This is a genomic window from Alcanivorax jadensis T9, from assembly GCF_000756655.1.
Lineage (GTDB): Bacteria > Pseudomonadota > Gammaproteobacteria > Pseudomonadales > Alcanivoracaceae > Alcanivorax > Alcanivorax jadensis.
In genome coordinates this window covers 1-89,727 of sequence record NZ_ARXU01000015.1, presented here as the reverse complement: position 1 = coordinate 89,727, position 89,727 = coordinate 1, and the positions used below count along the sequence as shown (strand labels likewise).

The 89,727-nt window shown below is 57.7% G+C and carries 98 protein-coding genes; 26 read left to right on the top strand and 72 right to left on the bottom strand.

Annotated features, from left to right (window positions below; genetic code table 11):
• Positions 1-398 precede the first annotated feature (398 nt).
• A complete protein-coding gene (gene pssA, locus T9A_RS15175; protein WP_035250072.1) occupies positions 399-1,178 on the bottom strand; it encodes a CDP-diacylglycerol--serine O-phosphatidyltransferase in 780 nt (259 codons plus the stop codon).
• A 96-nt stretch (positions 1,179-1,274) separates the two neighbouring features.
• Positions 1,275-2,291, bottom strand: a complete 1,017-nt coding sequence (gene ilvC, locus T9A_RS15170; protein WP_035250094.1) for a ketol-acid reductoisomerase — start codon at positions 2,289-2,291, stop codon at positions 1,275-1,277.
• A 158-nt stretch (positions 2,292-2,449) separates the two neighbouring features.
• On the opposite strand from ilvC, the gene ilvY reads away from it, so the two are divergent.
• Positions 2,450-3,334, top strand: coding sequence for an HTH-type transcriptional activator IlvY (gene ilvY / locus T9A_RS15165; RefSeq protein ID WP_035250071.1), 885 nt, complete (start codon positions 2,450-2,452; stop codon positions 3,332-3,334).
• 255 nt (positions 3,335-3,589) lie between these two features.
• Here the strand turns inward: ilvY and ilvN are convergent, their stop codons facing one another.
• The gene (ilvN, locus tag T9A_RS15160; protein ID WP_035250069.1) at positions 3,590-4,081 is read right to left on the bottom strand and encodes an acetolactate synthase small subunit; all 492 of its coding nucleotides are present in this window, start codon (positions 4,079-4,081) and stop codon (positions 3,590-3,592) included.
• Positions 4,081-5,802: an acetolactate synthase 3 large subunit gene (locus tag T9A_RS15155; RefSeq protein WP_035250067.1), complete on the bottom strand. Its 1,722-nt coding sequence runs from the start codon at positions 5,800-5,802 to the stop codon at positions 4,081-4,083. The genes ilvN and T9A_RS15155 overlap by 1 nt, the downstream gene beginning before the upstream one ends.
• Before the next feature lie 458 nt (positions 5,803-6,260).
• On the opposite strand from T9A_RS15155, the gene T9A_RS15150 reads away from it, so the two are divergent.
• The gene (locus T9A_RS15150) at positions 6,261-6,722 is read left to right on the top strand and encodes a DUF4124 domain-containing protein (protein ID WP_035250065.1); all 462 of its coding nucleotides are present in this window, start codon (positions 6,261-6,263) and stop codon (positions 6,720-6,722) included.
• 44 nt (positions 6,723-6,766) lie between these two features.
• On the opposite strand, the gene clpB is transcribed toward T9A_RS15150, so the two are convergent.
• The 3 genes from clpB to rluD form a co-directional block, all read right to left on the bottom strand.
• Complete coding sequence (clpB, locus tag T9A_RS15145) at positions 6,767-9,352, bottom strand: ATP-dependent chaperone ClpB (protein WP_052043076.1); 2,586 nt, start codon at positions 9,350-9,352, stop codon at positions 6,767-6,769.
• A gap of 275 nt (positions 9,353-9,627) precedes the next feature.
• A complete protein-coding gene (gene pgeF / locus T9A_RS15140; protein ID WP_035250063.1) occupies positions 9,628-10,383 on the bottom strand; it encodes a peptidoglycan editing factor PgeF in 756 nt (251 codons plus the stop codon).
• Between the two features lie 86 nt (positions 10,384-10,469).
• Positions 10,470-11,444, bottom strand: coding sequence for a 23S rRNA pseudouridine(1911/1915/1917) synthase RluD (gene rluD, locus T9A_RS15135; RefSeq protein ID WP_035250061.1), 975 nt, complete (start codon positions 11,442-11,444; stop codon positions 10,470-10,472).
• A gap of 70 nt (positions 11,445-11,514) precedes the next feature.
• Here rluD and T9A_RS15130 point away from each other — a divergent pair, with 70 nt between their 5' ends.
• A complete protein-coding gene (locus tag T9A_RS15130; protein WP_035250059.1) occupies positions 11,515-12,330 on the top strand; it encodes an outer membrane protein assembly factor BamD in 816 nt (271 codons plus the stop codon).
• A 115-nt stretch (positions 12,331-12,445) separates the two neighbouring features.
• Here T9A_RS15130 and T9A_RS15125 read toward each other — a convergent pair whose 3' ends face one another.
• Positions 12,446-14,071: an NAD+ synthase gene (locus tag T9A_RS15125; protein ID WP_035250057.1), complete on the bottom strand. Its 1,626-nt coding sequence runs from the start codon at positions 14,069-14,071 to the stop codon at positions 12,446-12,448.
• A 66-nt stretch (positions 14,072-14,137) separates the two neighbouring features.
• Here T9A_RS15125 and T9A_RS15120 point away from each other — a divergent pair, with 66 nt between their 5' ends.
• From T9A_RS15120 to T9A_RS15110, 3 genes are read left to right on the top strand one after another with little or no spacing between them, the layout of a single operon-like run.
• Entirely contained in the window at positions 14,138-14,407 is a 270-nt protein-coding gene (locus T9A_RS15120) for a PP0621 family protein (protein WP_232222144.1), read from the top strand.
• The gene (locus T9A_RS15115) at positions 14,397-15,953 is read left to right on the top strand and encodes a sensor histidine kinase (RefSeq protein WP_035250052.1); all 1,557 of its coding nucleotides are present in this window, start codon (positions 14,397-14,399) and stop codon (positions 15,951-15,953) included. The genes T9A_RS15120 and T9A_RS15115 overlap by 11 nt, the downstream gene beginning before the upstream one ends.
• Positions 15,954-15,965: 12 nt before the next feature.
• Positions 15,966-17,351 (top strand): sigma-54-dependent transcriptional regulator, encoded by a 1,386-nt coding sequence (locus tag T9A_RS15110; protein WP_035250050.1) that lies wholly within the window; start codon positions 15,966-15,968, stop codon positions 17,349-17,351.
• Here T9A_RS15110 and T9A_RS16940 read toward each other — a convergent pair.
• Positions 17,300-18,397, bottom strand: a complete 1,098-nt coding sequence (locus T9A_RS16940) for an NAD(P)/FAD-dependent oxidoreductase (RefSeq protein WP_084573527.1) — start codon at positions 18,395-18,397, stop codon at positions 17,300-17,302. The genes T9A_RS15110 and T9A_RS16940 overlap by 52 nt on opposite strands.
• A gap of 71 nt (positions 18,398-18,468) precedes the next feature.
• Between T9A_RS16940 and T9A_RS16935 the strand changes: the two genes are divergently transcribed.
• Positions 18,469-18,966 (top strand): GspH/FimT family pseudopilin, encoded by a 498-nt coding sequence (locus tag T9A_RS16935; RefSeq protein ID WP_084573526.1) that lies wholly within the window; start codon positions 18,469-18,471, stop codon positions 18,964-18,966.
• A gap of 44 nt (positions 18,967-19,010) precedes the next feature.
• On the opposite strand, the gene T9A_RS15105 is transcribed toward T9A_RS16935, so the two are convergent.
• The 12 genes from T9A_RS15105 to murJ all read right to left on the bottom strand — a co-directional run bounded on the left by T9A_RS15105 (position 19,011) and on the right by murJ (position 32,625).
• Positions 19,011-19,457: a type IV pilin protein gene (locus tag T9A_RS15105; protein ID WP_035250048.1), complete on the bottom strand. Its 447-nt coding sequence runs from the start codon at positions 19,455-19,457 to the stop codon at positions 19,011-19,013.
• 10 nt (positions 19,458-19,467) lie between these two features.
• Entirely contained in the window at positions 19,468-22,473 is a 3,006-nt protein-coding gene (locus T9A_RS16930; protein WP_084573524.1) for a PilC/PilY family type IV pilus protein, read from the bottom strand.
• 11 nt (positions 22,474-22,484) lie between these two features.
• Complete coding sequence (locus T9A_RS15090) at positions 22,485-23,021, bottom strand: PilX N-terminal domain-containing pilus assembly protein (RefSeq protein ID WP_035250043.1); 537 nt, start codon at positions 23,019-23,021, stop codon at positions 22,485-22,487.
• Positions 23,018-23,791: a PilW family protein gene (locus T9A_RS15085; protein ID WP_052043074.1), complete on the bottom strand. Its 774-nt coding sequence runs from the start codon at positions 23,789-23,791 to the stop codon at positions 23,018-23,020. Before T9A_RS15085 ends, T9A_RS15090 begins: the two co-directional genes overlap by 4 nt.
• Entirely contained in the window at positions 23,791-24,321 is a 531-nt protein-coding gene (gene pilV / locus T9A_RS15080) for a type IV pilus modification protein PilV (RefSeq protein WP_232222143.1), read from the bottom strand. Before pilV ends, T9A_RS15085 begins: the two co-directional genes overlap by 1 nt.
• Positions 24,312-24,788: a GspH/FimT family pseudopilin gene (locus T9A_RS15075; RefSeq protein ID WP_035250041.1), complete on the bottom strand. Its 477-nt coding sequence runs from the start codon at positions 24,786-24,788 to the stop codon at positions 24,312-24,314. The genes pilV and T9A_RS15075 overlap by 10 nt, the downstream gene beginning before the upstream one ends.
• Before the next feature lie 326 nt (positions 24,789-25,114).
• A complete protein-coding gene (gene ispH, locus T9A_RS15070) occupies positions 25,115-26,050 on the bottom strand; it encodes a 4-hydroxy-3-methylbut-2-enyl diphosphate reductase (RefSeq protein ID WP_035250040.1) in 936 nt (311 codons plus the stop codon).
• Between the two features lie 90 nt (positions 26,051-26,140).
• The gene (fkpB, locus tag T9A_RS15065) at positions 26,141-26,611 is read right to left on the bottom strand and encodes an FKBP-type peptidyl-prolyl cis-trans isomerase (RefSeq protein WP_035250038.1); all 471 of its coding nucleotides are present in this window, start codon (positions 26,609-26,611) and stop codon (positions 26,141-26,143) included.
• Entirely contained in the window at positions 26,604-27,128 is a 525-nt protein-coding gene (lspA, locus tag T9A_RS15060) for a signal peptidase II (RefSeq protein WP_052043072.1), read from the bottom strand. The genes fkpB and lspA overlap by 8 nt, the downstream gene beginning before the upstream one ends.
• Positions 27,121-29,931 carry an isoleucine--tRNA ligase gene (ileS, locus tag T9A_RS15055; protein ID WP_035250036.1) on the bottom strand — a complete coding sequence of 937 codons (2,811 nt, stop codon included), beginning with the start codon at positions 29,929-29,931 and terminating at the stop codon, positions 27,121-27,123. Before ileS ends, lspA begins: the two co-directional genes overlap by 8 nt.
• Positions 29,928-30,908, bottom strand: coding sequence for a bifunctional riboflavin kinase/FAD synthetase (gene ribF, locus T9A_RS15050; RefSeq protein ID WP_035250034.1), 981 nt, complete (start codon positions 30,906-30,908; stop codon positions 29,928-29,930). The genes ileS and ribF overlap by 4 nt, the downstream gene beginning before the upstream one ends.
• Before the next feature lie 151 nt (positions 30,909-31,059).
• Positions 31,060-32,625 (bottom strand): murein biosynthesis integral membrane protein MurJ, encoded by a 1,566-nt coding sequence (gene murJ, locus T9A_RS15045; RefSeq protein ID WP_035250033.1) that lies wholly within the window; start codon positions 32,623-32,625, stop codon positions 31,060-31,062.
• 226 nt (positions 32,626-32,851) lie between these two features.
• On the opposite strand from murJ, the gene rpsT reads away from it, so the two are divergent.
• Entirely contained in the window at positions 32,852-33,118 is a 267-nt protein-coding gene (rpsT, locus tag T9A_RS15040) for a 30S ribosomal protein S20 (protein WP_035250031.1), read from the top strand.
• Positions 33,119-33,274: 156 nt separating this feature from the next.
• On the opposite strand, the gene proB is transcribed toward rpsT, so the two are convergent.
• The 4 genes from proB to rplU form a co-directional block, all read right to left on the bottom strand.
• Complete coding sequence (gene proB / locus T9A_RS15035) at positions 33,275-34,387, bottom strand: glutamate 5-kinase (RefSeq protein WP_035250029.1); 1,113 nt, start codon at positions 34,385-34,387, stop codon at positions 33,275-33,277.
• A gap of 23 nt (positions 34,388-34,410) precedes the next feature.
• Positions 34,411-35,595, bottom strand: coding sequence for an Obg family GTPase CgtA (cgtA, locus tag T9A_RS15030; protein ID WP_035250028.1), 1,185 nt, complete (start codon positions 35,593-35,595; stop codon positions 34,411-34,413).
• 439 nt (positions 35,596-36,034) lie between these two features.
• Complete coding sequence (rpmA, locus tag T9A_RS15025) at positions 36,035-36,295, bottom strand: 50S ribosomal protein L27 (protein WP_035250027.1); 261 nt, start codon at positions 36,293-36,295, stop codon at positions 36,035-36,037.
• A 30-nt stretch (positions 36,296-36,325) separates the two neighbouring features.
• Positions 36,326-36,637 carry a 50S ribosomal protein L21 gene (gene rplU, locus T9A_RS15020; protein ID WP_007148862.1) on the bottom strand — a complete coding sequence of 104 codons (312 nt, stop codon included), beginning with the start codon at positions 36,635-36,637 and terminating at the stop codon, positions 36,326-36,328.
• Positions 36,638-37,141: 504 nt separating this feature from the next.
• Here rplU and T9A_RS15015 point away from each other — a divergent pair.
• The 3 genes from T9A_RS15015 (at position 37,142) to T9A_RS15005 (ending at position 39,320) form a co-directional block, all read left to right on the top strand.
• Entirely contained in the window at positions 37,142-38,113 is a 972-nt protein-coding gene (locus T9A_RS15015) for a polyprenyl synthetase family protein (protein ID WP_035250023.1), read from the top strand.
• Between the two features lie 76 nt (positions 38,114-38,189).
• Complete coding sequence (locus T9A_RS15010; protein WP_035250021.1) at positions 38,190-38,771, top strand: YajG family lipoprotein; 582 nt, start codon at positions 38,190-38,192, stop codon at positions 38,769-38,771.
• Between the two features lie 312 nt (positions 38,772-39,083).
• Entirely contained in the window at positions 39,084-39,320 is a 237-nt protein-coding gene (locus T9A_RS15005) for an Rdx family protein (RefSeq protein WP_052043070.1), read from the top strand.
• 291 nt (positions 39,321-39,611) lie between these two features.
• Here the strand turns inward: T9A_RS15005 and T9A_RS15000 are convergent, their stop codons facing one another.
• The 3 genes from T9A_RS15000 to T9A_RS14990 all read right to left on the bottom strand — a co-directional run bounded on the left by T9A_RS15000 (position 39,612) and on the right by T9A_RS14990 (position 41,299).
• Entirely contained in the window at positions 39,612-39,806 is a 195-nt protein-coding gene (locus T9A_RS15000; RefSeq protein ID WP_035250019.1) for a CPXCG motif-containing cysteine-rich protein, read from the bottom strand.
• A gap of 3 nt (positions 39,807-39,809) precedes the next feature.
• Positions 39,810-40,214 (bottom strand): HIT domain-containing protein, encoded by a 405-nt coding sequence (locus tag T9A_RS14995; RefSeq protein ID WP_035250017.1) that lies wholly within the window; start codon positions 40,212-40,214, stop codon positions 39,810-39,812.
• 71 nt (positions 40,215-40,285) lie between these two features.
• Positions 40,286-41,299, bottom strand: coding sequence for an AraC family transcriptional regulator (locus T9A_RS14990; RefSeq protein WP_035250015.1), 1,014 nt, complete (start codon positions 41,297-41,299; stop codon positions 40,286-40,288).
• 122 nt (positions 41,300-41,421) lie between these two features.
• Here T9A_RS14990 and T9A_RS14985 point away from each other — a divergent pair, with 122 nt between their 5' ends.
• Both T9A_RS14985 and T9A_RS14980 read left to right on the top strand, forming a co-directional pair.
• Positions 41,422-42,258 (top strand): SDR family oxidoreductase, encoded by an 837-nt coding sequence (locus T9A_RS14985; protein ID WP_035250014.1) that lies wholly within the window; start codon positions 41,422-41,424, stop codon positions 42,256-42,258.
• A 167-nt stretch (positions 42,259-42,425) separates the two neighbouring features.
• Positions 42,426-42,614, top strand: coding sequence for a hypothetical protein (locus T9A_RS14980; protein ID WP_035250012.1), 189 nt, complete (start codon positions 42,426-42,428; stop codon positions 42,612-42,614).
• Positions 42,615-42,703: 89 nt separating this feature from the next.
• Here the strand turns inward: T9A_RS14980 and T9A_RS14975 are convergent, their stop codons facing one another.
• Positions 42,704-43,084, bottom strand: a complete 381-nt coding sequence (locus tag T9A_RS14975; protein ID WP_035250009.1) for a hypothetical protein — start codon at positions 43,082-43,084, stop codon at positions 42,704-42,706.
• A gap of 254 nt (positions 43,085-43,338) precedes the next feature.
• Between T9A_RS14975 and T9A_RS14970 the strand changes: the two genes are divergently transcribed.
• Together T9A_RS14970 and T9A_RS14965 are read left to right on the top strand one after the other, a co-directional pair.
• Complete coding sequence (locus T9A_RS14970; RefSeq protein ID WP_035250007.1) at positions 43,339-43,767, top strand: hypothetical protein; 429 nt, start codon at positions 43,339-43,341, stop codon at positions 43,765-43,767.
• Between the two features lie 217 nt (positions 43,768-43,984).
• Positions 43,985-45,316 carry an ABC1 kinase family protein gene (locus tag T9A_RS14965; RefSeq protein ID WP_035250006.1) on the top strand — a complete coding sequence of 444 codons (1,332 nt, stop codon included), beginning with the start codon at positions 43,985-43,987 and terminating at the stop codon, positions 45,314-45,316.
• 21 nt (positions 45,317-45,337) lie between these two features.
• Here the strand turns inward: T9A_RS14965 and T9A_RS14960 are convergent, their stop codons facing one another.
• Positions 45,338-45,889: a porin family protein gene (locus T9A_RS14960; RefSeq protein WP_035250003.1), complete on the bottom strand. Its 552-nt coding sequence runs from the start codon at positions 45,887-45,889 to the stop codon at positions 45,338-45,340.
• 132 nt (positions 45,890-46,021) lie between these two features.
• Here T9A_RS14960 and T9A_RS14955 point away from each other — a divergent pair, with 132 nt between their 5' ends.
• On the top strand, positions 46,022-48,442 hold the full coding sequence (locus T9A_RS14955) for a hybrid sensor histidine kinase/response regulator (protein WP_035250001.1): 2,421 nt from the start codon (positions 46,022-46,024) through the stop codon (positions 48,440-48,442).
• Positions 48,443-48,618: 176 nt separating this feature from the next.
• Here the strand turns inward: T9A_RS14955 and T9A_RS14950 are convergent, their stop codons facing one another.
• From T9A_RS14950 to T9A_RS14925, 6 genes are all read right to left on the bottom strand, one after another.
• Positions 48,619-49,968 (bottom strand): vWA domain-containing protein, encoded by a 1,350-nt coding sequence (locus tag T9A_RS14950; protein WP_035249999.1) that lies wholly within the window; start codon positions 49,966-49,968, stop codon positions 48,619-48,621.
• Positions 49,969-49,984: 16 nt separating this feature from the next.
• On the bottom strand, positions 49,985-50,914 hold the full coding sequence (locus tag T9A_RS14945; protein WP_035249998.1) for an AAA family ATPase: 930 nt from the start codon (positions 50,912-50,914) through the stop codon (positions 49,985-49,987).
• Between the two features lie 100 nt (positions 50,915-51,014).
• Positions 51,015-51,377 (bottom strand): putative quinol monooxygenase, encoded by a 363-nt coding sequence (locus T9A_RS14940; protein WP_035249995.1) that lies wholly within the window; start codon positions 51,375-51,377, stop codon positions 51,015-51,017.
• A gap of 59 nt (positions 51,378-51,436) precedes the next feature.
• Complete coding sequence (locus T9A_RS14935; protein ID WP_035249992.1) at positions 51,437-52,120, bottom strand: nitroreductase; 684 nt, start codon at positions 52,118-52,120, stop codon at positions 51,437-51,439.
• A 66-nt stretch (positions 52,121-52,186) separates the two neighbouring features.
• The gene (locus tag T9A_RS14930) at positions 52,187-52,516 is read right to left on the bottom strand and encodes a hypothetical protein (protein ID WP_035249990.1); all 330 of its coding nucleotides are present in this window, start codon (positions 52,514-52,516) and stop codon (positions 52,187-52,189) included.
• A 132-nt stretch (positions 52,517-52,648) separates the two neighbouring features.
• Positions 52,649-53,281, bottom strand: a complete 633-nt coding sequence (locus T9A_RS14925) for a TetR family transcriptional regulator (RefSeq protein WP_035249988.1) — start codon at positions 53,279-53,281, stop codon at positions 52,649-52,651.
• A 235-nt stretch (positions 53,282-53,516) separates the two neighbouring features.
• Between T9A_RS14925 and T9A_RS14920 the strand changes: the two genes are divergently transcribed.
• From T9A_RS14920 to T9A_RS14905, 4 genes are all read left to right on the top strand, one after another.
• Positions 53,517-55,523: an SDR family oxidoreductase gene (locus T9A_RS14920; RefSeq protein WP_035249986.1), complete on the top strand. Its 2,007-nt coding sequence runs from the start codon at positions 53,517-53,519 to the stop codon at positions 55,521-55,523.
• Between the two features lie 218 nt (positions 55,524-55,741).
• On the top strand, positions 55,742-57,742 hold the full coding sequence (locus T9A_RS14915) for a GMC family oxidoreductase (RefSeq protein WP_232222142.1): 2,001 nt from the start codon (positions 55,742-55,744) through the stop codon (positions 57,740-57,742).
• Positions 57,739-58,200, top strand: a complete 462-nt coding sequence (locus T9A_RS14910; RefSeq protein ID WP_035249981.1) for a hypothetical protein — start codon at positions 57,739-57,741, stop codon at positions 58,198-58,200. The genes T9A_RS14915 and T9A_RS14910 overlap by 4 nt, the downstream gene beginning before the upstream one ends.
• 23 nt (positions 58,201-58,223) lie before the next feature.
• Complete coding sequence (locus T9A_RS14905; protein ID WP_052043068.1) at positions 58,224-59,201, top strand: tocopherol cyclase family protein; 978 nt, start codon at positions 58,224-58,226, stop codon at positions 59,199-59,201.
• Positions 59,202-59,290: 89 nt separating this feature from the next.
• Here the strand turns inward: T9A_RS14905 and T9A_RS14900 are convergent, their stop codons facing one another.
• A complete protein-coding gene (locus tag T9A_RS14900; RefSeq protein ID WP_035249979.1) occupies positions 59,291-59,785 on the bottom strand; it encodes a pyrophosphohydrolase domain-containing protein in 495 nt (164 codons plus the stop codon).
• Complete coding sequence (locus T9A_RS14895; RefSeq protein ID WP_035249977.1) at positions 59,772-60,737, bottom strand: alpha/beta fold hydrolase; 966 nt, start codon at positions 60,735-60,737, stop codon at positions 59,772-59,774. Before T9A_RS14895 ends, T9A_RS14900 begins: the two co-directional genes overlap by 14 nt.
• A gap of 276 nt (positions 60,738-61,013) precedes the next feature.
• Between T9A_RS14895 and T9A_RS14890 the strand changes: the two genes are divergently transcribed.
• Both T9A_RS14890 and T9A_RS14885 read left to right on the top strand, forming a co-directional pair.
• Positions 61,014-62,501 (top strand): adenylate/guanylate cyclase domain-containing protein, encoded by a 1,488-nt coding sequence (locus T9A_RS14890; protein ID WP_232222141.1) that lies wholly within the window; start codon positions 61,014-61,016, stop codon positions 62,499-62,501.
• Positions 62,494-63,504, top strand: coding sequence for a hypothetical protein (locus tag T9A_RS14885; protein ID WP_232222139.1), 1,011 nt, complete (start codon positions 62,494-62,496; stop codon positions 63,502-63,504). Before T9A_RS14890 ends, T9A_RS14885 begins: the two co-directional genes overlap by 8 nt.
• A gap of 111 nt (positions 63,505-63,615) precedes the next feature.
• Here T9A_RS14885 and gspD read toward each other — a convergent pair whose 3' ends face one another.
• The 5 genes from gspD to T9A_RS14860 form a co-directional block, all read right to left on the bottom strand.
• The gene (gene gspD, locus T9A_RS14880; RefSeq protein WP_232222137.1) at positions 63,616-65,676 is read right to left on the bottom strand and encodes a type II secretion system secretin GspD; all 2,061 of its coding nucleotides are present in this window, start codon (positions 65,674-65,676) and stop codon (positions 63,616-63,618) included.
• A gap of 11 nt (positions 65,677-65,687) precedes the next feature.
• A complete protein-coding gene (gspC, locus tag T9A_RS14875; protein ID WP_035249975.1) occupies positions 65,688-66,548 on the bottom strand; it encodes a type II secretion system protein GspC in 861 nt (286 codons plus the stop codon).
• Positions 66,549-66,687: 139 nt separating this feature from the next.
• Positions 66,688-67,416 carry a type II secretion system protein N gene (gene gspN, locus T9A_RS14870; protein WP_035249974.1) on the bottom strand — a complete coding sequence of 243 codons (729 nt, stop codon included), beginning with the start codon at positions 67,414-67,416 and terminating at the stop codon, positions 66,688-66,690.
• A gap of 8 nt (positions 67,417-67,424) precedes the next feature.
• On the bottom strand, positions 67,425-67,955 hold the full coding sequence (gene ssb, locus T9A_RS14865; protein WP_035249972.1) for a single-stranded DNA-binding protein: 531 nt from the start codon (positions 67,953-67,955) through the stop codon (positions 67,425-67,427).
• 105 nt (positions 67,956-68,060) lie between these two features.
• A complete protein-coding gene (locus T9A_RS14860; protein ID WP_035249970.1) occupies positions 68,061-69,428 on the bottom strand; it encodes an MFS transporter in 1,368 nt (455 codons plus the stop codon).
• A 239-nt stretch (positions 69,429-69,667) separates the two neighbouring features.
• On the opposite strand from T9A_RS14860, the gene T9A_RS14855 reads away from it, so the two are divergent.
• From T9A_RS14855 to T9A_RS14840, 4 genes are all read left to right on the top strand, one after another.
• Positions 69,668-70,318: a response regulator transcription factor gene (locus tag T9A_RS14855; RefSeq protein ID WP_035249967.1), complete on the top strand. Its 651-nt coding sequence runs from the start codon at positions 69,668-69,670 to the stop codon at positions 70,316-70,318.
• Between the two features lie 142 nt (positions 70,319-70,460).
• The gene (gene uvrA / locus T9A_RS14850; RefSeq protein WP_035249965.1) at positions 70,461-73,283 is read left to right on the top strand and encodes an excinuclease ABC subunit UvrA; all 2,823 of its coding nucleotides are present in this window, start codon (positions 70,461-70,463) and stop codon (positions 73,281-73,283) included.
• Between the two features lie 118 nt (positions 73,284-73,401).
• Positions 73,402-74,679, top strand: coding sequence for a glycerophosphodiester phosphodiesterase family protein (locus tag T9A_RS14845; RefSeq protein ID WP_035249962.1), 1,278 nt, complete (start codon positions 73,402-73,404; stop codon positions 74,677-74,679).
• A 163-nt stretch (positions 74,680-74,842) separates the two neighbouring features.
• Positions 74,843-75,223: a hypothetical protein gene (locus T9A_RS14840; RefSeq protein ID WP_035249960.1), complete on the top strand. Its 381-nt coding sequence runs from the start codon at positions 74,843-74,845 to the stop codon at positions 75,221-75,223.
• Positions 75,224-75,244: 21 nt separating this feature from the next.
• Here the strand turns inward: T9A_RS14840 and T9A_RS14835 are convergent, their stop codons facing one another.
• The 29 genes from T9A_RS14835 to rpsJ all read right to left on the bottom strand — a co-directional run bounded on the left by T9A_RS14835 (position 75,245) and on the right by rpsJ (position 89,350).
• Positions 75,245-75,580, bottom strand: a complete 336-nt coding sequence (locus T9A_RS14835) for a DOPA 4,5-dioxygenase family protein (RefSeq protein WP_035249958.1) — start codon at positions 75,578-75,580, stop codon at positions 75,245-75,247.
• 116 nt (positions 75,581-75,696) lie between these two features.
• Positions 75,697-76,080, bottom strand: a complete 384-nt coding sequence (gene rplQ / locus T9A_RS14830; protein ID WP_035249956.1) for a 50S ribosomal protein L17 — start codon at positions 76,078-76,080, stop codon at positions 75,697-75,699.
• A gap of 49 nt (positions 76,081-76,129) precedes the next feature.
• Positions 76,130-77,137 carry a DNA-directed RNA polymerase subunit alpha gene (locus T9A_RS14825; RefSeq protein WP_035249954.1) on the bottom strand — a complete coding sequence of 336 codons (1,008 nt, stop codon included), beginning with the start codon at positions 77,135-77,137 and terminating at the stop codon, positions 76,130-76,132.
• A gap of 20 nt (positions 77,138-77,157) precedes the next feature.
• Complete coding sequence (gene rpsD, locus T9A_RS14820) at positions 77,158-77,790, bottom strand: 30S ribosomal protein S4 (protein ID WP_035249952.1); 633 nt, start codon at positions 77,788-77,790, stop codon at positions 77,158-77,160.
• Between the two features lie 16 nt (positions 77,791-77,806).
• Complete coding sequence (rpsK, locus tag T9A_RS14815) at positions 77,807-78,205, bottom strand: 30S ribosomal protein S11 (protein WP_011587706.1); 399 nt, start codon at positions 78,203-78,205, stop codon at positions 77,807-77,809.
• A gap of 35 nt (positions 78,206-78,240) precedes the next feature.
• Positions 78,241-78,597: a 30S ribosomal protein S13 gene (rpsM, locus tag T9A_RS14810; RefSeq protein ID WP_035249949.1), complete on the bottom strand. Its 357-nt coding sequence runs from the start codon at positions 78,595-78,597 to the stop codon at positions 78,241-78,243.
• A gap of 116 nt (positions 78,598-78,713) precedes the next feature.
• Positions 78,714-78,830 carry a 50S ribosomal protein L36 gene (gene rpmJ, locus T9A_RS14805; protein ID WP_008928865.1) on the bottom strand — a complete coding sequence of 39 codons (117 nt, stop codon included), beginning with the start codon at positions 78,828-78,830 and terminating at the stop codon, positions 78,714-78,716.
• A gap of 17 nt (positions 78,831-78,847) precedes the next feature.
• Entirely contained in the window at positions 78,848-80,230 is a 1,383-nt protein-coding gene (gene secY / locus T9A_RS14800; protein ID WP_035249948.1) for a preprotein translocase subunit SecY, read from the bottom strand.
• A gap of 11 nt (positions 80,231-80,241) precedes the next feature.
• Complete coding sequence (gene rplO, locus T9A_RS14795) at positions 80,242-80,676, bottom strand: 50S ribosomal protein L15 (RefSeq protein ID WP_035249946.1); 435 nt, start codon at positions 80,674-80,676, stop codon at positions 80,242-80,244.
• Positions 80,677-80,679: 3 nt separating this feature from the next.
• Positions 80,680-80,862: a 50S ribosomal protein L30 gene (gene rpmD / locus T9A_RS14790; RefSeq protein ID WP_035249943.1), complete on the bottom strand. Its 183-nt coding sequence runs from the start codon at positions 80,860-80,862 to the stop codon at positions 80,680-80,682.
• A gap of 23 nt (positions 80,863-80,885) precedes the next feature.
• A complete protein-coding gene (gene rpsE / locus T9A_RS14785; RefSeq protein ID WP_035249941.1) occupies positions 80,886-81,383 on the bottom strand; it encodes a 30S ribosomal protein S5 in 498 nt (165 codons plus the stop codon).
• Positions 81,384-81,395: 12 nt separating this feature from the next.
• Positions 81,396-81,746 carry a 50S ribosomal protein L18 gene (gene rplR, locus T9A_RS14780; protein ID WP_035249939.1) on the bottom strand — a complete coding sequence of 117 codons (351 nt, stop codon included), beginning with the start codon at positions 81,744-81,746 and terminating at the stop codon, positions 81,396-81,398.
• Between the two features lie 17 nt (positions 81,747-81,763).
• A complete protein-coding gene (gene rplF, locus T9A_RS14775; RefSeq protein ID WP_035249937.1) occupies positions 81,764-82,297 on the bottom strand; it encodes a 50S ribosomal protein L6 in 534 nt (177 codons plus the stop codon).
• 31 nt (positions 82,298-82,328) lie between these two features.
• Positions 82,329-82,721, bottom strand: a complete 393-nt coding sequence (gene rpsH / locus T9A_RS14770; RefSeq protein WP_035249936.1) for a 30S ribosomal protein S8 — start codon at positions 82,719-82,721, stop codon at positions 82,329-82,331.
• A gap of 26 nt (positions 82,722-82,747) precedes the next feature.
• The gene (gene rpsN, locus T9A_RS14765) at positions 82,748-83,053 is read right to left on the bottom strand and encodes a 30S ribosomal protein S14 (protein ID WP_035249935.1); all 306 of its coding nucleotides are present in this window, start codon (positions 83,051-83,053) and stop codon (positions 82,748-82,750) included.
• 11 nt (positions 83,054-83,064) lie between these two features.
• Positions 83,065-83,604, bottom strand: a complete 540-nt coding sequence (rplE, locus tag T9A_RS14760; RefSeq protein ID WP_035249934.1) for a 50S ribosomal protein L5 — start codon at positions 83,602-83,604, stop codon at positions 83,065-83,067.
• Positions 83,605-83,616: 12 nt separating this feature from the next.
• Complete coding sequence (gene rplX / locus T9A_RS14755; protein ID WP_035249933.1) at positions 83,617-83,925, bottom strand: 50S ribosomal protein L24; 309 nt, start codon at positions 83,923-83,925, stop codon at positions 83,617-83,619.
• Between the two features lie 15 nt (positions 83,926-83,940).
• Complete coding sequence (gene rplN, locus T9A_RS14750; protein WP_022986486.1) at positions 83,941-84,309, bottom strand: 50S ribosomal protein L14; 369 nt, start codon at positions 84,307-84,309, stop codon at positions 83,941-83,943.
• 50 nt (positions 84,310-84,359) lie between these two features.
• A complete protein-coding gene (gene rpsQ / locus T9A_RS14745) occupies positions 84,360-84,626 on the bottom strand; it encodes a 30S ribosomal protein S17 (RefSeq protein WP_035249932.1) in 267 nt (88 codons plus the stop codon).
• 2 nt (positions 84,627-84,628) lie between these two features.
• Entirely contained in the window at positions 84,629-84,820 is a 192-nt protein-coding gene (gene rpmC / locus T9A_RS14740; protein ID WP_011587694.1) for a 50S ribosomal protein L29, read from the bottom strand.
• Positions 84,821-84,823: 3 nt separating this feature from the next.
• Entirely contained in the window at positions 84,824-85,237 is a 414-nt protein-coding gene (gene rplP / locus T9A_RS14735) for a 50S ribosomal protein L16 (protein ID WP_035249931.1), read from the bottom strand.
• Between the two features lie 13 nt (positions 85,238-85,250).
• Positions 85,251-85,949, bottom strand: coding sequence for a 30S ribosomal protein S3 (gene rpsC / locus T9A_RS14730; protein ID WP_035249930.1), 699 nt, complete (start codon positions 85,947-85,949; stop codon positions 85,251-85,253).
• Positions 85,950-85,953: 4 nt separating this feature from the next.
• On the bottom strand, positions 85,954-86,298 hold the full coding sequence (gene rplV / locus T9A_RS14725) for a 50S ribosomal protein L22 (protein WP_035249929.1): 345 nt from the start codon (positions 86,296-86,298) through the stop codon (positions 85,954-85,956).
• A 10-nt stretch (positions 86,299-86,308) separates the two neighbouring features.
• Entirely contained in the window at positions 86,309-86,584 is a 276-nt protein-coding gene (gene rpsS, locus T9A_RS14720; protein WP_035249928.1) for a 30S ribosomal protein S19, read from the bottom strand.
• 22 nt (positions 86,585-86,606) lie between these two features.
• The gene (gene rplB / locus T9A_RS14715; RefSeq protein WP_035249927.1) at positions 86,607-87,431 is read right to left on the bottom strand and encodes a 50S ribosomal protein L2; all 825 of its coding nucleotides are present in this window, start codon (positions 87,429-87,431) and stop codon (positions 86,607-86,609) included.
• Positions 87,432-87,449: 18 nt separating this feature from the next.
• Positions 87,450-87,746 carry a 50S ribosomal protein L23 gene (gene rplW / locus T9A_RS14710; protein ID WP_035249926.1) on the bottom strand — a complete coding sequence of 99 codons (297 nt, stop codon included), beginning with the start codon at positions 87,744-87,746 and terminating at the stop codon, positions 87,450-87,452.
• Positions 87,743-88,345 (bottom strand): 50S ribosomal protein L4, encoded by a 603-nt coding sequence (rplD, locus tag T9A_RS14705; protein WP_035249925.1) that lies wholly within the window; start codon positions 88,343-88,345, stop codon positions 87,743-87,745. Before rplD ends, rplW begins: the two co-directional genes overlap by 4 nt.
• Positions 88,346-88,359: 14 nt before the next feature.
• Positions 88,360-88,995 carry a 50S ribosomal protein L3 gene (gene rplC / locus T9A_RS14700; protein WP_035249924.1) on the bottom strand — a complete coding sequence of 212 codons (636 nt, stop codon included), beginning with the start codon at positions 88,993-88,995 and terminating at the stop codon, positions 88,360-88,362.
• Positions 88,996-89,038: 43 nt separating this feature from the next.
• On the bottom strand, positions 89,039-89,350 hold the full coding sequence (gene rpsJ, locus T9A_RS14695; protein ID WP_022986497.1) for a 30S ribosomal protein S10: 312 nt from the start codon (positions 89,348-89,350) through the stop codon (positions 89,039-89,041).
• Between the last annotated feature and the right edge of the window lie 377 nt (positions 89,351-89,727).

Below are 89,727 nucleotides of genomic sequence, written 5' to 3'. Positions count from 1 at the left end.
TTTGCTTGCCTGATTGTTAAAGAGCTTGGAAGCCTTGGCTTCCTTCACTGCGTCCTTGGCGTGTTGCCGTGTCCGCCGTGTCTGTGGAGGCGCATTCTAGAGATTTCCCGGGGACCGTCAACACTTTTTTCATCACTTTTTTATCAAACGGTCACCTTTTAGGCATCACGGGCAAAAAACCACCGAAAAGGCCCGTATACGGTGGTTTCTTGAGCAGATTCATTTGCTTAGCGATACATCCTCAGTCCGACCACAGGAAAGGAATCGGCCTATTTCAGCCTTTTTCTCTTAGCCCCAAGGCAATAATACGCAAAAAAAGACATTTCCCAGGTATTCACCCCAGCACAGAAACGAAAAAGGGCGCCGTCATGGCGCCCTTCGTCAACGATTTGCGGAGATCAGCTCCCTTTACGCAATCGCCAGAGACTCATCAATAGCCCCACCGTCACATACACGATAGCTACAGTGAGCAACACTAGGGGAGGATCAAGGAACACGATGGCAAACGCCACGATAACCCCCAGCAATACCTTGAATGGGACCCGGCCGATATGAAGCTCCTTGAAGGAATGATACTTCACCGAGGACACCATCAGCAGGCCCGCACCAGCGACCACCAGCGCTACCAGCCAGGAGATGTCGTTACCGTCCATGCCACGGCTGGCCCCCAGCCACACCAGGGTCGCCACCAGACCGGCCCCTGTGGGGCTTGGCAGGCCGATGAAGAAGCGTTTGTCAGTGCTCTCCGCCTGCACGTTGAAGCGCGCCAGGCGCAAGGCAGCACAGGCGACATAGATAAAGGCAGCCATCCAGCCGAACTTGCCCAGCTCGGACAGCCCCCAGGAATAGGCCACCAGTCCCGGCGCCACCCCGAAGGCCACGCAGTCGGACAGGGAGTCATACTCTGCGCCAAACTTGCTCTGGGTATTGGTGAGTCGGGCCACCCCACCATCAAGGCCATCCAGGATGCCGGCCACGATAATGCCGATAGCGGCATGCTCGAACAGGCCGTTCATGGCCGCCACGATGGCATAGAAGCCGGCAAACAGGGCGCCGGTGGTAAACAGATTAGGCAGCAGGTAAACCCCCTTGTGGCGGGCGCCGGTACGATGCTCGGCTTCCACCACCTCAAAGGTGTCGGGCTGCTCCGGGGTGGTTGTCTTGTCGTTATCCTGCATGGTGGTCCATCCAAATTGGGTGTGACTAGTCTAACGCAGTGACCGCAAACAAAAAACGCGGCCGAAGCCGCGTTTTTTGATGATCGAAACAAGCTCTTAGTTCTTGCTCTTGTCGACGATCTGGTTTGCCTGGATCCACGGCATCATACCGCGCAGCTTCTCACCCACCTGCTCGATAGGGTGAGCCGCGTTGTTGCGACGGGCTGCCGTCATGGAAGGGTAGTTCAGGGCACCTTCAGAGATGAACTGCTTGGCGTACTCGCCGCTCTGGATACGCTTCAGGGCATTGCGCATGGCCGCACGGGATTCGTCGTTGATCACTTCCGGGCCCGTCACGTACTCGCCGTACTCCGCATTGTTGGAGATGGAGTAGTTCATGTTGGCGATGCCGCCTTCGTACATCAGGTCAACGATCAGCTTCAGTTCGTGCAGACACTCGAAGTAGGCCATTTCTGGCGCGTAGCCCGCTTCGGTCAGGGTCTCGAAACCGGCTTTCACCAGCTCGACTGCACCGCCACACAGAACCGCCTGCTCACCGAACAGGTCGGTTTCAGTCTCGTCCTTGAAGGTGGTCTCGATGATGCCGGTACGGCCACCACCAACGCCAGAGGCATAGGACAGAGCCACGTTCTTGGCATTGCCGGACGCGTCCTGGAAGATCGCGATCAGGTCAGGAATACCGCCGCCCTTGGTGAACTCGGTGCGCACGGTGTGACCCGGTGCTTTGGGAGCGATCATGATCACGTCCAGATCAGCGCGCGGCACGATCTGGTTGTAATGGATGGCAAAACCATGGGCGAACGCCAGGGTCGCGCCTTTTTTCAGGTTCGGCTCGATTTCGTCACGGTACAACTGGGACTGGAATTCGTCCGGGGTCAGGATCATGACCACATCAGCAGCCGCCACAGCAGCCGGTACATCGCTAACTTTCAGGCCATGGGCTTCGGCCTTGGCGATGGAAGAAGAGCCGGCACGCAGACCGACAGTCACGTCTACACCGGAATCATTCAGGTTGCAGGCGTGGGCGTGCCCCTGGGAGCCGTAACCAATGATGGCCACTTTCTTGCCCTGGATGATGGAAAGATCGCAATCCTTGTCGTAATACACTTGCATGCTCATAGCTCTGGCTCTTTCAGATAACGGAAATCGGTGACAGGCAGGCACCTAGGGAGCCTGCCCGGACAGGCCAGCCACTCTAGGCTATCCGCCGCATTGCGTAAAATGATATATTTGAAACATAGCATTGCGATTATCGCAACGAAGAGAGAGCCATGGATACCAAACCCCTGCGCCTGTTCCTGACCCTGGCGGACACCCTGCACTTCGGCCGCACCAGCACCATGTGTCATGTGAGTCCGTCCACGCTCAGCCGCACCATCCAGCAACTGGAGGATGAGCTGGGCGTGCCGCTGTTCTACCGGGATAATCGCAGCGTCACCCTGACCCGGGAAGGCCAGCGTTTTCAGGAATACGCCCGCGACACGCTGACGCGCTGGGACAATCTGCGCCATGCCCTGCAGGAAGACCGGCGCGTGCTGCAGGGGGAGCTGAGCCTGTACTGCTCGGTGACCGCCAGTTACAGCTTCCTCTACGACATCCTCAGCAGTTTTCGCCACCAGTACCCGCGCATCGAACTCAAACTGCACACCGGTGACCCGGCACAGGCAGTACAGCGCATCCAGCACGGCGAGGAAGATATCGCCATCGGTGCCCGGCCGGATCACCTGCCCGCCGGTATCGCCTTCCGACCCATCGCCCGCTCCCCGCTACTGTTCATTGCCCAGGCCGGACAAGCCCAGCTGGCGGAGCGACTCAATGGCACCGCCAGCAAAGCGGCCTGGGAGGATGTACCGATGATCCTTTCCGAAGAAGGCCTGGCCCGGGAACGGGTGGACCGCTGGTTTCGACAACTGGGAGTGAAGCCGCACATCTACGCCCAGGTGGGAGGCAATGAGGCCATCGTCAGCATGGTCAGCCTGGGGTTCGGGGTGGGTATCGTGCCGAAGATCGTGCTGGACAACAGCCCCCTGGCCGGCCGCACCCGCCCCCTGGATGTACAGCCTGCGCTGGCGCCCTACGAGGTGGGACTGTTTACCCAGGAGCGACGGCGGGAGGAGCCGCTGATTCAGGCATTCTGGTCGCAACTGCCGGAATAAGGGATGGCGGCACAGGCGGAGCGATAGCCAAAAGCTCAAACAAGAGCGATTTACCACAGAGGGCACAGAGATCACTGAGGAAAAGGAAGGGGTTTCTCTGTGTTGTCGGTGCCCTCTGTGGTGAAAATGTCTTTGCTCTGAAGTCGCTTATCGCGGCGCCAGCGACGCTTCTACAGACAAAACAAAAGGCACAAAAAAAGCCGCTCCGAAGAGCGGCTTTTTCGTCTCGCACCCAGCAGCAGGCGTCGAGCGTTTTTACAGGCTCAGCACCTTCTCGCCCCGGGAGATCCCGGACACCCCAGAACGCACGACTTCCAGCACCTGGGTTTCCCCGATGGCACCGATAAAGGCGTCCAGTTTGTCGGAAGCACCGGTAAGCTGAACGGTGTAAACAGTGCTGGTCACATCCACGATCTGCCCACGGAAGATATCCACACTGCGCTTCACCTCAGCGCGCTGGGCGCCGGTGGCTTTCACCTTGATCAGCATCAGCTCGCGCTCAATGTGAGCACCCTCGGTGAGATCAACCAGCTTGACCACTTCGATCAGCTTGTTGAGGTGCTTGGTGATCTGCTCGATCTTCAGATCATTACCGAAGGTGGTCAGGGTCAGCCGTGACAGGGTGCTGTCTTCGGTGGGCGCCACCGACAGGCTTTCGATGTTGTAGCCACGCTGGGAGAACAGACCAATCACCCGGCTCAGTGCGCCCGGCTCGTTTTCCATCAGAATAGAGATAATTCGACGCATCAGGTCCGCTCCGTCTTGCTCAGCCACATATCACGCATGGATCCGTCTGCAATCTGCATCGGGTAAACGTGCTCGGTGGAGTCGACATAGATATCCATAAACACCAGACGATCCTTAAGGGCAAAGGCTTCATCCATTGCGCCTTCCAGATCTTCGAACTTGGTGATTTTCATGCCCACGTGGCCATAGGCCTCGGCCAGGGCCACAAAGTCAGGCAAAGACTCCATATAGGACTGGCTATGACGGCCACCGTATTGCATGTCCTGCCACTGACGCACCATGCCCAGGGCCTGGTTATTGATATTGATGATCTTCACCGGCAGACCATACTGCAGGCAGGTGGACAGCTCCTGAATATTCATCTGGATGGAGCCCTCCCCGGTCACACAGGCCACGGTGGCGTCAGGGAATGCAAACTGCACGCCCATGGCGGCAGGCAGACCGAAGCCCATGGTCCCCAGCCCCCCGGAGTTGATCCAGCGACGAGGCTTGTCGTACTGGTAGTACTGGGCAGCAAACATCTGGTGCTGACCCACGTCCGAGGTCACATAGGCATCACCCTTGGTGGCCTTGTACAACGCCTGCACCACCTGCTGTGGCTTCATGGGACCGTTTTCATTGGTCTCATAGCGCATGCCATGCACCTTGCGCCAGCCTTCAATCTCTTCCCACCAGCGCTCGAGAGCCTTGCGATCCGGCTCGCCACCGTGTTCGTCGAGCATCGTCAGCATTTCTTCCAGCACCTGATGCACCGGCCCCACAATGGGGATATGCGCCATGATGTTCTTGGAAATCGTCGCCGGGTCGATATCGATATGGATGATCTTGGCGCCCGGGCAGAATTTCTTCACGTTGTTGGTGACCCGGTCATCCAGACGGGCACCCACGGCAAGAATCACGTCGGAACTATGCATGGTCATGTTGGCTTCATAGGTGCCATGCATGCCCAGCATGCCCACATTCTGCGGATCAGTGCCCGGGAAACAGCCCAATCCCATCAGAGTATTGGTCACCGGAAAATTCAGCCGATGGGCCAGCTTGGTGAGTAGCTCGCTACCCTCACCCTGGATCACACCACCGCCGGCATAGATCACCGGACGCTTGGCTTTCATCAGCTCTTCCACCGCCTTGCGGATCTGGCCGGAATGACCACGGCTGACCGGCGCGTAGGAGCGCATCTTGACCTTTTTCGGGTATTCGTAGGGGTTCTTCACGTTCGGCGCGGTCTGATCCTTGGGAATATCGATCAGGACCGGGCCGGGACGGCCGGTGGTGGCAATGTAGAACGCCTTCTTCATGATCTCGGGAATGTCCTTGGCATCGCGGACCATGAAGCTGTGCTTCACCACCGGGCGGGACACACCGATCATGTCGGTTTCCTGGAAGGCATCATCGCCAATCCAGTCGGAGCGAACCTGGCCAGACAACACGATCATGGGAATGGAGTCCATGAAGGCGGTGGCAAGACCGGTAATAGCGTTGGTGGCACCGGGGCCGGAGGTCACCATGACCACACCCGGTTTGCCGGTAGCACGGGCATAGCCATCGGCCGCATGAGTGGCTGCCTGCTCGTGACGGACCAGAATGTGGCTGACAGAGTCCTGCTGGAACAATGCATCATAAATGTGCAGTACGGACCCTCCGGGATACCCGAAGATGTACTCCACTCCCTCGTCTTGCAGCGCACGGACCACCATCTCCGCGCCGGATAACATTTCCACGGTTGCTACCTCAAATCAGAATGCATACAACCCACTGCCATGCAGCGGGACGGGGTTTACAACTTGCTGCCTGTGGATAAAGCACCATATGTGGGTGCTCTGGGGTCCTGTCGGAGGTGGCCGACACGAACACAGGCCGGGAGGGCAACGCGGAGGCAATGCAGACCTGAAGAGGGATTACTCCCGCTTTATAGGAATGAGAAACCTCCGGAGGCTCCCACAGCGGGACGAGAGTGCAGTGATACTGCTGGCAGGACATCGCGGTAACGGTGCCCCGGGTCCCGGCCTCACACACGCCGGTAAGCGAATGCGGGTCCCGATCTCCGGAAAGGTTTAATTTTGTCAGAAATGTGCGATGAATCAAAGCCCTCCGTCGGGTTTGGGTTGCAGAAAATCCCCTTCACCCGTCATGCTAAAGTACGAGAGTTGAAAACAACCCAAATAAGAAGACCGACATTATGAACAAATTCAGCCTGTTGCTTGGCAGCCTTCTGCTTATCCTCGCCAGCGCCAGCTCGGCAGCCAAGTTTTATAAGTGGGTCGATGATCAGGGGGTAACTCACTACGGTGCCAACCCGCCGCAGGGCACGACCTCCTCAGAAGTGAACACCCGCGCCAATGCCAGCTCGGATCAGGATCGTGAGCTGGAAGCCCTGGATGCGAGACGAAACGCTCGCGAAAACGCCAAAGAGGAAGCCGCAAAGGCAGCGGAAGAGGAAACTCGCCTGAAATCAGAACCGGATGAACTCGCTCAGGAGCGCTGCGAGCAACACCGCAAGAATCTCGAAACTCTGAAAAACAAACCCATTGTTCGTAGGAAGAATCCGGAAACCGGAGAAATGGAAGTCCTGGACCAGGAAGAAAGAGAAAAGATGATCAAGAATAGCCAGAAGGCATTGGAAAACTGCACCCGGAATTAAGGATACAGGGGGCCCTGATTGACAGGGCACCCTGTATTCTCACCTCACCGCGTAAAACTGAAACGATCTCCATCCACATCTATCGAGATGGTATCTCCCTGGCCGAACTCCCCTCGGAGCAGGGACTGGGCCAGCGGGTTTTCCAGCTGCTGCTGAATGGCCCGCTTCAGCGGTCGGGCACCGTAGACCGGGTCGAAGCCGGCTTCCACCAGTTTATCCAGGGCCGCATCACTTAGCTCGAGGCGAATTTCCCGCTCAGCCAGCCGCTTGCGCAGATAATCCAGCTGAATGGCAGCAATACCCTTGAGCTGATCCTTCGCCAGCGGATGGAACACCACCGTTTCGTCCACCCGGTTGATGAATTCCGGGCGAAAGTGGTTACCCACCACTTCCATGACCGCCGCCTTCATGGCCTCATAATCGTTGTCTCCGGCCAGTTTCTGGATCAGGTCGGAGCCCAGATTCGAGGTCATCACCACCACAGTGTTGCGGAAGTCCACGGTGCGTCCCTGACCATCCGTGAGACGGCCATCGTCCAGCACCTGCAACAGGATGTTGAACACATCCGGATGCGCCTTTTCCACTTCATCCAGCAGCACCACAGAGTAAGGCTTGCGGCGCACGGCCTCGGTCAGGTAACCGCCTTCTTCGTAACCCACATAACCCGGGGGCGCACCCACCAGCCGCGCCACGGAGTGCTTCTCCATGAACTCGGACATGTCGATGCGCACCATCGCCTCTTCGGTATCGAAGAGGAAGTTCGCCAGCGCCTTGCAGAGCTCGGTCTTGCCCACCCCGGTGGGCCCGAGGAACAGGAAACTGCCATTGGGACGATTGGGATCAGACAGGCCAGCCCGGGAACGGCGCACCGCATTGGCCACTGCTTCCACCGCTTCCGCCTGACCCACTACCCGCTGGTGCAGGGCCTCTTCCATGCGCAGCAGCTTGTCCTTCTCGCCTTCCAGCATCTTGGCAACAGGAATTCCGGTCCACTTGGATACCACCTCGGCGATTTCCTCGTCGGTCACCTTGTTGCGCAGCAACTGATTTTCGGTCTGGGAGTGCTGCTCTTCCTGATCCTGGGCAGCCTGAACCTTTTTCTCCAGTTCAGGAATCACCCCATACTGCAGCTCTGACATGCGACTCAGATCCCCGGCACGGCGGGCCTGCTCCAGCTCGACGCGGGCCTGCTCCAGTTCTGCCTTGTACTCCTGAGCACCCTGCAGCGCGGCTTTCTCGGCCTGCCAGATTTCCTCCAGATCCGCATATTGCTTTTCCAGTTCGTCGATATCGTCTTCCAGCTTTTCCAGACGTTTCCTGCTGGCCTCATCCTCTTCCTTGCGCAGTGCCTCGCGCTCCATCTTGAGCTGGATAAGGCGGCGGTCCAGTCGATCCATTTCCTCCGGCATGGAATCAATTTCCATGCGGATGCGACTGCCTGCCTCATCAATCAGGTCAATAGCCTTATCCGGCAATTGCCGATCGGTAATGTAGCGATGGCTGAGCCTTGCCGCCGCGATGATGGCGCCATCACTGATGTCTACACCGTGGTGGACCTCATAGCGTTCTTTGAGGCCACGCAGGATGGCGATGGTGTCTTCCACCGTGGGCTCATCCACCTGCACCTTCTGGAAACGGCGTTCCAGGGCCGCGTCCTTTTCGATGTACTTGCGGTATTCATCCAGCGTCGTCGCACCCACGCAGTGCAGCTCGCCGCGAGCCAGTGCCGGCTTGAGCATATTGCCGGCATCCATGGAGCCTTCACCCTTGCCGGCACCGACCATGGTATGCAGCTCATCAATAAACAGGATGATGCGACCTTCCTGCTTGGACAGTTCGTTGAGGACAGCCTTGAGCCGCTCCTCGAATTCGCCCCGGTATTTGGCGCCAGCAATCAGTGCCGCCATGTCCAGGGACAACACCTGCTTGTCCTTCAGACCTTCCGGCACTTCGCCGTTGACGATCCGCTGGGCCAGGCCTTCCACGATGGCGGTCTTGCCCACCCCGGGCTCGCCAATAAGTACCGGATTGTTCTTGGTACGGCGCTGCAACACCTGGATAGTACGGCGGATTTCGTCGTCACGGCCGATCACCGGGTCCAGCTTGCCTGACTCGGCCCGTTCGGTGAGATTCACCGTGTACTTGTCCAGCGCCTCGCGCTTGTCTTCCGCATTGGGGTCGTCCACAGCCTCTCCACCTCGCACCTCGGCGATCTTCGCCGCCAGCACCTTTTTGGTGACTCCGGCGTGCTTCATCAGCTTGCCCAGCTCGCCGTTATCGTCACAGGCTGCAAGCAATACCACTTCCGTGGACAGATACTGGTCACCACGCTGCTGGGCCTCGCGGTCGGCCATGTTAAGAAGGCGACCTGTGGCTTGCCCCATCTGCACATCACCATTGAAATCACTCACCGTGGGCAGCTTATCCACGGCCATATTCAAGGCGGTGATCACATCACCACTGTTAGCGCCGGTTTTTTCCAGCAAAGGGCGGGCCGCCCCACCCTGCTGCTGCATCAGCGCCAGCATCAGGTGGACCGGTTCAATCGTGCTATTGCCCTGCCCCACGGCCAGGGATTGCGCGTCTGACAGCGCTTGCTGCAGGCGGGCAGTGAGTTTATCCATTCGCATTTGGGCTCTCCTATCCGGTTGTGATCCGCATTCCGGCCCCCTGTCGGCAAGCCAGTCACGATCACCGGTTATCAATCATCTGACCTTTTAATGGGTCCGATTGAGCCAGATTCAAGGCTAATGGATAATTGAGAATGGATAATTGATAACGCTCAATAAAAGCGCAGCGGAGTTCTTCCAGCAAAAAGGCCGCACCCAATCACTGGACGCGGCCTCATAGCGCCAGACAACGGATAGCCTGTCTCGCGCAGCTATCAATTATCCATTCTCAATTATCAATTGCCTTCTTCGTCGAGCCAGATCAGAGAAGCAAACCGGCCCGTGTCACCTTCCTTGCGGAAGGAATAGAAGCGCGTGAGATCACAGGCGGTACAGAGCTCGCCACCCTGAACATCCTCTACGCCCAGACGAGCCAGTTCTATCATGGCAGCCTGAGCGACGGAAAAGCGCCAATGGCCGGGCGAGGCATCTGCCTGAAAGGCGCCTTTGAAATCAGTGTGGGCAGCCACAAAGGCCCGGTAAACCTCGTCGCCCACCTGGTAGCATTTCCCGCAGATAGCCGGGCCCAGCCAAGCACTGACAGGCTCGCCAGCCGGGGCAATACTCTTCACCCCTTCAGCGACAATACCCGCCTGCAGGCCACGCCAGCCCGCATGCACTGCTGCCACAGCGCTGCCATCGGTACGCGCCAGCAGCACCGGAAGGCAGTCTGCGGTAAGCACCACACAAGGCCAGCGCTGCTGGTCGGCCCAGGCGCCATCCGCCTCGTTATCGGATTCACCCGCCCGAATCACTCGCTTGCCGTGGACTTGTTTCAGCCAGGCCACCGGATGATCTGCCTGCAGCAGCTTTTCCACGTGATGCCTCGCCTGCTCCACACGCGCAGTCTGATCCCCGCAGTTCATGCCCAGGTTGAAGCCATTCCAGGGGGACGGGGAATGGCTGCCGGCCCGGGTGGTCACAGCCACACGCACGTGGGGGTGCGGCTGCCAGTCTGGCCAGATCCATTTGGAGCGGCTAGGTAAAGTCATTGGTACAGCCCTGATTGGGTCACGCAGACATACCCTAGGCACATCCGCCATTTATTGCTTTGTGGCGGATATCGCCTGCGGCGACTTCAGCTCTGCGAGTTAGCGTCTTCTTCCAGCACCTGAATGAGCCCCTGCATATCCTCAGGTAGCGGTGCCTCGAATTCACAGTATTCGCCCGTGGCCGGGTGAATCAAGCCAAGTTTGCGGGCATGCAGAGCCTGACGGGGGAAACGCCGCAGAGCCTCACGCAGGGCTTCGCTGGCGCCAGCGGGCTGTTTGAGACGACCGCCATAGAGCGGATCGCCCACCAGGGGGTAATTACGATGGGCCATATGCACCCGAATCTGATGGGTACGGCCGGTTTCCAGCTGCACCTTGATGCGAGTGTGGGCCCGGTAACGGTCCAGTACGCGGTAATGGGTAACCGCGTTCTTGCCCCCGGTTTTCACCACCGCCTGCTTCTTGCGATCCACCGGGTGGCGCCCCATAGGCGCATCCACCTTGCCACCGCCGGTCATCACCCCCACAGCAATGGCTTCGTACTGACGGAACAAGCTTTTGTCCTGCAGCTGGGCCACCAGGCTCTGGTGGGCTTCCAGTGAGCGAGCCACCACCATCAGGCCGGTGGTATCCCGGTCGAGCCGATGGACGATACCCGCTCGAGGCAGACTGCTAAGACGCTCGTCGAGATGCAGCAGGCCATTCAGCAAGGTGCCATCCGCATGCCCCGCTGCCGGGTGCACCACCAAACCGGTGGGTTTATTGATCACGATCAGGTCGTCATCCTGGTAGACCACATCAAGCTCAATGGACTGGGGCTGATCGTCCAGTTCCGGCGCGATCTCCACTTCCAGGGTCAGGCTCTCATTGCCGACCAGCTTGTCCTTGGGCCTGACCTTGGCACCATTGACCGTCAGCACCCCGTCCTTGATCCAGCCCTGCAGCCGCGAGCGGGAAAACCCCTCGAACAGCTCGGCAGCGGCCTGGTCGACCCGCTGTCCCGTCTGATCTGCGCGGACCTGCTCACTGCGCTGAATTTTCTCGCCGCCAAGATGTCCCATAGTGCAACCTGTGTTTAAATGCCGTATCTAAATACCTAGCCCGTCATTGTAACCGTTTAACGAGGAAAGAATGCCACGTCTTTTATGGCCATTGCTTGGCCTGCTGCTACTCGCCGGCTGTGCCAGCAACAAGGAGCGCCCGGAGCTTACCGAGGTGGACCAGTACCGGGAAGCCAGCGAGTCGCTGGAATCCAGGAATTACCTGACCGCTATCGATCAGCTCAAGGAGCTGGAAGCCCGCTTTCCCTACGGTGATTTTGCCGAGCAGGCAGCTCTGGATCTGATCTACGCGCAGTATCGGGCGGTGGATTACCCGGCCACCGTGGTCGCGGCCCAGCGTTTCATGCGCAATTACCCGGCACATCCGCGCATGGACTACGCGCTGTACATGCGCGGGTTGGCCAACTTCAATATGGAGAAGGGCCTGTTCGACAATATGGTGAGCTCCGACAAGTCCAGCAAGGACATGGGCGCCGCCAAGGACGCGTTTCGGGATTTCGAGCGCCTGGTGAACCGCTTCCCGGACAGTGAATACGCGCCGGATGCCCGCTCACGCATGGTCCACATTCGTAACCAGCTGGCCCGCCAGGAACTCCATGTGGCCCGCTACTATGCGCGCCGCGGCGCCATCATCGCTTCCATCAACCGGGCCCAGTATGTGGTCAAGCACTACCAGCAGACCCCTGCCGTACCCGAAGCCCTCGCCATCATGGCGAAAGGCTACCAGCGCCTGAAGCAACCGGAACTGGCAGAGAAAAGTCGTGATGTACTGGCGCTGAACTGGCCGGACAGCAAATTTCTGGACAACGACAAGCAAGTCGATCTGGCCTGGTGGCCGGACGAGGATGACGGGCTGCTGAGCTTGCTGACGTTTGACCTTCTGTAAGCTTCTAGCTTCTAGCTTCTAGCTTCTAGCTTCTAGCTAAAAAAGGGTGGCACCGACTAATATTCGGAGCCACCCTTTTTTTGACTTTGCTTTTCCTTGTGGCTTGTAACTGCTCTCAGTCCCCCGGTCGCCAGCCATTGGTGATCGGGTAACGGCGATCCTTGCCGAAAGCCCGGCGGCTGACGCGGGGACCCACCGCAGCCTGCCGGCGCTTGTATTCGTTGCGATCGGTGAGCTTGACGACCCGGTAGACATTCTCGCGATCAAAACCGTCACGGATTACCGCTTCGGCGCTCATGTCCTGCTCCACATAGCGCTCGAGAATCGCATCCAGTTCGTCGTAACCCGGCAAGGAATCACTGTCCACTTGGTCGGGTGCCAGTTCCGCCGATGGCGGGCGTGTGATAACCCGTTCCGGGATAATTTCCACGCCGGCCTGCTGGTTGCGCCACGTGGCCAGGCGGTAAACCATGGTCTTGAACACATCCTTCAGCACCGAGAAGCCACCTGCCATATCCCCGTAGAGCGTGGCATAACCCACTGCCATCTCACTCTTGTTGCCGGTTGTCAGCACCACAGACCCGTTTTTGTTGGATAGCGCCATCAGCAGGACCCCACGGCAGCGCGCCTGCAGGTTTTCCTCGGTAGTATCTTTCTCCTGCCCGGCAAATGACTCACTGAGAATATCCATAAACCCATTGAAAGCAGACTCGATGGGCAGCACGCGGTAATGGACCCGCAGAGTCAGGGCCTGCTTCTCGGCATCCTCCAGGCTCATGGCTGAGGTATAGCGGAATGGCATCATCACCGCTTCTACCCGATCCGGACCGAGGGCATCCACGGCCACCGCCAGAGTCAGGGCCGAATCGATCCCACCCGACAAGCCCAGCAGCGCCCCCTTGAAACCGTTCTTGTTCACGTAATCCCGGGTTGCCAGCACCAGCGCCTGATAGAGGCTTTCTTCCAGCCCGGGGAGCGGAAGCTGCTCCCCCACAGGCTCGCAGTGTCCGTCACTGCACTGCAGGTCCACCGGGACCAACGCCTCGGTAAAGCTGGCAGCCTGTACACAACGGCGCCCCTGGCTGTCACAAACAAACGATGCACCATCAAAAACCAGCTCGTCCTGGCCACCTACCAGGTTGCAATAGAGAATCGGCAGGCCGGTTTCGCGGCTGCGGGCTTCTACCTGCTCCAGGCGCTCCTGAAACTTGTTGGCCCGGAACGGCGACGCATTCAGGTTCAGAACCAGATCCACATCTTGTTGCTGCAGCTGGGATGCGGGCCCGCTATGCCAGATGTCCTCGCAGATCGTCAGGCCCAGGGTCCAGCCATCCAGCTCAAAGGTGCAGGCCTCGGAACCCGGTTGAAAATAGCGTTTTTCGTCGAACACACGGTAATTGGGTAGATGTTGCTTGAAATATTCATGGCGAGGGCGGTTTTCGCCAGGAAATACTACCCCGGCGGCGTTGCGACGCTGGCCATTGCGCACGGCAGGGTAGCCAATCACCACCGGTACCGTGATCTTCTCACCAATGGTCTCCAGCGCGGCATCCACACGGCTGTTGAGACTGGGACGCAACAGCAGATCCTCTGGCGGATACCCCGTCAGCATCAATTCCGGAAACAGTACCAGATCAGCGCCCAACAGACGGCGAGCCTCGTCTGCCGCATCGATCACCCGCTGGGCATTGCCCTCAATGTCGCCCACCAGCGCATTCTGCTGGGCCATAATAATCCGCATGATTAACCGGCCTTTCCTCAAGTGAGCGCTGATTGTACTCTTTAGCCGGCAATCGATGAACGCATCATGACAAACAAGGAGAACAAGATGGGCCTGATTCGCCTGCTGGTTATTGCCGCCCTGGTCTACCTGGCCTGGCGGGTAGTGAAAAACCTGCTCTCGCAGGCAAACCGTCGCGACAGTTCCGACTCTGGTAACGGTCAGGACGCCCAGGCCATGCTCAAATGCGCCCAGTGTGGCGTGCACGTTCCTGCCCCGGAAGCCTTCACTCACAATGGGCTGCACTTTTGCTCCCAGAAGCACCAACGCCTGTATCTGGAACACAATGACCGCTAGCCAGGGATGGACGCCCGCCCGTATTTATAATGTCTATCGGATTGCCATTGCTTGCAGTCTGATGCTGCTCCACTTTGGGCCGGAACAGCCCCTTATCGGCACCCATCTGCCGTTATTGTTTGAAACCACGCTTTTTGTCTATCTGGGGCTCACGCTGGCATCAGCCACCCTGGACTTTCGCGCCGAAAAACGCGCCTATCCGGCCTGGGCTCAGCCCGCCTCGCTGATTACCGATTTGACCATGCTCTCCCTGGTTGTCCACGCCAACGGTGGTCTTGAGGGCGGCTTGGCGGTACTGCTTCTGGTTACAGTGGCCGCCGGCAACATCCTGCTACGCGGACGTCTCGGTTTTTTGATCGCCGCCCTGGCCACCCTGGCCATGATGTTCGAGCAGTTCTACTTTTCCATTCAGGCCATGTCGGATTCCCCTTTCCTGCTAACCGAATCCGGCCTGCTGGGTATCGCCTTTTTCATGGTGTCGCTGATCATCCAGCAAATAACCCAACGTCTGCAGCAAAGCGAGCGCATTGCTGAGCGACAGCGTGTCGCCATCGAACGCCTGGAAGCCCTTAACCAGCAAATTGTGCAGCGCATGCGCACTGGCGTGGTGGTGTTTGATGAATCCTTCCGGATTCTGATGGCCAACCAGGCAGCCAATAGCCTGTTTGGCACCCCCATGCTAGGCAACCAGTTACCCAAACAATTGGTTAGCCGCTATCAACGCTGGCAAGACAACCCTCTACTGCCCCTCGCTACGCTGAGAACCTCGGAACAGTCGCCGGTACTCAGTCCCCGGTTTGCCCCGCTGGAGACGGACCATGAGCTACTCACTCTATTATTTCTTGAAGACAGCGCCCGAGTCGCTCAGGAAGCGCAACAGATGAACCTGGCATCACTGGGACGACTGTCCGCCACCCTGGCCCATGAGATTCGCAACCCGTTAAGCGCGATCAACCATGCCACCGAGCTGCTCCTGGACGGCAATGCCAGCGAGGAGGATCAGCATTTACTCGGCATCATCCGCAACCATGTGGGCCGCGTGAATGGCATCATTCACGACGTGCTCGATCTCTCTCGCCGGGGCAAAGGACAGGCCGAGCGCTTTGGCCTTGCGCCTTTTCTCAACGAATTATGTGAGCAATGGGCGTTGCGGGGCTACGCGAACAACAGCCTGAAAAAAGCCTGCCAGTCCGATGTAGAAGTACGCTTTGATCGCAACCAGTTGACCCAGGTCGTCGACAACCTGATCCGCAATGCCTTTCAGCATGGAGGCGAAGAGTGCAAGGTTGACCTGGAATGCGGCAGTCATGAACAAACGGGGCTCCCCTGGCTCAGAATCCGGGATAACGGCAATGGCATACCCGCCGAGACCGCCCGGCACCTTTTTGAGCCCTTCTACACAACAGCCAATGACGGCAATGGGCTGGGGCTCTATCTTTGCCGGGAGCTTTGCCAAGCCAACCAGGCAGCCCTGGATCTGGAAGACACCCCGAACGGGGCCAGCTTTGTGATAACCTTTGCCCACCCGCACCGACAATTTCAATAACACGATATTATTATGAGTGCTGACACCCCACACGTACTGGTTGTAGACGACGAAGCCGATCTGCGCGAACTGCTTGTCATCACCCTTGGGCGCATGAAGCTCAAGGCCACAGCTGCCGAATCGCTTGACGCAGCCAAAGCGGCCCTTGCCGATGGCAGATTCAACCTTTGTCTGACGGATATGAATCTGGGTGATGGCACCGGGCTCGAGCTGCTGCAGTTTATTGCCAGGCATTGCCCGGAAATGCCCACCGCCGTCATTACGGCTTATGGCAGCATGGAAACCGCCACCGATGCCATGAAGTACGGGGCCTATGACTTTATTGCCAAGCCCGTGTCACTGGATCGACTGCGCCAGCTGATTGAAGACGGGCTAGACATCAACGAAGTGGAAGACCACCACGAGGAAGAGGACAATCTGATCGGGGAAGCGCCGAGCATGCGCGCCCTGAAAGCCCAGGTCCGCAAACTGGCACGCAGCCAGGCGCCAATCTACATCAGCGGCGAATCCGGCAGCGGCAAGGAGCGTATTGCCCGCCTGATACACAACCTGGGTTCTCGACGGGCAAAACCCTTTGTCGCCGTCAACTGCGGTGCCATTCCGTCGGAGTTAATGGAAAGCGAATTTTTTGGCCACCGTAAAGGCGCATTCACCGGGGCCGTGGAAGACCGCAAGGGCCTGTTCCGCGAAGCCGACGGCGGCACCCTTTTTCTGGATGAAGTGGCCGACCTGCCCTTGCACATGCAAGTTAAACTGCTGCGAGCCATTCAGGAAAAATCCGTTCGCCCTGTGGGTGAGGCCCGGGAGTTTCAGGTCAATCTTCGTATCCTCTGCGCTACTCACAAGGATCTGGCTCAAGAAATGGCGGAAGGGCGCTTCCGGCAAGATCTTTTCTATCGGCTGAATGTCATCGAGGCGCACGTCCCCCCGTTGCGCGAACGCCAGGAAGATATTCCTGCTCTGGTCGGCCACATTCTCAAGCGCCTCAGCGAAGCCTGGGAAATCGCCCCGCCAATCGTCAGCGCCTCTGCCATGAAAACCCTGGAACAATATACCTACCCAGGCAATGTCAGGGAGCTGGAAAATACCCTGGAAAGAGCCCTTACTTTATGTGACGGGAAAGAGATCCAGGAAGAGCATCTACGGCTGCAAACGGACACACTCCCGAAATCCGCCACGGCAACAGCACGGGAAACCTGTACCGCTCCAGAGCGTTCATTAGGCCAGCCTCTCGAAGAATTTCTTCAAGACATCGAGAGGCAGGAAATTCTCAAGGCTCTGGATGCAACGCACTGGAACAGAACAGCTGCAGCAAAAAAACTGGGCATGACATTCCGGTCTCTACGTTACCGGTTGAAGAAACTGGACCTTGATCGAAGCCCAGGAGAAAGTGAGTAGGGAGCAGGGTCAATATTCGGCCGTTCTCCACACATCATCTGCACGAGAAGCTCTGCCGTGGCCGGAGCAGACACCAAACCATTACGGTAATGGCCTGCTGCAGCAAAGACCCCATTGCACCCCGGCACGGCGCCAATATATGGGTAGTCCACCTCACTCCCGGGGCGTACGCCTGCCCAGTGATGGGCGGGTGTACGGCTCGCTAATTCCGGGAGAAGATTTGCCGCCACCGCTTCAAGCTGATAGCGCCCAGACACAGTCGGGTAGGTAGTGCAATCTCCTCGAATCAACGTAGAGCCAACCAGCACAGCACCATCCGCACGAGGAATCAGATAGCCTGATTGAGTTAGCATAACTGAAGGCACTCTACCTGGCGTGAGATGATAAAGCAGCATTTCTCCCTTTACCGGAAACATTGGCAAAGACACACCCAGCATTGAAAGTAGCTTGCTGCTCCCTACCCCTGCACAGACAATCACATTCTCTGCATTCAAAACCAATCCATTCTGAGTTTCCAGTGCCGCACCTTTTTGCCTTGGCAAAAGTGAAACCACCTTATCCCTTATAAACGAAACCCCTCTGGACGCCAGATAGCTTCTCAAAGCTTTTAACAAGCGCGGATTTCTAACATTTCCCAAATCAGGAAAGAAGACACCCTCTGAAAAAGGAAAAGACGGCAACAGATCGCTTCCAGAAAGTGTCTCTGATAGCACCCCCCATTTACCAGCCCAGTCTTTCACAGTGTTCATTTCCTTAGTGTCCACATGCACCCACAAACCCCCTTGATGCAAATCAGACCACTCCAGACAACGTCCGACAAGTTCACTAAAGAGACCTCTGTAGCGGGCCATGGCGTCGAAGGTCAGGCGATTCATCGCATCAGAGTAACGCCACGCATAAAGTGGCGAGAGAATTCCTCCTCCAGCCCAGGACGCCAACCCGCCTTCTGACTCATCAATCACTGTGGCGGGAATCTCACGCTTTGTGAGCTCGAACGCACTCAATAAACCGACAATACCACCACCAACAATTACGACTTCTCTCATTTCAGCTCATGACATCTTGCATATATAAAACAAGTTCTACCCGGCCATATCGATGTTTCGGATAAAGAACCATGAAAAAAACAGGCTTTACTTTACTTGAGTGCCTTACGGCATTAAGCACACTTTCTGTGCTGGCAATGATTGCGCACAATATTGGCCTCCCAATGATTCAAGAATATCGGGTTATAGCTGCCACCAACAGTGTAGCTGGATTAATCAGAGAGGCCAGAGCCAATGCTATGACGGATGGGAACCGACTCATCTGCGATGGAGAGCGGGGATGCAGTAGCTTCAAAAGAACCACAATATTGATAGAGGGGCGAGATACGAACATGAACAATGCACTAGAAAAAAGCGAAATACATCATCATGTAAAATTACCAAGCGACACCTGGCTGGAATGGAAACGATTCAGAGGCACACATTTACGCTATAGAAACAGAGGGGCAACCCGATTCCAGAACGGGCATTTCCTGATTTGCAGTGGCAATAAAGGAAGAAAAATAATTATGAACTGGATTGGAAGGACCCGTATTGAGAAAGCGGGAACTGAATGCCATACAATCTAAAAAAGGAATAGCCCAGAAATACCTGAACTATTCCTGTTTACCGTCTACCAACTACTACTGCTAGAAGGGGTGCAACCCCCGACAGCGGCACAAGCATTACCCTGACTATCCAGCACCATCGTTTCTGTACCACTCATGATCGCACTGTAAGGCGTCGCCTTGATCGTATATTTATGATCCGAGGGTACAGAAATCGTGTACTTATAATGCTTGTGCCCAACCGACTCGGGCACAAGTGTGCCAGTCATTGAGCTGGCGCCATTATAAGAGAAGTGCTTTCCACGATATCCCTCCAGAGCAGAAGCCCAGTCCAAGAGCAGCGCCCTACCGGCCTCCTGGCGCGCATCCTGCACGTACTTTGTATAAGCAGGATACGCGATTGCCAGCAAGATCGAGATTATCACAACCACTATGAGTATCTCGATCAAAGTAAAACCAGCAGCGGCAGCCTTTCGGCGGCTCTCATTTTGGGGATAGTTGTAAGCACTCATGATCGCTCCGCTACTTTTCATAAACAGGGATTACATTCGCTTCATTAGACTCAAGCTGACGCCATTGCGTTTTGCGAAGCCTTTGATCACGCGGCGTTCCCTCCGCAGGGACCTCGGTACCTACAACCACCTTAATCTTGTCTTCGTCCATAAATAGAACCGGGGTCGGCGGCGGCACCTGTTGCAGCAGTTTTTCCTGACGATCATCAGCCACAGAGCCATCATTGTTGATTTTTGCAGGATCACCCGTAATGAGATTGACAGTGTGCAAATAGGCACTTCCAAGACTAACCGCACACGGACTATCTTCCTCCGTACCGCCAACCGGAGAATATGTAGAGAAGAAAACGGTATTATCATATACCACCGGCGATGACATCACTTTTTCACCAGGCGCAACATCAAGATAGTAGAACCAGCCCGGAGAATCCCCTTTCACTGGGTTCCCTACACCCACATTGACTAAATCACCAATTTTTAGCTCTTTTTCTGGAGCTGAGTCTTTATAAGCGGTGTCGTCACGAATAACAAAAAAGGCTTCATTTGTATTTTTATCCAGGGGGTGCGCTCTATAGCCAGACCCGATTGTCACATAAAGCTGCTTTTCACCCTTGTGCTCTACATAAGCTACTGCGGGCGCCTCATAAAAACGGCGATTATCAGCATAACTCCCGCCCAAGTCTGCCAAAACATGTACCTTGCTAGCTCCAATATTATCCTCATCAATATCAACGCGGTATAAATGACCGCCGGTATCACCAAAATAAAGATGGTCAGAAGAACCGTCTGCATTTTTATCAACGACAGCTATGCTGCTCGGCACGGAATATGCTAAATCTTCGGACCAAAGCACATCCCCGGTTAAGGCATCTACAATGTAGATAACATTACCAACATCGTCACCGTTGCTTCTCGTCCCACCGCTTGCATCCTGGCTGGTGTCATAGCCCCCGCCAAAAATCAGAACCGTTTTTGTTCCAATTCTTGCCGGGGTCGGTGTAGACCAGGTTTGACCCAAATCCGAATATCCGCTGTCAGTGATCGTCTTCTTCCACAGCAGTTTTGGAGACGTTCTTGATGTCACGTCGAGAGCATAGTAACTGTTTCCGCCTCGACGCATTCCGCCAAAAAGGAGCTTTTTGCCATCTTTTTTCAATGCAACCCAGCTACCGTCCAAACCATATATTTGACGATTGTTATTTTGATCCAATGACGGGCGATCAGTTGTAAAAAGATTGGATCTGGAGAGAAACTCTTTGGGCATAAATGAGTAAATCTCTTTTCCTGTTTTTGCATCTATTGCGTGCAACATGCCACCATTTGTGGAAACAAAGACCACATTGTCGCCACTGTAATCAACCAAAACCGGAACACTGTGCATCGGGTCTCCCCAAAGCACTTTTAGCTTACTGGCAAGCTGCTCCAACTTTTCGTCGCTGGCATCCTCTGGAAGGCCGAAAAACTCATTATCATACGCACCACTTCCAACAGATCCCCAAGGCAATGTCGTCATTGCGCTGCCTTCGTTATAATACAACGTGCGCAAGAAGCCTTCACCGTTAGCCTGGCGCGCGCCTCCTTGGGTAGCATCCGGCCCGTCAGCTTCATCACTCCACCAGCTTCTTGCGGTCTCTTTGAAGTAGCCTGTCTCATCATCAATAGCATCATTCCCGGAAACATCAGTGACATCATCGCCTGAAAGACGATAGCGCTTCAGGTTTCCCTCCCAGAAACTACTGGAAGCAGGCTGAATAACCGCATAATAAAGCTGGTCAAGATGCTCAAACCGGTTTAATTGGTTTACCGCTACGCCAGGGGCAGACAACGTGCGAGAATCCTCATCAATCAGGTCAAACACTTTAAGAAAGGCACTAGCTAGCGCCTCTGAAGTATCAGCCGTATAGGTGCCTTCAGAGCCGTCAGAAGAGACTTTTTCCATATCCCCTCTATTCTGGCCCATATACAAACCAACGTTATAGGTTTTTATAGATCGGCCAATATAATTGCTTTCACTGTTTAAATACTGAGAAATCGCCGCCTGACACTCATAAGAGTCCGATTTTCCAGAACCATTACAGGCATAAAAATTATGATCAGGTAAGTTAATATCGTTTGGATCACCATCAGTGAAGATGACGATATGGTTAGACTCACACTGATTCTCTAAGTTAATCGGTGACACATAACGGCCATCAGAACCCACAATATCCTGACTATTTACACACGCGTTAGTAATCTCACACTCTTTTTTTTGCCCTATAAGTTTATATTCCTGGTAAGTGTAGCCACTGTTACCCCAGCACCATCCCCAAGGAGAAGTACAAATTCGCCGGCAATTTGGGCGATTACGGTTACAAGTGCCTGAGATATCTTGCCAACCATACTCATCAACAATCTCGCATTCTTCAGTTTCTTCAAACTCAGTACATACAGAACGGGTATTATCGTCATTACCACCATTTCCATACTGTGCCGAGCCTGGAGGCGCCCCCAGCATGTAACGGCCCATCTCCCAATAACTTTCAGCAGTTGGGGTACTGCCATATGGAGCGCCAGTATTGGCTCCAGAAGCATTATCTCCAGCACTATTTAGGCTTGAAACTGCCTCTTTAAGCGCGCGCTTGGAGTTGTCGTTTACCTGGGTTACCGGCATCAATACATAACCACCGCAGGTATAGCGATTATCTGCACAGTTATAGCCGTGACGAAACCGCCCAATACCCATGTTGACTTTTTCTGGCACCGAGTCGATCAGAAGATGCATTGCGTCTTCGAGCATATTGATACGGCGATTTTCAACATCTGAGCACCAGCTGGCGCTACTTTCAGTACAACTGCGCATACTGCCAGAAGTATCAAGCAGCACCATTACGTTGGCTTTAGTTTCATTTTCACTATTGCCAACTTCTGCAGGCGCAAAGAATATCTCAGTGTCGTCGGCGAACAGCCATGCCGGAGACAAAACCAGCACAAGCAAAAGCGCCATTCTTTTTAAAATAGACATGTCGTTTTTCATAATGTCCCCCGCTACATTTCTGAGCCTGGAAGAATTCCAGTCTTCAATAATTGCTGTAGATGACGATCGTTAATATTAAAGCCATCCATAACAGCGTCACCCTGTATGTTAATTGAGTAGTCCACAAATGTTGCTGAATTACCGGTTGCACTCACCTGGTTTCCGGAAATCAGTTCATACCCGTCTTCAGATGCACCAGCGGATGCAGTAATAACTTTTCTGGCATCCATCGAATCACCGCTGCTGCAGGCACCATCTCTTCCACCTGAATTGAGCAAACACCTTCTCGCCACAACCTGATCAACTAAAAATTCCGTCAATGCGACTTCATTCATATTGTTGATAGTGTTGTACATATCTGCCACTGAGCTTTCCGCAGCCTCAAAAACCATGGCATCTGCCTGCGTTCCTGTTGCCACCTTGGCCGCAAACATACTTGTCTTCATGGCAGAAACGCCCAGAACAGAAACCACGACAAGAATAAGCAGGGCAACAATCAATGCTGCGCCACGCTGACTATATCCACGCGAAATCGCATTTATTTTCATAGCGTTTCCCAATCAACATTTCGCAACTGTACTGTGCTTGTAAACATCCTGCGAACAGCCTTTGCATCAGAATCCGATTTGGTGATTTTGTTTCCCAGCAAATAGAATGTTTGCTCTCCACCACCAGGCAACGTTTCACTCTGCTCGCTCAACAGCAGCGCCAGCCTAGCAGCGACAATAGTTCCCACAGCCCCAGGAACACCTGCAGCTGATTGAGCTGGAGTTATATAGCCACTAGCATTTGCTGCCCCCACAAAGGTAGTTACTCCTAAAGCACCATCCGGATTTTCATCAATTCCGTACTTAACCTTAAAACCTTCGACGCCGGAAACCAGCTCTATACCCGCGCCTCCAGAAAGATTTCCATTACAAAACAGTCCATCGTTTGACACATAGTAGCTATTAACGACCTGAACAATCCCGCCACCGCCACCGCCTTCACAATCCGTCGTACCGTGATAGGCAATAGTTATACGGTCTGTGGCACCATCACTTGAAGCAGGCAAGCCTGCGGCAGGAACAAACAACACCCCGCCAGGCACGACCGAAGCTACGTTCTGATCAAGGCCTGTGCGCCGCAAATCCCTCACAAGAAAGCGCATAACAAGCTGGCCATTTTCCTGTACACGCGACGTTGCCTGCTGCAGTGCGAAAGTTCTGTTATTAGTTATTAGCAATTGAAGTGCTGCGCCGGTCACGACCAATCCAACAACCATTGCCACCATTAACTCAACAAAACTGAAGCCTGACTGTTTTTTCATCATTTTCATCAGCGAAGCACCTCGATAACCGCACAGAAAGAATCCGTATCGGTATTAACCTCCCCTCCTGCCTTTACGCACTCTGAAGGCTTCATCCCATCCCAACTGACAACAACACAATTCAGGCCACTATTAGGGCATGATTGAATGGCAACCAACCCCTCTGGCAAAAGATTTCCGGCCATCCAAGATAATTGATTAACATCCCAGGAAACCATCTGAGCGCTACTACAACCTGCACCAACCCCGGTACAGGTTGCATAGGCATTGGGCGCTGAGCCAACAGCTGCCGGCGTTGTAGGCCAGGCCGCCGCTATGTAAGCCGGTAAATTTGGATTTACCTGCAAACGTTCCAGTGCATCCTGTGCAATCAGTGTTGCCTGAGCTCGGTTGTTTGCCTGTTCAGCGCCCTTTAACGCTGAAAGCTGCATCCCGGCGTAGCCCAGAACTCCTATTGCAAGCACCAAGAGGGCTACAAGGACTTCAACAAGGCCAACACCGCGCTGCGCAGCTTTAACTACCATTTTTTTCAGGAGCACGTGATATCCTCATTACTGATTCGCCCAACCTTAGAAACAGAAATCTTTCTGCCCGTCTCTCCTGTTCGCACAGAGTCGCAGACAATGAAGCTGTCAGCCTGATTGACAAAACCATCTGGCTGGAAAGTCAAACTGCCAGAGCCGGAACGCGTCACGGTTACATCCGGTGAAATGGCAAAGCTTTGGTCCTCCTCCGGGGCGCCGGCCGGATATGAAATAAGCCAGCCCTGACTCCAGTCCCCACCACTAACCGCAGATAATTGGACGCTTATTCTGAGGTTTACTGCCTGAGTACGAGCAGTTCCAAGAGCAGCAACCAGCTCACTGGCCGCACCACGCAGTGAATTACCAGCACCAACGTTGCGGAAAGCGGGAACGGCAATAGACCCCAGCACTACAAGAATGATGATCGCAACCATCATTTCGACCAGTGAAAAGCCTCGCTGCCTGCTTTTTTTTGTCATCATTTCAGTCCGGTTGTCTCGGCTTGAGAAGGGCGTTGAGTTCAGCTTAGCAATTCCATAGGCGCCATCAATCAACCGAGGACAAACGGACTGTCGACCACCATGGACGGTATAAGCTGCTGAAAAATAATGAGTTTTGGTACTTTATGGTGTGACGGCACTCACACTTTAATCTTACACCAATGCAACTTTTACCTTAGTGGAAAGCATTACTGCACTATCCCGGGGGCCAGGAGGCAGCAAAACCTAGACGGGTGCAAAATTATCATTTTAAACAGACAAAAGGCGGGGGGGCCCTAAAGGAAACCAATACGTTTTCCCAGCCAGAATCAGGAGCGCAGCGCCTTGGGCATGGAGAAACGGATGTTCTCTTCGCGACCGGGGATTTCCTCGGGGTCAAAGCCGCCCAGGGATTTGAGGGTGGCGATGACCTGCTGGACCAGCTCTTCGGGGGCGCTGGCGCCGGCGGTGACGCCGACGGCGGTCTTGCCCTTGAGCCAGGCAGGGTCGATCTGGGAGGGGTCGTCGAGTAGGTGGGCCTCAGCGCCGCAGCGCTCGGCCAGTTCCCGCAGACGGTTGGAGTTGGAACTGTTCACAGAACCAACCACCAGCACCAGCCCGCATTCCAGCGCCAGCTGGCGCACGGCATCCTGACGATTAGTGGTGGCGTAGCAGATGTCTTCACGCTTGGGGCCGAGAATGTTCGGAAAGCGGGCGCGCAGGGCATCGATCACTTTCGCGGTATCGTCCACACTGAGGGTGGTCTGGGTTACGAAGGCCAGGGTGTCCGGGTCACGAACCTGAATCGTCGCCACGTCCGCCTCATCTTCCACCAGGTAGATATCACCACCATAGGACTTGTCGTACTGGCCCATGGTGCCTTCCACTTCCGGGTGACCGGCATGGCCAATCAGAATGCTCTCGCGGCCTTCGCGAGCGTAGCGAATCACTTCCATATGCACCTTGGTGACCAGCGGGCAGGTGGCATCGAACACCTTCAACTGGCGGCGCTCCGCCTCCTGCTGCACCGCCTTGGAAACACCATGGGCACTGAAGATAACAATGGCATCATCCGGCACTTCGTGGAGCTCCTCCACAAACACCGCCCCGCGCTGACGCAGATCGTCCACCACATAGCGGTTGTGGACCACCTCGTGGCGCACATAGATCGGCGGCCCGAACACTTCCAGTGCCCGGTTGACGATATCGATGGCGCGATCCACCCCGGCACAGAAGCCACGGGGGTTGGCGAGTCGGATTTGCATAGGAGATCCTGCTTGACTGGTACCGGTATTGTAACGGGTACAGGGCCGCTTCTGCGACCGTTGCAACGACACTGATGCCGCGGACTGCAATCAGTTCAGGGTAACGGGCTGCTCCGGAGCGTAACGCTCCACGGCGATAATCTCTACCTCGAAGGTCAGGTCTCGGCCGGCCAGAGGGTGATTGAAATCCACATAGACCCACTCATCCTCCACCTTGCTGATCACGCCAGGCAGTTCGCCGCCAGCCGCATCCGCAAAGCTCAGCACCATGCCCTGCTCCAGGGTGTCGTACTGGGCAAAGGTACTACGGGTGAAGTGCTGCACATTGTCGTCGTTGTAATCGCCGAAGGCCTTGTTCGCCTCCAGGAAAACGCTACGGCGATCGCCGGCTTTAAGGCCGCGCAAGGCATTTTCAAAGCCCGGCAGCAGGGATTCGTCACCCCAGACGAAGGCCGCCGGGTCACCGCCGAAGGTGGAATCCAGCTCGGTGCCATCCATCAGGCGCACCGCAAAATGCAGAGTGATACGGGTGTCCGGGCCCGCCCGGAGAATCTCAGTCATGCTTTTTGGCTCCCAGGAGCATATCCAGCAGAATCAGACCGGCACCAATGGTGATAGCGCTGTCGGCGATATTGAAGGCCGGGAAGTGGCTGTTACCCCAGTAGAAATCCAGAAAGTCCACCACATGCCCCAGCACCAGCCGGTCGTAGAAATTGCCCAGGGCCCCGCCCAGAATCAGCGCCAACGCGACGCCCTGCAGTTTCTCTGCAGCGGTGAGCCGGGTCAGCCAGACCAGGATCAGTACCGAAGCACCCAGGGCAATGGCGGTAAAGAACCAGCGCTGCCAGCCCCCCGCATCCGCCAGAAAGCTGAATGCGGCACCGGGGTTATAAGCCAGGGTCAGATTGAAGAACGGCATCACTTCCAGCCGCTCGTAGAGATCAAACCGGGCCACCACCATATGCTTGGTGATCTGATCCAGGGCAATCACCACACCGGTGAGCCACAACCAAATTAGTTGCCCTGGCAGCAGCCGTTTGCTGCTTTCAGAAGATGAGATATCTGGCGTTTTAGGCATAACGTCGCACCTCACCCTCGCCGTCCACGTTCGTCACGCAACGGCCACACAACTCCGGATGCGCGGCATGGGAGCCGACATCCGGCTGGTGGTGCCAGCAGCGCGCGCACTTGCCGTACTCACTGGCCAGCACCTGCACCTTCAACCCGCTCACCGCCGTGTCTTCCAGCTCGGCAGGCGCCTCCCCCAGAGGCTTGAGGGTGGCCGCAGAGGTAATGGTGACGAAACGCAGCTCATCGCCCAGACGGTTCAACAGCGTCTGCTGCTGGTCATCCACATAGAGCACCACCTCGGCACTGAGGCCGCCCTTGATCAGCTTGTCGCGACGGGCATTCTCGATGGCCTTGTTCACCGCCTGCTTCACATCCTGCATCTGCTGCCAGAAATTACGATCCATGTCCGCATCGGTAAGACCGAAAAGGCCGTCGTACCATTCCGCCAGGAACACCGAATCGAGACGCTCGCCGGGCAGGTTTTCGTAGATTTCCTCGGCGGTGAAGCTGAGTACCGGCGCCATCCAGCGCACCAGCGCCTGGGCGATATGATAAAGGGCTGTCTGGCAGGAGCGCCGCGCCACGGAATCCGCCTGGGTGGTGTACTGGCGATCCTTGATGATATCCAGGTAGAAGCCGCCCAGATCCAGGGCACAGAAGTTGCGCAACTTCTGGTAGACCTGATGGAAATGGTAGCCGTCGTAAAGCCCCTGAATCTCTTCCTGCAGTTGCAGGGCGCGATCGACAATGTAGCGATCCAACGCCAGCATCTGCTCCGGCTGCAACGCATCGCTGGCCGGGTCGAAACCGCTCAGGTTGGAGAGCAGGAAACGGCTGGTGTTACGGATACGACGATAGCTATCGCCCATCTGCTTGAGGATGTCCTTGGACACGGACATCTCGCCACGATAATCGGTGGCTGCCACCCACAGACGCAGGATATCGGCGCCCAGATCGTTCCACACTTCCTGGGGCGCGATCACATTGCCGACGGACTTGGACATCTTGCGGCCCTGCTCATCCACGGTGAAACCATGGGTCAGGACGGTCTTGTAAGGTGCTGCATCGCGAACCGCCAGGCTGGTCAGCAGCGAAGACTGGAACCAGCCACGATGCTGGTCGGACCCTTCCAGATACAGGTCCGCCGGGGTGTTCAGCTGCGGACGTTGGTCCAGTACGCAGTAATGAGTGACACCGGAATCGAACCACACATCCAGAGTATCGGTGACCTTGCTGTACTGGTCGGCCTGCTCCCCCAGCAACTCGGCGGGCGCCAGATCGAACCAGGCATCAATGCCTTTCTGCTCCACCCGCTGGGCGACCTGTTCGATCAGGGCCGGGGTGTCCGGGTGCAGCTCGCCGGTTTCCTTGTTCACGAACAGCGCAATGGGCACGCCCCAGGTACGCTGGCGGGAGATACACCAGTCCGGGCGGTCGGTGAGCATGCCTTCGATGCGGGCCTTGCCCCACTCCGGCAGCCACTGCACCTTGTCGATTTCCTGACGGGCACGGGGCAGCAGCCCGGCCTGGTCCATGGAGACAAACCACTGGGCGGTGGCACGGAAGATCAGTGGCGTCTTGTGGCGCCAGCAATGCGGGTAGCTGTGCTCGATTTTTGCCAGCTTCACCAAGGCACCGCTTTCCTGCAGTGCCTCGATCACCGGCTCGTTGGCCTTGCTGACATGCACTCCGCCCACTACTGGCAGGTCGTCACGAAACAGGCCGCTGTCCAGCACCGGGCTGATCGGGTCCAGATCGTATTGCTGGCCCACCACAAAGTCATCGGCACCGTGGCCGGGAGCGGTGTGCACCAGGCCGGTACCGGCATCGGTGGTCACGTGCTCACCGAGAATCACCGGCACCTGCGCACCCAGGAACGGATGCTGCAGAGACAATGCTTCCAGCTTTTCGCCTTTCACTGTGGTTGAGCGGGTTACGCTCTCCATGCCCCAGCGCTCCACCAGATCGTCCGCCAGCGCCTCGGCCACCAACAGCTCACGATGCTGGCCATCCAACTCGCCGCTGAGCAGCACATAGTCCAGCTGCGGATGCACCGCCACCGCCCGGTTAGCCGGGATGGTCCAGGGAGTGGTAGTCCAGATGACCAGCGCCGGAGCGGTGGCCTTGATGCCGGAACGGGCAGTAAAGTCCGCCACATCCACCACACTAAACTCCACATCGATGGCCGGGGACACCTTGTCGTAGTATTCCACTTCCGCTTCCGCCAGGGCGGAGGCGCAGTCCAGACACCAGTGCACCGGCTTGAAGCCCTGCTGCAGGTGGCCGTTGTCGACGATCTTGCCCAGGGAGCGGATGATGTTCGCCTCAAAGGCGTAATCCATGGTCAGGTAAGGATTGTCCCAGTCACCGAACACGCCCAGGCGCATGAAGTCCGCCTTCTGGCCATTCACCTGCTTGCTGGCGTATTCACGGCATTTCTTGCGGAACGTGCCGGCATCCACCTTGTGCCCGGCCTTGCCGACCTTCTTTTCCACCATCAGTTCGATGGGCAGACCATGACAATCCCAGCCCGGCACATAGGGGGCATCAAAGCCGGCCAGGGTGCGGGACTTGACGATCATGTCCTTGAGGATCTTGTTCACCGCATGGCCGATATGAATGTCGCCGTTGGCGTACGGCGGGCCATCGTGAAGAATGAACTTGGGACGGCCGGCAAAGGCCTCACGGATCTTCTGGTAGAGCTGCTTTTGCTGCCACTCTTTCAGACGCGCCGGTTCGCGCTGGGACAAGCCGGCTTTCATGGGAAAGTCGGTTTGGGGAAGATTAAGCGTTGCCTTGTAGTCCGTCATAGTCCCGTCTTAGATAATCCCGTCTTTTCAAAGTAGTCCCGGACCGCTTTCACGTCCTGCCAGATGGCAGTCTTGAGCTGATCCAGATCCGCGAATTTCTCTTCCGCCCGCACATAATGGCGAAAGGCAACCGTCAAATGCTTGTCGTACAGGCTGTCCTTGCCGGCCCCGGCATCGTTACTCTCTTCACGATAATCCAACAGATGCACTTCCAGGCGATTTTCCGTGCCGTTTACCGTCGGCCGGTCGCCCATATTGGCAGCACCGGCCTGGTCCGTGAGCCCGGCGCCAGTCACCGTCACGGCAAACACCCCTGCCAGCGGCGAGTGCAGACGCTTCAGCGCCAGATTCACCGTGGGCAAATCCAGGGTGCGACCGATCTTGTCGCCATGACGCACCCGACCACTGATGGCAAAGGGGCGACCCAGTAAGGTTTCCGCCAGGGCAAAATCGCCGGCGCTGAGCGCCGCTCGCACCCGGGTGCTGGACACCCGCTCGCCATGGATTTCGCAGGTGGCGGTATCTGTCACAGCGAAACCGAACTGCCCGCCAGCCTGCTGCAGGTAGGCGAAATCCCCGTCGCGACCACAACCGAAACGGAAATCATCACCCACCACCAGGTATTCCACCCCTAGCCCATCCACCAACAGGGATTGCACAAAGGCTTCAGCGGTCAAAGAGCGGAAACGCTCGTCAAATCGCACGCACAGCACCTGATCCACCCCGGCGTTACGCAGGGCAATCAGCTTGTCGCGCAGGGACATGAGCCGGGCCGGCGCCTGCTGCGGCGCAAAAAATTCCTGAGGTTGCGGCTCGAACAGCATCACCGTGGCCTTCAGTCCACGGCGGCGGGCTTCTGCGATCACCTGATCCAGAATCCGCTGATGCCCCTGATGCACCCCATCGAAATTGCCGATGGTGGCCACGCAGCCGCGATGCCTGTCGCGCAGATTGTGAATGCCGCGAATCAGTCGCATCTCATCCTCGTCTCAAAAGACGCCCGATTATACAGGCTCGTCGATGGTTTTGTATGCGCCCGTGACCTGCCGGCGGGAAAAACGGTTAACCGCCAAAGACATGGTGCTCACAGGGAGTAAAGACAACGCCCTTTGCACCTCTTGCCGGAAATTAGCGACGCAAGTGCCGGGGGCGCAACCCCAATACCAGCAGACTGGTGCCATAGATAGCCAGCCCGGAGGCGACAATCAGGCTGAGCCAGCCGACCCGGTTCCAGACACCTGCCTCGGTCCAGGCCTGGGTCTGCAACGACAACCAGTAGGTGACCGCCGCCATGGCAATACCAGCAAACACCATCCGCCCCCAGAGTAACAACCAGCCCTTGAGCGGCTGATAAACCCCGGCCCGACGCAGCCCAAGATACAACAGCCCGGCATTAAGCCAGGCGGACAGCGCCATGGCCGTCGCCAGCCCCACATGGTGCCACTCCCACACCAGCATGGCGCCGAACGCCATATTCGCCAGCATGGCAATCACACCGATCTTCACCGGGGTGCGGGTGTCCTGACGGGCATAGAAGCCTGGCGCCAGCACCTTGATCAGCATGGCCGCCAACAGGCCGGTACTGTAAGCGCGCAGGGATTCCGCCGTTTTCGCCACATCAAAGGCAGTGAATTCACCGTACTGGAACAGGGTGGACAGCAGCGGCTCGGCCAATACTGCCAACGCCAGCGCCGCCGGCAGACCAATCAGCAGCACCATGCGGATAGCCCAATCCAGAGTACGGGAAAACGCCTCGCTGGACGCATCCACATGTTTGCTGGACAGGCTGGGCAGGATCACCGTGCCAATGGCCACCGCGAAAATGCCCAACGGCAGCTCGATCAGCCGGTCCGTATAATAGAGCCAGGTCACCGAACCGGTTTCCAGCAGTGACGCCAGCACCGTATTGACCAGGGAGTTGAGCTGATAGACCGACGCCCCGAACAGGGCCGGAATCATCAATGTCATGATCTTGCGCACCCCCGGATCCGACCAGCCCATGCGCGGCACCGGCATCAGGTTCAACCGCGCCAGGAACGGCAACTGGAACAGCAGCTGCGCCACCCCGGCGATCAGCACCCCCCAGGCCAGCGCCACCGCCATGCGATCTTCGGCAAACTGCGGCGCCAGGAACAGGGCGCAGCCGATCAGACTCAGGTTCAACAGCACCGGCGTAAAGGCCGGCACCGCAAAGCGGTTCCAGGAATTGAGAATGCCGCCGGCAAAGGCGGTCAGGGAAATAAAGAACAGATAGGGGAAGGTCAGCCGCAGCATTTCCACGGTCAGCGCCCGTTTCACCGGATCATCGCCAAAACCGGGAGCAAACAACCACACCACCCCCGCCGCCGCCAGCATCCCCACCAGCGTGATCAACGCCACCACGGTTCCCAGGGTGCCGGCCACCCGGTCCACCAACAGCTTGGTGGCCGCCATGCTGCCTTTGCTACGATACTCGCTAAGCACCGGCACAAACGCCTGGTTAAAGGCCCCTTCGGCAAACAGGCGACGGAAAAAATTGGGGATTTTCAGGGCCACGAAGAAGGCATCGGCCCCGGCGGAAGCCCCCAGCATACGGGCGATCACCACATCCCGGACCAGCCCGAGCACCCGTGACAGCATGGTCATGGTCGCCACCAGGGCGGTGGAGGCCATTAAACCGGCTTTTTTCGGGGTCTTTTCTGTGGGTACGGTCATGATGCCTCCAGCAAACCGGGCAAGAGTAAACAAAGGTCGCCCAAACCGCCAGAATGATGATTTCCGCCCCCACAGCCCATTGACATCGGGCCGTCGGATCGGCATAGTTGCGCGTCTTTAGACCATGACCCGCGTGTTTTTTGATCACAACAGGTAGGGTCGGCCCCAGCGGCCAGTGTCACAACCCGAATTTGACCTTCGAATTTAAAAGTATAGGAGCAGGACCTTGGCTAACTCACCGCAAGCACGCAAGCGTGCGCGTCAGGCGGAAAACCGCCGTCAGCACAACGCAGCGATGCGCTCCATGGTGCGCACATACCTGAAAAAGGTGAACGCGGCTATTGCGTCCGGCGACCAAGGCAGCGCTCAGGAAGCTTATACCCAGGCGGTGTCTGTGCTGGATAAAGCCACCCGCAAGGGCAAGTTTCACCCGAACAAGGCAGCTCGCCACAAGAGCCGCCTGAACGCCAAGATCAAGGCCATGGCTGCCTGAGTCTGACGCGTTCGCGTTAAAAAACCGGCCATTGGCCGGTTTTTTTATGCCTGGAAATCAGTGACGAGTTGCGAGAAGCGAGTTTCGAAGGGCCAAACCGGTTTTGTTTTGCCTTTCGCTTCTCGAAACTCGAAAACTCGAGACTCGCTTCCCACATCAGCCGACGTCGAACACCACCATATTATCCCGGTGGATCAGCTCCTCTTCATTCATGTAGCCCAGCACATCGGCAATCTCGGTACTTTTCTTTCTACAGATGCGGCGTGCGTCGGCAGCGTCATAGTTGGCCAGGCCACAGCCGATACGCTCGCCCTGCTCGCTTTCACAGGCTACCATTTCCCCACGGGAGAACTGGCCGAACACATCCACCACACCCACCGGCAGCAGGCTGGAACCGCCATCACGAATACGGCGCACCGCCCCGGCATCCAGCACCACACGGCCACGCATCTGCAGATGCCCGGCCAGCCACTGCTTGCGGGCATTCATGGGCGAGGTATCCGGCAACAATGTGGTGCCGGGCCCCTGCCCCTGGGCCAGCTCTGCCAACACCTGCGGGCTGCGCCCGGAGGCAATGGTCGTCGACGCCCCGGAGCGGGCAGCCAGCTTGGCGGCACGCACCTTGGTGGCCATGCCGCCACGCCCCAATAATCCGCCACCGCCAGCCACTCGGGCAATATCCGGGTCCGACGCCCGTGCCTCGCGGATCAATGCTGCCTGGGGATTGCTACGTGGGTCGGCGTCGAAGAGTCCATCCTGGTCGGTGAGAATCACCAGCCGGTCCGCCTCGATCAGATTCGCCACCAGAGCCGCCAGGGTATCGTTGTCACCAAAGCGGATTTCATCGGTAACAACGGTGTCGTTCTCGTTCACCACCGGCACCACCGAAAAGCCCAGCAGGGTCAGCAGCGTGGAGCGGGCATTGAGATAGCGCTTGCGATCGGACAAGTCATCGTGGGTAAGCAGCACCTGGGCGGTGTGCAAATTGTGCTTCTGAAAGCGCGACTCCCAAGCCTGCACCAGCCCCATCTGGCCCACCGCAGCAGCGGCCTGCAGCTCGTGCACGGAATCCGGACGAGAGGTCCAGCCCAGCCGGGTCATTCCTTCCGCCACGGCACCAGAGGACACAATCACCACTTCGATGCCCTGCTCACGCAGCGCCACCATGCGGTCCACCCAGGACTGCATCAACGCACAATCCAGCCCCTTGCCGTCATTAGTCAGCAGGGCACTACCTATCTTGATTACCCAACGCTGGCGGTCCGCCACACCCACTCCTTAGTCACGCTTGATCAGGGTTCGTAAACCACTTCCACATCGTGGTCATCATCGTCGTCGTCATCATCATTCTGGCGAGCCCGGCGTGCATCCGCCTTGAGCTCCTGCACCTTCTCGCGGGCCTCTTCTTCCAGACGAGCCCGCAGATCCTGCTGCGCGGCGGCATAATCCGGATCTTCCTGTTCCAGCCGGCGACGGTCTTCGATGGCATTCATCAGGGCGTAGACCAGGTCTTCGCAGCCCACCCCCGCAGCAGCAGAAATGCGGAACACCGGCCCCTGCCAGCCCAACTCCTCAACAATGGCATCCGCCTGCTTCTGAGCTTCGTCATCCGCCAACAGATCAATCTTGTTGAACACCAGCCAGCGCTCCTGCTCAGCCAGTGCCGGAGAAAAGCGGTCCAGCTCGTCGGCGATGGCATCAATGTGATCGGCCGGACTGCTGCCATCCATGGGAGCCAGATCCACCACATGCAGCAACAGGCGGGTACGCGCCAGATGCTTGAGGAAACGAATCCCCAAACCTGCACCCTCTGCGGCCCCTTCGATCAGGCCGGGAATATCAGCAACCACAAAACTGCGATGGCGATCCGCCTTCACCACGCCAAGATTGGGCACCAGGGTGGTAAACGGATAATCCGCCACCTTGGGTTTGGCGGCAGAAATTGCCCGGATCAGGGTGCTCTTGCCGGCATTGGGCATGCCCAGCAGCCCCACATCCGCCAGCACTTTCAATTCCAGGCGCAGGCGACGGGATTCACCCGGCTTGCCCTTGGTAATCTTGCGCGGGGCCTGGTTGGTGCTGCTCTTGAAATGAATATTACCGAGCCCGCCGCGACCGCCCAGGGCGATCATTACCGGCTTCTCCGGATCGGTCAGATCCGCCAGCACCTCATCGGTATCCACATCGACGATGGTAGTACCCACCGGCACCAGCAACACCACGTCATCAGCGGATTTACCGGTCATCTGCCGCCCCTTGCCGCCCTCGCCGTTACGGGCTTTGAAATTGCGGTCGTAGCGGTAATCCACCAGAGTATTCAAATTGGTATCCGCCTTCACCAGCACACTGCCACCGGCGCCGCCGTCGCCACCATCCGGACCGCCGAATTCCACGTATTTTTCGCGCCGGAAACTCAGACAGCCATCACCGCCTTTACCGGCGTGAACTTCAATGGTGGCTTCATCGACAAATTGCATTGGGGGACACTCTATTACTGGATGGATGCCATTGTAGGGCAGCACACGGGCCACTCACCACAATGTCCTGGATCTGTTCGCGTGCTATTGCCCACGCCGCTTGCAAGCAGCCTGACACAAAAAAGCCCCGCGGGCAGGAGCCTCGCGGGGCTTTGAGAACCTGTTCGCGCTCTATACGCAGCAGCGCCGGAGTCAATTTTGTCGCCAGGTCGTGATTGCGATTGTGCCGTGTAGTCATTCTACATAAGCAAGCGCAATCGCGGGCTGGCGGCAAAATGGGCCCGGCCCTTCGGGTTGCCACTAAAAAAGCCGCCATGCCGTGTTGTGAACCTTGAACTTGACCCGTCAGGCCCTGCGGTTCACGCCTTGCCTGGCGGCTTTTTTAGTGGCAACGCTGCTGCGTATAGAGCGCGAACAGGTTCTTACCGACCCTTGCGGATCAGGCCACGGGCTCGATCACCACAAACTTGCGGCTCAGCGGACCCTTGGTTTCAAACTTAACGCGACCGGTTTCCTTGGCAAAGATGGTGTGGTCTTTGCCCATGCCGGTGTTACCACCAGCGTGGAATTTGGTGCCACGCTGACGAACGATGATTTCGCCTGCGCTGACCAATTGACCGCCAAAGCGCTTTACGCCAAGGCGTTTACTTTCCGAATCGCGACCGTTACGAGTACTACCACCGGCTTTCTTATGTGCCATGTCTCAATCCTCTCTTCAAATGTCTAAGGATCAGCCCTGGATCCCGGTGATTTTCACCGCCGTGTACCACTGGCGATGACCTTGTTGCTTGCGGGAGTGCTTGCGACGACGGAACTTCACAATCTTGATTTTCTTGTGACGACCCTGCTCCAGCACTTCAGCGGTGACCTTGGCGCCATCCAGCATCGGCTGACCGACTTTCACGTCATCGCCGTTGGCAACCAGCAGCACCTGGTCGAAATCCACGGATTCGCCAGTGGCCACTTCAATTTTCTCGATGCGCACAACATCGCCTTCTTCAACGCGATACTGCTTGCCACCGGTTTTGATTACTGCGTACATGCATGTGCTCCAGCACGACTCCACTCAGGCGGACGACTCCAGTTCAGAAGCATCGTCACTTGCAGGCCAGGCAGAGGATGAAATTGGGTCGCGAAGTGTACGTGAAACGCCGCCCCTGAACAAGCCCTGATTCTGCCCGCTGCCGCGGCCTTCAGGCAGGCTGCTGAAAAATCCCTTGCATGCTCAGCGTGGTCTGAAGCGTGCAGCTGTTGTGTCTTGTCTCGACGGGCAGGGTGGCCCCCTTTCCTAGAGGCAAGGCGCAGCAGATGTGCGCTTCAGGCCGCGCCCTCCGGGTCTTCCAGGCTGACCCGTACTCGTTGTTGCAATGTTTCGATGGGTGGACACACACCTTCAGCATTTCGCCTAGATTACGAGCCAGCCTGAAAGACTGAGCACGCAAGGGATTTTTCAGCAGCTTGCCAGGAATGGGCTTTCCTTGACTAGCTGCCAGCCACTGCTAGCATTGCCCGCTGTTGCGCCCACCTTCTGTCTGGACACAAGTGCATGGATTTCAAGGCCATTTATGCTGTCGTCGAAGATGACTTCGCGGCGGTGAACCAGTTTATCAATCACCACCTGGATTCCAATGTCCCGCTGATCCGCGAGGTGGGGGACTATATCGTCCAGTCCGGCGGCAAGCGCCTGCGCCCGCTGGTGTCCATCCTTTGTGCCCGCGCCTCGGGCTATCATGGCGAGCGCCATGTGGATGTGGCCGCCATCATCGAGTTCCTGCATACCGCGACCCTGCTCCACGATGATGTGGTGGATGAGTCCAACCTGCGTCGCGGACGCCCCACGGTCAACGCCGTATGGGGCAATGCTGCCAGCGTCCTGGTGGGCGATTTCCTGATTTCCCGCGCCCTGCAACTGATGGTGGGCCTCAGGCACTCGCGGTTGCTGGATATTTTCTCCCAGAGCACCAATACCATCTCCGAGGGCGAGGTGCTGCAGCTGATCAATGTGCGCGACCCCAACACCAGCGAAGAAAACTACATGCGGGTGATCCATCACAAGACCGCCAAGATGTTTGAATCGGCGGCGGAAACCGGCGCCGTTCTGGGTGCCGACGAGAACACCGACTTCGTGGACGCCTTCGCGGCCTATGGCCGCCACCTGGGCATCGCCTTCCAGCTTATCGACGATGTGCTGGACTACCAGGGCGAAGCCAGTGAGCTGGGCAAGAATGTGGGCGACGACCTGGCCGAAGGCAAACCGACCCTGCCGCTGATCTATACCATCGCCAACGGCAGCCCGGAACAGGCCAAGCTGATCAAGGACGCCATCCGCAATGGCGGCCTGGACCATCTGCAACATATTATTGAAACCGTTCAGGCCAGCGGTGGTCTGCAATATACGGTGGACAAGGCCGCCGAGCATACTCGCCTGGCCCTGGACGCTATCGCTGCGGTGCCGGCGTCCCCTTACAAGGAAACGCTGTTCGCCCTGGCGGAAGAATCTCTCAAGCGGACCTATTGAAAACCGCAACAGGCAACACGCTGCACGCGATACCGTTTCGCAGGGTGTTGGCTCAACCTGCCACCAAGGAGTCCCCATGTTACGCGCTGTGTTAGTTCTTGCCCTGAGTGCCACCTTTGCCGGCTGCGCCCTCAGCCCGCAGATGATTGACGTCAAACCGGTTGCCGATGTGGAGGCCACCAATGTGGGACAGAATCAGCCGGTGCAGGTTCTGGCGGTGGATTCCCGTGACCAGGAAGCTTTCGGCACCCGCGGCGGCGTGTATAAAAACACCGCCCTGGTGCGCCCGGCCAATGATGTGAAAAGCGCTGTCGAAGATGCCATTCGCAAAGGGCTGCAGACTCAGGGCTTCAATGCCTTCAACCCCGGCGACGATGCCACTCGCCTGGAAGTTCGCTTGGAACAGCTGGACTATGTCCCGGAAGAAGGCTCAGTGGTCAATGAAGTCACCCTGACACTGACTCTGCTCGCCGAAGCCAGCCGCGACGACGTGCTCCACACCGGCACCTACAAAAGCAGCGTGGTTCACGACCTGCCACTGACCCCCTCGGCCAGCCGCAATCAACAGATGGTCAACGATATCCTCAGCGGCGCCATCAACCGCCTGCTCAAGGACCCGGAAATGCTGTCCTTCCTGGCGGGTAACGACAATCCCTGATGCCAGGCAACCGCGTCGCCATTCACTACTGCAGCAGGGACCCCCTGCATAACTCCTTGCGTGCTCAGGCTTTCAGGCTGGCTCGCAATCTAGTCGCAATGTTGAAGGCGTGTGTCGATCCATCGAGAAATTGCAACAACGAGTGCGGGCCAGCCTGGAAGCCCCGAAGGGCGTGATCTGAAGCGCACATCTGCTGCCCTTTGCCGCTTGAAAAGGGAGCCACCCTTACCTGCGCGACAAAGAACAACAGCTGCGCACTTCAGATCACGCTGAGCACGCAAGGAGTTATGCAGGGGGTCCCCGTGCAACTGGCTGCTGCGCAGCGCCTGGTACGCGCAGGAATTGCTGGCCACCTCCAGCGACGAACTGAGTGAAGTGGCCCTGCAACCAGGCACCGGCGGTGTATTCAGCATCGAAGCCAATGGCCAGCCAGTCTGGGAACGCAAGACCGACGGCGGCTTTCCCGACATTACCGAGTTGAAGCGACGGGTGCGGGATGTGGTCTGCCCGGAGCGGGAGCTGGGGCATATTGATCGCAAAGGCAGCTGATACCCACTACACCACGGAGCGTCGCGGACGGGGCGATAACCAGCGCCGTGAAACACTTTCTACAACGCTGCTGTAGGAGCTCCTCTTGAGGGGCGAACCGAGCGTAGCGAGGCAGGCCAGCAATGGAACCTGTCAAGCCCTGATACTCCTGATCGCCCGCGGGCGTTTTCCACGCTGACGCGTGGTTCGCCCCTCAAGAGGAGCTCCTACAGCGGCGTCGAAACAGCTCGGGACAGCATGATCCTGGCTATCGCGCCGCCAGCGATGCCGAGCCAACCTCACAGGGCCGAGCTATTCATTCTCCGGCCGCACATCCACCTGCGGCTCCTCACTGTCGAACGGCACCGCCACCGTAAACAACAGCGGCTGGCAGCACACCTGACAGTCTTCCACGTATTCCTGCTCCGCCACCGACGTATCAATCAGCACCTCGATGGGCTCCCAGCAATGGGGACATTGCACGGTCACCGGTACCAGACCCGCCATAAGCTAGACCTCCTCCGCGATGGTCAGCCCCTGCAGCCACTCCGGCACCTCCCCTTCTGCCCAGGGCTCGGGCTGGCCCTGCCCCCAGACCGGACCGGGCCAGCAGGGATCGCCCTCAAAGCGGGCAATGATATGGACGTGCAATTGCGGCACCATATTTCCCAGAGCGCCAAGATTGATCTTGTCCGCCCCGGTCACCCGCTCCAGTTCCGCCGCCAGGCCATTGACCTGCTGCAGCAGCGCCTGCTGGTCCGCCAGCGGCAGGTGATGCCATTCTCGCAGACCGTCACGCTTGGGGACCACGATTAGCCAGGCAAAGCGCCGGTCATTCATCCAGCGCAGCCAGCACAAGTCGGTTTCGCCCAGGGCACGGGTATCAGTAGCAAGACGGGGGTGAAGTGTGGCCATGGTGTCTCCTTGATGGGCAGCAACATGCGACACGCTTCACGCGACGCCCAGCGTGAAACGTGCCGCGTCTGTTATCGATAATCCGAAGGGCTGCGCAGGGTCCAGCGCCGGAACGCCCGGGCAAAATTGGAGGCATCGGAATAGCCCAGACTCATGGCGATCTCGTCCACGGTCTTGTCGGTCTGGGTCAGGTACTCCACCGCCAGCCCCTTGCGCAAACCGTCCAGCACCTCCTGATAACTGGTGCCCAATTGCTGCAGCTTGCGCTTGAGGGTCCGTGAAGACATATGCAGCTCACTGGCCACCTCTTCCACCCCGGGAAAGCGTCCACCACCGCCCAGAATGATACGCCGCACCTGGCCAAGCAGGGCTGGCGGCGCCTTGATGGAAGCCATCTCCTGTTCACACTGATCCGCGGCCATGCGCGCCAGCCGCGGGTCGGCAAACTGCAGCTCATAGTCCAGACGCTCCACCGGAAAGCGCATTTGATTGTAGGCACAATCGAAATACACCGGCACCGGCATCACCGGGCGCATGCGCGCAAAGTACTCCGGTTCCGGGTAGGTAAAACGCAGCTCACCAATAATCTCCATGTCCGGCAACAACTTCTGGCCCATGAAGTGAAAACTGGCGAACAGGCTTTCCATCATTACCGGCGCCAACCCACCCAGCGCCAGCAACTCATCGATCTGCATCACCGCCATGTCGCCATCGGTGAAAATATCCAGCTGTACCAGGGTGCTGCGGGTACGGAAGTATTTCACCGCCAGCTCCATGGCCTCGCCGAGGGTGGCACTGCTCATGGCGGCATAACCAAGAAACCCGTGGGAGGAGATCGTCATGGCAGCGCCTAACTCCCAGCCCAGCCAGGGTTCACCGCTAAGCTGGATACCGCGCATCACGACCCTTTCAAAATCCTGGGCGGTTACCCGCGCCTTGGGATCGCGCCAGCAACCGGGCTCAATGGCGGTGTCGGACAGCAATACCTCATTGGCAATGCCCCGTCTGGACATCACATCCAGAAAAAGGGCCAGGTATTCGGCGGAGACCGAGTACTCCGCAGGGTCCATTTTTAGTATTGTCATGGCTGTTTCCTGCTGATGCCGTCTATGGCCCCAAATGACCGAAAGAAGCAACCATAACGTTACGCCCTGCCGCTGACAAGTAACTCTCGTTCACTTGATGGCGCCAACCCCGGGAGAGCACCATGTCCACCGCCAACCTCAAAGGCAAAACCCTGTTTATCACCGGCGCCAGCCGTGGCATCGGCAAGGCGATTGCCTTGCGCGCGGCCCGTGACGGCGCCAACGTCGTCCTGTTTGCGAAAACTACAGAGCCCCACCCCAAACTACCGGGCACCATCTATACCGCGGCCGAGGAAATCCGCGAGGCGGGTGGCACAGCCCTGCCCTGCGTGGGGGATATTCGCTACGAGGAACAGCTGCAGGCCGCCGTGGACCAGGCCGTAGACACCTTTGGCGGCATCGACATTCTGGTCAACAATGCCAGTGCCATCTCCCTGACCGGCACCGAAGCCACCACCATGAAGTCCTACGACCTGATGCATCAGATCAACAGTCGCGGCACTTTCATGGCCAGCAAGCTGTGCCTGCCCCATCTGAAGAAAGCCGCCAACCCGCACATCCTCAACCTGGCCCCGCCATTGAACATGGCGCCCCACTGGTTTGGCCGCCACGTGGCCTACACCATGGCCAAGTACGGCATGAGCCTGTGTGTACTGGGGATGGCCGACGAATACGCCGGCAAGGTAGCGGTAAATGCCCTGTGGCCGAAAACCGTCATCAATACCGCTGCAGTACAGAACCAGCTGGGCGGCGCGCCCACCGTAAAGGCTGCTCGCCAGCCATCGATCATGGCCGATGCGGCCTGGGCCATCCTCACCAGACCGGTAGCCGACGCTAGCGGGCACTTCTTTATTGATGAGGACGTACTTCGCGATAGCGGCATCAGCGATCTCAGCGGCTATCGGGTGGACCCGGATCTGGACGATGACAAGCTATTGCCGGATTTCTTTCTGGATTGACAGGAAAGGAGGGTTACCAAAATTGTCACTTGCTGCCGGGTTCCGCCCATTTCGCCGTGACTTTTTTCACATTGCCACCGTAACCCTTTGAGCAAAAACAATAAAAATATTTTCACAATGCTGGCACGGTTCTCGCTTTGCTAACCCCAAGCGAGAGAGAACATGCCATGAGCAAGATTCTGAGATTACGAAAACTGCGCCCGACAACGGCACTGGAAAACCTGAACCGGCTCACCGGTCTGGATTTTCAGAGCTTGCCGGAGTCCCTGGTGAACCGTGATGGCACGGCGTCCACGGAACAGGACGACCTGGAGGGCAGGCTGGATTTTCCGCAGCGCGTCAGCCGGCAGGGCTGACGCGTTTATTTTTTGGCCACAGCCAACACAGCACAAGGCCGCCACGGCCATCGGCCCGGAGCAGCCAACTTATCCATCTTCCTGTCTGATCAGTAGTTGGAAATCAGCTTATCGGACGATTTCAGTGCGGCGCCACGACGCTGCATGAACAGCTCTTCCACCACATGGGTCATGGCTGGCTCGCTGAGCCGCAGGGAGATCTGCACCTGCTCCACATCCGCGGTTAGCTTCAGACGAATACTCCCGGACAACAGGGCACTACCCTCGCCCCCAACGTCAGCAGTATCCACCAGCACCGCCCGGTCGGCCTTGCTGTCCATATAACGCACTACCAACTGCACCTTGCCTGCGGCCCCGGCAATACGGACCCAGGAGGCCACGTTGAATTCCGCTTCCCACTGGCGGGCACGAGCCGGTCGACCATCAGCCCAGATCCGCGAGGGCACTTTGGCGATGAATTTTTCTATCATTATGTTCTCTCTTGCCGGTACAGCCTTTTTAGCCAGTGTACGCATGAGAATAAAGCACGACCATGCGAGGTTTGGCGTACTGACATTGATGGATATCACATCCTGAAGATTCCCTTCCTTTCCGCACATGTCCAATTGTTGGACAGTTAGCGGGCCTCTCTCCCCTATGAATCCTTACTCTTTGTCCCACGCAGCGCACTTAATCGCTGCAACAAATTCTTTTTTACACCGGACAACGTAAAGGAATCATGATCATGGGCGAGCTGAAAGATCTGCGCGAACAAAGCGAAACTCTGGTAAACCGTGCCAAAGAACTGGGCAACAAACTGTATCTGGCCGGCCTGGGTGCTTACGAGAAGGCTGAAGAAGGCTCTGAAGAGCTGCTGAACAAGTATGTTGAAGCCGGCACCGAAGCTTTTGGTGAAGACGCCGAAGACAAGCCCAAGGCCCTGCTGGCCAGCCGTGGCGCCCTGCTGGCTGCCCGTCAGCTGCTGGACACCGCTCCGGAAAAGCGTCAGGCCCTGTACGAGAAACTGGTAGAAGCCGGCAAGAAAGAGCGTGGCGAGAAAGCTGAAGAAACCAACGAATTCGTGCTGGCCGGCCTGGGCGCCGTAGCCTCCGCACGTGAAGAAGGCGAGAAACTGTTCAACGAACTGGTTTCTGCCGGGGAAAAACGTAGCTGATTCTGTTTCCCTGATTCTGTTGTACTCTCCTTTGGGGCCTGATTTGGGCCCCTTTCTTTTGCCTGCTATTTAGCGAAAAACCACCCCTCCCCCTCCTCTTTATGGCTTCATCCCACCATGTACACCCTGCCGGACAAGCGCTAGAGTCTGATGGCACCTGCTGACTCGGTCACAACGTGCCGAGAATGACTATCCCACAGCGTTACCCGAGGACTCCATGGCTGACGACCGTCGTCGCAAGCGCCCCACCACTGCCACCGGCCGCCTGTTCCGGCTGACCGGCATGACCACCTCCATTGCCACCCGCGTCGCCGGCCATCAGGTCAAAGGGCTGTTCCAGTCCGACATTGCCAAGGCCGCAGACCGGGAAAAACTGCTTCAGCATATCGGTCGGGAGGTGGCTGCCACCCTCGGGGAGATGAAAGGGGCGGTGATGAAGGTGGGGCAGATCGCCTCGCAGATGCAGGACATTCTGCCCAAGGAAATCAGCGATCAGCTCAAGGTATTGCAGAACGCCTCGGCGCCCATGCCCTTCCATGTGATTCGCCACCAACTGGAACGGGAGCTTGGCGGCACCCTGGATCAGCTGTTTGCCGATTTTGAGGAAACGCCGTTTGCCGCCGCCTCAATCGGCCAGGTACACCGCGCCACGACCCATGATGGCGACAACGTGGTCGTCAAGGTTCAGTACCCGGCAGTGAAGGAATCCATTGATTCCGACATGAAACATCTGCGTCGCATCCTGCGCCTGGGCAGCCTGCTCAAGGTTGACGAAGCCGCCCTCGATGCGGTGTTCCGGGAAATCCGCAACCAGCTCCACGAAGAGCTGGACTACCGACAGGAAGCGGGCAATCTGAAACACTTCCGGGATTTCCATCATGACCAGCCCTGGCTGGTGATCCCACAGGTGTTCGATGAGTTATCCAGCGAAAAGGTACTGACCCTTAGCCAGGAAACCGGCATTGCGCTGGACCAGGTAGATGACGATCACGGCTTTGATCAGGCTACCCGCAACCTGCTTGGCGAGCGACTTTTCGACGCCCTGGGCCAGCAGATTTTCCAGTTACGGGCAGTCCACTGTGATCCGCACCCGGGCAACTTTGCCTTTCGCCCGGATGGCACCATCGTGATTTACGATTTCGGTGCGGTAAAACGGTTGCCTCCCCAGGATGCAGACTTGCTGCGAAATATAGTACATAGCGCGTTGAACCAGCAGTGGGAACATCTGGATACCCTGCTGATGCAACTGGGCGCTCGCAAAAAAGACACCCAGGTCAACGGCCAGTTCTATGCCACCTGGATTGCCTTGTTGCTACGCGCCTTCGATGACAAGCCCTACGATTTTGGCCGCTCGGAACTGCACACCGACATCCTCCGCCAGGTAAAACGTACTCCCCTGGAACAGATGTTGAAGTTTCAGCCATCCTCGCGCAGCCTGCTGATTGAACGAGTGGTCAGCGGCCACTACTGGACGATGATGAAACTGGGCGTCAATACCGCGTTCCGGCCCAACCTGGAAAGGGCATTGGAAGTGACGCCGGATAACTGACATCCGGCGCCCGGCTCCGCCTTAAAATGCGGAACGCAGCCCAACGCTGACACCGGAAATTTCTTCCTCATCGGTATCCACATAACGCATGTATTCCAGATTGGCACCCAGAGTATCGGTCAGGTTGAAATCCAGCCCGGCACCCCAGGATTCATCCTCGAAGGTCTCCGTGTCACTGAAAGAATAGTTCACTCCCGCCACGGAGCCGCTGGCGGAGACCTCTCCCTTCACCTTGCTGTAGCCACCGATCACATAGGGGCGCAGGGTTTCGCCCACCGGCGCACCGAGTTTCACGTAGCCGCCGTAAAGATGATCCATCTCGAAGTCGACAATGCCACGGGAATCCTTGTCAAACCCCATGCCACCCCGCGCCTCTAGTGCCAGGAAGTCGGTAAACTCGAAACCGGCACGAATCGTGGCCGCATCAATTTTTAGGGTATCGCTGTCTATTTCCTCGTTGTCATACTGAATCTGGCTGTAGTTACCACCAACGTAGGGGCCAGCCGCAAACGCACCCGAGGCAGCGATCAGGGAACAAGACGCCACCAGAACATTACGCATCATCACTTTCATGAATCTCTCCTTTTGCGTGTAATCACTAGTTTCGAGACGCTGTCCGACGCACAGTTCCTGGTAATCCGGTAAACTCTGTAAAATGTGTCGAAAGCATGCCGCATCCAGATAACAGCGATAACAGGATCGGGAATGACAAAGGGAACCGTCTTCGCAGGGCGACTGGCCGCGTTTATCTGCGCACTTTTTCTATCTTTGCACAGCCACGCCCTTACCCTGGCGGATGACCGCGATAGCTACCAAGCCGCGGCCGGCATGCAATGGCTAGCAGATCAAAATCATGCCCTAAGCCCGACCCTGGCATTGCAGGCCTTGCTCGCCGGCCAGGGGCAGCAGCTGGACACGCCATATCCCTCACTGGGTTTTCGCGACGGGTTCCTGTGGTTCCTGATCTCTGTGGAAAACAACAGCACGCTGCCCTACTGGTTTTTGCGTGTGGGCCGCCCCCATCTTGATTACCTGGACATCTACGTCTTTGACAAGGACGGCAACCAAATCAAGCACACCCGTATGGGTGACCGGGTTCCCTTCCATAGTCGAGAACTGTCCCACTACCACCTGGTGACACCGCTGACACTGGCCACAGACAGCAAGCACCACCTGCTGCTTCGCGCTCAGGGCAATAACGTCATCGAGCTGCCGGCCACCCTGATGACGCCGGCAGCCTTCAACGCGCATGGCAACCGGCTTTCGCTTTTCTACGGCCTCTATTTTGGCGCCATCGTCGCCATGTGCCTGTTCAATCTGCTGATCTTCCTGTCCATCCGCGACCCCAGTTATCTGCTTTATGTGCTTTATCTCGGCACCTTCGGCCTCAACCTGTTTACCCGGGAAGGATTGAGCTACCAATGGCTATGGCCCGACGCCACCCTCTGGAACCATTACTCCCTGCCGGTGCTGAACCTGATGACACTGGCGTTTTCCATGCTGTTTGCCGGCCAGTTTCTGGAGCTAAAGAAACGGGCGCCGCGCATTCACCGCCTGTTGCTGGTCACCGCCATTGCACTACTGGTCACTACGCCGCTGACGCTTCTCAACTTTCATTTTTCCATTCAAGCCACCACCGCAGTGGTCATGCCTTGGCCTTTTGTGGCCATCGCCCTGTCCCTGTGGCTGATATTCAAGGGCTATAGCCCGGCACGCTATTTCCTGCTCGCCTTTACCGCCGTGGCCACCGCCACGGTGCTTTACGTACTGAAAACCTTTCAGCTGATGGAAGGGGGCTGGCTGCTGGAGAATGCCATGCAGATTGGCACCTTCACTGAAGCCGTACTGCTGTCCTTCGCGCTGGCCCACAGGATGACGGTATTGAAGAGTGAGAATGCCCGCATTCAGCGCGAAGCCAACGAGGTATTGGAACAACGGGTGGATGAACGTACCCGGGAACTGAACAGCGCACTGAGTGCGCGCAGCGAATTCCTGGCGGTAATGAGCCACGAGATTCGCACCCCGCTGAACGGCATTATCGGCACCGTGGATATGCTCAAGGGCACACCCCTGGATGGGGATCAGCAGCACAATCTGAATGTGATCGAGCAATCCGGTAACAGCCTGCTCAACCTGATCAACGACATCCTCGATTATTCCCGCATCGAAGCGGGCAAGATGCCCATAGAGCAGACCAGCTTCAGCCTGGAGGATCTGGTCAGCGAATCCCTGGCCCTGTTTCAGCACAAGGCCCATGTGCATTCCAATACCCTGCAGACCGAGCTTGATCACAACCTGGGGGAGCGCTGCCTGGGCGACCCGGTTCGACTGCGGCAGATTCTGGTCAACCTGATCGGCAATGCGGTGAAATTCACCAGTAACGGCGTTATCACGGTCATGGCAGAACGGGATGAACAAAACCCGGACTATGTCTACTTCGAAGTCTCGGATTCCGGCATCGGTATTGCCCCGGAGCAACTCAAGCACCTGTTTGATCATTTCCATCAGGGCGACAGCTCCACCAGCCGACGCTACGGTGGCACAGGCCTGGGGCTGGCGATTTGCCGACAACTGGTGGAAATCATGGGCGGCGAAATCGGCGTCTTCAGCCGGCAGAATGAAGGCTCACGGTTCTGGTTCCGCCTGCCTCTGCCCGGCACCCATAACGATACTGGCTACCTGCCGCAAAGCGAGGACAGCGACTTGCCCAGCCTCTCCGGCGGCCGACTGCTGATCGTGGATGACAACCATATCAACCTGATGGTGGCCGAAGGGCTGTGCCAGAAACTGGGCTATGAAACGGAAGTGGCGGAAAGCGGCATGGAGGCCATTGCCGTGTTGATGTCTACTCAGCAGTCGTTTGATCTGATTCTGATGGACTGCGAAATGCCGGACATGGATGGTTTCGAAACCTCACGCTCGATTATCAAACTGCAACAGGAAGGTCGCCTGCCCTGGATTCCGATTGTGGCCCTGACCGCCCACGCGGTGCCGGACAAGATCCACGCCTGCCACGACGCCGGCATGGTGGCCCACCTGGCCAAGCCCATCAACAAGGCACGCCTGCTGGCCACCCTGAAACAGGTGCTGCGTGATCCGGGCAAGGTCTCACGGGATCGCGCCTGAGGCGCGCTCTACAACACCTTTTTCTCACCACAGAGGGCACAGAGTTCTCTGAGTAAAGACAAACCTGCATGCAGGTGTAGGTTGCAATGAGTAATACATACGAATTACTCCACCGCACCAGCAGCGTAAATGGGTTTAGCTCAGTGAACTCTGTGCCCTCTGTGGTAAAAACACGCTTAGTCCAACGCCCCCAGCAAACTATCCACCACCCGCTCCAGGTCATTGAGGGTGGCACACTGCCGGGCCAGGCGGCAGTGAGGCAAGTAGCGATCCATCACCGCATCACCACTGTTCCAGCGCCCCCGGGATTCCGGGTTCAGCCACCAGACCTGTTTGACCCGGCGGCTGATGGCCTGCAGCGTTTCCGCCCCATCGGGCAGGTAATTGTTACGGGCATCGCCAAGAATTATTACCGTGGTGTGAGCATCCAGCTCCCTTTCACAACGGGCCTGAAAGGCCCGGAACATCTCCGCATAATCAGTGCCGCTACCCGACAGACGATCCAGCACCTGCCCCACTGCCACCTCGGGGGAATAACGGGAAAAATCATCGGTGATTTCATCAAAGCGCGAGGCAAAGGCAAAGCTGCGCACCCGTGGCAATACGTCGTTCATGGCGTAGAGAAACTGCAGTAGAAAGCGAGCGGCATCGCTGACCGAACTGGACACATCACAGATCACCATCACCCGCGTCTTGCGGGGCGGCCGACGGCGCCAAAACAACTTCGCCGGCACCCCGTCATGGCGGATGCTCGCCACCATGGTACGACGGGCATCCAGCATTCCCCTCCGGCTGGTTTTCATGCGTCGCTGATGCAGGCTGGCCAGTCGCCGAGCCATCTTGCGCACCAGGGCCTGGACGTCACGAAACTCGCGCAGATCACGAAATGGCACCGCCCGCAGGGTCTGCTCACGCAGGGCCCGGCCCTTGCCGGCACCGTGCAACAGAAACTGGCGCCGCACCTGACCAGCCGCCTGCTCACGGACCCGGGCTCGCCACTGCCGCAACTGTTCCGCCCGGGCCTGCTGACTCGGGTTGCCCTGATCCAGTTGCAACACCCGGTCGTCCACGGCCCCCATGCCCATGTTCATCAACAAACGGCGGGAATAAAGGCCCTGCTGGGTAATCACTTCCATCTGCGTGAAATCCATCTCGGCAGCAGCTTCCGCCATCCGTTGCTGCAACTGCTCCGGGGTGCTGGCCAGCAGGGCTTCTGCCTGTTGTTCCTCAGGGGTCTGTGCTGAAGCCGGGTCAGCTGCGGGTGCCGGCATAGCCGGTTCCATGTCCCCGGACGGGTCGACACGGGAGTCCTCGGCCTCGAAGAAACGGGCAAAGGTTTCTTCAAAGGGTGGCCTGTCCTGTTGCTGCTTGACCAGGGTAACGGCCAGCGCATCGTGAAAGCGTTGCCGCCGGGCATAGCCCACCAGGGCCGCCGCATCCATGGCCTGGCCGGCTTCATCCGGAGAAATCCGCAATCCGGCCCCACGCAGGGCCTGGACAAATTCGGATAAGCGACGAGTTGGCATCAGCGGTTCCGGCCCCCTAGCGCTTACCGAGCTTGCGCAACCAGGCCGGCAACAACTCCCGGGCCAACGTCACATCCTGCTCGGTCTTCAGCACCAGATTGAGAGTGTCAGCCACCTGGGCATGCTCCAGGCTGTCCGCGTGCAGCAGGACCAGCGCCCGGGCCCAATCCAGGGTTTCAGAAATGGCCGGCAGTTTTTTCATGTCCTGTTCGCGCAGATGCTGGATAAACGCCACCAGCTGTTCCCGCAGGCGAGCATCCAGATCCGGCACCCGGGTGGCCACGATCTGCGCTTCCAGTTCCGCCGCCGGGTAGGGAATATAGAGATGCAAGCAACGACGCTTGAGCGCATCGGACAGCTCCCGCTGATCGTTACTGGTGAGCAGCACCAGCGGCTGGTGCTTGGCTTTCACGGTCCCCAGTTCGGGGATGGAAATCTGGAAATCGGACAGTAGCTCCAGCAGGAAGGCTTCGAACTCCTGGTCCGCCTTGTCGATTTCGTCGATCAGCAGCACCGCCGGCTCATCACTGCGCAGGGCATGCAACAGGGGGCGCGGCTCCAGAAAGGTATCGCTGTAGAACGCTTCGCCCAGATCCCCAAGCCGCTCCATGCTGGCTTCCAGACTGTCAGTGTCGGCCAACATGCCGCCCAGCTTGTCCCGCAACAACTGGGTGTAGAGCAATTGCTTGCCGTATTTCCATTCGTACAGGGCCCGGCTTTCGTCCAGCCCTTCGTAACACTGCAAACGGATCAGCGGCGCTTCCAGAAACGCCGCCGCGGCTTTGGCCAGTTCAGTTTTTCCTACCCCGGGAGGGCCTTCCACCAGCACCGGCTTGTGCAATTGCGCGGCAAGATAGATCGCCAGGGCAATCTGTTCACTACAGATATAGCCCTGCCCGGCAAAACTGCGGGTAATCTCTTCGACGGAATCAATACGGGTTTTCATGGAGGCTCCTGCAACAGAACTCAGAGGGTAGCGCAGGAAACCCGGGGCGGGAATGACATCTGCACGCATGCTGCATGCGGCAGGTTTTACCTGGGGTGCCTCAGTGCAGGGTAATATTGCCCGCCAGCACCAGCGGAGCGATCTCGGCCACTTCTTCCACGATAGGCTCGCCGTCCAGGCTGTTCACATCAAAGCGGGCGGACGTTACATCGCCATCAATCATGTCCGGGATCGCATCCAGAAAGGCATCCACATGCTCGGAACCAAAATGGATTTCCAGCGCATCCAGATCGGTCCACTGCTGCCAGACCACGATCACCCGCGGCTCATCCGCCTGCAGGTATACCTCGTAAGCCAGACAGCCGTGTTCACCCCGGGAGGATTTCGCCAACGCCTGCACCAGCTCCAGCGCCTCTGGTTGCTGGTCCTGTTTCACGGGGAAAGAGCCTTTGACGATGATCATGAGGGTCCATTGCGCTGGTAAAACGACCATTGTACCACAAACCCGCCCCTGCTGTCCGCTCAGGTGCCGCCGCAGAAGCGTACCGAGTCGCCCAGCGGCACTCGCCCCACTCGAGTGCGATTGGCCGCCACATCGACGTTTTCGTAGCCGAAACTGATGCCCAGCACGATGGCAGTGCTGTCCGGAATTCCCAGCAGTTCACGCACATCGTCCGGATAGTAGCGCATGCTGCCCTGGGCACAGGCACCCACTCCATGAGCGGTCATGGCCAGCAGCAGGGACTGCACGTACATGCCCACGTCCAGTGCCACGGTAACGCCGAAATCCCGCTCCATGCCGATAAACGCCACATGGGGGGCATCGAACAGTTCGAAGTTACGCAGCTCCGCGCGGCGACGACCTTCCCGGTCTTCCCGGGCTATCCCCATGCTGCCGTAGAGCGCCATGGCGCAATCCACCTGCCGCTCCCGGTATAGACCCTGGAAACGAGGCAGGCTCTCATAGTCCGGCGCAAAGGGAATGCCCCGACTGACCTTGTCCACCAGACGCTCGCGTAAAACGTTGCGGGTTTCACCGCTGGCCACCCATACCTGCCAGGGCTGGATATTGCAGTTTGACGGGGCGTGCTGTGCCAGCGAAAAAATCGCCTCCAGCTCTGAATGCGAAACCGGCTTGTCGAGAAAACCGCGCACGGAACGGCGTTCGGTAAGCGCATGGGAAAGGGTCATGGAATCGGCGTTCATGGGTAACTCCTCTGAATTACCCGCCAGTCTAACCAGACATGAAAAGGGCGACGATGACAGAAACGCTCAGGCCGCCTCGCCGGAAGCCTCGCGCATGGCCTGACAGATCTGGTCAATCACCGGAGCTGCAAGCTCCATGCGACCATCGCAGCCAGCCACACCAAGACGCAGCGCACAAGCCGGGCAGAGCACATTGAACACCAGCTCGTCCCCTTTGCTGCGCGCTGGTAGTACCGCCCATTTGTCCTGGCGCGCCTGCTGCCCAATACGATGGTAGTAATCCAGATTAATGTCACCACCGGGCTCGAAATCAAAGGTGGTCGGACAGCGGCTGCAATTGAGCCACATGTCGTACAGGGCTGCCGCGTCGTAGGGATCCCTGGGATCAAATGACATCGCCACCTCCTGTGGCAATAGAGCAAATGTAAGTGAGTAGTTTTATGCATTTTTTGTCAAAAACCCACGAATCACGTCACATTTGCCTGTTTTTTACACTCCTCAAAGAGCCGGTAAGGCAGCACCGGAGGGTTAAAGACGGGTGCCCTGAGCCATCATTCGCCCCCCCAGGGCCATCATTTCCAACTGCAGGCAGGCATGGTCCGCCAGCACCCTGCGCGCGGTTACCGTGTTGTCGAGCATGGAAATGCCCGCGCCGAACATGATGGCAATGGCGGCTTCCGCCTCCTGCTCCGCCGGCACAGGCTCACGTCCCTGGGCAGCCACCGCCTGGCGCACGTCCTCGGCCAGCTCGTCCACCAGTAACTGCAGTTCCCGCTGGATACGCATCCGGTAGCGGTCATGGCTGCCCAGCCGCTGCTGCACCAGCAGGCGGAAGTCGTTTTCATAGTCGTTCAGGTAGCGCACAAAGCGCCCGACCAGCTCTTTCACCGCCCGGGCCGGGCCGATTTCGATCATGCTACGCCGCTCGTATTCCATGGCCGAACGCAACCGGAAACAGCAGGAGTCGATCAGTGCCAACCCCAGTGCATCCATGTCCGGAAAATGATTGTAGAGAGAGGTGGCGGCAAGCCCGGACTCCCGGGCCACTTCCCGCAGGCCCAGGCTATCCAGGCCCCGGCCGCCAGCCATCAGGGTACGGGCGGCTTCCAGAATGCGCTCCCGGGTTTGTCGTTTCTGGCGCTGTCGCGTGGTTTCAGCCATAACATTATCACTAACGAGTGTTAGTTAAATATTCCCATGAATACCAGTCATCGCGCAACTACATGCTGGTTACATAATAATCTTTGACAAACAAGTGTTAGCTGAAAGAGAATTCGCCTTACAGTTGTAAGGCAAGAAATTTGGCTCTTACCGATCTCACGGCGCATCATCAACTAGCGCTACAACACAGACTGCCCGCTTACAGCGGGCAGCAGGGAAGCAAAAGGGGAAAGCAATGAACTACTTCGTCACCGGTGCCACCGGCTTTATTGGTCGTTTTCTGGTTGGTCGTCTGCTCAAGCGTGAGGACAGCCGGGTATTTGCCCTGGTTCGCTCCGGCTCGGAATACAAGCTGGACGCCCTGCGCCGTCGCCTGGGTGTGGATGCCGACCGTCTGGTGGCCATCCAGGGTGATATCAACGAAAAATTGTTGGGTGTCAGCAAGCGGGATCAGGATGACCTGAACGGTCAGGTGGATCACTTTTTTCATCTGGCCGCCATCTATGACCTGACCGCAGACGAAAACACCCAGCGCTACACCAACATCGAAGGCACCCGACAAACGCTGAAGTTGGCGGAAAAACTGCAAGCTGGCTGTTTCCATCATGTCTCCTCCATTGCCGCCGCAGGTCTTTATAACGGCACCTTTACCGAGGACATGTTCGAAGAAGCAACGGGCCTTAACGACCCCTACCTGCTCACCAAGCACGAGTCCGAAGCGCTGGTGCGTCAGGAGAGCAAACTGCCGTGGCGCATCTACCGTCCCTCCATGGTGGTCGGCCATTCCGAGACCGGCGAAATGGACAAGGTCGACGGCCCCTACTACATGTTCAAACTGATCCAGAAGCTCAAGGATGTACTGCCCAACTGGATGCCATTAATCGGCGTGGAAGGCGGTCACTTCAATGTGGTGCCAGTGGACTTCGTCGCTGACGCCCTGGACCACATTGCCCACCAGCCTGACCACGATGGCCAGTGTTTCCATCTCACCGCCGATCGCAGTTACAACCTGGGCGAGCTGATGGACATCATTGCCGGTGCCGCTCAAGCCCCCCGCTGGCCAGTGAAACTGGATAACAGCCTGTTCAATGTGGTCCCCGGCTTCGTCAAGAAGGGCGTCAGCGCCATGACCCCCAAGCTGGTGGTCAACACAGTGCTGGAGAACCTGGATATTCCCCCGTCTGCGCTGCAGTTTCTTACCTTCCCCACCGAGTACGACAACCGTCGGGCCCGGGAGGCTCTGGCCGACAGCAACATCCAGGTACCGGACCTGGAAGGCTATATCCAGCAGCTGTGGGATTTCTGGGAAAACCATCTGGACCCGGATCGCGGCGACCGCAAGGATGAATTGCAGCCCCTGCCCACCCTGCCGGAGCGAGTGGAAGGCAAGGTAGTGATGGTTACCGGCGCCACCTCCGGCATCGGCAAGGCCACCGCACTGAAGCTGGCCCGTGCCGGCGCCACCGTGCTGGTGATTGCCCGTACTGCCGAAAAACTGGAAGAGACCCTGCACGAAATCGACCAGCTGGGCGGCACGGCCCAGGCCTACAGCTGCGACGTGTCAGATCTGAGCAGCGTGGATGATCTGATCCAGCAAGTGACTGCAGACCATGGCCATGTGGATGTGCTGGTCAACAATGCCGGTCGCTCCATCCGTCGTTCCGTGGTGCATTCCTTTGAACGCTTCCACGATTACGAACGTACCATGCAGCTCAATTACTTCGGTGCACTGAGACTGATCATGCAGCTGATGCCGGGCATGATTGAGCGTGGTGGCGGCCACGTGATCAACATTTCCAGCATCGGCGTACTGACCAATGCGCCGCGTTTCTCCGCCTATGTGGCGTCGAAAGCGGCATTGGATGCATTCACCCGTTGCGCCTCCAGCGAACTGGCCCATGAGGGCATTCGCTTTACCACCATCAACATGCCGTTGGTACGCACCCCGATGATCGCACCCACCAAGATCTATAATCATGTGCCTACCATCAGCCCGGCCCAGGCAGCGGATATGATCTGCGATGCCATCGTGCGCCAGCCCAAGCGCATCGCCACCAACCTTGGCGTGATGGGTCAGGTGATGCACTTCCTGACGCCCAAGGTCACCGAGACCATCATGAATACCGGCTACAAGCTGTTCTCGGATTCCTCCGCGGCCCTGGGCGACAAGGAAAGCTCACCGAAGAAAATTCGCCGCGAACAGGCAGCCTTTTCACGCCTCTTCAAAGGAATCCACTGGTAACAGGCAGGAGACACTACACAGAGCACGCACCTCACCAGTTGCATGAATGCGTGCCGTAAATAAAGAAAAGCCCCGGAGACCGGGGCCAAAGAGTTTCCGGAGACAACCGGAAGCATACGCAGCGGGATCATATCCCGCTGCTATCCTCTCTCCTTGCCCCTTTCCTCGCCTTGATCGACATCAAGGTTTTTGCCCGTAGCCACAATCTGCAGCTGTCAGTGAAGACAAGCACGCATTCCCAAGCTGACTACACTGAAGCCATGGGACAACTCACGCTTCGCCATCACCCCACCGCCATCGCCCTGTGCCGCGCGCTTTTTCCCGCAGGGGAAACACTACCGGCAGCGGATACCGATGCCCTGCTCGGCAAGATGGATGCGCAACTGGCCGGCCACCCGGCCCTGCAGCGCAGCCTGAAAGCCGGTTTACTGTGGCTGAATAACCGCCATCGACTGGTACGAGGCCAGGCCTTCCATCGAGCCAGCGCGGCCCGCCAGGCCCGCTTTCTCGACAAACTGGCCGCTACGACGGTGTCCGGCAAACTGCTGCGCCTGCTGGCCCTGCCCTTCAAGGCCGCCTATGTACTGGATGATCGGGTAGAGCAAGCCACCGGCTGCCGGGAACCAGTGCAACTGCCCGCCCAGACCGAAACCTTTCGCTGGCAACAGCAGATCACCGCCGCCCGGGACTGCGAGGAGGACCTGACCCTGGAAGCGGATGTGGTGATTCTGGGCAGCGGCGCCGGTGGCGCCGCAGCGGCCTACGAGCTGGCCTGCCGCGGCCTGGCAGTGGTGATTATCGAGGAAGGCCAGTATTACGACCGCAGCCACTTCACAGGCAAACTCACCGAGGTGATCCCCAAGCTCTACCGCAGCTGGGGCGCCACCGTGGCCACCGGCAACGCCATCATCCCGGTACCGGTGGGCTGCAATGTGGGCGGCACCACCACCATCAATTCCGGCACCTGCATGCGCACCCCACCATCGGTGCTGGCCCGCTGGCGGGAGCAGGGGCTGCATGATTTCACCGAACAGAGCCTGGCACCCTGGTTCGAGGGCGTGGAGCGCATGCTCTGTGTGCAACAGGCAACGGCAGAGACCGTCGGCCCTATTGGCGACATCATCGACCAGGGCGCCGCCGCCAACGGTTTTTTGCAACGCCAGCCACTGATGCGCAATGCCCAGGGCTGTGACGGGCAGGGGCTGTGCCAGTTCGGCTGCCCCACGGATGCCAAGCAATCCACCAACGTGAGCTACATTCCCCGGGCTCTGGAACGGGGCGCCTTCCTGTTCAGTGGTTTCCGGGCCGAACGACTGCATCGCCAAGGCAGCCGCATTACCGGCGTCACCGCCCGCGGCACCAATGCCGCCGGGCACCCGGTAACCCTGCGACTCACCAGCCAGCGCACCATTGTTGCCATGGGCAGCCTGTTCACCCCCCTGTTCCTGCAACAGCAAGGCGTGCGCAATCGCCATCTGGGTCGCCATCTGACCCTGCATCCGGCGGGGGTGGTCAATGCCCTTTTTCCGCAACAGGACCTGGCCAACGGTCGCAGCATTCCCCAGGGCTACGGCGTATCGGACTGGGAAGAACAGGGCCTGATGTTCGAAGGCGGCACTATCCCCCTGGCCGGGCACAGCCTTCTCAACCCCCTGTTCGGGCGCGACTGGGTGCGCTTTACCGAAGACTATCCGCACACCGCCTACTTCGGCTTCATGATCCGCGATACCAGCGAAGGACGGGTGCGCCGGGGCCCCCATCGGGGCCTGCCGCTAATCCGCTATCATATGAACCGGCAGGACTTTACGCTGTTCAAACGCGGCATCCATGCCCTGGCATGCTGGTATCTGGATGCCGGTGCCGAGCAGGTGTTAATCCCCGGCCTTAACCGCATCGTGCGCATTCACAACCGCGCCGAGCTGACGCGCTTTCTGCGCTCCCCCCTGAAACCCACGGATTTTCTGATCAGCGCCTATCACCCTCTGGGCACTGCCCGCATTGCCGCCTCTCCCCGACAGGGGGTCTGCGACAGCAATCACCAGGTATTCGATAACCCGGGCCTGTATGTGATGGATGGCGCCAGCGTGCCCACCAGCCTGGGCGCCAACCCCCAGGTCACCATCATGGCCATGGCCAGCCGGGCCGCCGACATCCTTGCCCGGGAACTGCTCGACGATATGGATTCCACCCACACACCACCACAAGGAGAATGCGCATGACTTTGGGCCTGTTACTCAAGGAACGCATGAGCGGCTGGCTGCAACTGGACAGTCAGGGCCACCAACAACCCTTCGCCTTCCAGATTCGCGCCTTTACCACCCGCATCTTCAGCGTCAGCGCCCCGCGTTACTTTCGCGGCACTGTCAACCTGGACGGCGAGGACTTCGCCTGCGAAGGGGAACTGACCATTCATCTGAACGGCCCCCATTACTGGCTCACCTTCAACCACCCGGAGCAGGGCATGCTTCGCGTGGAAGGCAAGAAGCAATATGGTCGCAACGGCCTGCTCGCCTCGCTGATCACCTGCCCGATGACGGTCTACCGGAACCAGCAGGCCATCGGCCAGGCGGAAGTGGCCTACCGGGAAAGCATGCTGGCCTTCCCGTTCACCGCCCTGCGCCTGGTGGACGAACAACAGGCTTACCAGCAAGATCATAGCGTCAGCTCGCCCCGCTAATCGGCCAGACCCAGGAGCCACGCATGATTCCCTACTACGGCCTGCAGGCACCCGCCAAAGGCGGCCACTACGAATCCTGGTTTGTGCGCGCCAACCACCCGCATAAACCCCAGGCCATCTGGATTCGCTATACCCTGTTCCGCGCCCGGGACCGGCGCCCTGCCCTCGGCGAAGTGTGGGCGGTATGGAGTGATGGTGCCCGGCAATGCACCCACGCGTTCAAGGAAGAGCTCCCCCTGGAAAGCTGCCGTTTCAGCACCTCACAGATGCAGGTGGACGCCGACGATAACCATCTGCAGCCAGGTGCCCTGCAGGGGCAACTGCGCCGGGACAGCGAACAACTGAGCTGGGATCTGCACTACGATGACGGGGAATCCCCACTGCTGTTTCTGCCTGAGAGCTTCTACCTGCGCCCCCTGCCCAAGGCCAAATCCCTGGTCAGCCGTCCCCATATCCGCCTCAGTGGCACCCTGACGCTGAATGGGGAAACCATCGTGCTGGACCAATGGCCAGGGAGCGAAAACCATAACTGGGGAAGCCAGCATACCGACCGCTATGCCTGGGGCCAGGTGGTGGGCTTCGACAATGCGCCGGACGCCTTTCTCGAATGCGCCACCGCCCAGGTGAAGGTGGGGCCGCTGTACAGCCCACAACTGTCCATTGCGGCCCTGCGACTGGACGGGGAAACCCTGCTGTTCAACAGCCTGTCCCGTGCCCTGCGCGCTAACGCGGACTACCGCCCTTTCCAGTGGGCCCTGCAGACCGGTAACGGCGATGCTCGCTTAAGCATCAACATGACCACGGTGGCAGACAGGGTAGCTGCCCTGACCTATTACAACCCGCCCGGCGGCAACAAGATCTGTCTGAACAGCAAACTGGCCAGCGTCACCGTTAGCCTGTCCCGGCGCGGGCAACCGGAACGGATGCTGCACAGCGCCCATGGCGGGGCGTTTGAAATTCTGACGGACCGATTGCCTGCGGGGATGGCTCTGCAGATCTAGTCTGAGCCGTTCGCTGCTGAAAACGCTCCAACGACTCGCCGGAAAGTGGCTGGCAACGCAAACCCACAGGGCAAAACGAGCCTCACTCATTATTCCGGGTCATTACCGCTCTGACGGGCCAGCACCGGAGCCAACGCCGGCGGCGAGTAGGCTGGCCCCTTGAGGACCTTGCCACGAGCATCCTTCACCGGTTTGCCGTCAGCGCCCAGCTTGCTCATATTGCTGCGATGCACTTCCTCGCAGGTGGCATTCAGGTCTATGCCAAAGGTATGCCCGGCACCATAGGTCACATAATTGATATCGGTCAGCGCATCGGCCACCTCTACCATATCCACGCGAAATGACTTGAGCGAAGCCAGTTGTTCCCTGGCCGTCGCCAGAGTATCCAGAAAGGTCTGTTGATCCGCATCGGGCTGCTGGCAGGTAGCTTCGGCCAGTTCATGAAACTCTTCTAGCAGCAGGGCCAGACGCAAACGAATGGTGGCATCGTCCGGCACCACCGGCTGCGGTTCCACCGGCAGGGAAAAAGCGCGATGAAATTCGGCCACCCGGTGAAAATTGCTGGGTTGCTCAGCCTTTGCCATCCACTCCCTCCAGGAATGCGATCATTTCACGGTTAACCTCGGCGGCCTGCTCCATCTGGATCCAGTGCCCACACTGGTCCAGCATCACCGTGCGCAGATCCGGAATATAGTCGGGCATCCGCTGCAGGGCTTTTTGACCAAACACGATCACCGGGTCCTGCATGCCACCGATAAACAGCGTGGGCATGGGAAGCTGCCAGTTATCGTCGTCACGGCTTTCTTCCCAGGACGCATCCATGGCCCGATACCAATTGATCGGCCCGGTAAAGCCGCTGTGCTGGAAACGTTCCACGTAATAGGCCAGATCCTCTTCACGCATCCAGCGCGGCTGCTCGGCAGGGGTAGACATGGATTGCAGGAAACCAGTGTCATCCGGGTGTGCCCGGAAATCAGCGATGCCATCCGCTGACAGGCTGTGGAAGATCTTGCGCAGACTGATGGGTACATCCGCTTCCAGCTCCTGCTCCGGCAATTGCGGCTGCTGGAAGTAGAGCATGTAGAAGAAGCGGTCCTCGAACAGCCGCTGCATGGACACGGTGGGGGCCTCCGGGGCCGGCCCGCCATAGGGGACCGACATGCCCACCACCGCACGAATCATTTCTGGATAGCGGCGCGCCACCTGCCAGGTCAGCGCACACCCCCAGTCGTGGCCAATCAGGATGGCCGACTCATGGCCGAGCGCCCTGATCAGGGCGACCACGTCCTCCGCCAGCACGCTTTGCCGGTAGGCATCCACCTCCGCCGGGCCACCGGTATAACCATAACCGCGCAGATCCGGCGCCACCGCGTGGTAACCGGACTGGGCCAGTACCGGCAACTGGTAGCGCCAGGAGGCCCAACATTCCGGAAAGCCATGCAGACACAACACCAGAGGGTTTCCCGGTTCCCCGGCCTCCGCCACGAAAAAATCCAGACCATTGGCAGCCAGCTGCCGCTCACGCATAAATGCCATACTCACTCTTCCCGATTCCGATTCAGCCGGTCTCCGTAGACAACTACTTACCCGACACGACGAAAGTGCTATTGTTAGCATATTCGTCTGCTCATTGTTGTGATGTCGGCGCAGGTGTAAAACCAACAAGAACTCTGCGCCGTATCGGCGGTCCTAGCCGAGGCAGCGCCACTCCGGGCCCACCAAGATTGCCCGGATTGACCTGTGAATCTGACAGCATGACCCGCCGCTGACAAGCGCGCAAAGTGACCGTTACGACTCAAACAGGGAAGCATCGTGACCGAGCCGCAAGGACAAGCCCGCCCCACGAAGCCCAGCCGCATTGGCGAGTGGCTGGCTCCCTATGTGCCGGAATACTTCCCGGTGGCCTGGAAGCTGGGCTTGTCTATTTCCCTGCTGATTCTGTGCGGCATGACCATTCTCGGTTCCCTGCTGCTCAACAATCAACTGGACCGCATGCGCGATCAGGCAGACACCTTCGGTGAAGCCATTGCCCTGCAACTGGCCAATACCGTGCGCGAACCCCTGCTGGCCGATGACACCTTCCTGCTCAAGGTCCAGCTCAATAACCTGACCCGCAGCGACAGCGTGCACGGCGCTGCCTTATTCGACCGCAGTGGCAACCTGGTCGACAAGGCCGGCATATTACCTCTGGCCGCCAACCCGCTTCAGGAACAGATCAAGCACTGGGAGCTGCAGGGTGAACCCATCACCACTTACTACGCTGCCGTGGATGTGAGCGACACCGTCGCCGGTTACACCGCCATTTCCCTGTCCGACCGTCCGATCATGGCCGCCCGGGAGTCAGTACAGGGCACCATGATTAATGCCACGCTGATCATGAGCGTGATCGCCATCATCGCCTCTTTCCTGATCAGCCGGCGGCTGGCCCGTCCTATTCACGATCTACTGGCGGCCACCAGCGCCATGCGTCGTGGCGATCTGAATTACCGGATCCAGGATCGCCGCAATGACGAAATCGGCGGCCTCATCGAGGCCTACAACACCATGGCCCACGGCATGCTGGAAAAAGATCAGGTGGAGCAGGTACTGAAGCGTTTTGTCAGCCCGTCTGTGGCACACAACATGATGGCAGACCTGGACCAGGTGCAGCTGGGTGGCCGCGATGTCCATGCCACCGTGGTGTTTGCCGATATTGTCGGCTTCACCCGGCTGTCAGAGACCCTGCCCCCGGATGCCATTGCCGACATACTCAATGTCTATTTCGATGCCATCACCACCGCCACCACCTTCTACCGTGGCACCATCGACAAGTACATGGGCGACTGCGCCATGATTGTCTTCGGAGTGCCCGAGAAGGATGACGAGCACCTGTTCCATGGGCTGTGCTGCGCGGTCATGATCCAGCGAATGGTAGAACGACTGAACGAGCAGCGTCGCGCCCAGGGCCATACCACGGTGGAATTCCGTATCGGTATCAATTCCGGAGCCATGCTGGCCGGCAACCTGGGCTCCCGTGAGCGCATGCAGTACACCGTGGTCGGAGATACCGTCAACCTGGCCTCGCGCCTGTCCAACATGGCCGGCGGCAATGAGATCATTGCTGCCTCGCCACTGCTGGCCAACCCCAACATCGCGTCACGGGTACGCGCCACCGAATACGGCGCCATGCGCATCCGCGGCAAGGCCGAACCGGTGGGCACGTTCCGCATTGATGGCGTGCACGCCCTGTCAGAAACCCTGATGGAACAGCGCATCGCCCAGTTCCTGGCAAAACTGAATACGGAGTCGCAACGTGCGTAAGGCCAGCCTGGTAATGGCAGCCCTGCTCGGCGGCTGCGCCACCCTCGGCGACCCGGAACGGCGGGTCAGCGAGGCCCTGGCGGAAGATAATTACGCCAGCGCAGCGGCCATCATTGAAGATACACACCCGGATCACGACCAGTATGCCCTGCTGCAAGAGCAGTACCCGGGCATCATTCTGGCCAGCGACCAGTACCGTCAGCGCCTGATTCTTGAAGCCGAGGCGATGAGCCGTAAACAGCGCTGGCAACAGGCCCATACCCTTATTGAGGCCCATCGCGACAAGGTAGTGGACCCCTCTGCCCTGGACGAACTGCTTACTGCCCTGACCAGCCTGGAAGAATATCAGTTCAACCAACTACTGGCTGAACGGCGCCGGGCCCAGGCTCTGGCCCTACAGGAAAGTACCGGCCTGACAGACAAATTAAGCGGCTTTCACCTGCCCCGCGCCAAACAGGAACGACAACAACTGGCGAACGAGCGCTTTGTGGTGGTTGAGGATCTGACCCGGCTGGGGGAGTACTTTGCCCAGCGTCAGCAATGGCTGCTAGCGCGCGACCTGCTGAGTGCAGCTCACCGACTGGCACCGGATCAGCCTCCGTCTGCGCAACTGGCCAAAGCACAACAGATTCTCAATGACGCCAGCCAGCGGGCCCGGGCCCGGCACAATCGCGGCCTGCTCACAGAAGCGGAACAACTGATGGCTCGTTACCAGCGAAATGGTCAGCTGGAATCCTTGCTGGCCGCCCGCCACTTCCTCAAACAGCATCAGAACAATCCGGTTCTGGTTGACCATCGAGAGCGCCTGGAGCAATGGGCGCGACGCCGTTTTAGCGAAGAGATGAATACTGGCGAGGCCCTGTACGCCCGCGGCCAATACCGCGAAGCCTATCGGATCTGGAAGCAGGTAGCCCCCCTCTACCCGGACAATGAAGAGCTGAACAAGAAGCTGGAGCGCAGCCGGCGGGTGCTGGCTAACTTACGCAACCTGCAAGACGACTAGGCAGCCCCCCGAAACATGGCGCCGCGCAAACGACTGGCTGTCGATAAACAGTCATAAAAAAAACGCGCCATGACAGGCGCGTTTTTTTATGACTTGTTAGCGGTGAGGGAATTATTCCTCCTCGCTGTCAGCATCCTCAACCTCAACGTTCTTCGGGGAATCGTTTTGCTCGGCTTCATAGGCATCACGGTATTCCACTGATGCGCTACTGCGGCCCTGGAATACTTTCTCAAGACTCACCGGCAGCGGGTTGCGCACTACCTGCTCCAGCTCCCCCTTTCGATTCAGCTCGAACTGCAAGGCAGTAATACCCATATATTTCTGCCGGGTCATGCTCAGCAGCCGTTCGTTATCCGGCAGGATAGTGGGCCGCAGAAAGACCATCAGGTTACTCTTCTCTCGCGAGTTACTGGTCGAGCGGAACAGGATACCCAGCAGCGGGATGTCACCCAGGATCGGCACTTTACGTACCGTCTTGGTGATGTTGTCGCGAATCAGGCCGCCCAGGGCAATGGTCTCGCCATCGTCCGCCAGCACCGTACTTTCCAGCTTGCGAGTGGTGGTAACGATGTCCGCGGCTTCACCGACAGAATCCTTCACCTGGGAATTTTCCTGCTCCAATTCCAGGCGGATGGTGGAGAGCCCTGCCACATGGGGAGTCACCTTAAGACTCAGGCCCACATCTTCACGCTGAATGGTCTGGAACGGATTGGACACGCCGGAGCCGGTACTGGTACTGGTGCCGGTAATGAAGGGCACGTTCTCCCCCACCACGATGGAGGCTTCCTGGTTATCCAGAGTAAGAATGCTGGGGGTGGAAAGCAGATTTACGTCGGTGGACGTGGACAGTGCCTGGATCAGCGCCCCCCACTTCAGATCCCCGTTGGAGTCCTGCTCCCCGAAACCCATGGTAATGCCGTCGCCCAGGGCCAGGCCTGACGGATCATCGGTAGCCAAGGCCTGAACGATGGAGTTAATGGTAAGCCCCGCGTTACCGAAGTTGATGGCGCCGACGCCGCTTTCGTCACTGCCGCCCACATACTGAAAGCCCAGTGCCTTGCCGGTATCACCGGACACTTCCACGATGGCAGCCTCGATAAGAATCTGCGCCCGGCGCACATCCAGCTGGCTGATCACCGACATAATTTCCTTCATCATCGCCGGCTCTGCGCGGATCACCAAGGCGTTGAGAGACTTGTCGGCCTGGATGGAAACCTTGTCACCGGTAATGGATGCCGCTGCGGTCTTGCCATCTGCACCCGGCTTGGCCGCCGAGGCGCCCTCGGCAAAATTCTTCAGCAGCTCGGCCAGCGCTTCCGCGTCACCATGACTGAGGCGCACCACCTGCACGCCGCCTGTGGCACTGGCAGGGGTGTCCAGGTTGCCAATCATCTGTGCCATGCGCTGGCGGGTAATCCGGTCACCCTTGATGATCAGCCGGTTGGTGCGTTCATCCGCTACCACCGTCACACCCCCGTCCTTGGTCTTGCCGCGACGGCCGCCGGTCTGCGGCGTCAGGCTTTCCAGCATTTTCACCATGTCGCCGGCAAAGGCATGCTCCAGCTTGATCACCTGCACGTCCTCAGACTCGGCATTGTCCAGACTGGCAATGATCGCTTCCATACGGCGAATATTGTCCATGTGATCACTGATGATCAGGGCATTGGCCGAGCCCACGGCGGCCAGGTGGCCGTACTGGGGCACCAGCGGACGCAGTACCGGTACCAGCTCTTCCACTGGCGAGTTTTCCACCGGAATCACCCGGGTCACCAACGCTTCGCCTCCAGATTCATTCTTGCCTACCAGCGGCAGGTTGCTTTGCTTGGCGGTGGTGTTGGGAACGATCTTGATAATGTCACCGGACGGCACCGCCGCGTAGCCATGCACCTGTAACACGGAAAGGAACAGCTCGTAGACCTCTGCGGCAGACAGCGCCTTGGTGGACACGACGGTAACGTCCCGGGCACGAACGCGGGGGTCGACCACGAAGTTCTTGCCGGTCATGTCGGCAATCTGGCTAATAAACGCCTGGATATCCGCATTGCGGATATTCACCGTCCAGCTCTTGCCGTCTTCACTGGCCGCAACCTGGGCATGGGCGGAAAAAGCCATTACCGACAACAGCACCACAATCAGTGTTCGACGTGCCGAGGCTTTGAAAAAGGACATCATAAAACCACTCACTATGGCGGATAATTCACGGTGAATTGCTGATTACCCCGCTGTACCACAATACTGGCCTGCCGGGTTTCCTGGAATGAGCGCAACGCAGCCATATCACCTTCCTCCGTCCCCAGCGAATGGCCGTTGACCGAGAGGATGACATCACTGCTTTGCAAGCCGACCTGACTGATCAACTGCTTGGGGGCCCGCTTGCCCAACTGATAGCCCTGGTTATCCCCCTGAGCCACCGGCTGCAACCCCAACTGACCAATAATGGCCTTGCGTTGACGCTGCATGTCTTCCTCGCTACCTTCCGCAATCTGCGATTGCTGGGGCTCACGTTCCACCGCTGGCTGCCGGGACACCTGACTGACCCCGCCCAGGGAGCTGTCCGACCAGCGCAGGGTTTCCAGGCGTCCAGCCCGGCGCAGGATCACCCGGTCCGGGTACACCTCTTCCAGGCTGGCATTACCGGGGATACTGTCGCCGATACGGTACAACTCACCTTCCTTGCCCTTTTCGGCAATGATGGCGGACGCTTTTTCGGTATCAGCGGTCTGGAACACGCCAAGTAGTTCCAGACGCAGGCGGGTTTCCGGAGCGTCAGTGGGCTTGTCAGACTGGGGGGCTACCTGCTCGAAGCTTCCGAACAATTGCCAGCTGTCCACCTGGGATTGGCTCAGGCTCACAGTCTGCCCGGCGGAAGCGACCTGCAGGCGGGTCTTGCTGTTGGAGGGGATCGGCTCGTTGGGTCCGTACCACAACAGCCAGAAGGTCTGGGCCAGCACAAAGGCCAAAGCAATCACCAGCAAAACGGCAACTAACCAGCGCACCGGCTTGCTCCACTGCTGATACTGACCCCACGCTGCCCACTGCGACATAACTGTCCGCTCTTCCTTTATCGTTATTGCCGGACTGAAGATACCGGATTTTAAGGCAAATTATTGCAATATAGTGTTACCGGAACAGTTATTTCATGTTCTCGGCCCAGCCAGCCAGGCAAACCTGTACCGACTGTCGCTACCCCCGCGTCAGCGAGAATGGCTGGGACATCTGGAATACCACATCATCCGGGCTGCCACCCTGGCTGACGCCCAGCAACAAAGGCCAGGCGCGCATGACTTCCAGATGGAAACGACCGTCGCTGATTCGCGCCTGAAGCAGGCGCTCCCCCTCAGGATCAGCCACCCGCAGTGTGGGCACCGGACCTTCCATGCTCAAACGGCCTTGTAATTCCGGCACCAAGGCTGAGCCATTGTTCCCCCAGGTCACCCGGCCACCACTGTAATCCAGGGTGCCCTGTAGTTGCTGGATAGTATCATCGGCAATTTGCAGCGCCATCAGCACCGCATCGACGCGGCCATCGGCACCGCCCTGGGGGACATGTTCCGCCACCAACGCCACCGGCAGGGACAAGCGCGCCTGCTCAACCTGCCAGTCACCCCAGTCTGCGCCGACCCAGCCAGACAGGTTTGCCTGCTGGCCCTGATCACTGCGCAAGGCCAGTTGCGCGCCAGGCACCAGGCCATGCCAGTCCAGGGTCCAGTCCAGCGAGCCCTGCAGTTGCTTCCAGCGCCAGCGTGCCTGCCCCTGCCACCAACGGCCACGAGGTTCGGACAGAGTGAGCGCAGCGCCGCCCAGCCGCACGGCGGGCACTCGCTCCACCACCACGGCAGCGGGCATGCTGACAATCAAAAAGACCAGCAGACTGGCAATAAAGACCAGTGCCAGCGTCAAAGTACGAGGCATGGCGGTTCTCAGAACGGGATATCGTCGTCAAAATCATCTGCCGGGCCACTGAAGCCGCCCTGATTTTGATTCTGACCGGGGTTCTGGTTCTGATTCTGCTGCGGCGCGGCACTGCCGCCACCGTAATTCTCGTTCTGGTTCTGGTAACCACCCTGGTTACCCTGAGGCGCATAGCCGCCACCCTGGCCACCGCCGCCGTCACCACGGCCATCCAGCATCTGCATTTCGTTGGCCACGATTTCGGTAGTGTAGCGATCCTGACCATCCTGCCCCTGCCACTTGCGGGTACGAATGGAGCCTTCGATATAGACCTTGGAGCCCTTCTTCAGGTACTCACCGGCAATTTCACCCAGCTTGTTGAAAAATACCACCCGGTGCCATTCAGTGCGTTCCTGCATCTGCCCGCTCTGCTTGTCCTTCCAGGTTTCACTGGTAGCCAGACGAACATTGGTGACCGCGCCACCGCTGGGCATGAAACGGGTTTCCGGGTCTGCCCCCAGGTTACCAATCAGAATTACCTTGTTAACGCCGCGCGCCATGTTTCTCTCCGTGACTCTCTAGGTCAGTACTGTTGTAGCCGGCAATGCCCTGTCAGGTAAATCACCGGTTTCTCAAATGCATGTCAGATCAAGCCAAACATTGTGTCAGCTTTGCCCGGCTCCGGCGAGTCCCGCAAGCCGGGCCTCATCCAGTTCCCCGGCATCGACCTTGAGCAGAGCCAGGGCCTGCTCCTCGACGATGACGGTTTCCACCACACCGGGCACCGTCTGCAGCTCACGGGCCAGTTTCTGCCAGTCTTGGCCCGGGGCCAGCATCAGCACCCGGTTATCGAGTTTCGGCAGCTCCCGCAGCCCCGTCAGCACCACCAGCCAAATCGCCGCCAGCACCGCACAACCGTAGAACACCGCCTCGGCGCCCACCCACTGGTACAACGCCCCACCCAGCTGCCCGCCGACAAAGACACCCAGGAACTGGCTGGTGGAGTATACCCCCATGGCCGTGCCCCGAGTCCCCGCCGGCGCCGCCCGGCCCACCAGCGAAGGCAGCAGGGCTTCAAGCAGGTTGAACGCCGCAAAAAACACCAGCAGCGCCAGCACAAAGTGCCACAGCTCGGCACCGGCCAGGGCCAACAGGATCTGTGACACCGCCAGCAATACCACAGCCAATCGCTTCACCGGCACCGCACCACGCCGTTCGGCGCGGATAATCAGCGGCACCATGGCCACAAACCCGGCCACCAGCACGCCCAGGTAGATCAGGCTGTGGCTGCGCAGCCCCAGCCCGAGCCGTTCGCTGAGCAGGGCCGGCACCACCACAAAAGAAGCGGTCATGATCAGGTGCAGGGTAAAAATGCCCAGGTCGAATCGCAGCAATGTTTTATTGGCGAGCACCCGACGGAAGCGCACGCCCACGGGCAAGGCCTCCCCCTGCAATGCCCTGGGAGCCGGTACCACCAGGGCCACCAGCAAGGCAAAGACGCCCATCACCGAGGTCATCCAGAACAGGCCGGACAGGCCGAGCCAGCTGGCCAGTAACGGGCCGAGAATCAGGGCCAGCACAAAGGAACCACCCACGGACATGCCGATCAGCGCCATGGCCCGGGTGCGATGCTTTTCACTGACCACATCACCGATCAGCGCCATGATCACACTGGCAATGGCGCCGGAGCCCTGCAGGGCACGCCCGGCAATGACACCATGGATATGGTCACTCATGGCCGCCACCACCCCCCCCGCCACAAACAGCAGCAGGCCGATCAGCAACAACGGTCGCCGGCCGAAACGGTCGGAAAGCATGCCAAATGGAATCTGCAGCAGGGCCTGCATCAGCCCGTAGGCGCCGATGGCGGTACCGATCAGCAGCGGTGTCGCGCCTTCCAGCGATTGCCCGTAGACCGCGAAAATCGGCAAAATCATGAACAGGCCGAACATCCGCAGCGCAAAGATGGTCGCCAGATAGCCGGTGGTTTTCAGCTCTGTCCGCTGTAGGACACGGGAGGAAGATGCCGACATGAACGCTTGTTGCTCCAAAACGGGTGGCCGAAAGTCACGGCCGCTACAAAAAGGCGGGCAGTGTATCAGATTCCCCACGGGGCCGGACCAGGACACAGTGCCCCACTTTGAGGCCCGGGAATCGTGAAATCAGTAAAACCGGGCAATGGTAAATTGAACCCCGGTCAAAGCGGTGATAAATTCACATGCTGATCAGTTTTTTTTCTTAGGCTCCGCCTGAGACATCATGGACGGCATCGATGAACAGCCCACAACAAACTAAGCAAGTTTACGTAGTAGGCAGCCAGCAACTGCAAAACGCCCTGCTCACCGAATTTCTCGTCAAGGAAGAAGTGGCTACCAAGAGCATTCCCTCAGTTGAGACCATCTCAGTGGAGACCCTGCGGGAATTTGACCAGAACCTGTTTCTGGTGGATTACCACAGTGTGGATGTGAATGAGGTCATCGCCCATCTCCTGGAAGCAGATCAGGAAGTGGACAACGACGTTCTGATCGCCCTGTTCAATGTGGACAGCGACGACTCCCTGTCCCGACTGGCTGGCCTGCCCATGGTCAACGGCGGCTTCCAGCATGACTGCCCCCAGGCACTGCTGAGCAAAGGCATCAAGGCCATTTTCGACGGCGAGTTGTGGTTCCCCCGCGCCGTGTTGCAGGCTTATCTGATGAAAAGCCGCACCTTCAACAAGACCTTCTCCCGCAGCGAGGTGAACCTCACCGACCGGGAAGTGGAAGTGCTGAAAGTGATGGCCACCGGCGCCAAGAACTCGGAAATCGCCACCAGCCTGAATCTGAGCCCGCACACCATCAAGACGCATATCTATAACATCTTCAAGAAAATCAATGCGTCCAATCGCCTGCAAGCGGTGAACTGGGCACAGGAAAACCTCTAGCAACGTTTCATACAACACGCACCTTGCTGCACGCCTTGCGGGCAGCAAGGTGCGTGTTGCGGTCAGCGACCACATTCTTTTGCCCTTCACACGAATTCGCCTATACTGCCCTGTTCATTTTGACAGTAGTCAGGGGTAGTTGATGGATACCATACTGGTTCGCGGTGCACGGACTCATAACCTGAAGAACGTGGACCTGGATATTCCCCGGGACAAGCTGGTGGTGATCACCGGTCTGTCCGGTTCAGGGAAATCCTCACTGGCCTTTGACACGCTCTACGCAGAAGGCCAGCGCCGCTATGTGGAATCCCTCTCCACCTATGCCCGCCAGTTCCTGTCGATGATGGAAAAACCCGATGTGGACCACATCGAAGGGCTCAGCCCGGCTATCTCCATCGAGCAGAAATCCACCAGTCATAACCCGCGATCCACCGTCGGTACCATCACCGAAATCTACGACTATCTGCGCCTGCTGTTCGCCCGGGTGGGCGAGCCCCGCTGCCCGGAGCATGAAGCCCCGCTGGCCGCCCAGACCATCAGCCAGATGGTGGATCAGGTGCTGGCCATGGAAGACGGCAGCAAACTGATGCTGCTGGCGCCAGTGATCCGCGAAAAGAAAGGCGAACATCTGCACCTGTTCGAGGAGCTGCGTGCCCAGGGCTTTATCCGTGCACGCATCGACGGGCGCATCTACGACATGGATGACACCCCGGATCTGGACAAGAACAAGAAGCACACTATTGAAGTGGTAGTGGACCGCTTCAAGGTCCGTGACGACCTGCAGAACCGGCTGGCGGAATCCTTCGAAACCGCTCTTAATCTGGCCGATGACATCGCCATCATTGCCCCCATGGACGGCGACGGCGAGGAAGTGACCTTCTCCGCCAAGTTTGCCTGCCCGCACTGCGGCTATTCGATTCCCGAACTGGAACCGCGACTGTTCTCCTTCAACAACCCGGCCGGCGCCTGCCCCAGCTGTGATGGTTTGGGCATGAAGCAGTTCTTCGACGAGGACAAGGTGATCAATTCCGACGAGCTGTCCCTGTCGGAAGGTGCCATTCGCGGCTGGGACCGCCGCAACGTCTACTACTTCCAGATGCTTAACTCCCTGTCACAAAGCCTCGGCTTCGATATGGACGTGGCACTCAAGGAACTGCCCAAGGACATCCGCAAGAAAGTCCTTCACGGCACCGGCAAGGAAAGCATCGAATTCCGTTACCTCAACGACCGCGGCGACATCATCAAGCGCAACCACCCGTTCGAGGGCATCATCCCCAATATGGAGCGGCGCTACCGGGAAACCGAATCCGATGCGGTGCGCGAAGACCTGCTCGGCTACATGTCCACCTCCAGCTGCCCCAGCTGTAATGGCTCGCGACTGCGCGAGGCGGCCCGTCATGTGTTCATCGAAGAAACCACCCTGCCGGAAGTGGTACGACTGGCGGTGGGCAAGGCCCACGGCTATTTCAGCGACCTGAACCTGCCCGGCAGCAAGGGCGAAATCGCCGACAAGATTCTCAAGGAAATCCGCGACCGCCTGCAGTTTCTGGTCAACGTGGGGCTGGAATACCTGACCCTGGAGCGCAGCGCCGAAACCCTGTCCGGCGGCGAGGCCCAGCGTATTCGTCTGGCCAGTCAGATTGGTGCCGGCCTGGTCGGCGTCATGTACGTGCTGGACGAACCCTCCATTGGTCTGCACCAGCGCGACAACGAGCGCCTCCTCAGCACTCTCACTCGCCTGCGTGACCTGGGTAATACCGTGCTGGTGGTGGAGCATGACGAGGAAGCCATCCGCCTGGCCGACCACGTGATTGATATTGGCCCCGGTGCCGGCGTCCATGGTGGCCGTGTCGTCGCCCAGGGCAGCGCCCAGGACGTATCCGACAACCCGGACTCTCTCACCGGCGACTACCTGTCCGGGCGCAAACAGATCGCCATCCCCTCGCAACGGCGACAGAATCAGGACGACAAATGGCTGACCCTGCACGGCGCCACCGGCAACAACCTCAAGGGCCACCCGTTGAATATCCCGGTGGGGCTGTTCACCTGCGTCACCGGTGTCTCCGGCTCCGGCAAGTCCACCCTGATCAACAGCACCCTGTACCCGCTGGCGGCCACCAAACTGAACAAGGCCACCACGCTGACTCCCGCCGTCCATGAGTCCATTGAGGGGCTGGAGCACTTCGACAAGGTGGTGGATATCGACCAGAGCCCCATTGGTCGTACCCCCCGCTCAAACCCGGCTACCTACACCGGCATCTTCACCCCGGTGCGCGAATTGTTCGCCGGCACCCAGGAAGCCCGCGCCCGCGGCTATAAACCAGGCCGCTTCAGCTTCAACGTGAAAGGCGGTCGCTGTGAAGCCTGTCAGGGCGACGGCGTGATCAAGGTGGAAATGCACTTCCTGCCGGATATTTATGTGCCCTGCGAAGTCTGCGAAGGCAAACGCTACAACCGGGAGACCCTGGAGATCACCTATAAGGGCAAGAACATCTTCGAGGTACTGGATATGACCATCGAAGATGCCCGGGAATTCTTTGATGCAGTGCCTTCACTGGCTCGTAAACTGCAGACCCTGATGGATGTGGGTTTGAGTTACGTGAAACTGGGCCAGGCCGCCACCACCCTGTCCGGCGGCGAAGCCCAACGGGTGAAACTCGCCAAAGAGCTGTCCCGCCGGGATACCGGCAACACCCTCTACATCCTCGACGAACCCACCACCGGGCTGCATTTCCACGATATCCAGCTGCTGCTGGACGTACTCAACCGACTGGCGGACCACGGCAACTCGGTCGTGGTGATCGAGCACAATCTCGATGTGATCAAAACTGCCGACTGGATCGTGGACCTGGGACCGGAAGGTGGCGACGGCGGCGGCGAGATCATTGCCGAGGGCACGCCGGATGAAGTGGCCAAGGTAAAAGGCAGTCACACGGGGCACTTCCTGAAAAACATGCTGGCCTAGCAACACCGTGAACGGCAACACACTTCCCGGCACTGTCACACAGCCGACCTGTGTTACCCACTTGACTGTCACACTGCGCGGACACACTCAGCCTCATCACTCACTGTGGAGGCTGACCATGAAACGGATCTGGGCATTGAAGGGACTCATCGCCACTGTTGCCATCTGCACGGCAACAGTGGCTTGCGCCAACCACGACCCCAAAGGCAAAAGTAAAAGCAGTGTTGAGTTGGGGCCACGCCCCTATTACCTGCTTGCCGACATGGACGAAGGGCCACTCAAGCAAGCCCTGCAGGACTGCGCCAACCAGCCACGGCCGCAACAGGCCAGCGACTTCTCCATTGGTCATCGCGGCGCCCCGCTGCAATTTCCCGAGCATACCGAAGAATCTTACCGGGCAGCTGCACGCATGGGCGCCGGCATCGTGGAATGCGATGCAACCTTCACCAAGGATCGCGAGCTGGTCTGTCGCCATTCCCAGTGCGACCTGCACACCTCCACCAACATTCTCGACACCGACCTGGCCGGCCAGTGCAGCGAGCCCTTTACCCCCTTTGATGGCAGCAACCCGGCCAGCGCCCGCTGCTGTACCAGCGATATCACCCTGGCCCAGTTCAAGACGCTCAAGGGCAAGATGGATGGCAGCAACCCCCGCGCCACTACCGTGGAGGAATACCTGAAGGGCACGGCTGGCTGGCGCACGGATCTCTACAGCCAAAGTGGCACCCTGCTAAGTCACCGGGAGAGCATCGCCCTGTTTCAGCAACTCGGGGTAAAGATGACGCCCGAACTGAAAGCGCCACAAGTATCCATGCCCTATGAAGGGGACTACCGCCAGCAAGACTATGCCAACCAACTGATTGAGGAATATCGACAAGCCGGCGCACCACCGCAAGATGTTTTCCCCCAATCCTTCAACCTGAAAGACGTGCGCTACTGGATCGGCCACCACCCGCGCTATGGCCAACAGGCCGTATATCTGGATGGTCGCGATAGCCAAGGCCTGGACCCACAGAACCCCGGCACCTGGCAACCCGACATGGACACCCTGGCCGGTTATGGCGTAAACATTATCGCTCCGCCCCTGTGGATGCTGGTCACCGTCGATGGGAGCAACCGCATTGTGCCCAGCGCCTACGCCCGGGCCGCCCGCGCTGCCGGCCTGGATATCATCGCCTGGTCCCTGGAGCGTTCCGGCCCATTGGTCAACGGTGGCGGCTGGTACTACCAGAGCATTCAACCTGCCATCAATAATGACGGCGACACCTTCACACTGCTGGATGTGCTGGCACGGGACGTGGGTGTTATCGGCGTCTTTTCCGATTGGCCGGCCACCATCTCCTTCTACGCGAGCTGCCAGAAATTTCTGCATGGCAAGCGTCCCGCACTACCTTAGCGCACGTGCACCACAACAGCAGCGCCCTGTTCCACAGCGGGGCGCTGGCACCCATAAACCGGGTCATGACAATGGCACGCTTTCTGCTTTGATAGATCTGGGCTGAGGCCTTGTTTCAGCCAACGTCAGCTTCCCAGGGCAACCATTCAGAGGAGTACATGAAATGGACGCCACCACCGACCATCGCTGGTTGATGCAGTACAACATCGTCAACCTGGTTAATCAGTGTCGACGTTTGATTCGGGCTGAATTTGACGAAAGCCTTTCGCTAACCGACCCGGCACTGCGCCAGAAACTGGCCCATTATGCTGGCCACACGCGCTCTCAGGGTATGCAACGGCTGTACGGAGAGATTCGCCTGGCGCTGCTGGAGCTGGAAGGCGAAGACCCGCCATTGCCTCCACCGGCCAAAGGATCAGTTCGCCTCTATCGGGGCCAACCGGTGGAAAGCCGCAACACTCAAAACGAAAAGGATGAGAGCCGCTCGGTGCAGCGCCAGCGAAAGGGCTTGATGTACCGGGGGCACAAAGTAGCGCAGGGTTAGTTAGCGGGTTGAGTCAGGCAATCAGGCAGAAAACTGGAAGATACTCAGATCCAGCGGCAGGCTTTCACCGAGCCACATCACTAACTCAGTGTGATCACGTAGATCATCACCGCTAAGCCCATGCACAAAAACGGTCAGCCCGTTACGGCTGGCCATCAACCAAGGGATCACATCACCGGCCAGGCGCCGCGGAATGGACAGCTGGCAGCTCCAGCACGGGTGTGGGCCCACCGGCTTGCGGTGCATGTGCCCCATGGGAATATCGAAATGCTGGTGGGCGGCCTGGCACAGCGCTGCCGCCTGGGAAAACGTGGATTCATCGAAATAGACGTGTGCATGAAAGCCGTTGATTGCCATATGCCCTGCCCCTGAGATCTGCTCCGCCTCTCCTGACAGCATAGTACAAGTGCGCCGGCTTACGACAGACATAAAAAAACCGGGCAAGATGCCCGGTTTTTTTGAAGCTTCGACGCTTACTCTTCGTCAGCGTCCGCCAGCTCAGGACGGTCAACCAGCTCAACATAGGCCATCGGTGCATTGTCACCGGCACGGAAACCCATCTTGAGGATACGGATGTAACCGCCAGGACGGCTCTGGTAACGCGGACCCAGGTCATTGAACAGCTTGCCGACCACTTCCTTGGAGCGGGTACGGTCGAAAGCCAGACGACGGTTCGCTACCGAGTCTTCCTTCGCAAGAGTGATCAGCGGCTCAGCCACACGACGCAGCTCTTTAGCTTTCGGCAGAGTGGTCTTGATCACTTCGTGCTCCAGCAGAGACACAGCCATGTTACGGAACATAGCCTGACGATGAGAGCTGTTCCGATTCAGTTTTCTGCCGCTTTTGCGATGACGCATGATTCTGTTCCTATGTTCAGGGGCGCTTCACAGCGTCCACAACAACTAATTAGCGCAATTTGGTGTTCAGCCGGTCATCATCACGGAGGCTGACCGGAGGCCAGTTCTCGAGACGCATGCCCAGTGACAAGCCCTTGGAGGCCAACACATCTTTGATCTCGGTCAGCGACTTCTTACCCAGGTTAGGGGTTTTCAGCAGCTCCACCTCGGTACGCTGTACCAGATCACCGATGTAGTAGATGTTTTCCGCTTTCAGACAGTTAGCGGAGCGAACAGTCAGCTCAAGATCATCCACCGGACGCAGCAGGATAGGATCAATTTCCTCACGCTCCTGCTTCGGCTCAGGCTTGGCATCCTGTTCCAGGTCTACAAACACCGCGATCTGCTGCTGCAGAATTGTTGCTGCACGACGAATCGCTTCTTCCGGATCGATGGTACCGTCTGTTTCCAGATCGATGACCAGTTTATCCAGGTCAGTACGCTGCTCTACACGAGCGGCTTCAACCACGTAAGCCACACGACGAACCGGGCTGTAGCTGGCATCCAGCTGCAGACGGCCAATACCGCGGGTTTCGTCATCATCTGACTGACGAGCATCAGCGGCCACATAACCGCGACCCTTCTGAACCTTCAGCTTCACACGCAATTCGGTGTCGCCAGTGATGGTGCAAATCAGATGATCCGGGTTGACGATCTCAACACTGTGATCACGCTGGATATCGCTCGCGGTAACAACACCCGGGCCCTTCTTGACCAGTTCGAGAGTTGCTTCTTCGCGATCTTCCATCTTCAGGGCAACGCCCTTCAGGTTCAGCATGATGTTGATTACATCTTCCTGAACCCCTTCGATGGAGGAGTATTCATGCTGTACCCCGTCGATCTCCACTTCGGTGATCGCACAGCCGGGCATACTGGAGATCAGGATGCGACGCAGCGCAGTCCCCAGGGTGTGGCCAAAGCCACGCTCCAGCGGTTCCAGAACCACCTTTGCATGGTTCTGATTGATCGCGTTGACCGCGATCGAGCGGGGCGTGAGAAAGTCGTTCACGGCGGTCATAGAGATCCCTCAGGCAGTCCTTACTTGGAGTACAGCTCGACGATCAGGTTTTCGTTGATCTCGGCAGGCAGGTCGATACGCTCAGGCTTCGCCTTGTAGGTACCTTCCAGCTTTTTCTCGTCAACTTCGAGCCAAGGCATAAAGCCACGCTGCTGAGCCAGCTCCATGGCGTTTTTCACGCGCAACTGAGCTTTGGACTTCTCGCGAACGGTGATGATGTCACCCGGCTTGACCTGGTAGGAAGCCACGTTGACAGACTGACCGTTGACCAGAATCGCACGATGACTTACCAACTGACGCGCTTCAGCGCGGGTAGAGCCGAAGCCCATGCGGTAAACCACGTTATCCAGACGACCTTCAAGCAGCTGCAGCAGGACTTCGCCAGTTGCACCCTTGGAGGAAGCCGCTTTCTTGTAGTAACTACGGAACTGCTTTTCCAGCACACCATAGGTACGACGAACTTTCTGCTTCTCGCGGAGCTGCACACCATAATCTGACAAACGAGCCGGACGACGACCGCTAGCGCCAGCTGCCTGACCGGGTGCCTGCTCGGCTTTACACTTGGATTCCAGAGGGCGGATACCGCTCTTCAGGAACAGATCGGTGCCTTCACGACGGGAAAGCTTGCACTTGGGACCGATGTATCTTGCCATCTTGCTTTAACTCCCGTTACACGCGACGCTTTTTGGGCGGACGACAGCCGTTATGCGGAATCGGCGTAACGTCCTCAATATGGGTAATCTTGTAGCCACAGCCATTCAGAGCACGAATGGAAGATTCGCGACCTGGGCCCGGGCCTTTTACCCGTACTTCCAAATTTTTGAGACCGTAGTCCTTGGCAGCATTGCCCGCGTTTTCAGCAGCCACCTGGGCAGCAAACGGGGTGCTCTTACGGGAACCACGGAAACCAGCGCCACCGGAGGTCGCCCAGGACAACGCATTGCCCTGACGATCAGTGATGGTGATGATGGTATTGTTGAAGGATGCGTGCACGTGGGCGATACCGTCTGCAACGGTACGCGTTACCTTCTTACGACGTGCGCCACTATCTTTCTTTGACTTAGCCATAATGCCTATCCAAATCCAGCCGCTGACGTTTCAGCTTATTTGCGAATCGGTTTACGCGGACCTTTACGAGTCCGAGCATTGGTCTTGGTACGCTGGCCACGCAGTGGCAAGCCGCGACGATGACGGATACCACGGTAGCAACCGAGGTCCATCAGACGCTTGATGTTCATTGTGATTTCCCGGCGCAGGTCACCTTCGGTAGACAACTTGGCTACTTCGCCACGAATGACGTCAAGTTGTTCACCGCTCAGATCACGAACTTTCGCGGTCTGATCAATACCGGCCGATGTGCAGATTTCTGCTGCACGGGTACGACCGATCCCGAAGATGTAGGTGAGAGAAATCACCGTGTGCTTATTTTCCGGGATGTTAACGCCTGCAATACGGGCCATCCGAATATCTCCGATTCACAAAACGGGTGGCGCCAGACTCTAGGGCGCCGAAAGGCGGCAGAGTCTAGCGCTACGCCGACTGAATTTCAACCAAACACTTAAAAGAAGACGTAACCTTAACCCTGGCGCTGCTTGTGCCGGGGTTCGGCACTGCAGATAACCATGACGCGACCCTTACGACGGATCACTTTGCAGTTTCGGCAGATCTTCTTCACAGAAGCCTGAACTTTCATCGCACTCGCCTCGTTCGTTAACGCACCAGACCGGTGCCACCATACCCTTTCAGGTTGGATTTCTTCATCAACTTCTCATACTGGGTGGACGTCAGGTGCGAATTAACCTGCGACCAGAAGTCCATCACTACCACCACTACAATCAGCAGGGAGGTGCCGCCCAGATAGAAAGGCACGTTGGCAACTGCTTGCAGACCCAGCGGCAGCAAGCACACCAGCGTCATGTATACCGAACCGATCAGGGTCAAACGTCCCATCACTGTGTCGATATAGCGAGCAGATTGCTCGCCCGGGCGAATACCCGGAATATAAGCGCCGGATTTCTTCAGGTTGTCGGCGACATCCTTCGGATTGAACACCAGCGCAGTATAAAAGTAGCAGAAGAACACGATTGCCAGGGTAAACAGCAAGATATATAGCGGCGTACCCGGCAGCAGAGCATCACTCACGTTTCTCAGTGCCTGGCCCCACCAGGAATCCGGATTGGAATCACTGAACCACTGGGTCAGTGAAGCCGGAAATAGCAAAATGGAGCTGGCAAAGATAGCCGGAATAACACCTGCCATGTTCACCTTCAGCGGCAGATGACTCTGCTGCGCTGCGTACACACGACGTCCCTGCTGACGACGGGCATAATTCACCGTAATACGGCGCTGTCCACGCTCCATGAAGACCACCCCGAAAATCACGGCGAGGGCCACCAGGAACACAAACAACATCATGATCAGACTCAGGTCACCAGTACGTGCAGACTCAAAGGTCTGTGCAATGGCGCCAGGCAGGCCTGACACGATAGAAGCGAAGATCAGCATGGAAATGCCATTGCCGATACCACGCTCGGTAATCTGCTCACCCAACCACATCAGGAATACGGTACCGGTCAGCAAGGTGGTTACAGCAACAAAATAGAAGCTTGCAACCTGCATAGTGCTGGCCGTTTCCGGCAACAGTGTAATGCCCTGGCTGTTCAGTCCGGCCACCATGCCGAAAGACTGGATGCCACCCAGAACCACCGTCAGATAACGGGTGTACTGGGTTATCTTGCGCCGACCCTGTTCGCCTTCCTTTCGGAGCTGCTCCAGGGTGGGCACCACTGCTGTCATCAGCTGAATCACGATGCTGGCAGTAATGTAGGGCATGATGCCCAACGCAAAAATACTCATGCGTTCCAGGGAACCCCCGGAAAACATGTTGAACAGGCCAAGAATGGTGTCCCGGTTGTTGTTGAACATCTGTTGCAACGCTTCCGGGTTCATGCCCGGGACCGGGATGTGTGCCCCGATCCGGAACACCACCAGGGCGCCCAACAGAAAACCGATACGCCGCCACAGCTCACGCATTGCGCTGCTGTCAGCTTTGGGCGGACCACCATTCAGTGTCTGAGCGCGATTCTTCGCCATAAAGCGCTGCCTTATTCTTCGACTTTACCGCCAGCTTTTTCGACCGCTTCACGGGCGCCTTTGCTGATCGCTACGCCGCGAATGGTCACTGCACGGTCGATTTCACCCTGCAGAACAATCTTGGCGCGCTTCATGTCACGACGCACAACATTGGCTGCTTTGAGGGCGGCCAGGTCAATCACGTCGCCGTCAACTTTGGCAAGTTCGGCCAGGCGAACTTCCGCGGTGCCCATAGCCAGCTTGGACGTGAAACCGAACTTCGGCACACGACGCTGCAGCGGCATTTGGCCACCCTCGAAACCGGGCTTCACAGTACCGCCGGAACGGGACTTCTGACCCTTGTGGCCGCGACCACCGGTCTTGCCCAGGCCGGAGCCGATACCACGACCAACGCGCTTGGCGTCCGGACGGGAACCTTCAGCGGGATGCAGATCATTCAGACGCATCACTTATTCTCCCTCTACCTGCACCAGATACGCGACCTTGTTGATCATGCCGCGTACTGCCGGGGTATCTTCAACTTCCACAGTGTGGCCAATGCGGCGCAGACCGAGACCGCGCACAGAGGCCCTATGCTTTTCCAGCCGGCCGTTGATGCTCTTAACCAGCTTTACCTTGATCTTATCAGCCATCGTAACGATTCCGTTATCTGCGCTTAGTTCAGAATGTCTTCGACAGACTTGCCACGCTTGGCAGCCACAGACTCCGGAGAAGCCATGGACTTCAGGCCATTGAAAGTAGCCCGAACCACGTTTACCGGATTGGTGGAGCCATAACACTTGGCCAGTACATTCTGAACGCCTGCGACTTCCAGCACGGCGCGCATGGCACCGCCGGCAATTACACCGGTACCGTCATCGGCCGGCTGCATATACACCTTGGAGGCACCGTGACGGGCCTTCATGGGGTGCTGGATGGTGGTGCCATTCAGCTCCACCTGAATCATGTTGCGGCGGGCAGCTTCCAGGGCTTTCTGGATAGCGGCAGGCACTTCACGGGCCTTACCACGACCAAAGCCGACCTTACCCTTGCCGTCACCCACTACGGTCAACGCGGTAAAACCGAAAATACGGCCGCCTTTAACAACTTTAGCAACCCGGTTTACCTGAACCAGCTTTTCCTGCAGACCTTCGTTGGGATCAACCTTCGCCATAACCAAGCACCCTTAGAATTCAAGACCGTTTTCACGCGCGGCATCCGCCAGCGCTTTAACACGGCCGTGATATTTGAAACCAGAACGGTCAAAGGCTACGCGCTCAATGCCCGCTTCCTTGGCACGCTGAGCAATCAGCTGGCCAACTTTAACCGCTGCGTCAGCATTGCCCGTCGCGTCTGCACGCAGGTCTTTTTCGACCGTGCTTGCAGATGCCAGCACCTGGTCACCAGCGACAGAGATCACCTGCGCATAAATATGACGCGGGGTACGATGTACGCAAAGGCGAACTTCGCCCAACTCGCGAATCTTCAGGCGAGTGCGCTTGGCCCTGCGTAGACGTGAAACTTTTTTGTCTTTCATGGCATCAATCTCGACAATTATTTCTTCTTGGCTTCCTTACGGCGCACTTGCTCATCAGCATAGCGCACCCCTTTGCCCTTGTAGGGCTCAGGCGGACGGAAGGCCCGAACATTGGCAGCAACCTGACCAACCAGCTGCTTATCAATGCCTTTAATGACAATTTCGGTCTGGCTCGGGGTTTCAACGGTAATCCCTTCGGGCAACTCGAAAGCTACCGGATGGGAGAAACCGAGGGTCAGGTTCAGTACCTTGCCCTGAGCCTGCGCGCGATAACCCACGCCGAGGAGCTGAAGCTTACGCTCGAACCCTTCGGCAACGCCAGTCACCATGTTATTCAGCAGAGCACGCGAAGTTCCTGCCAACGCCCATGCCTTCTGGGAATCATCGTGCGGCTTAACAGATACCACACCGTCATCCAGGGACACGGCTACCAGCTCGTGTACTTCGTGCTCCAGGCTGCCTTTGCCACCTTTAACGGTGACTTTCTGGCCGTCGACTTTGACTTCGACGCCCTTCGGCAGATTTACCGGACTTTTAGCTACTCTAGACATTGCTGCACCTAACCCGTCTACGCCACTTCTGTTAGGACACTTCGCAGATCAGCTCGCCACCAACATTGGCTTTGCGCGCTGCGCGGTCAGAAATAATGCCCTGATTGGTGGATACGATCATGATACCCAGGCCACCTTTGACCTTAGGAATCTCACCCGCGGCCTTGTAGACCCGCAGACCAGGACGACTTACCCGTTTGATAGTGTCAATCACCGGGCTGCCTTCGAAATACTTAAGCTCAACCGTCATTACCGGTTTCTTGTCATCGCTGATCTTGTAATCAGCAATGAAGCCCTCTTCCTTCAGTACTTTGGCTACAGCTTCCTTTGCCTTGGAGGCAGGAATCTCGACCTGTACTTTCTCGGCCATCTGGGCGTTACGGATACGAGTTAACATATCCGCCATGGTATCTTGCATGCTCATGCCGCAATCGCTCCGCTTAACTTTGCTTACCAGCTGGCTTTAACCAGACCGGGAACATCACCGCGCATCGCTGCTTCACGCAGCTTGATCCGGCTCAGGCCGAACTTGCGGTAGTAGCCGTGCGGACGACCGGTGATACGACAGCGATTACGCTGACGAACCGGGGAAGAATCGCGCGGCAATTTTTGCAGCTGAAGCTGAGCATCCCACTTCGCTTCAGGTTCTGCATTGGGATCCTGGATAATCGCCTTAAGCGCTGCACGCTTGGCGGCAAAACGCTTAACCAGCTTAGCGCGTTTTGCTTCCCGGTTTTTCATGGATTCTTTAGCCATGATAAATCCTCTTAGCCCTTCAGCGGGAAGTTGAAGGCGCGCAGCAGCGCCCGTGCTTGATCGTCGCTTTTCGCTGTGGTGGTAATGGTGATGTCCATACCACGCAGCTTGTCGACTTTATCGAAATCAATTTCCGGAAATACGATCTGCTCGCGCAGCCCCATGGAATAATTACCACGGCCGTCAAAGGATTTCGGATTCAGACCACGGAAGTCGCGAATACGCGGAATGGCGATAGAAACCAGACGCTCGAGGAATTCATACATTCTCTCGCCACGCAGGGTTACCTTACAGCCAATCGGCCAACCTTCACGGATCTTGAAGCCTGCGACAGACTTGCGCGCGTTGGTTACCAGGGGCTTCTGACCAGAAATTGCAGTCATGTCCGCCAGGGCACCATCCATCGCCTTACGATCCGCGGAAGCTTCACCAACACCCATATTCAGGGTGATCTTGGTGATCTTTGGCACTTCCATGATATTACCGAGGCCAAGCTCTTCTTTCAGCTTGGGCACGATGTCGTTTTGATAAATCTTTTTCAGATCACTCATGGGTCACCTAACCTACAGCGTTTCGCCGTTGGACTTGAAGAAACGCACTTTGTTGCCGTCTTCAAAACGGAAGCCCACACGATCCGCTTTCTGCGTCTTGGGGTTCCAGATGGCAACGTTGGAAGCGTTTAGCGATGCTTCCTGTTCTACGATGCCGCCTTGAGTACCACGGTTAGGATTGGCTTTAACATGTTTCTTAACCATGTTGACGCCAGCAACGATGAGGCGGCCATTGTCCAAAACCTGCTGAACAGAGCCACGCTTACCTTTGTCCTTTCCCGCAATTACGATGACTTCGTCATCACGCTTAATCTTGAGCATTACCTTCACCCGCCTTTACAGAACTTCAGGTGCCAGGGAGATGATCTTCATAAACTGCTCGGTACGCAGCTCCCGCGTTACCGGGCCGAAGATCCGGGTACCGATCGGTGCTTTATTGTTGTTCAAAAGCACCGCGGCGTTTTCGTCGAAACGAATCAGTGAACCGTCTGGACGACGCACACCCTTACGGGTACGCACGACCACAGCGGTCATTACATCACCTTTCTTTACACGGCCGCGCGGAATTGCTTCCTTCACTGTGACCTTGATGATGTCACCAATGCCTGCATAGCGGCGGTGAGAACCGCCCAGCACTTTGATGCACTGTACCCGACGGGCGCCGCTGTTATCGGCGACTTCGAGCATGCTTTCGGTCTGAATCATCGCTAAATCTCTCCAACTCTGCCTTTACAGGCAGCCACAGCAACGGTCCGTCAGGCTTCGTTCGCCTGTTCAACTACGTTTACCAGCATCCAGGTCTTGCGCTTGGACAGCGGCCGGCACTCCTCAATGGTGACCAAGTCACCTTCACGACACGTATTTTCTTCATCATGCGCCATCAGTTTCGTGGAACGCTTGATAATCTTGCCGTAAATCGGGTGCTGGACCCGGCGCTCTACCAACACAGTGATAGTTTTGTCACCTTTATTAGAGATGACTTTGCCGGTAGCGGTCCGGCGCATTGTATTCGCCTCTGCCATGACTAGTTACCCTGCTTCTCTCTCAGAATGGTCTTAACGCGCGCAATATTGCGGCGAACCGTCCCAAGCTCATGGGTTTTAGAAATCTGACCGGACGCGCTCTTCATACGCAGCTTGAATTGTTCTTCAAGCAGCTCGATTTGCGTCTGCTGCAGCTCTTCGACACTCTTTTCTTTCAGCTCGCTCGCTTTCATGGCTTACATCACCGTCCGAGTAACGACACGGGTGCTTACCGGCAGCTTGGCCGCGGCCAGACGGAACGCTTCACGCGCAACGTCTTCTGACACACCTTCCATTTCGTAAAGCATCTTGCCCGGTTGAATCTGGGCTACCCAATACTCTACAGAACCCTTACCTTTACCCATCCGCACTTCAAGAGGCTTCTTGGTAATCGGCTTGTCCGGGAAAACCCGGATCCAAATCTTACCACCACGTTTGATGTGGCGGGTCATTGCACGACGGGCCGCTTCGATCTGGCGCGCAGTAATACGGCCACGACCGGTAGCTTGCAGTCCAATAGTGCCAAAAGACACTTTGCTGCCCCGCTGTGCCAGGCCGCGGTTACGGCCCTTCATCACTTTCCGGAATTTGGTACGCTTCGGCTGCAACATCGTTCGTTACCCTTTAACCGCGGCCGCGCTTCTTCGCGCCCTTGGACTGCTTCTGCTGCTCTTCCTTCTGAACCTGCTCCATGCCACCAAGCACTTCGCCACGGAAGATCCACACCTTGATACCGATAGTGCCGTACGTAGTTTCAGCACGTACGCTTGCGTAATCGATGTCGGCACGCAAAGTATGCAGAGGCACTCGGCCTTCGCGGTACCATTCGGTACGCGCAATTTCTGCACCACCCAGACGACCGGACAGCTGAATCCTGATACCTTCAGCACCGGACTTCATGGCGTTCTGAACCGCACGCTTCATGGCGCGACGAAACATCACTCGGCGCTCCAGCTGACCAGCGACATTGTCGCCTACCAGACGCGCATCCAGGTCGGGCTTGCGCACTTCCTCGATGTTGATGTGAACTGGCACACCCATCTGGGCGGCCACATCGCGGCGCAGGCGTTCGACATCTTCGCCTTTCTTACCAATCACGATGCCCGGTCGAGCAGTAGCAATAGTGATGCGCACGTTCTCTGACGGACGCTCAATCTTGATACGACTCACCGACGCATTCTTCAAACGCTTAAACAGGAACTCTCGTACCTGCAGGTCGGTAACCAGGCAGTCTGCGTAAGACTTCGGTCCGGCATACCAAAGCGAGTTGTGCTCTTTGACAATGCCAAGGCGAATACCGACCGGATGAACTTTCTGACCCATCTGGTTACTCCTGACCTTCTGAGACTTTCACAGTAATGTGGCAAGTACGCTTGAGGATTCGGTCAGCGCGGCCTTTGGCGCGCGGACGAATACGCTTCATGGTCATGCCTTCATCCACGCAAATCGTGGACACCTTCAGCTCATCAACGTCAGCGCCGTCGTTGTTTTCCGCATTTGCAATCGCGGACTCCAGCACTTTCTTAACGATTTTTGCCGCCTTCTTCGGGCTGAATTCCAGAAGATTCAGCGCCTTCTCGACTTCCAGGCCTCGGACCTGGTCCGCTACGAGGCGGGCTTTCTGAGCCGAAATTCTTGCGCCGCGCAGACGGGCTGCAACTTCAGTAGCCATGGCTGTCACCTTATCGCTTAGCCTTTTTGTCCACGATATGCCCGCGGTAGGTGCGGGTCAGGGCGAATTCGCCCAACTTGTGGCCCACCATGTGCTCGGTAACCATTACCGGTACATGCTGTTTGCCGTTATGCACAGCAATTGTCAGACCCACCATCTCCGGAACAATCATGGAGCGACGGGACCAGGTTTTAATCGGCTTACGGGAGCCGGCTTCCACCGCATCTTCCACCTTGCTTAGCAGGTGGTGATCCACAAAAGGACCTTTTTTCAGTGAACGTGGCACAGCCTGAACCTCTCTTTATCCCTTACTTACGACGGTCACGCACAATCATTTTGGTCGTGCGCTTGTTTGTACGGGTCTTGTAGCCCTTGGTCGGAACACCCCAGGGTGTTACCGGATGACGGCCACCAGAAGAGCGCCCTTCACCACCACCATGTGGATGGTCGACCGGGTTCATCGCCGCACCGCGAACAGTGGGTCGAACACCCCGCCAGCGCGTTGCACCCGCTTTACCCAGTGAGCGCAAACTATGCTCACTGTTGGATACTGCACCGATGGTGGCCTTGCAGTCAGCATGCACCTTGCGCATTTCGCCGGAGCGAAGACGCAGGGTTACGTACTGGCCGTCTTTCGCCAGAACCTGCACGGATGTCCCTGCAGAACGAGCGATTTGACCACCTTTACCAGGCTTCATTTCCACATTGTGGACAGTGGAACCCAGCGGAATATTACGCAGCGGCAAGGCGTTACCCAGCTTGATCGGCGCATCTTCGCCGGACTGGATACGGTCTTCCGCTTGCAGGCCCTTGGGGGCCAAAATGTAACGTCGTTCACCGTCAAGGTACTTAACCAGCGCAATGTGCGCAGAACGGTTCGGATCGTATTCCAGGCGCTCAACAATGCCTACAACACCGTCCTTATTGCGACGGAAGTCGACCAAGCGATATTTCTGCTTGTGACCACCGCCTTTATGACGAGTGGTGATACGACCATTGTTGTTACGACCACCGTTTTTGCTCTTGGCTTCCAACAGCGGCGCGTAGGGAGCACCTTTATGCAGATCTTCGTTGACCACCTTGACTACAAAGCGGCGGCCCGGAGAAGTCGGCTTGCACTTTACAATCGCCATTATTCCTTACTCCCTTCCTTACTCTGCGCCCAGGAAGTCAATGTCCTGGCCTTCCTCAAGGGAAACATAGGCCTTCTTCCAGTCAGCGCGCTTACCAGCTACGCGACCAAAGAATTTGGACTTGCCTTTCATGTTGGCGGTACGAACAGCCTTCACTTTCACTTCAAAAAGGGCTTCAACTGCCTTTTTGATTTCCAGCTTGTTCGCATCTTTAGCCACTTTAAACACGAAGGTGCCATTCTGATCGGCAAGAACTGTTGCCTTCTCAGAAACGTGCGCAGCACGCAGCACTTTCAAAATACGTTCCTGGTTCATGCCAGCGCCTCCTCAAGCTTCTTAAGAGCCGGCACAGTAACGAGCACCTTCTCGAAAGCAATCAGGCTCACCGGATCAACGCCGTCAGCATCACGCACGTCGACTTTAGGCAGATTGCGCGAACCCAGATACAGGTTCTCGTCAACGCTGTCAGTCACGATCAGGACGTTAGTCAGATCCAGCTCTTTCAGCTTGGCTGCTACAGCCTTGGTCTTCGGCTCGTCTACGGTGAATTCATCCACCACAATCAGACGCTCCTGGCGAACCAGCTCAGACATGATGCACTGCAGCGCACCACGGTACATTTTACGGTTCACTTTCTGAGAGTGATCACGCGGTACCGCAGCAAATGTCTTGCCGCCGCCACGCCAGATCGGGCTACGAATCGTACCAGCACGGGCACGACCAGTCCCTTTTTGACGCCACGGCTTACGGCCACCACCACTCACATCAGAGCGGTTTTTCTGAGCCTTGGTCCCCTGACGGGCACCAGCCAGAAACGCAGTCACAACCTGATGAACCAGAGGCTCGTTAAAGTCCTTGCCGAAGGCGACTTCGGAAACGGTAACGGTACCTCCAGAGGCAGTATTGAGATTCATCCTCTATTCCTCTTTCAGGCCTTCGCCTTCACTGCCAGACGCACGATCACATCACCACCGGTAGCACCGGGGACCGCACCTTTAACCAGCAACAGATTCTTTTCAGCATCTACGCGAACCACTTCCAGATTCTGGACAGTGACGCGCTCAGCACCCATATGGCCAGCCATCTTCTTGCCTTTGAATACGCGGCCCGGAGTCTGGTTTTGACCAATGGAACCCGGAGCACGATGAGACAAGGAGTTACCGTGGGTCATGTCCTGGGTGCTGAAGTTCCAGCGCTTCACGCCACCAGCAAAACCCTTACCTTTGGAAGTGCCGGTCACATCAATCATCTGACCTGCTTCAAACCCTTCGACGGTCACTTCAGAACCCGGCTGCAGCTCACCAGCCTCAGCACGGAATTCCCAAACGCCACGGCCCGCTTCTACACCAGCTTTCGCGAAATGACCGGCTTGCGCCTTGGTCACGCGGCTGGCACGGCGCTCACCGACCGTAACTTGCACGGCCTGGTAGCCATCTGATTCTTCGGCCTTGAGCTGGGAGACCCGATTTGGGGTCACTTCGATGACAGTCACGGGAACACTGATACCTTCCTCAGTGAAAACCCGAGTCATCCCACATTTCCGACCGATCACACCAATCGCCATTGTTTACCTCTTCACAACCTGTCGCGGTAATACCCGCCCGTTGTTAACCCAGGCTGATCTGCACATCCACACCAGCAGCCAGATCCAGCTTCATCAGCGCATCCACGGTTTTATCCGTAGGCTCGACGATGTCCACCAGCCGCTTGTGGGTGCGGATCTCATACTGATCTCGCGCGTCTTTATTTACGTGCGGAGAGATCAGCACTGTAAAGCGTTCTTTACGCGTCGGCAGCGGGATAGGACCCGTCACTTGCGCGCCTGTCCGTTTGGCCGTATCCACGATCTCTTGGGCGGACTGATCAATCAGACGATGATCAAAGGCCTTGAGCCGGATGCGGATTCTTTGGTTAGCCATAGCTAACAAACTCCAGACTGTTTCGAACCATATTTATATGGCAAAAAGCCCACTTACCTAATCGCTTATGGATAGGTCAGTGGTGTCAAAACAAGCCCGGGAACAATGCCCCGGTTGGTACTGCTCGTAAGCAGGGCGCAGATAGTAGCCATTCCCCCCGGGCATTGCAAGGGCCTTTTGCCCCAAATCCGGGAAATCCAGCAAAAAAGTGAAAATAAAGAACTATTCGCTCTTCTACCCACTCCTCTACCCGCTCCCGGCATCCCGAGAGCACGCCGGCACACGCCCAAAGGCCTGACACCAGCATCAAATAGGGGCCGCCAGGCGGCCCCTATTTACACCAAGAAAGAACTTACTCGGTGATTTTGGCAACCACA

Bases quoted from the DNA above. Each gene is read 5' to 3' on its own strand.
- pssA (WP_035250072.1), bottom strand. From the start codon at position 1,178: ATGCAGGATAACGACAAGACAACCACCCCGGAGCAGCCCGACACCTTT.
- ilvC (WP_035250094.1), bottom strand. From the start codon at position 2,291: ATGCAAGTGTATTACGACAAGGATTGCGATCTTTCCATCATCCAGGGC.
- ilvY (WP_035250071.1), top strand. From the start codon at position 2,450: ATGGATACCAAACCCCTGCGCCTGTTCCTGACCCTGGCGGACACCCTG.
- ilvN (WP_035250069.1), bottom strand. From the start codon at position 4,081: ATGCGTCGAATTATCTCTATTCTGATGGAAAACGAGCCGGGCGCACTG.
- T9A_RS15150 (WP_035250065.1), top strand. From the start codon at position 6,261: ATGAACAAATTCAGCCTGTTGCTTGGCAGCCTTCTGCTTATCCTCGCC.
- clpB (WP_052043076.1), bottom strand. From the start codon at position 9,352: ATGCGAATGGATAAACTCACTGCCCGCCTGCAGCAAGCGCTGTCAGAC.
- pgeF (WP_035250063.1), bottom strand. From the start codon at position 10,383: ATGACTTTACCTAGCCGCTCCAAATGGATCTGGCCAGACTGGCAGCCG.
- rluD (WP_035250061.1), bottom strand. From the start codon at position 11,444: ATGGGACATCTTGGCGGCGAGAAAATTCAGCGCAGTGAGCAGGTCCGC.
- T9A_RS15130 (WP_035250059.1), top strand. From the start codon at position 11,515: ATGCCACGTCTTTTATGGCCATTGCTTGGCCTGCTGCTACTCGCCGGC.
- T9A_RS15125 (WP_035250057.1), bottom strand. From the start codon at position 14,071: ATGCGGATTATTATGGCCCAGCAGAATGCGCTGGTGGGCGACATTGAG.
- T9A_RS15120 (WP_232222144.1), top strand. From the start codon at position 14,138: ATGACAAACAAGGAGAACAAGATGGGCCTGATTCGCCTGCTGGTTATT.
- T9A_RS15115 (WP_035250052.1), top strand. From the start codon at position 14,397: ATGACCGCTAGCCAGGGATGGACGCCCGCCCGTATTTATAATGTCTAT.
- T9A_RS15110 (WP_035250050.1), top strand. From the start codon at position 15,966: ATGAGTGCTGACACCCCACACGTACTGGTTGTAGACGACGAAGCCGAT.
- T9A_RS16940 (WP_084573527.1), bottom strand. From the start codon at position 18,397: ATGAGAGAAGTCGTAATTGTTGGTGGTGGTATTGTCGGTTTATTGAGT.
- T9A_RS16935 (WP_084573526.1), top strand. From the start codon at position 18,469: ATGAAAAAAACAGGCTTTACTTTACTTGAGTGCCTTACGGCATTAAGC.
- T9A_RS15105 (WP_035250048.1), bottom strand. From the start codon at position 19,457: ATGAGTGCTTACAACTATCCCCAAAATGAGAGCCGCCGAAAGGCTGCC.
- T9A_RS16930 (WP_084573524.1), bottom strand. From the start codon at position 22,473: ATGAAAAACGACATGTCTATTTTAAAAAGAATGGCGCTTTTGCTTGTG.
- T9A_RS15090 (WP_035250043.1), bottom strand. From the start codon at position 23,021: ATGAAAATAAATGCGATTTCGCGTGGATATAGTCAGCGTGGCGCAGCA.
- T9A_RS15085 (WP_052043074.1), bottom strand. From the start codon at position 23,791: ATGAAAATGATGAAAAAACAGTCAGGCTTCAGTTTTGTTGAGTTAATG.
- T9A_RS15075 (WP_035250041.1), bottom strand. From the start codon at position 24,788: ATGATGACAAAAAAAAGCAGGCAGCGAGGCTTTTCACTGGTCGAAATG.
- ispH (WP_035250040.1), bottom strand. From the start codon at position 26,050: ATGCAAATCCGACTCGCCAACCCCCGTGGCTTCTGTGCCGGGGTGGAT.
- fkpB (WP_035250038.1), bottom strand. From the start codon at position 26,611: ATGACTGAGATTCTCCGGGCGGGCCCGGACACCCGTATCACTCTGCAT.
- lspA (WP_052043072.1), bottom strand. From the start codon at position 27,128: ATGCCTAAAACGCCAGATATCTCATCTTCTGAAAGCAGCAAACGGCTG.
- ileS (WP_035250036.1), bottom strand. From the start codon at position 29,931: ATGACGGACTACAAGGCAACGCTTAATCTTCCCCAAACCGACTTTCCC.
- ribF (WP_035250034.1), bottom strand. From the start codon at position 30,908: ATGCGACTGATTCGCGGCATTCACAATCTGCGCGACAGGCATCGCGGC.
- murJ (WP_035250033.1), bottom strand. From the start codon at position 32,625: ATGACCGTACCCACAGAAAAGACCCCGAAAAAAGCCGGTTTAATGGCC.
- cgtA (WP_035250028.1), bottom strand. From the start codon at position 35,595: ATGCAATTTGTCGATGAAGCCACCATTGAAGTTCACGCCGGTAAAGGC.
- rpmA (WP_035250027.1), bottom strand. From the start codon at position 36,295: ATGGCACATAAGAAAGCCGGTGGTAGTACTCGTAACGGTCGCGATTCG.
- rplU (WP_007148862.1), bottom strand. From the start codon at position 36,637: ATGTACGCAGTAATCAAAACCGGTGGCAAGCAGTATCGCGTTGAAGAA.
- T9A_RS15015 (WP_035250023.1), top strand. From the start codon at position 37,142: ATGGATTTCAAGGCCATTTATGCTGTCGTCGAAGATGACTTCGCGGCG.
- T9A_RS15010 (WP_035250021.1), top strand. From the start codon at position 38,190: ATGTTACGCGCTGTGTTAGTTCTTGCCCTGAGTGCCACCTTTGCCGGC.
- T9A_RS15000 (WP_035250019.1), bottom strand. From the start codon at position 39,806: ATGGCGGGTCTGGTACCGGTGACCGTGCAATGTCCCCATTGCTGGGAG.
- T9A_RS14995 (WP_035250017.1), bottom strand. From the start codon at position 40,214: ATGGCCACACTTCACCCCCGTCTTGCTACTGATACCCGTGCCCTGGGC.
- T9A_RS14990 (WP_035250015.1), bottom strand. From the start codon at position 41,299: ATGACAATACTAAAAATGGACCCTGCGGAGTACTCGGTCTCCGCCGAA.
- T9A_RS14985 (WP_035250014.1), top strand. From the start codon at position 41,422: ATGTCCACCGCCAACCTCAAAGGCAAAACCCTGTTTATCACCGGCGCC.
- T9A_RS14980 (WP_035250012.1), top strand. From the start codon at position 42,426: ATGAGCAAGATTCTGAGATTACGAAAACTGCGCCCGACAACGGCACTG.
- T9A_RS14975 (WP_035250009.1), bottom strand. From the start codon at position 43,084: ATGATAGAAAAATTCATCGCCAAAGTGCCCTCGCGGATCTGGGCTGAT.
- T9A_RS14970 (WP_035250007.1), top strand. From the start codon at position 43,339: ATGGGCGAGCTGAAAGATCTGCGCGAACAAAGCGAAACTCTGGTAAAC.
- T9A_RS14965 (WP_035250006.1), top strand. From the start codon at position 43,985: ATGGCTGACGACCGTCGTCGCAAGCGCCCCACCACTGCCACCGGCCGC.
- T9A_RS14960 (WP_035250003.1), bottom strand. From the start codon at position 45,889: ATGAAAGTGATGATGCGTAATGTTCTGGTGGCGTCTTGTTCCCTGATC.
- T9A_RS14955 (WP_035250001.1), top strand. From the start codon at position 46,022: ATGACAAAGGGAACCGTCTTCGCAGGGCGACTGGCCGCGTTTATCTGC.
- T9A_RS14950 (WP_035249999.1), bottom strand. From the start codon at position 49,968: ATGCCAACTCGTCGCTTATCCGAATTTGTCCAGGCCCTGCGTGGGGCC.
- T9A_RS14945 (WP_035249998.1), bottom strand. From the start codon at position 50,914: ATGAAAACCCGTATTGATTCCGTCGAAGAGATTACCCGCAGTTTTGCC.
- T9A_RS14940 (WP_035249995.1), bottom strand. From the start codon at position 51,377: ATGATCATCGTCAAAGGCTCTTTCCCCGTGAAACAGGACCAGCAACCA.
- T9A_RS14935 (WP_035249992.1), bottom strand. From the start codon at position 52,120: ATGAACGCCGATTCCATGACCCTTTCCCATGCGCTTACCGAACGCCGT.
- T9A_RS14930 (WP_035249990.1), bottom strand. From the start codon at position 52,516: ATGTCATTTGATCCCAGGGATCCCTACGACGCGGCAGCCCTGTACGAC.
- T9A_RS14925 (WP_035249988.1), bottom strand. From the start codon at position 53,281: ATGGCTGAAACCACGCGACAGCGCCAGAAACGACAAACCCGGGAGCGC.
- T9A_RS14920 (WP_035249986.1), top strand. From the start codon at position 53,517: ATGAACTACTTCGTCACCGGTGCCACCGGCTTTATTGGTCGTTTTCTG.
- T9A_RS14910 (WP_035249981.1), top strand. From the start codon at position 57,739: ATGACTTTGGGCCTGTTACTCAAGGAACGCATGAGCGGCTGGCTGCAA.
- T9A_RS14905 (WP_052043068.1), top strand. From the start codon at position 58,224: ATGATTCCCTACTACGGCCTGCAGGCACCCGCCAAAGGCGGCCACTAC.
- T9A_RS14900 (WP_035249979.1), bottom strand. From the start codon at position 59,785: ATGGCAAAGGCTGAGCAACCCAGCAATTTTCACCGGGTGGCCGAATTT.
- T9A_RS14895 (WP_035249977.1), bottom strand. From the start codon at position 60,737: ATGGCATTTATGCGTGAGCGGCAGCTGGCTGCCAATGGTCTGGATTTT.
- gspD (WP_232222137.1), bottom strand. From the start codon at position 65,676: ATGATGTCCTTTTTCAAAGCCTCGGCACGTCGAACACTGATTGTGGTG.
- gspC (WP_035249975.1), bottom strand. From the start codon at position 66,548: ATGTCGCAGTGGGCAGCGTGGGGTCAGTATCAGCAGTGGAGCAAGCCG.
- gspN (WP_035249974.1), bottom strand. From the start codon at position 67,416: ATGCCTCGTACTTTGACGCTGGCACTGGTCTTTATTGCCAGTCTGCTG.
- ssb (WP_035249972.1), bottom strand. From the start codon at position 67,955: ATGGCGCGCGGCGTTAACAAGGTAATTCTGATTGGTAACCTGGGGGCA.
- T9A_RS14860 (WP_035249970.1), bottom strand. From the start codon at position 69,428: ATGTCGGCATCTTCCTCCCGTGTCCTACAGCGGACAGAGCTGAAAACC.
- T9A_RS14855 (WP_035249967.1), top strand. From the start codon at position 69,668: ATGAACAGCCCACAACAAACTAAGCAAGTTTACGTAGTAGGCAGCCAG.
- uvrA (WP_035249965.1), top strand. From the start codon at position 70,461: ATGGATACCATACTGGTTCGCGGTGCACGGACTCATAACCTGAAGAAC.
- T9A_RS14845 (WP_035249962.1), top strand. From the start codon at position 73,402: ATGAAACGGATCTGGGCATTGAAGGGACTCATCGCCACTGTTGCCATC.
- T9A_RS14840 (WP_035249960.1), top strand. From the start codon at position 74,843: ATGGACGCCACCACCGACCATCGCTGGTTGATGCAGTACAACATCGTC.
- T9A_RS14835 (WP_035249958.1), bottom strand. From the start codon at position 75,580: ATGGCAATCAACGGCTTTCATGCACACGTCTATTTCGATGAATCCACG.
- rplQ (WP_035249956.1), bottom strand. From the start codon at position 76,080: ATGCGTCATCGCAAAAGCGGCAGAAAACTGAATCGGAACAGCTCTCAT.
- T9A_RS14825 (WP_035249954.1), bottom strand. From the start codon at position 77,137: ATGACCGCCGTGAACGACTTTCTCACGCCCCGCTCGATCGCGGTCAAC.
- rpsD (WP_035249952.1), bottom strand. From the start codon at position 77,790: ATGGCAAGATACATCGGTCCCAAGTGCAAGCTTTCCCGTCGTGAAGGC.
- rpsK (WP_011587706.1), bottom strand. From the start codon at position 78,205: ATGGCTAAGTCAAAGAAAGATAGTGGCGCACGTCGTAAGAAGGTAACG.
- rpsM (WP_035249949.1), bottom strand. From the start codon at position 78,597: ATGGCCCGTATTGCAGGCGTTAACATCCCGGAAAATAAGCACACGGTG.
- rpmJ (WP_008928865.1), bottom strand. From the start codon at position 78,830: ATGAAAGTTCAGGCTTCTGTGAAGAAGATCTGCCGAAACTGCAAAGTG.
- secY (WP_035249948.1), bottom strand. From the start codon at position 80,230: ATGGCGAAGAATCGCGCTCAGACACTGAATGGTGGTCCGCCCAAAGCT.
- rplO (WP_035249946.1), bottom strand. From the start codon at position 80,676: ATGCGTCTGAATGATCTGCATCCCGCTGAAGGTTCCCGTCCGGACGCC.
- rpmD (WP_035249943.1), bottom strand. From the start codon at position 80,862: ATGGCTGATAAGATCAAGGTAAAGCTGGTTAAGAGCATCAACGGCCGG.
- rpsE (WP_035249941.1), bottom strand. From the start codon at position 81,383: ATGGCGAAGGTTGATCCCAACGAAGGTCTGCAGGAAAAGCTGGTTCAG.
- rplR (WP_035249939.1), bottom strand. From the start codon at position 81,746: ATGAAAGACAAAAAAGTTTCACGTCTACGCAGGGCCAAGCGCACTCGC.
- rplF (WP_035249937.1), bottom strand. From the start codon at position 82,297: ATGTCTAGAGTAGCTAAAAGTCCGGTAAATCTGCCGAAGGGCGTCGAA.
- rpsH (WP_035249936.1), bottom strand. From the start codon at position 82,721: ATGAGCATGCAAGATACCATGGCGGATATGTTAACTCGTATCCGTAAC.
- rpsN (WP_035249935.1), bottom strand. From the start codon at position 83,053: ATGGCTAAAGAATCCATGAAAAACCGGGAAGCAAAACGCGCTAAGCTG.
- rplE (WP_035249934.1), bottom strand. From the start codon at position 83,604: ATGAGTGATCTGAAAAAGATTTATCAAAACGACATCGTGCCCAAGCTG.
- rplX (WP_035249933.1), bottom strand. From the start codon at position 83,925: ATGCTCAAGATTAAGCGTGATGACGAAGTCATCGTAATTGCGGGAAAG.
- rplN (WP_022986486.1), bottom strand. From the start codon at position 84,309: ATGATTCAGACCGAAAGCATGCTCGAAGTCGCCGATAACAGCGGCGCC.
- rpsQ (WP_035249932.1), bottom strand. From the start codon at position 84,626: ATGGCAGAGGCGAATACAATGCGCCGGACCGCTACCGGCAAAGTCATC.
- rpmC (WP_011587694.1), bottom strand. From the start codon at position 84,820: ATGAAAGCGAGCGAGCTGAAAGAAAAGAGTGTCGAAGAGCTGCAGCAG.
- rplP (WP_035249931.1), bottom strand. From the start codon at position 85,237: ATGTTGCAGCCGAAGCGTACCAAATTCCGGAAAGTGATGAAGGGCCGT.
- rpsC (WP_035249930.1), bottom strand. From the start codon at position 85,949: ATGGGTCAGAAAGTTCATCCGGTCGGTATTCGCCTTGGCATTGTCAAA.
- rplV (WP_035249929.1), bottom strand. From the start codon at position 86,298: ATGGCTACTGAAGTTGCAGCCCGTCTGCGCGGCGCAAGAATTTCGGCT.
- rplB (WP_035249927.1), bottom strand. From the start codon at position 87,431: ATGGCGATTGTAAAGTGCAAGCCGACTTCTCCGGGCCGCCGCTTTGTA.
- rplW (WP_035249926.1), bottom strand. From the start codon at position 87,746: ATGAACCAGGAACGTATTTTGAAAGTGCTGCGTGCTGCGCACGTTTCT.
- rplD (WP_035249925.1), bottom strand. From the start codon at position 88,345: ATGAATCTCAATACTGCCTCTGGAGGTACCGTTACCGTTTCCGAAGTC.
- rplC (WP_035249924.1), bottom strand. From the start codon at position 88,995: ATGGCGATTGGTGTGATCGGTCGGAAATGTGGGATGACTCGGGTTTTC.
- rpsJ (WP_022986497.1), bottom strand. From the start codon at position 89,350: ATGGCTAACCAAAGAATCCGCATCCGGCTCAAGGCCTTTGATCATCGT.